Origin of the sequence: Streptomyces sp. NPDC046909 (assembly GCF_040644695.1) — a bacterium.
Taxonomy (GTDB): Bacteria; Actinomycetota; Actinomycetes; order Streptomycetales; family Streptomycetaceae; genus Streptomyces.
The window spans coordinates 1-102,523 of sequence record NZ_JBEYXC010000027.1 but is presented as its reverse complement, the minus strand read 5'-3'; the positions used below and the strand labels follow the sequence as shown (position 1 = coordinate 102,523).

The following is a 102,523-nucleotide window of genomic DNA, read 5'->3' as shown; positions in this document are numbered from 1 at the left end:
AACGCCCGGTTACATTCCGAACCCGGAAGCTAAGCCTCACAGCGCCGATGGTACTGCAGGGGGGACCCTGTGGGAGAGTAGGACGCCGCCGAACTATTATTCAAAGGGTTGGACCCGGAACTTCCGTTCCGGGTCCAACCCTTTTTTGTTCTGCGTCACTTGAAGTTCACGTTGCGCAATCACCATCCGAGGCATGGGTACTGCTGCAATGCTCAGGGCCGCCGGCGTCGGAGTCGGTGACGAGGTCGTGGTGCCGGCGTTCGGGAACGTCGAGGTTGCCGAGGCTGTCGTCCTGGCCGGTGCGCTTCCGGTGTTCGCCGACATAGATCCGGTGAGCTACTGCCTCGACGCGTCTGCTGTCGAGGCGGCCGTGACCGCGCGGACCGCGGCCGTGGTCGTCGTCCATCGATTCGGGCGGCGGGCCGGTATCGCGGCGCTGCACGCTCTGGGGCAGCGCCATGGGCTGCTTGTGCTGGAGCAGGGGGAGTCGGAGGCGCCGTACGACGAAGTCGCGCAGCGCAGGGAGCGGGCGGCTTACCTCGATGGGAAGTTGAAGGGTGTGCGTACGCCCGACGGCGGTGACGGGCACACCTATCAGCAGTATGTCGTGCGGGTGCCCGGGAACGGGCGGCCCGACCGTGATGCCTTCGCGCGTGCCTTGCGGAGCAGGGGAGTTGAGTGCCGGGTGCCGGTGAAGACGCCTGTGCACCGGCTGCCCGAGTACCGGAGGTGCGTTTCCCTGCGGGAGACCGAGCTGGCGGCGGACGAGACGCTGGCGCTGCCGGTCGATGCCGCGTTGACGAAGCGGGACATGCAACGGATTGTGTCCGTGTGCAATGGGCTGGGTGGACTGCTTCGTACTGCCGTCTGATCGGTTTGGAAGCACGGGTCTGTTCGGGCTATGATCTATTCCGTTGCCGCAGGGAAACCTGAAAAGGCGACAGGCCCCCTTAGCTCAGTCGGCAGAGCGTCTCCATGGTAAGGAGAAGGTCAACGGTTCGATTCCGTTAGGGGGCTCCAGCCAAAAGACCCCGCCCAATCGGGCGGGGCCTTTTTCGTGCTCTCTCCGTGTTTCTCAGTCCTTGTGGAGGCCCGGGACGCGCATGGCGAGGATCGCCATGTCGTCGGAGGGGGCGTCCGAGGCGAAGCGCTCCACCGCGCGCATGATGCGGGCCGCCACCGCTCCCGCTGTCAGGCCGGTGCAGGTCGTCAGGACGTCAGTGAGGCCGTCGTCGCCCAACATGCGGGTGCCCTCGCGGCGTTCGGTGACGCCGTCGGTGACGCAGAGGAGGACGTCGCCCGGGTCCAGGGTGACCGTCTGCTCGTACAGCTCCAGGTCCTCTATGACGCCGAGGAGGGGTTGGGGTTCGGCGGCCGGTTCGACGGTGCCGTCCTGGCGGAGGCGGAGGGGGAGGGGGTGGCCGGCGCAGACCACCTTCAGTTCGGCGCTGCCGTCCTCCTGGGGGCGCATCTCGCCGTAGAGGAGGGTCAGGAAGCGGCTGCGGGCTCCCTCGTCGAGGATCGCGGAGTTGAGGCGCTCCAGGACCGCCGGGCCGCTGAGGCCCTCTCTGGCGAGCAGGCGGAGCGCGTGGCGGGCCAGGCCTGTCACCGCCGCCGCGTTGGGGCCGGTGCCGCAGACGTCGCCGATGGCGAAGCCGTAGGCGCCGTCGCGGATCGGGAAGACGTCGTAGAAGTCGCCGCCCACCTCGTTGCCCTCGCCGGCCGCGCGGTAGATGACCTCGACCTCGACGCCGTCGATCTCCGGGAGTTCCGGGGGCAGGAGGCTGCGCTGGAGGGACTGGCTGATGGCGGTGCGCTCGGAGTAGAGGCGGGCGTTGTCCAGGGCCAGGGCGGCCCGTCGGCTCAAGTCCTCGGCCAGTTCCAGGATTTCCTGGCGGAAGTGTTCGTCCGTCGGCTTGCCCAGGGTGAGCATGCCGATGACGCGGTTGCGGGCGACCAGGGGGAGGACGACCGTCTCGCCGCCCACCGCCGAGGCCGTGGCCAGGGTCGGGCCGATGCCCGCGCTGATGCGGCCGATGGGTTCGCCGAGGCCCAGGCTGCGCATGGAGGTGCGCAGGGCCGCCTGGTGGGCCGCCTGGGCCGGGGCTGACCAGACGCGGGCTCCGGGGGTGGGGACCGGGTCGGGCGGGGAGACCTTGCCCAGCAACGACTTGATTCCGTCGATGAGTTCCTCGTCCTCGTGCAGGACGTACGACAGGTAGGGCTCGGAGGCCTGGTCGGCGATCGTGTAGACCGCGCACCAGGTGGCGAGGGTCGGGACCGTCATCTGGGCCATCAGGGCCAGGGTCTGGTCGCGGTCCAGGGTGCCGGCGAGCAGGTCCGAGGCCTCGACCAGGAAGCTGAGGGAGCCTCGGCGGAGGCGTTCCAGTTCGCCCAGGCGGGCGGATTCCACGGCCAGCGCGATGCGGTCGGCGGCGAATTGGAGGCGCAGGGCCTCTTCGTTGGAGTATCTGCCGGGGCCCTCCGCGGCGACACCGAGGGAGCCCGTGAGGCGGCCCTCGACCTTCAGGGGGACCGTGACGACCGAGCGCATGCCCGTGCCGCTCAGGAGCGGGACGGCGCCCGGGACCGCCGAGAGGTCGTCGTGGACGGCCGGCATGCGGGCGGAGCCGTAGCGGCCGGGGCCCGCTTCGACGGGCACGCGCGCGAAGCGCTGGCGGGCGGAGGGGAGGCCGGTGGAGGCGCGGACCTCCAACTCGGTCTCGTCGTCGGTCGCGAGGAGGAGGAAGGCCGAGTCGCCGTCGAGCATGTCGCGCGCGCGTTCCACCGTGCGCTGGAGGAGGCCGTCGAGGTCGTCCGGGGCCGGGGAGCCGATGAACACCTCGAAGGGGTCGGCGCCCTGGCCGTCGGAGGTGGGGGAGGAGTCGGAGGCGGGCATGCGCAACGGGGTCTGGAGGACCGCGCGTTCGTGGTCGCGGACCAGGAGACAGACCGTGGAGGGCTCGCCGCCGGTGTCGCGGACGCGGAGGTGGGAGGCGTACACCGGGATCACGCGGCCGTTGGTGTCGCGGATGCCGTAACTGCCCTCCCAGCGTGAGAGTTGGAGGGCCTCGGCGATGCCGGTGCTGGTGCCCGGGGTGTGCGGCCAGGCCGCGAGGTCGGTCAGGGGCTTGCCGGTGACCAGTTCGGCCGGGTAGCCGAAGAGTTCCTCGGCGTCCTCGTTCCAGGCCGAGATGGCCGACGTACGGTCGATCTGGACGACGGCGACGCGGACGCGGCCGTCGGCGAGGGGGAGGAGGTCCGCCGGAAGGGAGGGGCCGGCGGTGCGGGTGCCCACCGGGCGTTCGGGGAGGGCGAGTTGGAACCAGACCTGCTTGTGCGTGGGGGTGTACTCGACGCCCCAGCGGCCGGCCAGGGCCGCGCACAGCTGGAGGCCGCGGCCGCCCTCGCGGTCGGGGCTGCCCATGGTGGCGAGGGAGCCCTGGAGGGGGACCTCGCGCTCGGGGTAGCGGTCGGCGACCTCGATCCGTACGCCTTCCTCGGTGCGCAGGCACAGGACGTCGGCCGTGGTGCCCGCGTGCACGACGGCGTTGGTCACCAGTTCGCTGGTGAGGACCACGGCGTCGTCGACGATGTCCGCGAAGCCCCAGCCCTGGAGCGTGTCACGGACGAAGGAGCGGGCGCTCGCGACCGAGCGCCCGACGGGCTCGAAGCTGGCGGCCGCGCGCGCGGTGATCACAGAACTCCTCGACCGGTTGTCGACGTGCAGGGCTGCGCCGCCGACCGGCTCGTGCCGCTGGTGCGGCAGGCCGTCCGTCGGCCGGCGGTCCGGGGGATGTCCCCCAGGGATCAGTCCGGTGGTCATGTTGTGCGGCCGCCCCTCCGATGCCCGCTCGTTCTCGTGCCACCGCCCAAGGCCGGACGGACCGGCGCGGCTGGACAGCCGCATGCAAGGTTACTTACCTTCCCCGTCCATGCGGATGCCGGTCACCAGTGTTTCCGTCCGGAGGGTGTGCGGACGATGTGCGAAGCTGCCGAACTGTTATGGCCTGGTTCAGCCAGGGTGAAACACTGGGCAAGCTTCTTGTGAAGGTCCGGGCAGGCTGAGTGTGGTCTGCGCAGTGCGGGCAGCAGCCCGAGGTGCGGCCTGGTATATCCGGCAGAAACGCGCAGCATTAACTGGTACGTCGAACAGTAGTACCGGAGCACAGCAGTAACGGTCGACCCCTGCGGGAGGGACACAGTGGAGTCTGGCGCAGCGACGCGGGGCACTAAGACGCGCGCGAAAGGCGGACAGTCCCTGAACAACCAGCGCAAACCGCGCGGTGGGACCACCGCGGTGGACACGGCCGCTCTGAACCGGCTGCTGGCGGCTCTCGTGTCGATGCGTGACGGGAATTTCCGGAAGCGGCTCACGGTGTCCGGCGACGGCGTGTTGTCCGAGATCGCCGCTGTGTACAACGAGGTCGCGGACCGGAATCTGCATCTGACGGGCGAGTTGTCGCGGGTGCGGCGGATGGTGGGCCGTGAGGGCAAGCTCACGGAACGGCTGGAAATCGGCGCCTGTGAGGGGTCGTGGCTGACCGCCATCGACGCTTCCAACGCCCTGGTCGACGATCTCGTACGCCCTGTCTCGGAAGTCGGTCGGGTGCTGTCGGCGGTCGCGGAGGGTGATCTGTCGCCGCGTATGGAGCTGCGGACACAGTCGCCGGACGGGGCCGGGCATCCGCTGCGAGGGGAGTTCCTCAAGGTCGGGCGGACCGTCAACAACCTGGTCGACCAGCTGTCGACGTTCACCGACGAGGTCACGCGTGTGGCCAGTGAGGTGGGCACCGAGGGCAAGCTGGGCGGGCAGGCCAAGGTGCGCGGTATGTCCGGTTCTTGGAAGGACCTGACGGATTCCGTCAACACGATGGCGTATCGGCTGACGGCGCAGGTGCGGGACATCGCGCTCGTCACCACCGCTGTGGCGAAGGGTGACTTGTCCCGGAAGGTCACGGTTCACGTGGCCGGCGAGATGCTCGAACTGAAGAACACCGTCAACACGATGGTGGACCAGCTGTCGTCCTTCTCCTCCGAGGTGACCCGCGTCGCGCGCGAGGTGGGCGTCGAGGGTGAGCTGGGCGGTCAGGCGCAGGTGCCCGGTGTGGCGGGTGTGTGGAAGGACCTCACCGATTCGGTGAACCTGATGGCCGGCAATCTGACGGCCCAGGTGCGCGGGATCGCGCAGGTGACGACCGCGGTCGCCAGTGGTGATCTGTCGCAGAAGGTGACCGTGTCGGCGCGGGGCGAGGTCGCTCAGCTCGCGGACACGATCAACCAGATGACCGAGACGCTGCGGATCTTCGCGGACGAGGTCACGCGCGTGGCCAACGAGGTCGGTGCCGAGGGGCAGCTCGGCGGGCAGGCGAATGTGCCGGGTGCGGCGGGGACGTGGAAGGACCTGACGGACTCGGTCAACACGGTCTTCCGGAACCTGACCATTCAGGTGCGGGACATCGCCCAGGTGACGACGGCGGTGGCCAATGGTGACCTGTCGCAGAAGGTCACCGTCGACGTGGCCGGCGAGATGCTGGAGCTGAAGAACACCGTCAACGGGATGGTGGACCAGCTGTCGGCGTTCGGTGCCGAGGTGACGCGTGTGGCGCGTGAGGTCGGTGTCGAGGGTGAGCTGGGCGGGCAGGCGCAGGTGTCCGGCGCGGCCGGTACCTGGAAGGACCTCACCGACTCCGTCAACACGGCGTTCCGGAACCTCACCGGACAGGTGAGGAACATTGCCCAGGTGACGACGGCGGTGGCCAATGGCGACCTGTCGCAGAAGGTCACCGTCGATGTGTCCGGCGAGATGCTTCAGCTGAAGAACACCGTGAACACGATGGTGGACCAGCTGTCGGCCTTCGCGGACCAGGTGACGCGGATGGCCCGTGACGTGGGCACCGAGGGCCGTCTGGGCGGTCAGGCCGTCGTGCCGGGGGTTTCCGGGACGTGGAAGGAGCTCACGGACTCCGTCAACTTCATGGGTGGCAACCTCACCTCGCAGGTGCGGCAGATCGCCCAGGTGACGACGGCGGTGGCCCGGGGTGACCTGTCCCAGAAGATCGACGTCGACGCGCGCGGCGAGATCCTGGAGCTGAAGAACACCATCAACACGATGGTCGACCAGCTCTCCGCCTTCGCCGACCAGGTGACCCGGGTGGCGCGGGAAGTGGGTACGGAGGGTCGGCTGGGCGGTCAGGCGCAGGTGCCCGGTGTCGCCGGTGTGTGGCGGGACCTGACGGACTCCGTGAACGGCATGGCGTCCAACCTGACCGGCCAGGTGCGGAACATCGCCCAGGTGGCCACCGCGGTGGCCCGGGGTGACCTGTCCCAGAAGATCACCGTGGACGCGCGCGGCGAGATCCAGGAGCTGAAGAACACCCTGAACACGATGGTCGACCAGCTGTCGTCCTTCGCCGAAGAGGTCACGCGCGTGGCGCGCGAGGTGGGCACCGAGGGCATCCTCGGTGGCCAGGCCGAGGTGCAGGGGGTCTCCGGCACCTGGAAGGACCTCACGCAGTCCGTGAACTTCATGGCGAACAACCTGACCATTCAGGTGCGCAACATCGCCGAGGTCACGACCGCGGTCGCCAAGGGCGATCTGTCGAAGAAGATCACCGTCGACGCGAAGGGCGAGATCCTCGAACTCGTCAGCACCGTCAACACGATGGTCGACCAGCTGTCGTCCTTCGCCGAGCAGGTGACCCGCGTGGCCCGCGAGGTGGGCACCGAGGGCATCCTGGGCGGCCAGGCCCATGTGCCGGGCGTTGTCGGCATCTGGAAGGACCTCAGCGACAACGTGAACCTGATGGCCAACAACCTGACCATGCAGGTGCGGAACATCTCCCAGGTGGCGTCCGCCGTCGCCAACGGCGACCTGACGCGGACGGTGACGATCGAGGCGCGCGGTGAGGTCGCGCAGCTCGCCGACACCTTCAACACCATGGTGAAGACGCTGAGTTCGTTCGCCGACCAGGTCACCAAGGTGGCCCGTGAGGTGGGTACGGACGGCATCCTCGGCGGACAGGCGCGCGTGCCCGGTGTGGCCGGTACGTGGAAGGACCTCACCGAGTCCGTGAACCAGATGGCGTCCAACCTGACCGGTCAGGTGCGGAACATCGCCATGGTGACCACGGCCATCGCCAAGGGTGACCTGACGAAGAAGATCGACATCGACGCGCGCGGCGAGATCCTGGAGCTGAAGACGACCATCAACACGATGGTCGACCAGCTGTCGTCCTTCGCCGAGGAGGTCACCCGAGTCGCCCGCGAGGTGGGCACCGAGGGACAGCTCGGCGGCCAGGCACGCGTGCGTGACGTCGACGGCACCTGGCGGGACCTCACCGAGTCCGTGAACGAGATGGCCGGGAACCTGACCCGGCAGGTGCGTGCCATCGCGCGCGTGGCGACCGCGGTGACCCGTGGTGACCTGAACCTGAAGATCGACGTGGATGCGTCCGGGGAGATCCAGGAACTCCAGGACTACATCAACAAGATGATCGCCAACCTGCGCGACACCACGATCGCCAACAAGGAGCAGGACTGGCTCAAGGGCAACCTGGCCCGTATCTCCGCGCTGATGCAGGGCCGCCGCGACCTCGCGGACGTGGCCTCGCTGATCATGAGCGAGCTGACGCCGGTGGTGTCGGCGCAGCACGGCGCGTTCTTCCTGGCGATGCCGCTCGTCGACGGCAAGGACGCGAGCGGCGACCAGGAGGATTCGTACGAACTGCGGATGCTGGGGTCGTACGGCTATTCGATGGGCTCCATGCCGACGTCGTTCAGGCCGGGGGAAGCGCTGATCGGGACGGCGGCTCAGGAGAAGCGCACGATTCTGGTGGAGAACGCGCCGAGCGGGTATCTGAAGATCTCCTCGGGGCTGGGCGAGGCTCCGCCCGCGCAGGTGATCGTCCTTCCCGTGCTGTTCGAGGGCAAGGTGCTGGGTGTCATCGAGTTGGCCTCCTTCACCCCCTTCACGCAGATCCAGAAGGACTTCCTCAACCAGATCGCCGAGATGATCGCGACCAGTGTCAACACCATCTCCGTCAACACCAAGACCGAGGTGCTGCTGCGGCAGTCGCAGGAGCTGACCGAGCAACTGCGGGAGCGGTCCGCGGAGTTGGAGAACCGGCAGAAGGCCCTCCAGTCGTCCAACGCCGAACTGGAGGAGAAGGCCGAGCTGCTGGCCCAGCAGAACCGCGACATCGAGGTCAAGAACACCGAGATCGAGGAGGCGCGGCAGGTCCTGGAGGAGCGTGCCGAGCAGCTCGCGGTGTCGATGCGCTACAAGAGCGAGTTCCTCGCCAACATGTCGCACGAGCTGCGTACGCCGCTCAACTCGCTGCTGATCCTGGCCAAGTTGCTCGCCGACAACGCGGACGCCAACCTCACGCCGAAGCAGGTCGAGTTCGCGGAGACCATCCATGGCGCCGGTTCCGATCTGCTCCAGCTGATCAACGACATCCTGGACCTCTCGAAGGTCGAGGCGGGCAAGATGGACGTCTCGCCGACGCGCATCGCGCTCGTGCAGCTCGTGGACTATGTGGAGGCCACCTTCCGGCCGCTGACCGCGGAGAAGGGCCTCGACCTGTCCGTACGCGTCTCGCCGGAGCTGCCGGCCACGCTGCACACCGACGAACAGCGGCTGCTCCAGGTGCTGCGCAACCTGCTGTCCAACGCGGTGAAGTTCACCGACTCCGGGTCGGTGGAGCTGGTGATCCGGCCCGCCGGAGCGGATGTGCCGATGCAGATCCGGGAGCAGTTGCTGGAGACCGGTTCGCTGCGGGATCCGGACGCCGACCTGATCGCGTTCTCCGTGACCGACACGGGCATCGGGATCGCGGCCAGCAAGATGCGGGTGATCTTCGAGGCGTTCAAGCAGGCCGACGGCACGACGAGCCGCAAGTACGGCGGTACGGGCCTCGGGCTCTCCATCTCGCGGGAGATCGCGCAGCTGCTCGGCGGTGAGATCCACGCGCAGAGCGAGCCGGGGCGTGGCTCGACGTTCACGCTCTATTTGCCGCTGCACCCCAGCGAACTGCCGCCGCAGGGCTACCAGCAGCCCATGCCCGCCCTGGAGGCCGGGGAGCTGCTCGCCTCGGAGAGCAACGGGCTGGCCGAGGTGGAGGTCGAGACGCCGGCCGAGGTGAGGTCGTACCAGGAGACGCAGAACGGCGCCGCCGCGCTCTTCAGGCGCCGCCGCCGGGCCCTGCCCGAGATCGACCGGGGGCCCATCTCGCTGGACCAGTGGTCGGCCGGGCAGCAGAACGCGGCGCCGCAGGGGCCCCAGGGCATCCGGTTCGGCGGTGAGAAGGTGCTGATCGTCGACGACGACATCCGCAACGTCTTCGCGCTGACCAGCGTCCTGGAGCAGCACGGGCTCTCGGTGCTGTACGCCGAGAACGGCCGCGAGGGCATCGAGGTGCTGGAGCAGCACGACGATGTGACGGTCGTGCTGATGGACATCATGATGCCGGAGATGGACGGTTACGCGACGACCACGGCGATCCGCAGGATGCCGCAGTTCGCGGGGCTGCCGATCATCGCGCTGACCGCGAAGGCGATGAAGGGCGACCGGGAGAAGGCGATCGAGTCGGGTGCGTCCGACTACGTCACCAAGCCGGTCGATCCCGATCATCTGCTGTCGGTGATGCAGCAGTGGATGCGGGAGGCGTGACCAGAAAGCGCGGGCTTCGCGTGGATGCTGCGAGAACCTCCGGCGTTCACGCGGAGTTGCTGACTCAGTGTGCTCGACGCCGTGTAGAAGTACGGGATTCGGGGAACCTTCTGGTCTCCCGCTACGTTTCTGCTACGTGCACAGTGACATCGCGGTGACAGGGTGTGGCGACGGGCGGGGTGCGGCTACCATGACCGGCACAAGGACGGGCGGCGAAACGGAGTCGTCCCCAGGGGCGGCGCCCGGTGCACATCCGGGGCGAGGAGGGCGGGCCATGGTGCAGAAGGCCAAGATCCTCCTGGTCGATGACCGGCCGGAGAATCTGCTGGCGCTGGAGGCCATCCTCTCCGCGCTCGATCAGACACTGGTGCGGGCATCGTCCGGGGAGGAAGCGCTCAAAGCACTGCTCACGGACGACTTCGCGGTCATTCTGCTGGACGTCCAGATGCCGGGCATGGACGGTTTCGAGACCGCCGCCCACATCAAGCGGCGCGAGCGCACCCGGGACATCCCGATCATCTTCCTCACCGCGATCAACCACGGTCCGCACCACACCTTCCGCGGGTACGCGGCGGGTGCGGTTGACTACATCTCCAAGCCCTTCGACCCGTGGGTGCTGCGCGCGAAGGTCTCGGTCTTCGTCGAGCTGTACATGAAGAACTGCCAGCTGAGGGAGCAGGCGGCGCTGCTGCGGCTCCAGTTGGAGGGCGGCGCCGGCGGCGGGAAGGCCCTGCCCGGCGAGGCGAAGGAACCCGCGGGGCTGCTGGCCGAACTGTCGGCGCGGCTCGCGGCGGTCGAGGAGCAGGCGGAGGCGCTGTCCAAGCAGCTTGACGACGAGTCGGCGGACGCGGCGGCCGTGGCCACGGCGGCTCATCTCGAACGCAAACTCACCGGGCTGCGGCGGGCGCTGGACGCGCTGGAGCCGGGCGCCGGGACCACGTCTTCGGTGCCCTCGCAGAACTGAGGCCCGTGCGCGGCCCAGTTGCGCATGAGTGCGTGTCAGTTCCGCGCCCCCGCAAGGGCGACACGAACGGGTGAAGCACTGGGCACACGTGTCCGTTGTCGTCTCCCCCGGTAACCTCACCTCTATGGCCTCACGTCCCTCCGCTGCCAAGAAGCAGCCCGTGAAGAAGGCGGCGGCTCCGGCGAAGAAGGCCGCTGCGAAGAAGCCTCCGGCGAAGAAGGCGCCCGCCAAGAAAGCCGCCGCGAAGAAGACCGCGCCGGCCCCCAAGCCGGCGCCGAACCCGACCGGCGGCATCTACAAGCTCGTACGCGCCGTCTGGCTGGGCCTCGCGCACGCCGTGGGCGCCGTGTTCCGCGGCATAGGGAACGGCGCGAAGAACCTCGACCCGGCGCACCGCAAGGACGGCGTCGCGCTGCTGCTGCTCGGCCTCGCCCTGATCTGCGCGGCCGGCACCTGGTCGAACCTGCGCGGTCCCGTCGGCGACCTCGTCGAGATGCTGGTGACCGGCGCCTTCGGGCGTCTCGACCTGCTCGTGCCGATACTGCTCGCGGTCATCGCCGTACGGTTCATCCGGCACCCCGAGAAGCCGGACGCCAACGGCCGGATCGTGATCGGCCTGTCGGCGCTCGTCATCGGGGTGCTCGGCCAGGTCCACATCGCGTGCGGCGCGCCCGCGCGGAGCGACGGCATGCAGGCCATAAGGGACGCCGGCGGGCTCATCGGCTGGGGTGCGGCGACGCCGCTGACGTACACCATGGGGGAGGTTCTCGCCGTACCGCTGCTCGTGCTGCTCACCGTCTTCGGGCTGCTGGTCGTGACGGCCACGCCGGTCAACGCCGTCCCGCGCAGGCTGCGGGAGCTCGGCGTACGGCTCGGGGTGGTGCACGATCCGGCCGAGGACGAGTTCGAGGAGTTCTCGGGCGACGACGAGCGCTACGACGAGCAGTGGCGCGAGGCGCTGCCCGCGGGCAGCCGCAAGCGCGGCCCGGCGCCCGAGGCCTACGACCCCGACAGTGCCGAGCAGGAGGCCCTCTCGCGGCGTCGCGGGCGGCCCCGGCGCTCCGCGGTGCCCCAGCCCGACCTGGACCGTCCCATGGACGCCCTGGACGTCGCCGCCGCGGCCGCCGCCGCGCTCGACGGTGCCGTGATGCACGGGCTGCCGCCGTCGCCGATCGTCGCCGACCTCACCCAGGGAGTCAGCGTCGGGGACCGTGAGGACACCACGCCGACGCCGGTGCCGACGCCCGTGCCGGCCCCGGCGGCGCGGCCCAGGCAGGAGAAGCTCAAGGTCGAGGTCGCCGACCTCACCAAGCCCGCGCCCGAGGCCCCGAACGAACTGCCGCCCCGCGCGGAGCAGCTCCAGCTGTCCGGCGACATCACCTACTCCCTGCCCTCGCTCGATCTCCTGGAGCGCGGCGGCCCCGGCAAGGCGCGCAGCGCCGCCAACGACGCCGTCGTCGCCTCGCTGACGAACGTCTTCAGGGAGTTCAAGGTCGACGCGGCCGTCACCGGCTTCACGCGCGGGCCGACGGTCACGCGCTACGAGGTCGAGCTCGGCCCCGCCGTGAAGGTCGAGCGGATCACCGCGCTGGCGAAGAACATCGCGTACGCCGTCGCCAGCCCGGACGTGCGGATCATCAGCCCGATCCCCGGCAAGTCCGCGGTCGGCATCGAGATCCCGAACACCGACCGCGAGATGGTCAACCTCGGTGACGTGCTGCGGCTCGCGGCGGCCGCCGAGGACGACCATCCGATGCTGGTCGCCCTCGGCAAGGACGTCGAGGGCGGCTATGTGATGGCCAACCTGGCGAAGATGCCGCACGTGCTCGTCGCCGGAGCCACCGGTTCCGGTAAGTCGTCGTGCATTAACTGCTTGATCACGTCAATCATGGTCCGCGCGACTCCCGAGGACGTCCGGATGGTCCTCGTCGACCCCAAGCGGGTCGAGCTGACCGCCTACGAGGGCATCCCGCACCTGATCACCCCGATCATCACCAACCCGAAGCGGGCCGCCGAGGCGCTCCAGTGGGTCGTACGGGAGATGGACCTTCGCTACGACGACCTGGCGGCGTTCGGGTACCGGCACATCGACGACTTCAACGAGGCCATCCGCGAGGGCAAGCTCAAGACGCCGGAGGGCAGCGAGCGGGAGCTGAAGACCTACCCGTATCTGCTGGTCATCGTCGACGAGCTCGCCGACCTGATGATGGTCGCGCCGCGGGACGTCGAGGACTCGATCGTGCGCATCACGCAGCTCGCGCGCGCGGCCGGCATCCACCTGGTGCTCGCCACCCAGCGGCCCTCGGTCGACGTCGTCACCGGTCTGATCAAGGCGAACGTGCCCTCGCGGCTCGCCTTCGCCACCTCCTCGCTCGCCGACTCGCGGGTCATCCTCGACCAGCCGGGTGCCGAGAAGCTGATCGGCAAGGGTGACGGGCTGTATCTGCCGATGGGCCAGAACAAGCCCACCCGTATGCAGGGCGCCTTCGTGACCGAGGACGAGGTCGCGGCGGTCGTCCAGCACTGCAAGGACCAGATGGCGCCGGTCTTCCGGGACGACGTCGTGGTGGGGACGAAGCAGAAGAAGGAGATCGACGAGGAGATCGGCGACGACCTGGACCTGCTGTGCCAGGCGGCCGAGCTGGTCGTCTCCACACAGTTCGGATCGACGTCGATGCTCCAGCGCAAGCTGCGGGTCGGGTTCGCCAAGGCGGGGCGCCTGATGGATCTGATGGAGTCGCGGGGGATCGTCGGGCCGAGCGAGGGATCCAAGGCTCGTGACGTTCTTGTGAAGGCTGATGAGCTGGATGGCGTGCTCGCGGTGATCCGCGGGGAGGCTTAAGGGGACGTCACCTCCGGAAACGGGGCGCAGTGGTCACCTTGCGGGCGGGTGGGCCGTTGGCGGGTGTTCGATCGTGACTCACCCGTAAGGGATCATTGAGCAACCGTTTCCCTTCGGCGTACGTCAAGTTGAGGGAAGCGAAATGCTGCTGCCCCACCATCGGCGTGTCCGGCCATACCGATGGCGTACAAAGTCCCACCGCCCGGTTGCCCCACCCTTTCGCACCCCCCCTAGACTGAACCCTCAGCACAGGTGGCTCAAACGCTCGAAAGGCGCCCCCGTGTCCATCGGCAACTCCCCTGAAGACGAGCGTCCGTTCGAAGACGACCGTGAGGATGTCCGCCCCTCGATCGGCCGTGCCCTCCAGCAGGCGCGTATCGCGGCCGGGCTGACCGTCGACGACGTAAGCAATGCCACCCGGGTCCGTATCGCCATCGTGCATGCCATCGAGGCGGACGACTTCGCTCCTTGTGGCGGGGACGTCTATGCCCGTGGGCACATCCGGACCCTGGCCAAGGCCGTCGGCCTTGACCCGGCTCCGCTCCTGGATCAGTTCGCCGCCGACCATGGCGGCGGGCGCCCGGCGCCGACCCCGGCGGCCCCGCTGTTCGAAGCGGAACGCATCCGCCCCGAGCGTCGCGGGCCCAACTGGACCGCGGCCATGGTCGCCGCGATCGTCGCCGTGATCGGCTTCGTCGGATTCACCGCCTTCAAGGGCGACGACGAGGGCGGCAAGGCGCAGGTCGCCGAGGGCGCCACGCCCTCCACCAGCAAGTCCTCCTCGCCGACCCCCAAGAGCGAGAAGCCCGAGTCGCCGAAGCCGGACCCCTCAGACAGCGCCATCGCGGCCGCCCCGCAGGACAAGGTGACCGTCCAGGTCACCGCCCCCGACGGCCGCAGCTGGATCTCCGCCAAGGACCACAACGGCCGGCTGCTGTTCGACGGGCTGCTCAAGCAGGGCGAGTCCAAGACCTTCCAGGACAGCGAGAAGATCAACCTGGTCCTTGGTGACGCCGGGGCGATCCAGCTGTATGTGAACGGCAAGAAGATCGACGACGACTGGCAGCCCGGAGCCGTGGAGCGCCTGACGTACACGAAGGGCGACCCGACCGTCGGCTGAGCCGGGGCAAGGGCCGAGAGCGTGTCCCGACGGGGTTGGTGATCTTCACCAACCCCGTCGACGTTCGTTGTCGGTGGGACAAAGTAGTCTTGAGCCCATGCCTGAACGCCGTACCGTCGCACTCGTCACTCTTGGCTGCGCCCGTAACGAGGTGGACTCGGAGGAGCTCGCAGGCCGCTTGGAGGCGGACGGCTGGGACCTCGTGGAGGACGCCGCGGACGCGGACGTCGCCGTCGTCAACACGTGCGGCTTCGTCGACGCCGCCAAGAAGGACTCCGTCGACGCCCTCCTGGAGGCCAACGATCTCAAGGGGCACGGCAGAACCCAGGCCGTCGTGGCGGTGGGCTGCATGGCCGAGCGGTACGGCAAGGACCTCGCCGAGGCCCTGCCCGAGGCGGACGGCGTGCTCGGCTTCGACGACTACGCCGACATCTCCGACCGCCTCCAGACCATCCTGAGCGGCGGCATCCACGCCGCCCACACCCCGCGCGACCGGCGCAAGCTGCTGCCGATCAGCCCCGCCGAGCGCCAGGACTCCGCGGCGGCCGTCGCGCTGCCGGGGCACGGCTCGGCCGAGGAAGCCGCCGAGACCGCGCCCGCGGACCTCCCGGACGGGCTCGCCCCGGCCTCGGGCCCCCGTGCGCCCCTGCGCCGCCGCCTCGACGGCTCCCCGGTCGCCTCGGTGAAGCTCGCCTCCGGCTGCGACCGGCGCTGCACCTTCTGCGCCATCCCGTCCTTCCGCGGCTCCTTCATCTCGCGCCGCCCCTCGGACGTCCTCAACGAGACGCGCTGGCTGGCCGAGCAGGGCGTCAAGGAGATCATGCTGGTCTCCGAGAACAACACGTCGTACGGCAAGGACCTGGGCGACATCCGCCTCCTGGAGTCGCTGCTGCCCGAGCTCGCCGAGGTCGACGGCCTGGAGCGGGTGCGGGTCAGCTACCTCCAGCCCGCCGAGATGCGGCCCGGGCTGATCGACGTCCTGACCTCGACGCCCAAGGTCATGCCCTACTTCGACCTCTCCTTCCAGCACTCCGCCCCCGGCGTGCTGCGCGCGATGCGCCGCTTCGGCGACACCGACCGCTTCCTGGAGCTGCTCGACACCATCCGCGGCAAGGCCCCGCAGGCCGGTGTGCGCTCCAACTTCATCGTCGGCTTCCCGGGCGAGACCGAGGACGACCTGGCGGAGCTGGAGCGGTTCCTGAACGGCGCGCGGCTGGACGCCATCGGTGTCTTCGGCTACTCCGACGAGGAGGGCACGGAAGCGGCGACGTACGACAACAAGCTCGACGAGGACGTCGTCGCCGAGCGCCTGGCACGTGTCTCCCGGCTGGCCGAGGAGCTCGTCTCGCAGCGGGCCGAGGAGCGCGTGGGCGAGACCGTGCACGTGCTGGTGGAGTCCGTGGACGAGGACGGCGTGTACGGGCGCGGTGCGCACCAGGCGCCCGAGACGGACGGCCAGGTGCTGCTCACGAGCGGCGAAGGTCTGAGCGTCGGTCGTATGGTCGAGGCGAAGGTGGTCGGCACCGAGGGTGTCGACCTGGTGGCCGAGCCGCTGGCGGGCTCGCTCGCGTGTAGTGAGGAGGCGGGCAGATGACCGGAGTACCGGCATCCGCCGCGGGTGGCCCCTCCAAGGCGGGAGCGGCCGGTGCGGCGGGTGCGTCCGGAGCCGACTCCGGTGCCCAGGGCGGCGCGAAGGGCGCGGGGCGCGCGAAGATCGCCGCCGCCGCCGTCAACCAGGCCAGCCTCTGGAACATCGCCAACATCCTGACCATGGTCCGGCTGCTGCTCGTGCCGGGCTTCGTCGCGCTGATGCTGGCCGACGGCGGATACGACCCCGCGTGGCGCGCGTTCGCCTGGGCGGCCTTCGCCATCGCGATGATCACCGACCTCTTCGACGGTCATCTGGCCCGCACCTACAACCTCGTCACCGACTTCGGGAAGATCGCCGACCCCATCGCCGACAAGGCGATCATGGGGGCGGCGCTCATCTGTCTGTCCTCGCTCGGCGATCTGCCGTGGTGGGTGACCGGTGTGATCCTCGGCCGGGAACTCGGGATCACACTCCTGCGTTTCATCGTCATCCGGTACGGCGTCATCCCGGCGAGCCGCGGCGGCAAGCTGAAGACGCTCACCCAGGGCATCGCGGTCGGCATGTACATCCTGGCGCTGACGGGGTGGCTGGCCACCGCGCGGTTCTGGGCGATGGCTGTGGCGGTCGCCCTGACCGTGGCGACCGGCCTCGACTATGTGAGACAGGCCATTGTGCTGCGCCGGCAGGGAATCGCCGAGCGCGAGGCGGCGTTGGAGGAGACGGAAGCGTGAATTCCCCGGCCACCGAGGTGGTGCGACTACTCACGGTGAGGGCGGAGACGCTCGCGGTCGCCGAGTCGCTGACCGGTGGACTGGTTGCGGCGGAAATCACAGCCGCCCCCGGCGCGTCCAAGGCGTTCCGGGGCTCGGTGACCGCCTACGCCACCGAGCTCAAGCATGAACTGCTCGGTGTCGACGCCACCCTGCTGGCCGAGCGCGGAGCGGTGGACCCGCAGGTCGCGGCCCAGATGGCGGCCGGAGTGCGCAAGGCGCTCGGAGCCGCCTGGGGCATCGCGACCACGGGCGTCGCAGGGCCGGAGGAACAGGACGGAAAGCCCGTCGGCACGGTCTATGTGGCGGTCGCGGGACCTGATTCCGAGCTTCCAGGTGGCGAGAAAGTGTCGTCACTGCGGTTGAACGGCGACCGGGCGGAAATTCGTATGGAGAGTGTACGGAGCGTACTCGCACTGCTCCTTCAGGAGCTTGCGGGCGAACAGACCGGGAATGAGCGGGCACAGGATACGGAACGGAACGGGGGGTTTTGATGTTTGCAGCCCTGAGTGAACACGACATCGCTCCCCGCACGGCCGCGGCGCGAGGCGGTACGGTGGGGCGTGAAGGATGCGGCTACGCGGTCCGAGGAGGGAGCCACCGATGATTCTGCTCCGTCGCCTGCTGGGTGACGTGCTGCGTCGGCAGCGCCAGCGCCAGGGCCGTACTCTGCGCGAAGTCTCCTCGTCCGCCCGAGTCTCACTCGGCTATCTCTCCGAGGTGGAGCGGGGGCAGAAGGAGGCATCCTCCGAGCTGCTCTCCGCCATCTGCGACGCGCTGGACGTACGGATGTCCGAACTGATGCGGGAAGTGAGCGACGAGCTCGCCCTCGCCGAGCTGGCCCAGTCCGCTGCGGCCACCCCCAGCGAGCCCGTGCCCACGCCGGTACGTCCGATGCTGGGTTCCGTCTCGGTGGCCGGTGTGCCACCGGAACGGGTGACCATCAAGGCGCCCGCGGAAGCGGTGGACGTCGTCGCCGCTTGAGCGTCGCCGGTGTTTGCGCTTGAGACGCGCTCGTGCCTCGGCTGAGGGCGCGTCGACAAGCGTGTGAGGCGAGAAAGTGTGCGAGGCCCCGGCCGGGCCTCTCCGGATCATCCGGAGAGGCGTCGGCCGGGGCTTTCGTGCATCGTGGAGTGACGTCGCCCAGGGTGGCCGCTGGAGGTGGGGTTCATGGCGCGACCGATAGTGCGGTGGGGGGCGGCGCTCGGGCTGGGGGCGCTGTGGTGGTGGGCCGTGCTGCGGCTGGCGTTCGCCCCTGGTGCCGGGGTGCTGGAGGGGGCGGTCGCCGCCGGGGGGTGGGGGCTGAGCCTGCTGCCGGTGCACTGTGTGCCGAGGACGCGGGCGGCCGGGGCACTTGCCGCGGGGCGGTGGCGGGCCGCCTGGCGGGGCAGCGCGGTGCCCGCGGTCACCACGGCATCGCCACTCCGCCGTTCGGACGCAGGATCTGGCCCGTCGTGAAGGACGCGGCGTCGGAGGCCAGGTAGAGCACGGTGTGGGCGACGTCCTCCGGCTCGCCCACTCGGCCCAGCGGGGACATCCGGGCCATCAGCGCCTCCGTGCGCTCCTGGGACTCGCCGTGGCGGTCGGTCATGGGGGTGCGGATCCAGCCCGGGGCGACGGCGTTGACGCGGATGCCGTGCGGGCCGACCTCGGTCGCCAGGGTCTTCGTCAGCTGGACCACGGCCGCCTTCGCCGCGCCGTAGCAGAGCAGGCCGGGGCCGCCGGTGTCCACGGCGCCGGAGGCCATGGTGATGATGCTGCCCCTGGTCCGCTGCTTCAGCATGAGGCCGGCCGCCTCCTGGCAGGCGTACAGGACTCCCTTGAAGTTGACGTTCAGGACGCGGTCGAGGTCCTCGTCCCGCGTCTCCAGCACCGGGCTGCTGTGCATGATCCCCGCGATCGCGGCCATCACGTCCAGGCGTTCGCAGGAGGTGACGGCCTGATGGAGCTGCCCGCGGTCCGTCACGTCGAGGTGGTGGGCGCGGGCCGTGCCGCCCGCGTCCTTGATCAGGGTCTCCGTCTCGTGCAGCCCCCGCGCGTCGCGGTCCGCGCAGTGCACGGTCGCGCCGGCTTCGGCGAGCAGGACGGCGGAGGCGCGGCCGATACCGCCGGCGGCGCCGGTGACGAATGCGGTGCGTCCGGTCAGGTCGTACGCGCTGACGGTCATGGGGGGACGGTACGAGGGTTTCTGACGGAGCGTCAATTAGTTGTACGGGGTGGGGTTTCGGGGAGTTGAGCGGTGGGCGGTGCTGGGCGGTGTTGGGCGGCCGGGGCGGGGCTCATGGCTGGGTGGGGGTCGGGCCTGTCTGGCATGACGGGCACCAGTAGGTGGGGCGATCGCGGGAGCCGTCGCCCTGGTTGGCGGCGCGGATCGGGGTGCGGCAGCGGAGGCAGGGGTGGCGGGCGCGGCCGTAGACGAACAGGTCCTGGCCCCGGCGGCCCGTGGTGGTGCGGATCGGGCGCTCGCGGTTGGCCTCCAGGAGCTTCTTCGCGAGGACCGGCAGCTGGGCGGCGCGGGCCTCGGGGAGGGCGCCGACGGGGAGCCAAGGGGTCACGCCCAGCAGGAAGCAGAGTTCGCTCTTGTACACATTGCCGATGCCGGCGAGGTTGCGCTGGTCCAGGAGGGCCTCGCCCAGGGGGCGGGTGGGGTCTTTGAGGAGGTTGGCCAGGGCCAGGTCCGGGTTCCAGCCGGGGCCCAGGAGGTCGGGGCCGAGGTGGCCCACGACTCGGTGTTCGTCGGTGGTGCGGAGGAGTTCCAGGACGGGGAGGCGGTAGCCGACGGCCGTGCGGTCGGCGGTGCCCAGGATCGCGCGGATCTGGTGGGCGGGGCCGCCGGTCCAGCGCTGGTCGTTGGCGTACACCTTCCAGGAGCCGTCCATCTTCAGGTGCGAGTGGAGGGTCAGGCCGCCTTCGATGCGGGTCAGGAGGTGTTTGCCGCGGGGGGTGACGTCCAGGACGGTGCGGCCCGTCAGGTCGGCCGTGGCGTATTTGGGGACGCGGAGGTCGCTGCGGGTGAGTGGCTTGCCGGCGAGGGCGGTGTGGAGGCGGGTTGCGGCTTGCCAGACGGTGTCTCCTTCGGGCATGGGTTCAGGGTGGCATGGGGTGGGGGCGGGTGGCTTGGCGTGGTGGTCGGGTGCCTGAAGGGGTGGGGGCCGCTGTGGTGTGGCGGGTGCGGATTGTGTGTGGCTTGTCGCGCAGTTCCCCGCGCCCCTGGGTGGGGCCAGGTGGCCGTCAGGCTCGTAGGCGCAGGCCGCGTGGGGTGGCGATGAAGCCTGCTCCTTCCAGGAGGGTGCCTATGGGGGAGGTCAAGGCTGAGGTGCCGTTGATGCGTTCCACGGTGACTGTGCCCAGGGAGCCTGCTCGGGCGGCTGCGGCCAGGGCTTCGGCGGCTGTTCCCAGGCGTGGGTCGTCGGTGGGCTTGGCGTCGGGGTCCTCCGGCCAGGCCAGGAGGGTTTTGCCGCCTCGTTCCATGTAGAGCGTCAGTTCGCCGTCGACCAGGACGACCAGGGAGCCTGCCTTGCGGCCCGCTTTGTGGGCGGCGCCGGTCGGGGGGTCGGGCCAGGGGAGGGCGGCGCCGTATGCGTTGGCCGGGTCGGCTGCGGCCAGGACCACGGCTCGGGTGTCGGGGGTGCGGGTCGGGGTGCGGTGGGGGGTGGGGCGGTGGGCTGGGGTGTACGGGGCGCCGGTAGCCGGTGTGGCCAGGTCGCGGGGGGAGATGTAGTCGCCGGGGGAGTGTGAGGGCTCGTCCAGCCAGTCGAAGTCGAGGTCGTCGGCGGGGGCCGTGTCGAAGGCGTCCTGTGCTCCGGCGAGGGGGATGCCGTTGGGGGGCTCGAATCCGTCCTGTGCTCCCGGGATGGCGAAGCCGTTGCCCGGTACCGGTGTGGTGTCTCCGCGTTCGCGGGCGTTGGATACCGCGCGGAGGCGGTCCACCGCGCCGTCCATGGCGAACTGGGCGGCGCCGAGGCCTTCCACGACGTAGCCGCGGCGGGCCTGGCCGGTCTCCTCGAAGGCGGAGAGGATGCGGTACGTCGCTGAGAACCCGCCCTCGACGCCCTCCGCGGAGACCGCGCCCCGGGTCACCACTCCATGGCGGTCGAGGAGGGTGCGGGCCAGGGCGTGGGCGCGGAGGGTGGGGTCGGGTTCGCGGTCGGGGAGCAGGGACCAGCGGCCGGCGACGGTCGGGGGGCCGGTGCGGGAGGCGGGGCGGGCGGCCGCGGTGAGGGAGCCGTAGCGGCCTCGGGGGACCGTGCGCTTGGCGCGGTGGGCGGTGGAGCCGGCGGTGCGGCCTGAGCCCAGCAGGGAGCGCATGGGGGTGAGGGTGTCGTTGGTGAGGCGGCCGGACCAGGCCAGGTCCCAGATGGTGTCGGCGAGTTGGGGGTCGGTGGCGTCGGGGTGGGTGGTCGCGCGGACCTGGTCGGCGATCTGGCGGAAGAAGAGGCCGTAGCCGCCGGAGAGGGCGGTCAGGACGGACTCGTGGAGTGCCGTCAGCTCCAAGGGGTGTGGGGGTGGGAGGAGCAGGGGGGCCGCGTCGGCCATGTAGAGGGAGAGCCAGCCGTCCTTGCCGGGGAGTGAGCCCGCTCCGGCCCACACCAGTTCGCCGGCGGAGGTGAGTTCGTCCAGCATCGCGGGGGTGTAGTCGGCGACTCGGGACGGCAGGACCAGCTTCTCCAGGGCGGAGGCCGGTACGGACGCGCCCTGCAACTGCTCCACGGCGCGCACCAGTCCGTCGATGCCGCGCAGCCCGTGGCCCTTGCCGATGTGCTGCCACTGGGGGAGGAACTGGGCGAGGGCGGGCGGGGAGACCGGCTCCAGTTCGTGGCGGAGGGCCGCGAGAGAGCGGCGTCGCAGTCGGCGCAGTACGGCGGCGTCGCACCACTCCTGGCCGATGCCCGCGGGGTGGAACTCTCCTTGTACGACACGGCCGTTCGCGGCGAGGCGCTGCAGCGCGCCCTCTGTGACCGCCACGCCGAGGCCGAACCGGGCGGCCGCGGTCGCCGAGGTGAACGGGCCGTGGGTGCGGGCGTAGCGCGCGAGGAGGTCTCCGAGGGGGTCCTTGACCGGTTCGGTGAAGGCTTCCGGTACGCCGACGGGGAGTGCGGTACCGAGAGCGTCGCGCAGGCGGCCCGCGTCCTCGATCGCCGCCCAGAAGTCGGTGCCGGCGATGCGGACTTTGATGGCGCGCCGGGCCCGGGCGAGTTCCTGGGCCCACTGCGGCTCCGCCCCCCGCTCGGTCAACTCCGTGTCCGTGAGCGGGCCGAGGAGGCGCAGGAGGTCCGCGACGCCTTCCGCGTCCTTGATCCGGCGGTCCTCGGTGAGCCACTGGAGCTCGCGCTCCAGCTCGGTCAGGACCTCCGCGTCGAGCAGTTCGCGCAGCTCCGCCTGGCCGAGCAGTTCGGCGAGGAGGCGGGAGTCGAGGGACAGGGCCGCCGCGCGGCGTTCGGCGAGCGGTGAGTCGCCCTCGTACAGGAACTGGGCGACGTATCCGAAGAGGAGGGAGCGCGCGAACGGGGATGGTTCGGGGGTGGTGACCTCGACCAGGCGGACCTTGCGGGACTCCAGGTCGCCCATCAGCTCGACGAGGCCGGGGACGTCGAAGACGTCCTGGAGGCATTCGCGGACGGCCTCCAGGACGATCGGGAACGAGCCGAACTCGCTGGCCACCTGGAGCAGTTGGGCGGCACGCTGGCGCTGCTGCCACAGCGGGGTGCGCTTGCCCGGGTTGCGGCGGGGGAGCAGCAGCGCGCGTGCCGCGCATTCGCGGAAGCGGGAGGCGAACAGGGCCGAGCCGCCTACCTGGTCGGTGACGATCTGGTCGACCTCGCCCTTGTCGAAGACGACGTCCGTGGCGCCCACCGGGGCCTGGTCCGCGTCGTACTCCGTGCCGAGCTTGGCGGGTTCCTGGTCGAGGAGGTCCAGGCCCATCAGGTCGGCGTCCGGCAGGCGGAGCACGATTCCGTCGTCGGCGTGCATGACCTGGGCGTCCATGCCGTAGCGCTCGGAGAGCTTGGCGCCGAGGGCCAGGGCCCACGGGGCGTGGACCTGGGCGCCGAAGGGGGAGTGGACGACGACGCGCCAGTCACCGAGTTCGTCGCGGAAGCGTTCGACGACGATGGTGCGGTCGTCGGGGATGTGGCCGCAGGCCTCGCGTTGTTCGTCCAGGTAGGACAGGACGTTGTCGGCCGCCCAGGTGTCCAGGCCCGCCGCGAGGAGGCGGGGGCGGGCCTTGTCCTTGGGGAGTGAGCCGACCTCGCGGAGGAACGCGCCCACCGCGCGGCCGAGTTCTAGGGGGCGGCCCAGTTGGTCGCCCTTCCAGAAGGGGAGCCGGCCCGGGACGCCGGGCGCGGGGGAGACCAGGACGCGGTCGCGGGTGATGTCCTCGATGCGCCAGGAACTGGTGCCGAGCGTGAAGACGTCGCCCACCCGGGACTCGTAGACCATCTCCTCGTCGAGCTCGCCGACCCGGCCGCCGCCCTTCTTGGGGTCCGCGCCCGCCAGGAAGACGCCGAAGAGGCCGCGGTCCGGGATCGTGCCGCCGGAGGTGACCGCGAGGCGCTGGGCGCCGGGGCGGCCGGTGATCGTGCCGGCGACGCGGTCCCAGACCACGCGGGGGCGCAGCTCGGCGAAGGCGTCGGACGGGTAGCGGCCCGCGAGCATGTCGAGGACGGCGGTGAAGGCGGACTCGGGGAGGGATGCGAAGGGGGCCGCTCGGCGGACCGTGGCGAGGAGGTCGTCGAGCTGCCAGGTGTCCATCGCCGTCATGGCCACCACTTGTTGGGCCAGGACGTCCAGGGGGTTGGCGGGGATCTTGAGGGACTCGATCGAGCCGGTGCGCATCCGCTCGGTGACGACCGCCGACTGGACCAGGTCGCCTCGGTACTTCGGGAAGACCACGCCCGTGGAGACCGCGCCTACCTGGTGTCCCGCGCGGCCCACGCGTTGGAGGCCGGAGGCCACGGAGGGGGGTGACTCGACCTGGACCACGAGGTCTACCGTGCCCATGTCGATGCCCAGTTCGAGGCTGGACGTCGCCACCACCGCGGGGAGACGGCCTGCCTTGAGGTCCTCTTCGACCAGGGCGCGTTGTTCCTTGGAGACCGAGCCGTGGTGGGCTCGGGCGATGACCGGGGGTGCGCCCTGGGCCGCGCCGGAGCCGCCCATGAGTTCGGCGGGGGCGTGGTGTTCGTCCAGGGGTTCGCCGGTGGCCCGCTCGTAGGCGATCTCGTTGAGGCGGTTGCAGAGGCGTTCCGCGAGGCGGCGGGAGTTGGCGAAGACGATGGTGGAGCGGTGGGCCTGGACCAGGTCGGTGATGCGTTCCTCGACGTGCGGCCAGATCGAGGAGCGTTCCTTGCCTTCGGAGCCGTCGGCGACCGGGGAGCCGCCCAGTTCGCCCAGGTCTTCGACCGGGACCACTACGGAGAGGTCGAACTCCTTGCCGGACTTCGGCTGGACGATCTCCACCTTGCGGCGGGGGGAGAGGTAGCGGGCCACCTCGTCGACCGGGCGGACCGTCGCGGAGAGGCCGATGCGGCGGGCCGGCCTGGGGAGGAGTTCGTCGAGGCGCTCCAGGGTGAGTGCCAGGTGGGCGCCGCGCTTGGTGCTCGCGACGGCGTGCACCTCGTCGAGGATGACGGTCTCGATGCCGGTCAGCGCGTCCCGGGTCGCCGACGTCAGCATCAGGAACAGGGACTCCGGGGTGGTGATCAGGATGTCCGGGGGGCGGGTGGCCAGGGCGCGGCGCTCGGCCGCGGGGGTGTCGCCGGAGCGGATGCCGACCTTGACCTCGGGCTCGGGGAGGCCCAGGCGGACGGATTCCTGGCGGATGCCGGTGAGGGGGCTGCGGAGGTTGCGCTCCACGTCCACCGCGAGGGCCTTGAGGGGGGAGACGTAGAGGACCCGGCAGCGCTTCCTGGGGTCCGCGGGCGGGGGTGTGGAGGCCAGCTGGTCCAGGGCGGCGAGGAAGGCGGCCAGCGTCTTGCCGGAGCCGGTGGGGGCGACCACCAGGACGTCCGAGCCCTCGCCGATGGCCTTCCACGCGCCTGCCTGGGCCGCGGTGGGCGCGTCGAAGGCCCCCGTGAACCAGCCGCGGGTCGCGGGGGAGAAGCCGTCCAGGGCTCGGTGTGCTTGGCTGACCATGCGTCCATCCTGCACCCGGGTACTGACAATGGCTCTGACCTTGGGTTTCCGTGGGTGGGGGTGGCGCCGCGATGCCTGCGGCGGCCCCGTCCCTGAATGGGGGCTTGCGTTGCGCACATCCGTTGCGGTGGGGGTCGGGGCCGCACCGGGGGGTGTCCGTCCTCGGTCGGGCGGCTCGGTCTCTTGAGTAGTGCGCGGTGATTGACGCCCGCCGCTGCGGGCGGACACCCCCCGGTACGTCCCCTGCTCGCCGTTGCGCCAGTGCGGCGCCGTGGGGCCGCAGGCTTTGGCGGACAATGGCCGTATGGCGGATTCCGGCGAGCGGGCTAGGCACTGGCGGTACGCCGAGCTGCCGGGGGTTGATCTGTTGCGGGCTCGGTATGTGCGGAAGCGGTTTGTGCGGCATACCCATGAGCACTTTGTGATCGCCGCGATCGCGGATGGTGTGGAGGTTTTTCACTATCGCGGGGCCGATCGGTATGCGGGGGCCGGTGCGCTTGCGTTGGTCAATCCGGATACGGCGCATACCGGGCGGGCCGGGGTGCCTGAGGGGTGGCGGTACGGGGCGTTGTATCCGTCGCCCGCGGTGGTGGCGGAGATAGCCGGTGAGACTACGGCGATACGGGGGACTCCGGGGTTTGTCGCGCCGGTCCTTGATGACGCGTACGCCGTCGGGCTGGTGCATCAGGTGCTGCGGGCCGCGGAGGAGGGGAACGCGCTGGCCGCCGACACGTTGTTGCGGGTTGCCGTGACGCGGCTGCTGCGGTTGAACGGTGGGGCGCTGGCGCGGCGGGAGGTGCGGAGCGCGGGGGCGCGGATCGCGGTGCGGGCGCGGGGCGTGCTGGAGGAGCGGATGGTCGCGCCGCCGACTCTGGAGGGGCTGGCCGGGGAGTTCGGGGTCAGTCCGTTCGCGTTGCTGCGGGCGTTCCGGGACGCGTACGGGATGCCGCCGCATGCCTGGCTCACCGATGCTCGGGTGCGGCGGGCCCGGCTGCTGCTGGACGCGGGTGGGGCGCCGGCGGAGGTCGCCGTCGCCGTGGGGTTCACCGATCAGCCGCATCTGAACCGGCACTTCGCGCGGATCGTGGGGGTGCCGCCCGGGGCGTATCAGCGGGAGCGCAAGAACGTACAAGACGGTGGGCGGGAGCTGTCTCTACCGTCGGGGGCGTGAGAGAACAGACAGCTTCCCCGGGCATACGGGTCGGCGGTGTCGGAAAGCGGGACTCCGCTGTCGTACGGGATGCCCTTGGGGTCGGGGTCGCCGTAGGGCTGTCCGGGTTCGCCTTCGGGGTGACCTCGGCGGGTAGTGGGCTCAGTTTGTGGCAGACCTGTGCGCTCAGCCTTCTGGTGTTCACCGGGGCGTCGCAGTTCGCGCTCGTGGGGGCGCTCGCCGCGGGTGGTAATCCGTTCACCGCGGCTGCCGGGGCTTTGTTTTTGGGGGTGCGTAATGCCTTTTATGGGCTGCGGTTGTCGCAGTTGCTGGCGCTGCCGCGCGCGGTGCGGCCGTTCGCGGCGCAGTGGGTCATCGATGAGACGACCGCTGTCGCGCTGGCGCAGCCCACGCGGCGTGCGGTGCGTATCGGGTTCGCCGTCACGGGGCTGAGTCTGTACGTGTTGTGGAATCTCACGACGCTGCTGGGGGCGCTGGGTGCCGAGGCGATCGGGGACACGGGCGCGTGGGGGCTCGACGCGGCCGGGCCCGCGGTGTTTCTGGCCCTGCTCGCGCCGATGCTGAAGACCGGCGTGGAGCGTGCCGTCGCCGGTCTGGCTGTGTTGCTGGGGCTCGGGCTGCTGCCCGTACTGCCCGCCGGTGTGCCCGTGCTGGCGGCCGCCCTCGCGGCGCCCGTCGTGCTGTGGGCCGAGGGGCGCGGGAAGGCCCGGAGGCGCGGGGAGGAGGAGCGGTGAACTTCTGGATCGCGATCGGAGTCACCGCGCTCGGCTGTTACGCCGTCAAGCTCGCCGGGCTGCTCGTGCCCGCCGGGGCCCTGGAGCGGCCTCTCGTCAAACGGCTCGCCGCTCTGCTGCCGGTCGCCCTGCTCGCCGCGCTCACCGCGCAGCAGACCTTCGCCCAGGGGCGCGAACTGGTGGTGGACGCCCGGCTCGCGGGGCTTGCCGCGGCGGCGCTCGCGCTGGTGCTGCGCGCCCCCTTCCTGCTCGTCGTCGCGGCGGCGGTGGTCGTGACCGCGGGAGTACGGGCGCTGGGCGGCTGAACGTCAGCCGATCGAGCGGCCGTACGCCCTCAAGGTGCGCAGCGCCTCGATCGTCACCATGGGGCGCGCCTCCAGGGCGGTGCCCGGGGCCCAGCGACGCCACCGGATCGGCCAGCCGCCGTCCTCCTGCTGCTCCGCCGCGAGGAAGTCCAGGGAGCGCTGCATCTCCTCGTCCGTGAACCACGCGCGCGCGAGCGAGTGCGGGGTCCGCGCGTAGTCGTGCGGGAAGTGGTGCTCGCCCGGGGCGTAACCCGGCGGCACCGGGTGGCTGTCGAGGTGTTCCGGGTCGAGTGCCGCCAGGCGCTGCTCGCGCACCAGGCGGCCCAGCCGGTCGGCGGTCGCCTCCGCGCGCGGGCGGTCGGGAGCGGAGTCCAGGAAGGCCACGGCTGCCTGCACCTCGTACGGGTGGGAGGTGCGGAGGGACTCGACCGCGTGCCAGCAGAAGTCCGTGGCGCGGAACAGCCACGCGTGCCACACCTCGTTGCGGTGCAGCAGGCCCACCACAGGGCCGGTGGCGAGGAGTTCGCTGGGCGGGTCGTCCACGATCGGGATGAACGGGGCCGCGGGGTAGCCGCGTTGGCTGGGATGGATCGCCGGAAGGGCGCCGTCCGGGGTCGAGACCGCCGTCAGATAGCGGCATACGCGTTCCACGCGCTGGCCGCCGCAGCGGCCGATGGCGTCCAGGACACGGAGTGCGTGACCGGCGTGCAGCGGCTGGCTGACCGGGCCGCGCAGGTCGGGCTCCAGCGCATGGCCGTACCCCCCGTCCTCGTTGCGGTACGCGTCCAGTGCGGTCTCCACCGGGTCGGCGCCGCCGTTCAGGAAGTGGTGTGCGAAAAGACGCTGTTCCAGCACGCGCGCGGTGAGCCAGACGAAGTGCTCGGCGCGGAAGAGCGGGGAGTGCGCCGGGGGCGTCGGGGGGAGTGGGGAAGCTCCTGTTTCGGCCATGCGTCAGACCGTAGGACGGAAAGCGTTCTCGACAAGCGGTAGCGGCCGAGGCCCACTCTCAGGGCGGGATACTGGTGTCATGCGGTTGACGGTCTTCTGGCAGCGGATGGCGGATCACTTCGGTCCTGGCTACGCCGACACCTTCGCGCGTGACCACGTCATGGCGGAGCTCGGCGGGCGCACGGTGTACGAGGCGCTGGACTCCGGCTGGGACGCCAAGGACGTGTGGCACGTGGTGTGTATGGTCATGAACGTGCCACAAGAGCGGCGCTGACCGGTCACGAAGATCCCAGCGGGGAGCGGATTGTCGGCCACGTGGGTGAAACTTGCACCGTGGCACCCACTGACGAGACCGACGAGGTCCCCCAGCACGCGTCCCCGTTCGGCACGACGCCGCCCACCCGGCCCCCGGCCGACAGCCCGGCCGGGGCGAGCGCGCGCATGCCGCGCTGGCTGCCGCGTGCCGTGGTGCTCGTCCTCGCCCTCTACGCCACCTTCCAGCTGGGCACCTGGGCCTTTCACCAGCTCACCGGGCTGCTGATCAACATCCTCATCGCGTTCTTCCTGGCCCTGGCCATCGAACCGGCGGTGAGCTGGATGGCCTCGCGCGGAGTGCGCCGAGGGCTCGGCACCTTCCTGGTCTTCTTCGGCGTACTCATCGTGTCCGCGGGCTTCGTCGCCCTGCTCGGCACCATGCTGGCGAACCAGATCATCAAGATCGTCGAGGACTTCCCCGCCTATCTCGACTCCGTCATCAACTGGATCAACACGCACTTCCACACCGATCTGAAGCGGGTGGACGTCCAGGAGGGGCTGCTGCGCTCCGACTGGCTGCGCAACTACGTGCAGAACAGCGCGACCGGCGTCCTGGACGTGTCCGCGCAGGTCCTCGGCGGGCTCTTCCAGTTGCTGACGATCACGCTGTTCTCGTTCTACTTCGCCGCGGACGGTCCGCGACTGCGCCGCGCGCTGTGCTCCGTGCTGCCGCCGGCCCGGCAGGCCGAGGTGCTGCGCGCGTGGGAGATCGCCGTCAACAAGACCGGCGGCTATCTGTACTCGCGCGGTCTGATGGCGCTGATCTCCGGCATCGCGCACTACATCCTGCTCCAGGCCCTGGAAGTGCCCAACGCGCCGGTGCTCGCCGTCTGGGTGGGACTGGTCTCGCAGTTCATCCCGACGATCGGCACGTATCTCGCGGGCGCGCTGCCCATGCTGATCGCGTTCACGGTGGATCCCTGGTACGCGCTGTGGGTGCTGATCTTCGTCGTGATCTACCAGCAGTTCGAGAACTACGTGCTCCAGCCCAAGCTGACCTCGAAGACCGTGGACGTCCATCCTGCGGTCGCCTTCGGGTCGGTCATCGCGGGTACCGCTCTGCTCGGGGCGGTGGGGGCGCTGATCGCCATTCCGGCGGTCGCGACGTTGCAGGCGTTCCTGGGGGCGTATGTGAAGCGGTACGACGTCACGGACGACCCTCGGGTGCATGGGCATCGTCTGTCGGAGTCGAACCTCTTCACGCGCGTGCGTGCGTTGTGGGCGGGGCGGCCGGGGGAGAGGGAGCAGGGGGCAGGGGAACAGGGCCAGGATCGGGATCCGGACCGGGACTCGGAGGGCGGCTCCTCCTGAGCGGGGTTCCTGTCAGGACCTCGTGGCCTTCCGCAGTGTGGCCGCGGCTCCGGCGACGATCAGTGCGGCGAGGGTGATGAGTTCGGTGCCGGTCGAGGCGATGAGCGGGGTGTTCCCGGACGTGAGGTGATCGCCGGTGTCCGGGGTCACGAGTGCGCCCACGCCGAGGAACAGGCCTACCGCGAGGGCGAGTCCGGTCGTGCTGCGGTTCGCGCGCCAGAACAGCAGGGCTGCCGCCACCAGCGGGATGACGAGGCCCGGCGGGACGGTCGGGTAGTCCGCACCGGCGGCGATCTGACCGGCTATGGACGCGGCCAGCAGGAGCAGGGCGGCCAGGGTGGCGGTGACGGCGGGGCAGCGCGCTGGTTTTCGACGGGGTGCCCTCCGGCGGGGTGCTCTCCGGCAGGGTGCTTCCCTCGGGGGGCTTCACGGGCTCTCGGGTGCTCTTCGTGGTCTCCATGGCTCAAGGCTCGCGGGCGCGGTGCGTTCGGTCGTCGTACGGGCGGAGGCTTTGGCGGTACGTCGGGAGGAGCAGGGCGGCTCGGGGTCGCGGGTGCGCGGTCGCCGGTCAGTCCCAGGAGTTGAAGAGCACCTCGCCGACGGTGTCAGGTCGCCAGTGCTCGATGTGCTTCCACTCCCCGGCGGTCAGGGCGGAGGTGTCCGCCGCGCGGAGCGGGAGGCTGAGCTGTGACGTGGTCAGGAGGGTGAAGCCGAAGTCGGCGAGGGCGGGGGCCCAGGCGGGCGGATCCAGGAACGCGTCGCAGGGGTACCAGGAGTGCTGCGCGTCCACGAAGGCGATCAGTGGGTGATGGGCGTGGAACAGGGCGATGTGGGTGCCGTTCCGGTCGGCGAGCGTGGCGGTGTGGAAGGTCTGCGGGTGCTCCATGCCGGTGAAGTCCAGGACCTGCCCCCGGGCGGCACGGGCCGCGGCGTACCAGGCCGTGCGGCACAACCCGGGGTCGGTGTCCGGCACGGGCGGGTCGCCGAAGGACCGGAAGCCGGTCGAACCTCGCTCCAGGCGGTAGGCGGTCCGTGCCTCGTCCACTCTCACCCCCGGCTTCACGACACCGTCACACGTATGCCCGGAAGTGCCGCGTGGTGCGCTTGACACAAAAATCGAACATCCATTCTTATTGGTGTTCCGGCGGAACTCTCGGTGGGTGGTTCAGTACGTTTTCGGTGGATAAGTCGCCGAGTTATCCACAGGCCGGACGGGCGTCGGGGCGCATTGTCAGTGGCAGGCGTTAGCGTCTTTGACGTGAAGCGATCGACTCAAGCAAACCGGGTGGAACCCATGGCAGGAACCGACCGCGAGAAGGCCCTGGATGCCGCTCTCGCACAGATTGAACGGCAATTCGGCAAGGGCGCGGTCATGCGCATGGGCGAGCGGTCGAAGGAGCCCATCGAGGTCATCCCGACCGGGTCGACCGCGCTCGACGTGGCCCTCGGCGTCGGCGGTCTGCCGCGCGGCCGTGTGGTGGAGGTGTACGGACCGGAATCCTCCGGTAAGACCACGCTGACGCTGCACGCGGTGGCGAACGCCCAGAAGGCCGGCGGCCAGGTCGCCTTCGTGGACGCGGAGCACGCCCTCGACCCCGAGTACGCGAAGAAGCTCGGCGTCGACATCGACAACCTGATCCTGTCCCAGCCGGACAACGGCGAGCAGGCCCTGGAGATCGTGGACATGCTGGTCCGCTCCGGCGCCCTCGACCTCATCGTCATCGACTCCGTCGCCGCGCTCGTCCCGCGCGCGGAGATCGAGGGCGAGATGGGCGACAGCCACGTCGGTCTGCAGGCCCGTCTGATGAGCCAGGCCCTGCGGAAGATCACCAGCGCGCTCAACCAGTCCAAGACCACCGCGATCTTCATCAACCAGCTCCGCGAGAAGATCGGTGTCATGTTCGGCTCCCCGGAGACCACGACCGGTGGCCGGGCGCTGAAGTTCTACGCCTCGGTGCGACTCGACATCCGTCGCATCGAGACCCTCAAGGACGGCACCGACGCGGTCGGCAACCGCACCCGCGTCAAGGTCGTCAAGAACAAGGTCGCCCCGCCCTTCAAGCAGGCCGAGTTCGACATCCTCTACGGCCAGGGCATCAGCCGCGAGGGCGGTCTGATCGACATGGGCGTGGAGCACGGCTTCGTGCGCAAGGCCGGTGCCTGGTACACGTACGAGGGCGACCAACTCGGCCAGGGCAAGGAGAACGCGCGCAACTTCCTGAAGGACAACCCCGACCTGGCCAACGAGATCGAGAAGAAGATCAAGGAGAAGCTGGGCGTGGGCGTGCGTCCCGAGGAGCCGACCGCGGAGCCGGGTGCCGACGCGGCCGCGGTCACCGCGGACGACGCCGCGAAGACCGTGCCCGCACCGGCGGCCAAGGCCGCCAAGCCCAAGGCCGCGGCTGCCAAGAGCTGACCCGTGACTCGACGAACCGACTGGGCCGAGTACGCCTACCAGGACGCCGCGCGTGAGCGGGGCGGGGGAGGCGACGGGGGATCTGCCCGGCCGGGCGGGGATGCGTACGGGGAGGGTACGTACCGAGATGGTGCGTACGAGGACGGCGCGTACCGGGAAGGCTCGTACCTGGGTGGTGCGTACCGGGATGGTGCGGGGCAGGGCGCGGACGGGGGACACGGCCGCGCGGCCTCGTACGGCACGGGGGGCTCGTACGGTGACGGGGGACCGCACGGTGACGGGGGGCTGTACGGCGACGGTGGGACCTACGGGGCCGACCGGGCGTACGGGGGCGCGCGGTCGTACGGGCATGAATCGTCGTACGGCGATGAGCCGGGCGGTGGGGAGTGGTCGGGCGATGGCTCGGCGGACGACTCCGGTCCGTCCGCTGGTGGCTCGCGCCGTCGGGCGGGCGGTCGTGCCCGTGGTGATGCGGGCCGTGGTGAGGGGGGCTCCCGTGGGCGTCGGCAGCGGCGTCGCGGTGAGCCGTCCGGTGAGGACGGAGGCACTTCCTCCTCGTCGAGGGCCGAGCAGGGGGAGCCTTCAGGGGACCCGGTCGAGCGGGCGCGGGCGATCTGTCTGCGCCTGCTCACCGGGACCCCGCGCACGCGGAAGCAACTCGCGGACGCCCTGAGCAAGAAGGGGATTCCGGACGAGGCGGCGGAGGAGGTGCTGTCGCGGTTCGAGGAGGTCGGGCTGATCAACGACAGTGCGTTCGCCGATGCCTGGGTGGAGTCCCGGCACCATGGCCGGGGGCTTGCGCGGCGTGCCCTTGTGCAGGAGCTGCGGACCAAGGGGGTCGACTCGACGCTGATCGACGCGGCCGTCTCACAGCTCGACTCCGAGCAGGAGGAGACGACCGCGCGCGAACTCGTCGCCCGCAAGTTGCGGTCCACCCGTGGGCTCGACCGCGACAAGCGTCTGCGCCGCCTCGCGGGCATGCTCGCCCGCAAGGGCTACCCCGAGGGCATGGCTCTGCGGGTGGTTCGGCGGGCGCTTGAAGAGGAGGGCGAGGGGGAGGACTCGGAGTTCTTGGAGGATGAGGGGTTCTGAGGCGGGCCCGGCGGGGCTGGGGTGGCTGGGTCGGGTTGAGCGGCTGGGCTGGCTGAGTCGGGCGCGAGCAGGTCGAGTCGGGTTGAGCGGCTGCTCTGGTCGAGTCAGGTTGGGCCGGCTGAGCGGGGCCGAGGTGGCTGAGGCGGGCTGAACTGGCTGAGCTGGATTGGGCCGGGCCCAGCTGAGGCGGGCTGAGATGGGCGGGGCCGAGTCAGCTGAGGCGGGCTGGGCTGAGATGGGGCCGGTGAGGGAGGGGCGAAAGAGGCTCGCCGGGGGATGGTGCTGCGGGGCGCCGAGGGGTTTCCTGCCGTTGCCGTTGCCGTTGCCGTTGCCGTTGCCGTTGCCGTTGCCGTTGCCGTTGCCGGCCACCTCCACACCGCCCTCGCCCCGACGCCACCGCCCCATGCCCCCGTCTTCGCCTCCGCTCGGCCCCTCGGCACCCAAGTTCCCCACCCCCGCCCCACCGCCCCGTCTTCGCCTCCGCTCGGCCCCCTGGCACCCAAGCCCCCCCACCCCCGTCACCCCCGCCCCTACCGTCACTCCACGCGCACCATTACCTTGCGCCCCTCGAAAGGTGGACGCCGGGCTTCCGGCGGTACCGTCTGCTGCCGTCGCGCGGACGTTTGGGACCGTGCGCCTCTCTTGCCGTCGGCTTGTCGGAGTGGTCGGTCGGTGAGTTGGATCCGCGCCCCTGTATGTCTGAAAGGCGGCTCAGTCATGCCCGGAACGGCCTGCGTTCGTAGATCCCTGGTTGCCTCGGTGCTGGGCGGCAGCCTGGTGCTCAGTGGCTGTGGGCTGCACTGGGGTGATGAAGCCCGGGGGACGGTCGACGGCACGATCACGTTGGGGTTCGTCAATGGTGGGGCCACCCGGTTCCACAGGTGCTTGCAGCAAGCCGTCGAGGAGACTGCCGCCAACAACAGCGTTCTTATTCACACGGCCTTGTCCGGGCAGGATGCCGGGACCGAGCTGGCCAATATCGAGGAGATGATCGACCGGCACGTGGACGCGCTGATCGTGCAGACCGTCGATGTCGAGGCGCTCGCGGACGACATCGCCAAGGCCGAGGCGGCCGATGTTCCGGTTTTTCTCACGTCGGTCGTTCCTGACGACACCTCCGGCATCCTCGGGGCCGTCGTCGTGGACCTGGAGAAGGTGGGCGCACTGGACGCCGGTTGGATCCAGAAGGACGCCGCCGGGAAGGACGTACAGGTGGGTGTCGTCGCCGGGGCACCGGGTGCCGCGTCCGATCTGCTCGTCGACGGCTTCAGCAAGGCGTTGCCCGACAATGCGCGGGTCGTCGATGGGCGGCCCGGGATGTTCGACCCGGCCACGGCGAGGAAGGCCGCCAAGTCGATGATCGCGGCCCATCCTGAGCTCGACTACGCCTTCGTCGCCAACGAGGAGATGGCGTTCGCCGTCCGTGAGGCCTTCGACGCGGCCGGTGCGCGGGATGTGCGGATCGTGACCGTCAACGGCACGGACGAGGGCCTGGCCGCGCTCAAGGACGGTCGCTTCGCGGCGACGGTCGCCAACTCGGCGGCGGACACCGGGGAGTTGGCCGTGGACAACGCCCTCGCCCTGCTACGGGGCGAGGAGGTCGAGGGCGGCAACAAGGTCGCCACGACCCGGGTCCGCCTCGTCACCAAGGGCAACGCCGATCTGGCCCCGCTCTACTGCGACCCCGAGCTCGACTGAGGTCGCGGCGCCAACGGAGAGACCAACGGAGAGACCAACGGAGACACCGGCTGAGACCCCGGCAGACGCCTTGCCCCCACCGCCCCTACGACCCCACCGCCAGCCCAGCCGCCCGCCAAGCCTGGAACCCGCCCACCAGGTCCGTCGCCCGATGCAGCCCCAGTCGCCGCAGTGACTCGACCGCCAGGCTGGACGCGTACCCCTCGTTGCAGATCACCACGACGCGCAGATCGTGGCTCGTGGCCTCCGGGGCGCGGTGGCTGCCGCGCGGGTCGAGCCGCCACTCCAGTTCGTTGCGCTCGACGACCAGGGCGCCGGGGATCAGGCCGTCCCGTTCCCGCAGGGCGGCGTAGCGGATGTCCACCAGCAGGGCCTCGCCGTGCTGGGCGGCCTCGTAGGCCTCCCGTGCCTCGATCCGCCGATAGCCCTGGCGCACCCGCGCGAGCAACTCGTCGATGCCCACCGCCTGTTGGCCCGCCTCGCTCCCCGCCAGCCCTCCATCTGCTACCGGCCCTACGTCCGCTGGCGCCCCACCACTCTCCGCCAGTCCACCGCTCCCCGCAGGCCCCCCACTCACTGCCAGTCCTCCGGACGCTCCACATGCTCCAGTCGCAGCACCTGCCCGGTGCGGCTGTACCGGCGGATCTGTGGCAGCGGCGGGTAGTAGGCGTGGACGGAGATCGCGTGCACGTCGGGGGACTCGTTGAGGACCTCGTGGACGTGGTGCTGTCCGAAGGAGCGGCCCTTGCCGGCCGGGAGGCGGCGCTCGCGGTCGATGCCCTCGGTGAGCTCGAGGGTCTTCCAGCCGTCCGCGGGGAGTCGAGCGGTGAGCGAGTTCTCCTTGAGTTCGCCGGAGGCCGTGGTGAAGGCGCCGACGGACTCGGCGTGGTCGTGCCAGCCGGTGCCCGTGCCGGGCGGCCAGCCGATCAGCCATGCCTCGCTGCCGCCGGGGCCCTCCAGGCGCACCCAGGTGCGGCCCTCCGGGTCGAGCGGGAGCGAGGAGATCAGCTCGGCGTCGGCGGCGATCCGCCGTACGTAGTCGAGGAGTTCGGCCTGCGTCGGCGTGGAGACGGGAGCGGACACAGAGGGGGAGACAGACACGGGACACCGTCCTGGGAAGCGTTCGCGGAGAGCGCGCGACGGCTCATGGGCACGGCACGCGCGGAAGAAGGAGAGATGCGAATCAGCAGGACGGACGACACACGCAGCCCGCGTAGCGGACGAGGTCCATATGGACCCTCCGCCACAGGTGCACACAGGTGTCGGTCATGATGCGGAGTAGACCATGACGGAAAATGCCGGTCAACTCGCTGTCACTATGTGGAACGCACACATGTGCGCTCCACACAGGGGCGGCACAGACGAGGCCGGCCCACACCACTCAACGCGATCCGGCCGCGGCCTCTGCCTTGGCCGGCCCGCCCAGCGTCGCCTCGGCCGCCGCGTACAGATCGGCGGGCCGGACGCCGTGCAGGGCAGTCACCAGATGGCCGTCGGGGCGTACCAGGAGCACGCTGTGCGCGGCCGCTCCCGGGTAACTCTCCGCGACCAGCAGTTCGGCCGGGTGCGGCAGGGCCGTCACCGCGGCCGCGAGGCGGGGCATGACGCCGGCGGTCACCCAGTGCTTGCGCTCCCACACGCCCGTGCCCGGTGCGATCAGCACCACCAGCAGGGCCCCGCGGCCCAGCCGGTCCCGGAGCCGTACGAAGGAGCCGTCCTCTGCGGTCACCCGTACATCGGTGACCGGCGCGCCCGGGGCCGTGTCCACCGGGACCTCCGCCTCCAGGTGCCGGGGTGCGAGCGGCGAGCCGGCGTACGCCCCCGGCGCGCCCAGGGCGCCGCGCCCCAGGTGGCCGTCGGTGAGGAGTGCGTCGTGGCCCCGGGCCGAGCCGGGGACGACGGACCGCAGCCCGCCACCGCCGCGTACCAGGGGCAGCGCCTGGTCGGCGGCGCGCAGGCGGGCGGCGACCACCGCGCGCCGCTCGGCCTGGTAGCTGTCGAGCAGCGCCTCGTGCGGGCCGTGGTGCCAGGCCAGGGCCAGCTTCCAGGCGAGGTTGTCGGCGTCCCGCAGTCCCTCGTCGAGGCCCTGTGTGCCGAGCGCGCCGAGCAGATGCGCCGCGTCCCCGGCGAGGAACACCCGCCCGACCCGCCAGCGGCGCGCGAGACGGTGGTGCACGGTGTGCACGCCGGTGTCGAGGAGGTCGTACGGCGGTGTCGGGCCGCCCGTCCAGCCGGCGAGGGTCTCGCGGACGCGGGTCACCAGGAGTTCGGGTGTGACGAGGTCCTTGCCGGGCGGGAGGAGCCAGTCGAGGCGCCATACGCCGTCCGGCAGGGGGCGGCCGGTGACCTCCCCGGCGGAGGGGCCGGTCGTCCGCCATGGGGGCATGCGGTGCAGCAACGCCTCGTTGTCCCACGGGAGTTCCGTGCGCAGCGCGGCCACGGCGTGCCGCTCCACCGCCGTACGGCCGGGGAAACGGATGTCGAGGAGTTTGCGGACCGTCGAGCGGGGGCCGTCGCAGCCGGCCAGGTAACTGCCGCGCCACCACGTGCCCTTGGGGCCCCGGGTGTGGGCGGTGACGCCGGAGGGCTCCTGTTCGAGGGTGTCGAGGCGGCTGTCCACGGCGATCCTCACCAGCCGCTCGCCGGCGCAGGCCTCGCGCAGGGCGCCGGTCAGGACGTGCTGGGCGATGTGCAGGGGGGCGGGCTCGGCCTCGCCCGAAGCGCCGTCAGAGGCGTTGTCGAAGGCGTTGTCGAAGGTGACCTCGCGCATCACCTGCTTGCGTCGCAGCGACCGCCATCCGGCCCAGCGGATGCCCGCCTCGGAGAGGGCGGCACCGGTCAGGCGTTCCATGAGGGCGGCGGTGTCCTCGCGCAGGACGACGGTGCGGGCGGGGCGCGGTTCGTCCTTGCCGGGGCCCTCGTCCAGGACCACGGACGGCACGTCCTGACGGGCCAGCGCGAGGGCGAGCGTGAGCCCGACGGGCCCCGCTCCGACGATGATCACCGGGTCCACGGCGCGGCGCCCCCTGCCCGCGAGGGCGTCCCGAGGGACGTATGTGAACAGGAGATTGGAGCAGGGTGCACGATCACAGAACGTATGCAACCCATTGCCGGTGCTTGCGTCAAGTGACGGAGGCAGTGGCGATCATGCCACTGCCTCCGTACGGTGAATGCTGTTTGACTGATCGTCAGCTATAGCTTTTTACGGTCGGTATAGGTGCCGGTGCCCGGAAGGCCGCCACCTTCGGCGCCGGTCCCGAAGGTGCCGCCGACCGCGGCCGGGTTGAGCTCCTCCATGTCCTCGGCGCCGAGAACCGCGCCCGTGCTCCTCTTGCTGCGCCGCAGTCGCTGCTCCAGCCAGCTCGCGAAGCTGGTCAGGATGAAGTTGACGATGATGAAGATGATCCCGACGACGATGAAGCTGGGGATGACGTTGGCGTAGTTGGCGGCCAGCGTCTGGCGGGAGTTCAGCAGCTCGGTGAAGCCGAGCATCACGCCGCCCAGCGCGGTGTCCTTCACGATGACGACGAGCTGGCTCACGATGGCCGGCAGCATCGCGGTGACGGCCTGCGGCAGCAGGATGCTGGACATCGTCTGGCCCTTGCGCAGACCGATGGCGTACGCCGCCTCCGTCTGGCCCCTGGGCAGCGCCAGGATGCCGGCCCGGACGACCTCGGCGAGGACGGACGCGTTGTAGAGCACCAGGCCGGTGACGACGGCGTACAGGGGCCGCTGCTCGCTGGTGACGTCCGTGGAGCGGACGTAGAACTCGTTGGCGAACAGCATCAGCAGCAGCACCGGGATGGCCCGGAAGAACTCGACGACCGTGCCGGCTGCACCGCGCACCCAGCGGTGGTCGGAGAGCCGGGCGATGCCGAAGACCGCGCCCAGCGGGAGGGCGATCACCATCGAGATCGCCGCCGCCTTGAGGGTGTCACCGAGTCCCGGCAGCAGATACGTCGTCCAGGCCTGCTCGGTGGTGAACGGCTCCCAGAGGGCCCATTCCAGCTGGTTCTTGTCGTCCATCTTCTGCCAGACGAACCACAGCATCAGGGCCAGCAGCAGGAAGAAGACCACCGAGATCAGGATGTTGCGCCGCTTCGCGCGGGGTCCCGGGGTGTCGTACAGAACGGAGCTCATCGCTTCACCGCCAGTCGCTTGCTCAGCCATCCGAGGAAGAGGCCGGTCGGCAGGGTCAGGACCACGAATCCGAAGGCGAAGACGGCGCCGATGGCGAGCGTCTGGGCCTCGTTCTCGATCATGGTCTTCATCAGGGCGGCGGCCTCGGCCACACCGATCGCGGCCGCCACGGTGGTGTTCTTGGTGAGGGCGATCAGTACGTTGGCCAGCGGGCCGATGACCGCGCGGAAGGCCTGCGGCAGCACGATGAGCCGCAGCACCTGGCTGAAGTTCAGCCCGATCGCGCGGGCCGCCTCGGCCTGTCCGACGGGCACGGTGTTGATGCCGGAGCGGATCGCCTCGCAGACGAAGGCCGCGGTGTAGGCGACGAAGCCGAGGACCGCCAGGCGGAAGCCCTGGATGTCGAAGTCCTTGGAGCCCATCGTCACGCCGAAGATGTCGGCGAGACCGAGCGAGTTGAAGACGATGATCACCGTCAGCGGGATGTTCCGGACGATGTTCACGTACGCGGTGCCGAACCCGCGCATCAGCGGGACCGGGCTGACCCGCATCGCGGCCAGCAGGGTGCCCCAGATCAGGGAGCCGAGGGCGGAGAGGGCGGTGAGCTTCACCGTCATCCAGAACGCCCCTAGGACGTCGTAACCATCAAGAAAGTCGAACACGATCTCCCGCGCTTCCGGGTGTCTGGGGTACGTGGAGGGGCGCGGCGCGCCGCCGCCCTGATCGCGGCGGGCGGCGGCGCGCCAGAGGATTCCGGTGTTACTGGACGATCGCGCCGATCTTCGGGGCGGGCTCGTTCTTGTAGTTCGCCGGGCCGAAGTTGTCCTTGACGGCCTTGTCCCACGAGCCGTCGCTGACCATCTTCTCCAGCGCCTTGTTGATCTTGTCGACGGTCGCGGTGTCGCCCTTCTTCACACCGATGCCGTAGTTCTCGTTGCTCAGCTTGAGGCCGGCGAGCTTGAACTTGCCCTTGTACTGCGACTGCGAGGCGAAGCCCGCGAGGATCGAGTCGTCCGTGGTGACCGCGTCCACGGCACCGCTCTGGAGGGCGGCGATGCACTCGGAGTAGCCGCTGACCTGCTTGAGGTTGGCCTTCGGGGCCAGCTTGTCCTTGACGTTCTGCGCCGAGGTGGAGCCGGTGACCGAGCAGAGGTTCTTGCCGTTGAGGTCGGTCGCCTCGGAGATGTCCGAGTCCGACTTGACCAGCAGGTCCTGGTGGGCCAGCAGGTAGGGGCCGGCGAAGTCGACCTTCTGCTTGCGCTCGTCGTTGATCGAGTAGGTGGCGGCGATGAACTTCACGTCACCACGGGCCAGCGCGTTCTCACGGTCGGCGCTCTTGGTCTCGACGAACTCGATCTTGTCGGCGTCGTAGCCGAGCTGCTTGGCCACGTACGTCGCCACGTCCACGTCGAAGCCGGAGAAGGAACCGTCGGGCTTCTTGAGGCCGAGACCCGGCTGGTCGAACTTGATGCCGACCTTGATCTTGCCGCCGCCGCTGGAGCCCGAACCCGTGTCGCTGTCGTTGTCGTCCCCGCCGCACGCGGTCGCGGTCAGGGAGAGGACCAGCGCAGCGGCGGCCGCGGCGGTGACCTTGCGGAGCTTCATGGTGAACATCCTTTGTGTGATGAGAGATGCGAGCCGTCGAGGCGGGTGACGAGGGTGGCGCGGGTGACGCGGATCTGAGGCGCGGTCAGTGGTGCAGGATCTTGGAGAGGAAGTCCTTCGCGCGGTCGCTGCGCGGGGCGCTGAAGAACTGGTCCGGCACAGCCTCCTCGACGATGCGGCCGTCCGCCATGAACACCACCCGGTTCGCGGCCGAACGGGCGAACCCCATTTCATGGGTGACGACGATCATGGTCATGCCGTCGCGGGCGAGCTGCTGCATGACCTCCAGGACCTCGTTGATCATCTCGGGGTCGAGCGCCGAGGTGGGCTCGTCGAAGAGCATGACCTTGGGGTCCATCGCCAGGGCGCGGGCGATGGCGACGCGCTGCTGCTGGCCGCCGGAGAGCTGGGCGGGGTACTTGTCCGCCTGACTGCCCACGCCGACCCGGTCGAGCAGGGCGCGAGCCTTCTCCTCGGCCGTCTTCTTGTCCGCCTTGCGGACCTTGATCTGGCCGAGCATCACGTTCTCGAGCACGGTCTTGTGCGCGAAGAGGTTGAAGGACTGGAAGACCATCCCGACGTCGGCGCGCAGCTTGGCGAGCGCCTTGCCCTCCGCGGGGAGCGGCTTGCCGTCGATGGTGATCGTGCCGTCGTCGATCGTCTCCAGGCGGTTGATGGTGCGGCACAGGGTGGACTTGCCGGACCCGGAGGGTCCGATGACCACGACGACCTCGCCGCGGGCGATCGTGAGATCGATGTCCTGGAGAACATGCAACGCGCCGAAGTGCTTGTTGACGCTCTTCAGGACGACCAGTTCGCCGGTCGCGGCCACGTCTTCCTTGGCCACCGATACTTCGGTCATCGCTATCGGGCTCCGTCCTCCTCGGTTTCGGAGGACAGTAGTGACCCCATGCGACCTGCGTCTCTACCTTTGAGGGGAATCTGAGCATCACGATCCGATAGCAATCGGACACGTGTCGTAGCAGTTGTGAGCAGGGCGCATATCGGCCGGGTAACGGAAGCGGCGCGCAACCGGAACCCACTTGACGCCGTCCTCTTCCATCAGCGTGACTTCACAACGTGCACGCGCGCGCGTGCACACGTTTTTGTACACACCCAGAACGTACTTTTGTACCTATTTAGATCGTACGGCCGATGAACCGAAGGAGGCCCGGATGAGACTGCTCCTCGTGGAGGACGACAATCACGTCGCCGCCGCCCTGTCCGCGGTTCTGGCCCGGCACGGTTTCGACGTCACCCACGCACGCAGTGGCGAGGAAGCCCTCCAGGCACTGGTCCCGGAAGGCGCCGGCTTCGGAGTCGTCCTCCTCGACCTGGGCCTGCCGGACCAGGACGGATACGAGGTCTGCGGCAAGATCCGCAAACGCACCAGCACCCCGGTGATCATGGTCACCGCCCGCTCCGACGTACGCTCCCGCATCCACGGCCTCAACCTCGGCGCCGACGACTACGTGGTCAAGCCGTACGACACCGGCGAACTGCTCGCCCGCATCCACGCCGTCAGCCGCCGTACCGTCCACGAGGACGCCGCCGCGGACGCCGAGACCGCGCTGACTCTCGGACCGGTCCGGATCGAGCTGCCGACCCGTCAGGTCACCGTGGACGGCACGGTCGTGCAGCTGACCCGCAAGGAGTTCGACCTGCTCGCCCTGCTCGCCCAGCGCCCCGGAGTGGTCTTCCGCCGGGAGCAGATCATCAGCGAGGTGTGGCGCACCAGCTGGGAGGGGACCGGACGCACACTGGAGGTCCATGTCGCCTCCCTGCGCGCCAAGTTGCGCATGCCGGCCCTCATCGAGACCGTACGCGGCGTCGGGTACCGGCTCGTCGCCCCGGCCGCCTAGCGGGCCCGGGTGCGCACACGACTCCTCCCGCTGCTCATCGTGCTGATGGCGGCCGTGCTGCTGGCGCTGGGCGTCCCGCTCGCCGTCGGCGTGGCCTCGGCCCAGCAGCAGAAGGTGGTCGTCGACCGGATCGACGACACCGCGCACTTCGCGGCGCTCGCCCAGTACGTCACCAAGCAGGGCGACGAACGCCAGAAGACGCTCCAGAGCGAACTCGACAGCTACTACGAGGTCTACCGGATCCGCGTCGGCGTCTTCTACCAGAACACCAGCATCATGGCCAACGCCCCGGCCAACCTGTTCGTCCCCGAGACGGGCGAACTGCGGGACGCGTTCGAGGAGGCGCTGCTCAGCCGGCGCAGCGAGGACCCGTCGCAGGTCTTTCCCTGGCAGCGGGGGCGGATCGTGGTCGCGTCCCCGGTCATCCGGGACGGTGACGTCGTCGCGGTCGTCGTCACCGACTCGCCCACGGGGGAGATGCGTTCGCGGATCCTGCACGGCTGGCTGGTCATCGGCGCGGGCCTGACGGCCGCGATGCTGGTGGCCGTCGGAGCGGCCCTGCGGCTGACCGGATGGGTGCTCAGACCGGTCCGGGTCCTCGACACCACCACGCACGCGATCGCCAGCGGCCGCCTCAAGTCCCGGGTCGCGGCCGCGGGCGGACCGCCGGAACTCCAGCGCCTGGCACGGTCGTTCAACGAGATGGCGGACAACGTCGAAGACGTGCTCGAACAGCAGCGCGCCTTCGTCGCCGACGCCTCGCACCAGTTGCGCAACCCGCTCGCCGCGCTCCTGCTCCGCATCGAGCTGCTCGCCTTCGAACTCCCCGAGGGCAACAAGGAGATCGCCTCCGTCCAGACGGAGGGCAAGCGGCTCGCCCAGGTCCTCGACGACCTCCTCGACCTCGCCCTCGCCGAGCACACCGAGGCCGACCTGCGCGTCACCGACATCGGCGCGCTGGCCGCCGAGCGCGTCGCCGCCTGGGCGCCGACCGCCGAGGCCAAGGGGGTACGGCTGCTCGCCGACTGCCCGCCGACCACCGGCTGGGCCGACCCGGTCACCCTGTCCAGCGCGCTGGACGCGGTCATCGACAACGCGGTCAAGTTCACGCCTGAGGGCGAGCAGGTCGGGGTGACGGTCGCCGCCGACGGCGAGACGGTGACCGTCGTCGTCACCGACGCGGGACCCGGTCTCACCGACGAGGAACTCGCCCGCATCGGCGACCGCTTCTGGCGCAGCAACCGCCACCAGAACATCAAGGGCTCGGGCCTCGGCCTGTCCATCTCGCGCACCCTGCTGCACGCGGGCGGCGGTTCGATCTCGTACGGCCATCACGAGCCGCACGGTCTGAAGGTGACGGTGACGGTGCCGCGCAGCGCCGCCGCTATGGCTTGACCGAGCGGTAGTAGCGCTGGGCGCCCTCGTGCAGTTGCAGCGGGGAGGTGTAGATCGCCGTGCGCAGGTCGACCAGCTGGGCGGAGTGCACCTTGGCGCCGATGTCGTCCCGGCTGCGGATCACGGTCCGGGTCAGCCACTCGGTGAGCCGGGGGTCCAGGTCCTTGCGGGTGATCAGCAGGTTGGACACGGCGATGGTCGGCACGGTGTACGCGTCCTGGCCGTCGTAGGCCGACTCCGGGATGTTGGTGGGCCGGTAGTAGCGGTTGGCGGCGCTCTCGGTGTGCAGCTTGGCGACGAAGTCGGCCTTGATCGGGATGAACTTGAAGGAGGACGTCTCGGCGAGCGTCTTCAGCCCGTTCGTCGGCAGCCCGCCGGACCAGAAGAACGCGTCGATCGTGCGGCCGAGCTGGTTGACGTCCTTGATGCCGTACGAGAACGGGGTGATGTCCTTGTCCGGGTCGATGCCCTCCGCTTCGAGCACCCGGGTGGCGATCAGCCGCACCCCCGATGTCTTGAGCCCTATGGCGACCCGCTTGCCCTTCAGGTCGGCCACGGTGTTGATGGCGGAGTTCCGCGGGACGACGAGCTGTACGTAGTCGTCGTACAGGCGTGCGACACCGCGCAGCCGGGCGGCCTCCTTCGGGTGGTCGATCGCGAACGACTCCACCGCGTCGGCCGCCGCGATGGCGAAGTCCGCCTCACCGGACGCCACGCGCGCGACGTTGTCCTGCGAGCCGTCGCTGGTCTCCAGGTCCACCTTGAGGTCGGGCATGTCCTTGGCGAACTCGTCGCTCAGGTCCTTGCCGTACTCCTCGTAGACCCCGCCGCGCGAGCCCGTGCTGAACACGATCGACCCGCCCGGCGGCTCCTCGCCCGGCAGCAGCCACCACAGCAGCAGCCCGAAGACCACGAAACCGGCGGCGGCACCTTGCAGCGCGCGGCTCCTGGTCATACGGGGGAAGAGCTTGGACATGCGCGTGATCCTGCCAGGCGGAGGGGGTGGTGGCCAGGGTGAGGGTCACAGGGGCGGGGGGGTGTCCACGGACCCCGTGGGGCTGTCAGTGGTGGTCGATAGAGTCGCCGTATGAGCTCATCGCCCGCCGACCTGGTCCGTGAATTCCACCTCGCCTTCGGGCTCGACGCCCGCAGAACGCCGACCGAGGTGTCACCGGAGCTGGCCGCCCACCGGGGCGAGCTGCTCGCCGAGGAGGCCGCGGAGGTCGCCGAGGTGGCGGTCGAGGGGCCGCTCGACCGGCTCGCGCACGAGCTCGCCGACGTGGTCTACGTCGCCTACGGCACGGCCCTCGTCCACGGCATCGACCTCGACGCGGTGCTCGCCGAGATCCACCGCTCCAACATGACCAAGCTGGGGCCGGACGGCCGTGTCGCCCGCCGGGCCGACGGCAAGGTGCTCAAGGGGGAGCACTATGAGGCGCCGGATGTGTCGGGGGTGCTGCGGCGGCAGGGGTGGGCGCCGGAGGGGGTTGCCTGACGCTCCTCGGGTGAGGGGGCGCGGGAGGGCGTTGCCTGGCGCTCCGAGGGAGGGGGCGCGCCGGAGGGGAGTTGCCCGAGCGCCCTAAGCGGACCCGGTGAAGTCGGCTGCGGTACGGCAGCGCCGCTAAGGGGCGCGGGACTGTATCGATGTGCGGCTTCGCCGCGTGGGCGCGACCAGCCACGACGGCGCCGCAGACGAACGCCGACACGTCGCCGCACATCCAGCGAAGCGCTTAGCGCTCCTCAGTCCGCCACCGACGCCTCCGCGACCGACGTCTCCGGCACCGTCGGTGCGTCGCCCCGGGGCGCCCCGGAACGCCGGGTCCACCAGGACGCCAGTGGCTCGGTGTAGCGGGCCGTTAGAGGGCCGAGGACGACCAGGATCAGGACGTAGGCCGTGGCGAGGGGGCCCAGGGACGGTTCGATGCCGGCGGTGACGGCGAGACCGGCGATGACGATGGAGAACTCGCCGCGGGCCACCAGCGCGCCGCCCGTGCGCCAGCGGCCCTTGGTGGAGATTCCGGCGCGGCGGGCGGCCCAGTAGCCGGTGGCGATCTTCGTCGCCGCCGTGACCAGGGCCAGGGCAAGGGCGGGGAGCAGGACCGGCGGGATGCTCGCCGGGTCGGTGTGGAGGCCGAAGAAGACGAAGAAGACCGCGGCGAAGAGATCGCGCAGCGGGCTCAGCAGGGTGTGGGCTCCCTCCGCGACCTCCCCGGACAGCGCGATGCCGACGAGGAAGGCGCCCACCGCGGCCGACACCTGGAGCTGCTGGGCCACACCCGCGACCAGGATCGTCAGGCCGAGGACCACAAGGAGCAGCTTCTCCGGGTCGTCGCTCGACACGAAACGGGAGATCAGACGGCCGTAGCGGACGGCCACGAACAGCACCAGGCCCGCCGCGCCCAGCGCGATCGCCAGCGTCACGCTCCCGGCCAGCAGCCCGGCCCCGGCGACCAGCGCGGTGACGATCGGCAGGTACACCGCCATCGCCAGGTCCTCCAGGACCAGCACGCTGAGGATCACCGGGGTCTCGCGGTTGCCGACCCGGCCCAGATCACCCAGCACCTTCGCGATGACGCCGGACGAGGAGATCCAGGTGACGCCCGCCAGGACCACCGCCGCCACCGGACCCCAGCCCAGCAGCAGGGCCGCCGCCGCGCCCGGCAGGGCGTTGAGGGCGCAGTCGACCAGGCCGGACGGATAGTGCGCCTTGAGGTTGGTGACCAGATCGCCCGCCGAGTACTCCAGGCCGAGCATCAGCAGGAGCAGGATGACGCCGATCTCGGCGCCCGTCGCGATGAACTCCTCGCTCGCGCCCAGCGGCAGCAGCCCGCCCTCCCCGAAGGCGAGACCGGCGAGCAGGTAGAGGGGGATGGGCGAGAGCCGGAAACGGGCCGCGAACCTGCCCAGCAGACCCAGGGCCAGGATGATGGAACCGAACTCGATCAGCAGGACCGCGGAGTGCACCCGTTCACTCCCGCCCGAGTATCGCCGCGGCCGCGTCGACGCCCTCGCGCGTGCCGACGACGATCAGCGTGTCCCCGCCCACGAGACGGAAGTCCGGTGCCGGGGAGGGGATGGCCGCCGCCCGGCGCAGCACCGCCACGATCGACGTTCCCGTCTCCGTGCGCATACGGGTGTCGCCCAGCAGCCGGCCGTTCCAGTACGAGGTCGCGGAGACCTCGATGCGCTCCGCGACCAGCCCCAGGGCCGTCGTGTAGAGCAGGCTCGCGCTGTGGTGGGAGGGCTTCAGCGCGTCGATGAGCGCACCCGCCTCCGCGCCGGTGAGCCGCAGCGACTGCGCGCAGGAGTCGGGGTCGTCGGCCCGGTACACGCTCACCGTGCGGCCGCCGTCGCGGTGCGCCACCACGGACAGATGGCGGTGTTCCCGGGTCACGAGGTCGTACTGGACCCCGATCCCCGGCAGCGGCGTCGCCCTCAGGCGCGGTGCGGACACGTTTCTTCCCCTCGGTGGTCGCGTCGGTCGGGCCGGCGGCCGTCCAGTGATCACGGCGCCGAGTCCGCATGCTGCCATCGGCCCGTACGGTGGCGATATGGGTGTTGGCACGGATATACGCGACCGGCGGCGGGCGGCGAGGCTGAGCGGCGACAGGCGGTACGAGAAGGGCGAGGAAGGCGGGAACAGGCACGTGTCGCTGTTCTGGCGGATCTTCTCGCTCAACGCCGCGGGCCTGGTCGTGGCCGCCGCGCTGCTGATCGGCCCGGTCACCGTGTCCACCCCGATCAGGCGGGCCGAGGCGCTCGTCGTGCTCGTGGGCCTCGCCCTGCTCCTGCTCGCCAACGCGGCGGTCCTGCGGATCGGCCTCGCCCCGCTCAAGCGGCTCGGCCGTGCCATGGCCACCGCCGATCTGCTGCGCCCCGGCGCCCGCGCGGACGTCGCCGGTCCCGCCGAGGCGGCCGAGCTCATCACGACGTACAACACGATGCTCGACCGGCTGGAGGCCGAGCGGGCCGCCGGGGCCGCCCGTGCGCTGTCCGCGCAGGAGCGTGAGCGCCACCGGATCGCGCGCGAGCTGCACGACGAGGTCGGGCAGACCCTGACGGCGGTCCTTCTCCAGCTCAAGAGGGTCGCCGACCGGGCCCCCGACGGGCTGCGCGAGGAGGTGGCGCAGGCGCAGGAGGCCACGCGCGCGGGGCTCGACGAGATCCGGTTCATCGCCCGCCGGCTGCGCCCCGGTGTCCTGGAGGAACTCGGGCTGTCCAGCGCCCTGCGCTCGCTCGCGGGCGAGTTCAGCGCGCACGGGCTGACCGTGCGCCACCACGTCCCCGGCGGACTCCCGCCCCTGACCGAGGAGTCGGAACTCGTGCTCTACCGGGTGGCCCAGGAGGGCCTCACCAACACCGCCCGGCACGCCGCCGCCGACCACGCCGAGGTGCGCCTGGAGCAGGTCGGGGACGGGGTCGAGCTGCTCGTCCGGGACAACGGCAAGGGGGTCGGCGGCGCGCCGGAAGGCGCCGGGATACGCGGTATGCGGGAGCGGGCGCTGCTGATAGGGGCGCGGCTCACGGTCGTGGGGGCGCCGGGCGGGGGCACGGACGTACGGCTGCGGGTGGGAGCCCCGCGATGACGCCGACCCGCGTTCTGCTCGCCGACGACCACACCCTCGTACGACGTGGAGTGCGGCTCATTCTGGACGGCGAGGACGATCTGACGGTCGTCGCCGAGGCCGGGGACGGGGCGGAGGCCGTCGAGCTGGCACGCGCGTGTGAGGTCGATCTGGCGGTGCTGGACATCGCCATGCCCCGGATGACCGGGCTTCAGGCGGCCCGTGAGCTCTCCCGGCGGCTGCCCGGTCTGCGCATCCTCATCCTGACGATGTACGACAACGAGCAGTACTTCTTCGAGGCGCTCAAGGCCGGGGCCAGCGGTTATGTCCTCAAGTCCGTCGCCGACCGCGACCTGGTCGAGGCGTGCCGCGCGGCCGTGCGGGACCGGCCGTTCGTCTACCCGGGCGCCGAGCGCACCCTCGTCCGCTCCTACCTGGACCGCCTCCACCGCGGTGACGCCCTGCCCGAGCGGGCCGTCACCGAGCGGGAGGAGGAGATCCTCAAGCTCGTCGCCGAGGGACACACCTCCAAGGAGATCGGCGAGTTGCTCTTCATCAGCGCGAAGACGGTGGAACGGCACCGGGCCAACCTGTTGCAGAAGCTGGGGATGCGGGACCGGCTGGAACTGACGCGGTACGCGATACGGGCGGGGCTGATCGAACCGTGAGGGTCAGGGCTCCGTACGGGAGTTGACCAGGCCCAGGCTCTGGGCGACCACGCCCGCCTGGAAGCGGCTGTCCGCGCCCAGGGACTGCATGAGGTCGGAGATGTGGCGGCGGCAGGTGCGTACGGAGAAGCCGAGGCGGCGGGCGACGACCTCGTCCTTCGCGCCCGTGGCCATGATCCGCAGGATGGCCAGCTTGACCTGCTCGGAGATGTGTTCGGGCTGCGGTGTGCTGGGTTCGAAGGGCTGGGCCTGGTCCCAGATGATCGAGAACATGCCGACCAGGAACGCGACGACCGAGGGCTGCCGGATGACGGCGGCCGCCTGTCCGCCGGGCGGGATCGGATCGTCCTCCGGGCGGTCGTCGGCGGTGGGGCGGATCGGCAGGAAGCAGGTCCTGCGGTCGAAGACGAGCATGCGGTCCGGGAGTTCCTCCACCGTGCGGAACTCGCCGCCGATGGCGCTGAGCGTGTCCACGTAGCCCGCGGTGGGGAGGTCGTAGCGGGACGCGTGCTGGTAGACGCTGCGCAGCCGGACGCCTCGGCGGAGCAGGGCCAGGTCGCGGGCCTGGGCCTGGGCGAGCCGGGGGACCGGGCGGCCGCCGCCGGGTTGCAGGCTCAGGACCTCCTCGGTGCACTTCTCGGCCTCGGAGGCGATGAGTTCGTGAACGGTGTCCGGATCTATGACCGTCTCCACGGCCGGGCCCTCGTCGGGGTGCCGGCCGTGGGTGTAGACCGGGGTGAGGAGCCGGATCTGGGCGCGCAGCCGCTCCGCGCGGGCCGCGAGGCGTCTGCTGTGCGTCTCCATCGTCGCGATCGCGTTCCCGGCGGCCAGCTCGGGATGGACGGCGCGCCACTCGCCCTCGCGGCCGGCGACCGGCTCGATCACCTTCAGCGACTCCAGCAGGGCGGACGCGCCGCGCACCTGTTCCACCGGGACGTCCTGTGCTTTGGCGCAGTCCTCGTCGTCGTAGCGGCCGTCCTTCAGGATCTCCCGGTAGACGGCCACGGCCAGCTCGTCGAGTTCGGGTACGGCGTCGTCGTGATTCACACGGCCCCCGTCGGATAGACGTCCGACATCTCGTCCGGGATGTCGAACAGCGTTCAGCCATCTGTTCGGCCGAAAACGGTAAGCGGCGGTCGTGGAGCGGACAAGGGGGCGCGGAAAGCGCTTTCCGCACAGGGCGTGCACAGGGGGTGGTCGGTGCGCTGGTCGCGGGCGGTATCCGGGGTTCCGCGGCCTCCGGCGGGCGTGCAGCGGACTTCGAGCGAGGCTGGAGCTCTCAGGTCAGCCTCGACTTGACCTGATGGGCGATCAGCTCCAGGTGGTCCCAGTCCCGCATGTCCAGGATCTGGAGGTAGATCCGCCGGGCGCCGGCCTCCGCGTACCGGCCGATCTTGTCCACCACCTCCTCCGGGGAGCCGCCGAGACCGGTGGCCCGCAGCTCGGCCACGCCCCGGTCGATCCGGCGCGCCCGCTCCGCCACCTCGGCGTCGCTGGTGCCGCAGCAGGTCACCAGGGCGACTGAGCAGGTCAGCCCGGCCGGGTCGCGGCCCTCGGCCTCGCACGCCTCGCGGACCAGCTTGTACTGCCGCTCGGCCTGGTCGGGCCGGACGAATCCGATGTTGTACTCGTCCGCGTACCGGGCCGCGATCGCGGGCGTACGCCTCGGGCCCCGGCCGCCGACGATGATCGGAGGCCTGGGCCGCTGCCGGGGCCGGGGGAGGGCCGGGCAGTCGGTGAGCCGGTAGTGCGGGCCCGCGTGCTCGAAGCGCTCGCTCTCGGGGGTGCCCCAGATGCCCGTGACGACGTCCAGTTGCTCTTCCAGCAGATCGAAGCGCCGGGCCGGGAACGGGATGCCGTACGCCCGGTGCTCGTCCTCGTACCAGCCGGTGCCCAGGCCGAGTTCCACCCGGCCCCCGGACATCTCGTCGACCTGGGCCACCTGGATCGCCAGTGGGCCCGGCAGCCGGAAGGTGGCCGCCGACATGAGGGTGCCCAGCCGCAGGGAGCGGGTCTCGCGGGCGAGTCCGGCCAGGGTCAGCCAGGAGTCCGTGGGGCCCGGGCGGCCGTCCACCGCGCCGACCGCCAGATAGTGGTCGGAGCGGAAGAAGCCGTCGTAGCCCAGGTCCTCGGCGACCCGGGCGATCGCGAGCTGATCGTCGTACGTGGCCCCCTGCTGGGGCTCCACGAAGATGCGCAGATCCATCGATCCGCTTCCTTCCGTAGGTCAGGGGCGGGGGACGGACGCGGGAGCCGTGCCCGCGGTCCAGGAGGCGTGCAGGGCGGCGTACACGCCGTCCCGTGCGGCCAGTTCGTGGTGCGGTCCGCGTTCGACGACGCGGCCCCGGTCGAAGACGATCACCTCGTCCGCGGCCTCCGCCGTGGCGAGCCGGTGGGCGATGAAGACGGAGGTGCGGCCGTCGGTCACGGTGCCCATGGCGCGCCGGATCCGCACCTCCGTGGCCGGGTCGACCGCCGAGGTGGCCTCGTCCAGGACCAGGACGTCCGGGCGGGCCACATGGGCGCGGACCAGGGCCACGAGCTGCCGCTCGCCCGCCGAGAGCGCCTCGCCGCGCTGGCCGACCGGGGTGCGGACGCCCGCGGACAGGGTGCCGAGCCAGTCGTCGAGTCCCAGTTCCGCGAAGGCGCGTTCGACGGCCGGGTCGTCGAGGCCGGGGGCGCCGTGCCGGACGTTCTCGGCGATGGTCGTGTCGAAGAGGAAGCCGTCCTGCGGCACCATCACCACCGAGCGGCGCAGCGCCGCGAAGCCGATGTGCTCCAGGGGGACGCCCCCGATCAGGACGCGTCCGCTGCCGGGATCCATCAGCCGGGTCACCAGCTTGGCGAAGGTGGTCTTGCCCGAACCGGTCTCGCCCACGACGGCGACCCGGGTGCCGGCCGGGATCGTCAGGTCGACGTCGTGCAGCACCGGGGTGCCCTCCGCGTAGGCGAAGCCGACGTGCTCCAGGCGGATCTCGGCCGGGCCCCTGGGCGGTACGAGGCCGTGCGGACCGGGGTCGGCCACCTCGGGGCGGACGTCGAGGACGCCGAGCATCCGGCGCCAGCCCGCCACCGCCCGCTGCGCCTCGCTGAGCGTGGCCACGCCCATCTGCACGGGGGCCACGAAGAGCGCGGCCAGGAACAGTACGGCGACCAGTTCGCCCACCGACATGTCCCCGCGCCCGATCAGCGCCACGCCCGCCGCCACGATCCCCGCGTTCACCAGGCCCGGGACCAGCTCGGCCACCGCGAGCGTGCCGGTCGCCAGCCGCTGACCGCGCAGTTGAGCGTGCCGGATGCCGGTGACGGCCGCGTCGGCGCGGGAGATCACCCGTTCCTCCATGCCGTACGCGCGTACCGCCGCGGCGCCCACCAGGGACTCCGAGGTGAGCCCGAGCAGCGTGGCGACCCGGTCCCGGACGGCGCCGAACCGCTCCGCCAGCAGGCCCTGGGACCGGCGCAGGAACACGATCAGCGGCAGGAAGAACAGCCACACGAGGAGTGTCAACCGCCAGGAGTAGAACGCCATCACGGCCGTCGTCAGGACGACCTGGGCGATGCTGACGACCAGCCGGAGACCCCGGTACTGGAGGAACGCCGTCACGGTGTCCACGTCCGACGTCACGCGAGAGACGAGGGCGCCGCGCTGCTCCGACTGCTGGTTGACCAGGGAGAGTTCATGGATGTGCCGGAACACCCTGACCCGGGATTCCGCGAGGCCCGCCTCGCTGCTGCGGTAGAGGCGCACGCTGACTCCGTAGGCAGCGGCGGCGGTGAGGGCGACCGCGACCGCGGCGAGGAGGGCGAGACGGGCCACGGTGCCGGGTTCCGGGCCCTGGGGGCCGGTGATGCCCCGGTCGATGGCCTGTTGGACGGTCACGGGGACCACGACCCGGCCGGCCATGGCCACCAGAGCGAGGAGGAGGGTCAGGGGGAAGCCGCGGAGGAACTCGGGGGAGAGGGCCACGCCGCGGCGGATCACCGTCCAGGCGCCTGAAGCGGGCTCGGGGATACCGGGGTCGGGGGTCATGCGGCCCTGCCTTCCTCAGCGGGCTCCGCGTCCTCCCGCTGGTACGCGGTGATCAGCTCCCGGTACCCAGGGCAGGTCGCCAGGAGCGTCGGATGGTCACCGCGGGCCTCGACGGCTCCGTCGCGCAAGTAGACGACCTCGTCGGCGAGTTCGATGCCCGCGAGACGGTTCGCGACGACGAGGACGGTCGCGGGGAGGCGGGCCTCCCCGAGGCCGCCGAGTACGGCCTCCTCCACCCGGGGGTCCATCGCGGAGGTGGCGTCGTCCAGGATCAGCAGCCCGGGGCGCCGCAGCAGCGCGCGGGCCAGGGCGAGTCGCTGGCGCTGGCCGCCCGAGAGCGTGGCGCCGCGTTCGCCGAGCGGCTCGTCCAGGCCGCCGGGCAGCGCCTTGACGAAGGACTCGGCCCGCACCAGCCGCAGCGCGGACCACAGTTCCTCGTCGTCCACGGCCGCGTCCGGGGTCAGATTGGCCCGCACGGTGTCCTGGAACAGGAACGTCTGCTGCGGCACGTAGGCCACCCGCCCGGCGACTTCCCCGCGCCGGTACTCCCGTACGTCGGTCCCGTCCAGCCGGACCGTGCCGTGCGTGGGGTCGAGGAGCCGGGCGGCGAGCATCGCCAGCGTGGACTTGCCGGAGCCGGTGGAGCCGACCAGGGCCACGGTCCGGCCCGCGGGGATCCGGAGCCCGGTGTCCCGCAGGGCGGGGGCGGGGGCTCCCTCGTAGGTGAACTCCACGCCGGTCAGGGCGAGTTCCGCCGGTCCGGCGGCGGTGCGCGCGCGGTCGCCGTACGGCATGGAGTCGACGGCCGACAGGACGGCGTCGACGCGGGCGTCCGCGACCGCGTTGGCCGGGAACTCGCCCATGATCCAGCCGATGGAGACCAGGGGGAAGGACAACACCGAGATCAGGTACGCCAGTTGCACCACATCTCCGGCCTCGACGCTCCCGGCGGACAGCCGGACACAGCCGAGGACGAGCATCGCCAGCATGCCGAGGCTGGGCAGCGCCTCCATGACCGGGTCGAACAGCGAACGGATCCGCCCGGCGGCGATGTTCGCCTCGCGCAACCGCCCCGACACCTCCGCGAACCGGCGGGCCTCGCTGTCCTCACGGCCCAGCGTCTTGACCACCAGCGCACCGTCGAAGCTCTCGTGCGCGACCGCGCTGACCTCGCCGCGCAGATTCTGCCCGCGGGCCACCAGGGGCCCCGCGTGCCGTTCGTAGACGAGGCTGAAACCCACGATCGACCCGAAGAGCACCACCCCGACCCCGGCCAGCGCGGGATCCACCCACAGCATGTCCGCGAGCCCCACGGCCACCATCAGTACGGCGCTGGAGGCCATGGGGAGCATGCCCACGCCCTGCCACGCCGTCTCGACATCGGCGTTGATCGTCGAGAGCAACTCCCCGGTGGAACGGCCCTGATGCCAGGAAAGCGGAAGTCGCGCGTAACGGCGGCTCAGTTGACGCTGGTAATGCGCCTGCATTCGATAGCGCAGCACGGCGGAGAAATACTCGCGCGCGACAAAACCCAGGGCTTTGCAGAGTGTTATGCCCAGGATCACCAGGCACACGGAAAGAAGCGCCGCCTTGTCGGCACTGCCGTCGTCGCGGTACTCGGGTATGACGACCCGGTCCGTCCCCCAGCCGAGCGCCCAGGCCGAGGCCACGGTGGCTCCGGCGTACACGGCGCTGCCGGTCAACGCGTAGGTGAAGGCCCGGGGTTCACGTCGTACCGCCGTGCCCAGCAGTCGTATGCCCTGCCAGGAGAGCGAGGTGCGGCGGGTGCTCCTGACCACTGACCCTCCTCGGTCGACCGATGTCGGCAGCCACCGTCCCACCGTAGGAGGGGAGTTCGACGGACTGCCACGGCGCCGGCCGTGAAGTAGTGGACATTTCCACTACATGACAGGTGGTCAAGTCGGTCATCGAGGTCCGAGCCGGGCGGGCGCGATCGAGGCCGGTGCCATCATTGTCGCCACGGATTTCCGAACGAAAAGGTGGTTCTCGTGGAACGACCCGTAAGGAAAGGGCCGCTCGGCGGTGCTCGGCACTGGGTCTGGTTGCTCGACACCCTGTTCGCGAAGAAGCACGACGCACTGCCTCCGGCGCGTTTCGACGTCGGTGTTCCCGAGGGGGTCTCGTCCCGCATGGTCAGGCGGGCGCTGATCCGACTCGCCGACCGGCACGAGGCGTTGCGCACGGTGATACGGCCGTCGGAGGCGGGACTGCCCGAGCAGCTCGTGCATGCCACGGTCGAACCCGACCTCGTCCTCATCGGCCCCGGTGAGGCGGTTCCGGACGCGGCGCTCACCGGTCCGGCGTTCGACGGGTTCCCGTTGCGCGCGCTGATCCACACCGATGCGGAGGGGCAAGTCAGCGGCCTCACCGTGCAGTTGGTGGCGATGGCCGCCGACGGCACCTCACTCGGGGTGCTCTGCGAGGAGCTTCAGGAACTTCTCACGGCCGAAGTCGAGGGGCGGGAGGCGGAGTTGGGTGCGGCGCCCGGCCAGCCCGTCGACCAGGCGCTCGTCGAGACCGGCGGGGCGCGGGGCGCGGCGGCCGCGCGGGCGCTGCGGCACTGGGAGGAGTCCCTGGCCGAAGGACCGCACGCCGGGCTGCCGTTCCGGTGGAACAGGTCCCTGCACTGGCAGCAGGCGCCCGTCGACGGGGCCTGCGTCCAGACCGTGCTCCGCTCCCGCGACCTGGGCGAGCGCTGCGCCGCCGCCACCCGCAAGTACCGGACCACCCTGCCCACCCTGCTCCACGCGCTCACGGTCATCATGCTGACCGGCTGGACACGCCGCCCGACCTGCGCGCTCGGCGTGGTGTCCGCCAACCGCACCGCACCGGAACTCATGGGCGGCGTCGGCCGCTACGCCACGGAGATGCGGCTCGTCGCCGACCTCCGCGAGGATCCCGCCTTCTCGGCCGTGCTCCGACGGCTGCGCACCGGACTGATGACGGCGTACAGCAACGGCGTCTTCGACGTCGGCGAACTGGTCATGGCCGAGGCCCGCGCCTCCGCCCGGATCGGCGCCCGGATCAGCACGTCGGCGATCTTCGAGTTCCACAACACCGCTGTGGGCGCCCCGGTGGGAGAAGCCGCCGCTGAGCGGGACCCGGAGATCACACAGACCACGATCGACTACCGCACGCCCAACGTCCGCCTCGATGTCTCGTTGGCCGACGGCGCGCTTCGGTTGATCCTCCGGTGCCCTGACGTGCTGTTGCCGCCGCCCGCGGCCCGCGCCTTCTGCCGTCAGCTGTCCGCGCTGGTCGACGCCGTGCTCGCGGAGGAGGACCCGAGGCCGTCCGAGCTGGCACGGCTCGTGGAGCTGCCGCGGCCGTGGGACGGGGCGCGGTGGGTGGCCGTACGGGACGCGTGGGTGGACCTCGACCAGGTCGCCGGACTGCTTCTGGAGCATCCTCACGTGACCGGGGCGGGGGTCTTCGCGGAGCACGAACGGGGGGAGCGGGGCGGGCGGTTGGTCGCGCACGCATGCGCTGATCCGGCGTCCGGGCTCACCCCCGCCGATCTGTACGAGCACATGCGGGACGTGGTCGCGCATCATCCGGCGACCGTCGTGCCGCACGAGTTCGTCGTGCACTCCGGCGCGCCGGTGGATGCGGCCGATGCCGGGGGGTGGGACGAGCAGGCGGTGACGGGGCGGGGCACCGGGGAGCCGGACGACGGTCTCGACACTCCGGTGGGGGCGGCGGAGGAGGCGTTGCTGGAGGCGTTCACCGCGCTTCATCCGGGGCGGCCGGCGGCGATGACACAGACGTACGCGGAGGCTTACGGGCGGTTCCTGCTCGTGCCCGCGATGCTGGAACGGCTGGCTGTATCCGGTTATGAGGGGCTGGAGCTGGGGGACTTCATCGGGATGGCCTCACTGCGGAGGGTCGCGGGGAAGATGAGCCGGCGGCACTGAGCCGGCGGGCCCGTCAGCGGCGTCGCACTCCGAGCGGTTCCAGGGCGGCCACGGCCTCTTCGCAGGCGCTGGTCGCCTCGCCGCGGGTCAAGGTCCGCCACGGGGACGCGAAGCCCAGCGTGACGGTGATCGCGCGGTGGCCCGGCGGGACGCCACGGCCCCGGTAGACATCGGACACGCGGGCCGAGCGGACCAACGGGGAACCGGCGGACAGCGATCGAGGCAGCTCACCGGCCGGTACCTCGTCCGGCACGAGCAGATTCACGTCGAGTTCGACGGCCGGGTGGCGGGACGGCGCGGACAAGGTCCGGTGGGTGCGCGGCAGTTGCAGGAGCAGGGACAGGTCGATCTCGGCGACCGCCAGTTCGTGGTGGACGGCTTCGCAGAGGAGGCCGATGCCGCCCGCCTCCACTCCGTCGGCCAGGATCAGCGCGCCCGAACCGGGGCGGAACCCGGGGAGGTCGGCGGGGCGCAGGGCGAACCGGGTGACACCCGCCGCCTGTACAGCGGCGCGTACGCAGGCACCGAGCTCCCCCAAGGTGTGCTCCGCCTGTCCGGCGTCGGCCGGCAGCGCGCGCAGCGCCGCGAACGCGTTCCCCTCCCCGCCGGGAGCCCGGCCCGCCTGCTCCGGACGGACCACGGTCCCCGTCTCGAAGACCGCACAGCGCGGGGCGTGCCGCGGTACGGTGCCCGCCACCGCCACCAGCCCCGGCACGAGACTGCGCCGAAGAGGCCTGCCGAGCCGCTCACCGTTCTGCTCCAGATGGACCGCGGGCTCGCGCCACGGGGCGGGACCGGCACCGGGATCCAGTACCAGCGGAGTCAGGACCTCCTGGAAACCCCGTACGGCCATGGCGTCCCGGAGCGCGCGGACTCGGGCCTGCCGGGCGTCGCGGTGCGGGGGCGCGGGATCCGTGGGGGAGGTGGCGGGCAGGGCACGGTAGCCGTGGAGTCGCATCAGTTCGGCGATGACATCGGCCTGCGTGCGGAGATCGGTACGGGACGGAGGGAGGCGTACGTCGAGTGTCCCGGCCGCTGTCCGCGAGGCGCGCGCGCCGATGCGAGCGAGCAGGGCGGTGCAGGAGGCGGGGGTGAGGTCGGCGCCCAGCGCCGCGCGCGCCTCGGCGACGTCGAGGGCGATGCGGTGCCGTTCACCGGCGGGGCCCTCGACCGTGCGGACGCCGGGGACGTCCTCGGTGCCGGACAGCAGGCGTGCCGCGCGTCGGGCCGCCTCCGTGCAGCGGGTGGCGTCCGTGTCGAGTACCGAGGGGGAGGCGGCGAGCACGAGGAGACGCCGGCCGGTGCCGTGGTCCGGCGGCGCGGGGTCCAGTCGTACGGGCAGGTCGGCGGGCCAGCGGACGCCGGGGGCCGTGCCCGGGGGCGGGGTTCCCTCGCCGACCGTCACGTGGATCGGGCCGGGGCCCGGTACGGGGAGGGCGGTCAGGCGGGTGCCGTACTCGTACGCGGCGATGCTCAGGGCGTCGGTGGTGGTGCCCGAGGCGGGGATACCGGCCAGTGTCATGCGCGCGAGCAGTGCACCGGGGAGGGGCCCGGCCGGCCCGTCGGGTACGACCACCGCGACGGCGGAGACGGTCCAGTCGGCGCGGGCCACGGAAAGGGTGAGGGGACCGGACGGATCCGCCAGGTCGTGGGGTACGGAGGACCCGTCCGGTGTCTCGTCACGCGAAGCGATCTCATGGGCGAGCCCCCAGAGGCCGGTGCAGTGGACCAGCGTGTCGGGCACGGTCAGACGCAGGATCTCCCCGGCGACCCCCGCCACCTCGCCTCCCGTCTCCGGCAGCACGGCCGACACCGGGGTCCCCGGCACGGTGCCGGGAGGCAGCACACAGGCCTCGCGACCTGGGCCCGTGCCCAGTTCCGCCGGGGAGCAGACGCGGCCCACGGGGTCCCCGTCCCGTCTGCCGGGAGGCACGGTGAGGAGGCCGTACCGACTGCCGTCCGCGCCTGGCCGGCGTGGTGCGAACAAGCGGCTGCCCGGCAACGCCACCGCCACCACGGCACCCGGCGGCGGGCACGGCCCCGCGCCCTCCGGCAGGGAGACCCGTTCCGGTGTCGGGAGGTCGACGAGTGGCTCGGTGTCGTCGGCGGTGCGCACCCGCCCCGCCACCACCCGCGGCCCGAGCCGCCCCGGCGCGTCGATCACGGTCACGGCGATGCCCGCCTCGCCGAGCACGTCATCGGCCTCGCGCGCCGAGAGGGGGCGGGGGAGGAACTCGTTCAGCCAGGACAGTGGCACACGCATCGGAGCGCTCCTCGTCGGTCGAACTCTTCAGTCGGACCCGTCAGTCGGACTCGTCAGTCGAACTGGGCCAGCAGACGCGGGTCGTTGCTCAGGAAGTGGCGGATGTCGCCGAGGGCGTGCCGGACGGCCAGGACGCGCTCCAGGGAGACGGCGAGGGCGACACCACGGACCTCGTCCGGGCAGCGCGCGGCCCGCAGCACGGCCGGGGCGAGCAGGCCGCCGCCCATGATCTCCAGCCGGCCGCTGCCCCGGCACAGGTCGCAGCCCGTCGTACGGCAGGGCCGGCACGCCACGTCCACGGCGAGGCCCGGGGACACGTACGGGAACGAGCGGAAGCGCAGCCGGGGGTCGGCGTCCGGGCCGAGGATGTCCTCGACGAAGCCCGCCGCCATCCCCTTGAGGTCGCTCATCCGGACCCCGGGACCGACCGCCACCGCCTCCAACTGGTGGAACTGGGTGACGAATCGGGGGCCCGGAACGGTGTTGCGATGGCACGGACCGGCCACGACGAAGCGCAGCGGCAGTTCGGTGCGGTGCGCGGCGAGGACGCGCAGCACGGAGGCGGTGGTGTGGCCGCGCAGGACCACGCCCCCTTCGGCGTAGAAGGTGTGCGCGGGGCTGCGTGTGGGGTGGTCCGGTGCGACGCCGAGCAGGTCGAAACTGTGCGCCCGGTCCTCCAGTTGGGGTGACTCGCGCAAGGAGAAGCCGGACTCCGCGAAGTGGCGCAGCGCCTCGTCCAGGAGGAGGCCGACCGGGTGCCGTCCGCCGGGCGGCCGGGATTCGGGCAGGTGGGTCGGGTCCAGGGGGCGGCGAGCGGGCTCCGACCGGGCCGCCTGCGCCCGGCGTTGGGCCAGCGCCTCGGTCAACTCCTGTGTGGCGCGGCCCAGGAGCGAGCGCCGGCCCAGATGGCGGTTCTCCCAGTGCGTGAGGTCCTCCGGCGCGGCGGAGCACGCGCGCAGTTCGGCGAGGGCGGCATCGGTCATCGTACGGAACACAGGCCGAGACCTCCGGTGGACGAGAAGGGCGGTCGGGACGGGGCGCTCATCGTGGAACAGGGATTTGTCCCCGCGCAACGGTGGCACGGCGATATCGGCGGCAAGACAAAATACATTTCCCCGTATGTCCGGTTCTGGCCCCCTGGTGCATTCAGGACTGACAGTTATTCCGGGCTTCTGTGTCATGGCTCCCGCTGCTGTCGACATGTCACGGTTCTCGGGTTCGATCAATCGCCGGAAGCTCTCCCGCACGAAAACGAGGACGACGTATTCATGTGCCTTTCGAGTCGCATTCCAGAAAAACTTGAGGACGACACGAGCTGGGGGGACTGAAAAATGGCCTGGGACGCACAGACATACGGAAGCCGCTGGTCGGAGATCTATGACGGGCTGCCCTGGCCGGGGCCCCACCAGGCCGTGGACTTCCTCGCCAAACTGGCCGAAGGCGGGCCCGCGCTGGAACTCGCGATCGGTACCGGGCGCATCGCCGTACCGCTCGTCGAGCGCGGGGTCGAGGTGCACGGGCTGGACTCCTCCGACGAAATGATCGGCAAACTCCGGGAGAAGGAGGGTGGCGAGAACATTCCCGTCACCAAGGCCGACATCTCGAACTTCACCGTCGACCAGGAGTTTTCCCTCGCCTTTCTGGTGCTCAACACGATCTACGCGCTCCAGAGCCAGGAGGAACAGCTTTCCTGCTTCGTCTCCGCGGCCGCGGCGCTGAAGCCCGGCGGGCACTTCGTCGTCGAGGCGTTCATGCCCGACCCCACCCGGTTCCGGCGCAACTCCTGGACCCAGGTCCACGACATGGGCCTGGACCACGTGCTCATCGAGGCGGACCGGCACGACCCGTCGACCCAGCAGATCCTGGAGCAGCACATCCATCTCAAGCAGGGCAGCGTCGAGCTGTTCCCGGCGTTCCTGCGGTACGTGTGGCCGTCCGAGATGGACCTCATGGCCAGGCTCGCCGGCATGCGTCTCGTCGAGCGCTTCGGCGGCTGGGCCGGGGAACCGTTCAACGCCCGCTCGGGCAACGTCGTGTCGGTGTTCCGGCGCGACGCGTCCTGACCGGACGAGACGTGACGTGACGTGATGGACATCGCGACCGCACCCGCCCTCAGCACCGGGGAACCCGCCTTTCCGCACCGGGACTTGGCGCGTCTCTCGGCCGCCGCCCGCCGCAGGATCCTGCGGTTCGCGGCGGACCGCGCGGTGCACCTCGGGTCGTCCCTGTCGGTGGTGGACGTCCTCGTGACCGTCTGCCGCGCCGCGGGCCTCACCCCGGCCACCGTCGACGACCCCGGGCGCGACCGGCTGATCCTCAGCAAGGGGCATGCCGTATGGGCGCTCTACGCCGTCCTGGGCGAACTCGGTGTCCTCGACACGGACGGCGCCGACACCGCCGCGCGGCTGCCGGGGCATCCCCCGGAGGGTCTGCCGGGGGTGGACGCCGCCACGGGGGCGCTGGGCCACGGCCTGTCGATCGGCGCGGGCCTCGCGGAGGCCGCCCGCCTGGGCGGCCGCGACCGCCGGACGTACGTGATCCTCGGGGACGGCGAGCTGAACGAGGGGTCCGTCTGGGAGGCCGCGATGTTCGCCGCGCACCGGGGACTCGGGCGGCTCGTCGCCGTCGTGGACGTCAACGGGTTGCAGCAGGACGGCCCCACGGCGGACGTCCTCGACCTCTCCCCGCTCGACGCGAAGTGGCGGTCCTTCGGCTGGCACGTCGTCGAGGCCGACGGCCACGACCTCGCGGCGCTCGCCGACGCCCTCGACACGGCGGACGCCGAGCCCGACCGGCCCACCGTCGTCCTCGCACACACCGTCAAAGGCCGAGGAGTGCCGTTCATGGAACACGATGCCGACTGGCACGTCGGCTCACTCGACGCCGGGCAACTCGCCACGGCGCTCCGGGCGGTGGGCGATGACTGAGCCGACGGCACGGGGCGTTCCGCACCGATCCGACCCCCACCGGAGCACGCGCCATGCCTGAAGCCGCCGTACGGGACACGGCCGTACACGACACCGCCGTACACGAAACCGCCGTACACGAAACCGCCGTAGGAGAGACCCCTCGTCTCTCCATGCGCCCCGCCGTCGCCGACGCCCTCGCCGACCTGGGGGACCGGCACCCGGAGCTCGTCGTCATGGCGGCCGACGGGCACGCGCTGGGCGCCGCCTTCGCGCGGCGGCACCCGCGGCGGTTCATCGATGTCGGCATCGCGGAGGCCAATCTGGTCGGTGTCGCCTCGGGTCTGGCCCGGGACGGGCATCGGGTGCTCGTGGGCACGATGGCCCCGTTCCTGGTCCGGCGGGCCGCCGAGCAGATCCGGCTCGATGTGTGCCGGGCCGGGCTCGACGTGACGTTCGTCGGCGTCGGCGGCGGAGTGGCGTACGGCATGCTCGGCGCCACCCACCACACCCCCGAGGACCTCGGCGCGATGGCGGCCATGCCGATGGACCTCGTACTGAGTCCGGTGGACGCGCACGACGCCGCGTGGGCGGTACGGGAGGCCGTCGGGCACCCCGGACCCGCCTATGTACGGCTGGGCGCGCGGGAGGACGAGGTCGTGTTCCGGGGCGACGAGCCGTTCTCGTCCGACCGGCCGCGGGAGTTCGGCGCGCCGGACGGCGGCACGCTCGTGCTGGCCATGGGCGCCACCGTGCCCGAGGCCGTGCGCGCCGCCGAGGGGGCCACCGCCGCCGGCCGCCCCACCCGGGTGCTGGCCCCGGCCGGGCTCGCGCCCTTCCCGGCGGCCGAGATCGTACGGGCCGCCGACGCCGTCTCCGCCGTGATCACGGTGGAGGAGCACCTTCCGCACAGCGGTCTGGCCGCCCGTACCGCCCTGGCGCTCGCCGGCCGCTGGCGCGGGCGTTTCACCGCGCTCGCCGTCGACGGCCGCCGTCCGGCGCTCGTGGGCGACCGGGCCGAACTCTTCCGCCGCCACGGGATCGACGCCTCGGCCGTCACCCGGGCCATTTTCGACACAGACAGGGATCTGGAGTAACCGATGCGCCTGCTGCTCGGTGCCCAAAGCTGCGGCTACGGGCCGATATCCAAGCTCGCCGCGCTGTCGCGGAGGCTCGACCACCACGACCGGCTCTTCGTGGGCACCACGGTCGCCGCGGACTTCGCCCGCCGCAACGCCGACGCCTTCGACGACATCGTCGAGGCGGGCGCCGGTGTCCTCGACCGGCTCATCGAGGGCAGTGACTACGTCGTCTCGGTCATGGACGCCGACCTGGTCCTGCGGGCGTACGCGGCGAACCGCCCCGCGCTGATGGTCGACAGCCTCTTCTCCTTCTGGCAGTTGCGCACCCCGCCCCGGCGGATCGCCGACCTCTGCGCGGTCGCGCCCCGAGGCGACCACGCGGCCCTCGACGCCCACTTCGCGGAACTCGCCCCGCACGAGCGGATCTACGCCGCCCATCTGCTGGCCGATGTCTCCGTGGTGCAGAACTTCCCCGGCGTCACCGAACGGGCGGCGGAAGCACGGGAGTTGAAGCCCGGACGGATCGAGGTCACCGGGCCGATCGTGGACGAGCAGGCACTCGCCGGTGTCGGCGCCGCCTCCGCACCGAACGGCCCCGGCCACGATCTCCTCATCAACCTCGGCGGGTTCAAGAACTTCCTCCTCGACTACGACCGCCACAACGACTACCTGCGCCTGTTCGACCGCTGGGTCCCCGACCTGCTGCGGGACTGGCCCGCGCTGGAACGCGTCGCGGTGTGCGGCGGCGGATACGGCAACGGCCGGGAACGCCGGGTCCAAGTGGGCGGCCGGGTCGCCGAGTTCGGCTGCATGCCGCACCGGGAGTTCCTGCCCGCCGTGGCGTCGGCCCGCCACTACATGCTCACTCCAGGACTGACGGCCATTCACGAGTCGCTGCGGCTCGGCCAGTTGCCCATGGCCCTGCCCGAACAGCACTACGGTCACATCGTCAACCTGGAGTCCCTCGCCGGGACGCTGTTCCACCGCCTCGGCGTCGGGTTCTCCCAGTGCATCGACGACTACCGGGTGCCCGCCGACGACTTCGAGGGCACCGCCGCCATCGTCCGGCAGACCGGCCGCCTCCTGGAGGACGACAGCGCCTACGCCGGCTTCCGGCGGGCCATGAACACCCGTATCGAGGAGTTCCTCGCCACCGGCCCCGCCGCGCGCGCCGGAGGCGTGGCCGAACTCCGGCGGCTCCTGCGCGGCCCGTCCTTCGGCGACCTCCTCGCCGAGGTCCTCCCGGCCCGCACCGAGGCCCTGATCGGAGGCCGCCGATGACGACCGTCGCGCTCGAAGACACCCGGCACGCCGCCCGAGCCGAGGAGATCGCCGGCCGGCTCGCGGCCCTGCACGGCACGGACGCCGCCCGGCTCACCTTCCGGGCCTGGATCCCGCGCAGCGCCCGCAAACAGTGCCGGCGCCTCTTCGTCCAGTCCTCCGTCGACGGCACCCCCCTCCACGTCGCCAAGGTCCCCCTCGACCCGGACGACGCCATGGTCGCCCGCGAGTGGTCCGTGCTGACCTCCCTGGACGACCTCGGCCTGCCGCGCCCCCACCCGGTCGCGGAACTCGACAGCGGCTTCGTGATGTCGTACGTCCCCGCCCGGGACTTCCCCGACGTGATGCGCGCGACCCCGCCCCAGGGCTGGCCCGGGCTGCTCGGCAGCGCGCTGGAACTCGCCGCGACGGTGCGGTCGAGCGGCGGGGGAGAGGTTCCCGGGGACCCGGTGGAGACGGCGGCGGGCTATCTGCCGGGGCTGACCGGTGTCACCGAGCCGACCCTGCGGTACCTGGAACGGGCCGCCGTCGGTCCCTCGCACGGCGACCTCGGGCCCTGGAACCTGCGCGTGGCCGACGACGGCCGCATCGGCCTGATCGACTGGGAGGACCACCGCGCCGTCGGGGTCCCCGCCCTCGACGCCCTCAACGTCGTCTGGACGGCCGCGCTGCTCGCCTTCCCCGACTACGGGGAGCACGGCTTCGACTGGCTGTACGACCGGGTCTTCCACGAGGACAACGCCTTCCGCGCGGCCGCCGACCACGCCTTGTGCCGGTACACCGCCCTGACCGGCGACGACGTGGACGACCTGGTGGGGCTCACCCCCCTGATCTGCCGATGGATGATCCGCCGCATCGAGGACCAGGGCAGGCCCGCCGGGCACCTCTTCTACGGGCCGTTCGCCGACCGCTTCGAGGCGGAGAACCCCAGGTGGACCAGTCGGACCAGCCAGTCCAGCCAGTCCAGTCGGACGGGGAGGTCGTCGTGACGACGGGCGTGGGCACCGACCGACTCGACGCCGTCGTGATCGGCGGCGGGCCGGCGGGGCTGTTCGCGGCGTGGCGGCTGGCCACCGGGGGCGCCCGGGTGGCGCTCGTGGAGGCCGGGGGCGGGATGCGCGACAGCCTGTGCCCCCGGGTGACCGCCCGGATGCGCGGCCAACAGGTGCGGCCCGCCGAGAAGTTCCGCCTCCAGTGCAACCGCTGCGACTGCCTGACCGGACTGGGCGGCGCCGCCTTCCACTTCGACACCAACCTCGGCTACATCCGGGGCCTCTCCCGGTCGAAGATCGAGAACGACGGGGCGGGCGGCTACCGGGCGTACAGCGGCCTGGAGCGGGCGCTCGGCGACTTCGACCGGGCGGCGGACGCGGTCGCCGACGTCTACCGCCTGATGTACGGCTTCGGACTGCCGCCCACCGCACCCGAGTCGCCCGAGTCGCCCGCGTTGCCCGTGTCGGACGCCAGGACCTCCGGGGCGCCGGCCCCGGTCGCGGGATTCGCCCTGGCCGACGAGGCGCTGTCCCAGGCCATCACCGTGGACGACGCCATCGGCATGGTCGACGCGCTGACCGCCGAGGCGCGGGAACACGGGCTCCGGCTGCTGCTCGGGCGGCGGGTCGAGGACGTCACCCGGGGACCGGAGGGCGACTGGCACGTCCGTGTCGCCGGTTCGCCCGAGCCACCCCTCCGGGCCGCCAACGTGGTCGTCGCGGTGGGCAAGCTGGGCCTGGCCTGGGTGCGGGACGTGCTCCGCCGCAACGGCGTCGCCCACCGGCCCAGCCGCCGCGTGGACGTGGGGATCCGCCTGGAGACCGGCCGCGAGGAAGCCGCCCCGCTCACCGCCTCCTGCCACAACCCCAAGTTCACCTTCCTCAACGAACTCGGCGAACCCGTCCGGACGTTCTGTGTCTGCGAGGGCGGCCGCATCATGCAGTACGCCTTCGACGACACCACCGTCCTCGACGGCCAGCACTGCCTCACCACCCCCACCGACCGCACCAACTTCGGCATCGTCACCACCGTCGACGTCCCCGAGGACACCGACGGAACCGAGCACGCGCTGGACTTCGCCCGCCGCGTCACCAAGCTCGGCGGCGGCCTCCCCGTCGTACAGCCCCTCCTCGAACTCCTCGGCGGGGCAAGGCTGTCCGAGCGGCCCGCGCACAGTCTCATCCACTCGGCGGACGACGATCTGGCCTCGGCGCTCGGGCCGCGGCGGGTCGCCGACATCGCCGGGATGGTCGAACGGCTGGAGGCGGTCGCGCCCGGGCTGGCCGGACCGCGGACCGTCGTCGCCGCGCCGGTGGTGGAGAAGCTCTACCCGTCGATCGAGCTGTCCTCGGAGCTGGAAAGCAGTGCGCCCGGGCTGTACTTCGCGGGGGACTGCTCCTCGAAGATCATCGGCGTGACCTACGGCGCGGCCACGGGCCTGGTCGCCGCGGACGCGATTCTCGCTCCACGGGGGTCGCGGTGAGGGGCGGCGGACCGGGCGCCGGACGGCTGCCCGCGTATCCCCCCGTCACCCTGCACCAGCTGTTCCAGCTCCAGGTCTGGCGTACCCCGGACGCCCGCGCGCTGAAGTGCGGGGAGCAGTCCCTGACCTACCGCGAACTGGACGAGACCTCCAACCACCTCGCACACCGCCTGATCGAGGCCGGAACCCGACCCGGGGACGTGGTGGCGGTCGCCGGGCACCGCTCGCTCGGGCTGTTCGCGGGGCTGTTGGCGGTGCTGAAGGCCGGCGGGGTGTTCCTGCATCTCGACCCCGAACTGCCCGCATCGCGGATCCGCCAGTACGTCGGGATCTGCCGCCCCGCTGTCGAGCTGCGCACCGCCGGAGCCGCCGTCCCCGCGACCGGACTGCCCGAGGAGGAGGCACCCGCGGTGCCCGTCCTCCGCGAAGTACGGCCACCTGACGTGACGTCGGGCCCTGAGGACCCCGCGTACATCCTCTTCACCTCCGGCTCCACCGGACTGCCCAAGGCGGTCCTGCGCCCGCACCGGCTGCACACCTCACGCGTGTTCCTGGAGCAGAGGCTGTACGGGCTCGGCGCGGACGACCGTCATCTGCTCAAACTCCCCGTCAGTGCCCGCGAGTTGTTCTGGCCGCTGGCCACCGGAGGCACCGCGGTGATCGCCGAACCGGGCGGTGAACGCGACGACGCCTATCTGATCGACCTCCTCCAGCGCGAGCGGATCTCCGTGATCAGCCTCGTCCCCTCCATGCTGCGGGTGCTGACGGCCGATCCTCGGTTCGCCCGACTTCCCGGCCTGCGGCATGTCTTCGTCGGCGGGGAGGCGTTGCCGCCCGATCTGGAGGAGCGGGTACGCGGTTTCGGGTACGAGGTGCACAACACGTACACCCTCACCGAGGCCGACTATGTGGCCCATCGGCGGGGGCCGGTCGAGGACTCGGTCGCTGACGCGACGGTGATCGGCACGCCGCTCGACATGCGGGTGTACCTGTGCGACGAGCGCGGCCGTCGGGTGCCTCCCGGAACCGTCGGCGAGATGTGGGCCGGCGGTCCCGGGCTCGCGTCCGGATACCTCGGCGACCCCGAACGCACCGCCGAGCGTTTCGTGCCCAACCCCTTCGGCGACCCCGACGCCCCCGTCCTGTTCCGCACCGGGGACCTCGCCCGGTACCGGCCCGACGGGTCGCTGGAGTACCGGGGGCGCAGAGACTCGCAGATCAAGGTCCGCGGTCACCGCGTGGAGCCCACCGAGGTCGAGCTCGTGCTCAGGGAACACCCCGGGGTGCGGGACGCGGCGGTCGCGGGATACCCCGACCCGGAGCAGGGCGCGGTGCTGGTGGCCTTCTTCGTGGCGGACGAACACCCGCCGGGGGACGGGGAGCTGCGCGCCTTCCTCACGGAACGCCTGCCCCGCCCCATGGTGCCCCGGCACCTGGTGGAGCTGCCTCGGCTGCCCCAATTGCCCAGCGGCAAGGTCGACCGCGCGTCCCTGGAACCGCCGGCCCTGCTGCGTCCGCGGGAACTCGCCGCGCCCAAGCCCGCCGAGGGGCCGACCCAGACCGCGCTGCTCGCGGTGTGGCGCCGGGTGCTGCGGACCGAGTCCGTGGGCGTGGACGACCGGTACACCGACCTCGGGGGTGACTCCCTGCGGCTCATGGTCCTGCGGGCGGCGATCCGCGACGAACTCGGGTACGGGATCAGCCTCGCCGACCTTCTGCGGGCGCCGACGGTACGGGCGCAGGCGGAGCTGATCGAAGGGGCCGCGGTGGCGGGGCGGCCGACGCCCGTATCGGCATCGCCCTCGCCCTCGGCATCGAGCCGGGCGCGCGCAGCCGCCGCCGACAGTGCCCGCCGGGCCGCGCTGCGCTCGGGCGCCGGTTCCGTCGACTCCAGGAAGGACTCCACCCGATGAGCGCCATCGCCGTCACAGGGATGGCCGGGCGGCTGCCCGGTGCCCCGACCCTCACCGCGTTCTGGGACAACCTGCTCGCGGGACGCGACTGCGTCACCCGGTCGACCCCCGAGGAACTGCGCGGTCTCGTCCCGGACGAGCTCCTCGACGACCCGCGCTGGATCGGGGCCTCGGGACGTATCGACGGCGTCTACGACTTCGACGCCCCGTTCTTCGGCATGGCCCCGAAGGACGCCCTCGTCACCGACCCGCAGCACCGCCTCCTGCTGACCACCGTCCACCAGGCCCTGGAGGACGCCAGTGTGCTCCCCGGCGGCGACCCGGTGGTCGGTGTCTTCGCCGGGGTCGGTCGCGGCCGGCACGAGGAGATCGTCCGGGGTGTGTTCGCGGCGCGCGGCGAGGAGCCCGACGAAGTGGCCCTGGAGATGGGCAACGAGAAGGACCACAGCAGCACGAAGGTCGCCTTCCGGCTCGGGCTCACCGGGCCCGCCATGACCCTCCAGACCGCCTGCTCCACCGGTCTGCTCGCCGTGCACCAGGCCTCCCGGAGCCTCGCGGGCCACGAGTGCGACGTCGCCGTCGCGGCGGCCGCGGCGGTCCGGGTGCCGGACGTCCACGGCTACCGCTATCTCGCGGGTGGCATCGGATCGCCGGACGGGGTGTGCCGGCCCTTCTCCGCGCGGGCCGGCGGTGCCGTCGCGGGAGACGGCGTCGTGGCCGTCGTACTCAAACGCCTGGAGGACGCCCTCGCGGACGGCGACCGGATCTACGCCGTGGTGCGTGGTTCGGCCGTCAACAACGACGGTGCCAAGAGCGGTTACGCCTCCGTCAGCGCCGACGCCCAGGAACGGCTGATGCGGGACGCGCTGCTGTTCGCGGAGGCCGAGGCCGACACCATCGGCTCGATCGAGAGCCACGGCTCGGGCACGGCCCTGGGCGACGCCACCGAGTGGGCCGCGCTGTCCGCCGTGTACGGCAAGGGGCCCGGCGCGGAGGTCGGTTCGGTCAAGTCCGGCATCGGCCATCTGCGCGAGGCGTCGGGGCTCGCGGGGTTCGTACGGGCGGTGCTGAGCGTCCGGCACGGCCGCATCCCGCCCACCCTCCACGTGGGCCTGCCCGCCGACTTCGTCCAGAACTCCGACTCCACGCTGCGGCTCGCCCGCACGGCACGGGAGTGGCGCCAGGACGCCCCGCGCCGGGCGGCGGTCAGCGCACTGGGGCTGGGCGGGACCAACGTCCACGCGATCGTGGAGGAACCGCCACCGGTCGCGCCGCGGGGGGCCGGAGCGGTGGATCGGCCGCGGGTGTCGCTCGGTGCGGGTGCGGGTGCGGGTGCCGGCGCCCACGCCGATCCCCACGCCGGCATCGGCGCCCACGCCGACGTCGTAGAGCAGCCGCCGGTCGCTCCGCAACCGCCGGCCGGCCCCCGCCCCCGTCCCCACCTCCTCCTGCTCTCCGCCCACACCGCCCCCGCCGCCGACCGCACCGCGGAAGCCTGGCGCGACGCCCTCGCCGCGGGTGAGGTGCCCCCGGATGTCGCGGCGGACGTCTCCCTCGCGGGCCGCCGTCACCGCCGTCACCGGCGCACAGCCGTCGGCCACGACGCCGCCGAACTGTGCCGGGAGCTGGACGCGGCCGTCGCCCGGAACCGGACGATTCCCGCGGAGCCCGGCCGTACCGACATCTGCTTCGTACTGCCCGGAGTCGGCGACCACTACCAGGGCATGGGCGCCGGTCTCGGCACGGTCCTGCCCGGGTTCGCGGAACTCCTCGACGGCCATCTGGAGCGCTGCTCCGACCTCGTCGGCCATGACCTGAAAGGCCTGGTACGTCCCGCCTCGGGCGCCACGGGCGGGACCGCCGTCGATCTCCAGCGCCTGCTCGGCCGCGCCCGGCCGGGCGGCGGCGGGGTGTTCGACCCGGTCGCCTCGCACGCCGTGCTGTTCTCCCTCCAGCTGTCCCTCGCCCGCTCCCTGCAACGGCTCGGCGTCCACCCCGACGCCGTCACCGGCCACAGCCTCGGCGAGCTCACCGCCGCGACGCTGGCCGGAGTCTTCACCGACGAGGCCGTCCTGCGTGTCGTCGTGGAGCGTGCCCGGCTGGTGGCGGAGCAGCCGGAGGGCGCGATGATCGCCCTGAGCCTGTCCGAGGACGAGGCCCGTGAACTGACCGGCCCCGGCGTCTGGTTGGCGACGGTCAACTCGTCCCGTTCCTGTGTGCTGGCGGGAGAGCGGGACCGTATCCACGAGGTCGCCGACAAGCTGACCGAACGCGGACTCCAGGGCCGGCTGCTGCCCATCCGGCACGCCCTGCACACCCCGCTCCTCCAGGAGGCCGGAGAGCGCCTCGCGGACCTGCTCACCGAGGTCGGCCCGGCCGCGCCCACCGTGCCGCTGGTCGCCAACCTCACCGGCGGCTGGGCGGGCGAGGAACTCACCGACGTCCACTACTGGAGCCGTCAGCTGACCTCGCCGGTGATGTTCGGGAAGGCGCTGCGCACCGCGTCCACCCGGTGCGGCATCCTCCTGGAGATCGGCCCCGGCCAACTGCGCACCCTCGCCGCGCAGTCCCGCGCACACCTCGGCGACGTCACCGTCATCCCCACCATGCGGCGCGAGTACCAGGGCGACGCCGACGACGTCGTACTGACCCGTGCCCTCGGCCAGTTGTGGCAGGCGGGGTACGAGCCGGACCGGGCGGCCCTCGGCACCACCGCCCGCAGCGCCCCCGCCGCGGGCCTGCCGCCGACCGCCATGGACCCACGGCACACCTGCATCGCCGAGGGGCTGACGGCCCAGCCGGTACCGGTCGCCCCGGTCACGGCCATGACACCGGCGGCGGCAGAGGCAGCGGCACCGGTGCGGACGCCCAGCGCGCCGACAGCCGTCACGGAGAACCCGGTCGGAGGACGCGACGACGAACTCCGGACCGTCCTCGGCCGCGTCTGGACCTCCGTCCTCGGCACCGAACGCATCCGCCCCGACGACGACTTCTTCGAACTCGGCGGCGACTCGGTCATGAGCGTCCAGCTGATCCTCGGCATCGAGCGCGAACTGGGCGTCCACGTACCGGCCATCGCCGTGTTCGAGGAGTCGACGCTCGCCGGGATGGCGGAGCGCATCAAGGACTGGCAGCAGCAGAACCCGGGAGGACACCAGTGAACGGACAGGCCGTCGGCATCGTCGGCGCCGGCGTCATGGGCAGCAGTCTCGCCCAGGCGCTCGTCGACCGCGGCATCGACACCGTGCTGCACGACTCCGACCCCGGGGCGCTGCGCGCCGCGGCGGACCGGGTGGGCGACGGGGACCGCGTCACCCGGCTGCGGCGAGGCGGCGCCCCGCAGGGGCCCAAGGGCCGTCTGGAGTACGCCAGTTCGCTGCGCGACCTGGCCGGGACCCGGCTGGTCGTGGAGAACATCACCGAGGACCCGGCGGCCAAGGAGAAGGTCCACCGCGCCCTCGACGAGGTGCTCGGCGCCGACACCGTGGTCGCCGTGAACACCTCCGCCATCCCCGTCACCGGCCTCGCCCTGGAGACCGCGCACCCCGGACGCGTCCTGGGCGCGCACTTCATGAACCCGGTGGCGCTGTCGTCGATGGTGGAGGTGATCCGCACCCCGTACACCACGCCCGAGGCGCTCGGCACGCTCCAGGACGTCGCGGGGCGGCTCGGCAAGGACACCGTGGTGGTGAACGACGTCGCCGGGTTCGTCATCAACCGCTGTCTGATGATGTTCGTCAACGAGGCCGCCGCCCTCCTCGACGACGGCGTGGCCACCCCGGCCCAGGTCGACCAGCTCTTCCGCGGCTGCCTCGGCCACCGCACCGGACCCCTGCGCACCGCCGACCTGATCGGCCTCGACACGGTCGCGCTCACTCTCGACGTCCTGGCCGAACACCACGGTCCGGAACGGTTCACCCCGTCCGCCCGGCTGCGGCGCATGGTCCAGGAGGGCCACCTGGGACGCAAGTCCGGGCGGGGCTTCTACGACTACCACCTGGGAGAGCCAGCATGACGCACGCATCCGCCGAGCGGACCGCCACTGAACCCACCGAACCCACCGCACCCACCGAACCCGCCGACGACGAGGCCGCCGTCATCCGGCACGAGGTGACCACGTTCCTCGCCCGGTACGTCGACGACACCTCCCTCCTGGAACGCGACCGGCTCATCTCCGGCGGCCTGCTGGACTCGCTCGCCGCCGTCGAGCTGATCGGGCACCTCGAACGCCGCTTCGACATCGAGGTGCTGGACCAGGACCTCGACATCGAGCACTTCGACAGCGTCGCCGCCGTGGTCGCCTTCGTCCTGCGGAAGCGCCGACCGTGAGCCCCCGAACGGCCGTCACGGCAGCCCGGTTGCTCTCCGACGTCGAGCAACTCCTCCTGGACGCCGGCGACATCGACACTCTCCCCGCCGACGTGCACACAGACGTGCTGACCCGGCTCGGCAAGACCGGCGCCCTCGGCGCCCTCGTCCCCGCCGAGTACGGCGGCGGAGCTCTGTCGTACCTCGCATACGGGGAGTTGAGCCGCACCGTCGCCGAGAAGTCGGCCTCCCTCCAGAGCGTGCTCACCGTCCACGGCATGGTGTGCCGCGCGCTGACCCGCTGGGGCGCCGCACCGCTGCGCACGGAGTTCCTGCCGGACCTCGCCGCCGGAACGACCGTGGGCGCCTTCGCACTCAGCGAGGAGGAGGCCGGCAGCGACGTCCGCCGGGTCGCCACGACGGCGCGGCGCGACGGCGACTCGTGGGTGCTGTCCGGTCACAAGAAGTGGATCACCTTCGGGGCCGTCGCCGAGGTCTTCCTGGTCTTCGCCGTGCACGAGGGGCGTGACCTGGCCGTCCTGGTCCGCCGCCAGGACCCGGGCGTCGAGATCCTCCCCGCCCCGGCCATGAGCGGCTTCCGCGGCGCCCGCCTCGCCGAACTGCGCCTGCGGGAGTGCCGGGTGCCCGCCGACCGGCTGCTCGGCCGGCAGGGTGCGGCCCTCTCCCACATCGCCACCGACGCCCTCACCCTCGGCCGGCTCTGCGTCGCGTACGGCGCCTACGGACTGGCCCGGGAGGCCACGGAGGCGGCCCTGGCCTGCTCGATCGACCGGCAGCAGTTCGGCGGCCCGCTGCACCGACTCCAGCTGGTGCGCGGGCTGTTGAGCGATGCCGTCGTCGCCACCGAGGCCGCCGGGCTGATGTGCGAGCGGGCGGCACGCGCCCTGGACGACCCGGACGACCGGACCATGAGCCACGTCCTCACCGCGAAACTCTCCGCCTCCCGCGCCGCGACCACCGCCGCCCAGGTCGCGGCCCAACTCCACGGCGCCGCGGGCCTGGTGGCGGACAGCCCCGTCGACCGGTACGTGCGCGACGCCCGCGTCCTGGAGGTCATCGAGGGCAACACCCAGCTGCTCCAGCATCTCGTCGCCGAACAGGCCCTCGCCCGCCACCGGGTCCGCAGGGCCGAGCGCGACGCCCGCGCCCGAGCCCGTACATGACCCGCACACGTGCCCGCACATGACCTCGCACATGACCCCGCACATGAAAGGAACGAGGATGACGACCCCGCAGTCCGCCCCACCCGTCAAGTGCGTCGTCTGGGACCTCGACGACACGGTCTGGGAAGGCGTGCTCGCCGAAGGCGGCGCCACCGCCCTGCGTCCCGGCGTGGAAGCCCTGTTGCGCACCCTCGACGGCCGTGGTGTCCTGCACTCGGTGGCGAGCAGGAACGAGCACTCCAGGGCCATGGAACGGCTGGAGAAGTTCGGCCTCGCCGAGTACTTCCTCGCCCCGCAGATCGGCTGGCAGCCCAAGTCGCGGATGCTGCGCGCGGTCGCCGAGGAACTCGGCATCGCCGTGGACTCCCTGCTGTTCCTCGACGACTCGCCCTTCGAGCGCGCCGAGGTCGAGGACGCCTGCCCCGAGGTCCGCGTCCTCGACAGCGCCGACCTCACCGGTCTCGCCGACCGCCCCGACCTGGACCCGCCCGTCACCCCGGAGGCGCGGGAGCGGCGGCTCCTCTACCGGCGGGCCGAACAGCGCAAGGCCCACGAGGAGTCCTTCGAGGGACCGCGCGTGGAGTTCCTGCGCTCCCTGGACATGCGGCTGACGATCGCCCCGGCCGGACCGGACGACCTCGTCCGCGCGGCCGAACTCACCCAGCGCACCCACCAGTTGAACACCACGGGCCTGGAGTTCTCGGCGGACGAACTGCGCGACCTGATGGACCGTGACGACCAGACCCTGCTGGTGATGTCCCTGGAGGACCGCTTCGGCTCCTACGGCACCATCGGCCTCGTCCTGCTCGGCCGGTACGACGCCGACTGGCGCATTCGGCTGTTCCTCATGTCCTGCCGGGTCATGGGACGCAACGTCGGCGGCGCCGTCCTCACCCACCTGGCCCGCACCGCCGACAGCCGCGGACTCGCCCTGACCGCCGACTTCCTCGCCAACGACGTCAACCGCCAGATGTACCTGGTCTACCGGCTCACCGGCTTCAAGGACGACGGCCGCCGCGGCCCCGTCCGGACCCTGCGACTGGCACCCGGCGCGGGCCGTGACTTCCCCGACTACCTGCGGGTGGAAGTCCACGCCGACTGACCGCCCTTTCTCCACTCTCACCGATGGGACAGACATGGAAGCCTTCACCGAACGATGGGTCAGCGGCTTCGCGCCCCTCTACGACAACTCCGAGCTCGGCGAGATCTCCTGGGTGACCACCTCGGTCAGCCCCGCCCTCCAGCAGCTCGTCATCGACGGCACCCTGCCCCGCGGCTCCCGGGTCGTCGACCTGGCCTGCGGACCCGGCGTGCACTCCATCTTCCTGGCCCGGCACGGCATGCGGGTCACCGGCGTCGACCGGTCCGAGACGGCCCTGCGCAAGGCCCGGGAACTCGCCGGGTTCTACTCGACCGACGTCGACTTCGTCCAGGGCGACATCCTCGACGTCCCGCTGCCCGACGCCTGCGCCGACGTCGTGCACGACTCGTTCGTCTACCACAACGTACGGCCCGAGGCCCGCGAGACCTACGCGGCGGAGGCGGCCCGACTGCTGTCCCCCGGCGGGCTGTTCGTCCTCGTCGGCTTCTCCGACCGCATGACCCCCGGCTCCGGCCCGATCCGGCTCACCTCGGACGACCTGGTCCAGCCCTTCCTGCCGCACTTCAAGGTCGAGGAACTGCGCCGCTTCCGCAACCTGCCCACCGAGAAGCGCCCCGACCAGTGGCACTGGCTCGGCGTCTTCCAGCGCCGGTGAACCCCGCCGACGGCCCCCTCGGCTCCCTGCACTGGCCGTACGCCCCCGAGGAGGACATGTCCGTCCCGCCGCTGCCGGATCCCCGACGCCCGCACCGGACCGGCCGGTTCACCGATCAGACGGTCGTCGTCACCGGCGGCGGCCGCGGGATCGGCCGGGCGGTCGCCCTCGCCTTCGCCCGCGAGGGCGCGCGGGTCGCGGTGGCCAGCCGTACCCGGGAGCAGGTCGAGAGCGTGGCGGCGGAGATCGCCGGGAGCAGCGTGTACGGGACGCGGGCGGCGAACACCGGCACCGGCCCGCCCAGTTCGCTCGCGCTGCGCTGCGACGTCTCCCGCGCCGACGACGTACGCGCCGCGGTCGACCAGGTGACCGACCGCTGGGGCCCCATCGACGTACTGGTCAACTGCGCGGGCCTGTTCAGCATGGGCGACTCCGAGTCCGTCCCGGAGGCGGACGCGCGCGCCCTGCTGGAGACCAACGCGATGGGCACCCTGCTGATGTCCCAGGAGGCCGGCCGCCGGATGCTCGAACGGGGCCGCGGACGCATCGTCAACTTCGCGTCCCTGCTGTCCTTCACGGCCTTCCCCGGGCGCGCGGCGTACGCGGCCAGCAAGGGGGCGGTGCTCCAGCTGACCCGGGTGCTCGGGGTGGAGTGGGCGGCCCGGGGCGTCACCGTCAACGCGGTCGCCCCCGGCATGATCCGCGTGGAGACCCCGCACCCGGGCGCGCTCGACGAGGACGAGATCGTCGCCCGCATCCCCATGGGCCGCCGCGGCCGCCCCGAGGACATCACCGGCCCCGTGCTGTTCCTGGCCTCCGAGGACGCCGCCTATGTCACCGGCCAGACCCTCGTGGTCGACGGCGGCTGGCTGAGCTACGGCTACCTCTGACGTACCCCTCACGCCCCGACCAGCCGCGACCGGCCCCGACCGGACCCGACTGAATGCGAACGGAGAAGCGAAATGCGGGAATTCCGACATGCCGTCATCGGCTGCGGCCGGGTGGCGTCGAACCACGTCGACGGCTTCGGCGCCGTCCCCGGCTGGTCGGTGGCCGTGGCCTGCGACCGGGAGGCGCACGCCGACACGTTCGCCAAGACCCACGGCATACCGGAGTGGACGAGGGACCACACCACAGTCCTGGCCGACCCCACGGTGACGAGCGTGTCGGTCACGGTCGACCACGCCCAGCACGGAGAGCTCGTACGACAGGCCCTGGACGCCGGAAAGCACGTCCTGGTCGAGAAGCCGCTGTGCCTGGACGAGCCGGAGGCGCACACCCTCACCGCGCTCGCCGCCGAACGCGGCCTGGTCCTCTCGGTGGTCGCCCAGCACCGCTACGACCCGCTGGTGCTGGCCGTCCGCGACTGGGTGGCGGAAGGACTGCTGGGAGACCTGCTCTACGTGTCCGCCCGGCTCCAGGCCCGCCGCCCCGAGGACTACTACGCCGACAGCTACTGGCGCGGCACCCGGGCCGGCGAGGGCGGATCGGCGCTGATCAACCAGGGCTACCACTGCCTGGACACGGTCCGCTGGATCTGCGGCGACCTCACCGTGCACGCGGCGACGGCCGGCACCCGCGTCCTGACCGGGGTCATGGAGACCGAGGACACCCTCGGCGCGCTGCTGTCGGCCGGCCCGGTCTCCGTGACCCTCAACGTCACCGTGGCGAGCTCGGTGGACTGGCGCACCCGTGTCGAACTCGTCGGCAGCCTCGGCTCGGTCGTCTTCGACCTCGACCACCCCGGCACCCTGCACCACCGCTCGGGCCCCGGGGAACTCCTGCGCCGCGCGGACCAGGAGCGCGCCCGCTCCCTGGCCGAGGAACCGCCCGGCATCGCCTACTACGGCGTGTCCCACCGCCGCCAGATCGCCGACTTCTGCCGCAGCGTCACCGACGGCACCCCGATGCTGTCCGCCCCCGAGGACGCCGTCGGCACCCTGCGGACCATCAACGACCTCTACGACGCGGCGGGCGCCCGGTGACCGGGACCCGGACCGTCGCCTTCCACGGGGACCGGTCCGGCCGGTGCGGGCTGACCTGGGGCCAGAAGTGGATCTGGCGAGCCGTTCACTCCCAGGCGCCCGAGCTGCGGCACCTGAACATGTCCCGGACGGTGGCGGTGCCGGAAGGCCGGGACCTGGAGACCGTACTGGCGGGGCTCGCCACCATCACCGCCCGCCACGAGGGCCTGCGCACCCGCTTCTCCGTCGACGAGACGGGAACGCCCTGCCAGACGTTCGCGCGCGCGGGGGAGCTCCCGGTCCAGATCGTCGACGCGGCCGGGGAGGACCCCGAGGCGGTCGCCGGACAGACCCTCGCCCGCCTGGAGTCCCTCCCCTTCACGGTCGCCGAGCTGTCCCTGAGGGCCGCGGTGGTGACGTACGGCGGAGTCCCGTCGTACGTCGTCCTCACGGCGTTCCACATGGCGGTGGACCACCGTGGCCTCGCGATGGTCGCCGAAGACCTGGCGGCGGAGCTGGACGGATCCGCCCCAGGCACCTTCACCCACCCCCTGGACCGCGTCGCCCACGAGCACTCCGCCGAGGGCCGCCGCGCCTCCGCCGACTCGCTGCGCTTCTGGGAACGGGAACTGAGCCGCTTCCCGGCCGACATGCTCCCCGCGCCACCCGCGCCGCCCGCCGAACCGCGTTTCCAGGAGGTCGCCCTGCGCTCCCGCGCCCTCCACACGGCGGTACGCGCGCTGGCCGCCCGCTACCACGTGGCCGACGCAGCGGTCGTGCTCGCCTTCGTCGCCGTCCTCCTCGCCCACCGCCACGGGCACCGGTCCTGCGGCTTCCTCCTCTTCTCGCACAACAGGTTCCACGAGGCGGCCCGCGCCTCGGCGACCGTGGTCCAGAACGCCCCGCTGTGCCTGGACGTCCAGGACCGCCCGCTGCGCCGCCTGCTCGCCGACGCCCACCGCAGAAGCGCCGTCGCCGCCCTGGCCGGCCAGTACGACCCCGACGACCTCAAGGCCCCGCCCCCTGACGGCCCCGACCTGTCCTGCGCGCTCAACCTCAACTTCCCCGGACACCGGCCGGAGCCCACGGACCGGGACATCGAACGCGTCGACGCCCTCCGCGCGGAGACCCGCACGATCGACCGCGGCGGCATCGACCACGACGACATGCGCTTCTACCTGACCGCCTTCCACGACTCCCACCACACGGAACTCACCCTCAGAGCCGACACCTCGGTCCTCCCGGCCCCCGAGATCCACACCTTCCTCCGGTCCCTGGAGACAGCGGTCATCACCGCCCTGCACCGCGCGCCCGACGAGGTCCCGGAGGTACCCGGACGGACCTCCCCCGAAAGCGCCTACTCTTGAGGGATGACCATCAGCAGCGACCGGAGCCAGGCAGTGGGCGTGAAGACATACGAGGTACGCACCTACGGGTGCCAGATGAACGTCCACGACTCCGAGCGATTGTCCGGTCTGCTGGAGGGCGCCGGTTATGTGAAGGCGCCCGAGGGGTCCGACGGCGACGCCGACGTCGTCGTCTTCAACACCTGCGCGGTCCGCGAGAACGCCGACAACCGCCTGTACGGCAACCTCGGCCGCCTCGCCCCCATGAAGACCAAGCGCCCCGGCATGCAGATCGCGGTCGGCGGCTGTCTGGCCCAGAAGGACCGCGACACCATCGTGCAGAGGGCACCCTGGGTCGACGTCGTCTTCGGCACGCACAACATCGGCAAGCTGCCGGTCCTGCTGGAACGCGCGCGCGTGCAGGAAGAGGCGCAGGTGGAGATCGCCGAGTCGCTCGAAGCCTTCCCCTCCACCTTGCCGACCCGCCGCGAGAGCGCCTACGCCGCCTGGGTGTCGATCTCCGTCGGCTGCAACAACACCTGCACGTTCTGCATCGTCCCGGCGCTGCGCGGCAAGGAGAAGGACCGCCGCACCGGCGACATCCTCGCCGAGATCGAGGCCCTGGTCGGCGAGGGCGTCTCCGAGATCACGCTCCTCGGCCAGAACGTCAACGCGTACGGCAGTGACATCGGCGACCGTGAGGCGTTCAGCAAGCTGCTGCGGGCCTGCGGGAAGATCGAGGGCCTGGAGCGCGTCCGCTTCACCTCCCCGCACCCGCGCGACTTCACCGACGACGTCATCGCGGCCATGGCGGAGACGCCGAACGTGATGCCGCAGCTCCACATGCCGCTCCAGTCCGGCTCGGACACCGTCCTCAAGGCGATGCGCCGCTCGTACCGGCAGGAGCGTTTCCTCGGGATCATCGAGAAGGTGCGCGCCGCGATGCCGGACGCCGCGATCTCGACCGACATCATCGTGGGCTTCCCCGGCGAGACCGAGGAGGACTTCGAGCAGACCATGCACACGGTCCGCGAGGCCCGCTTCACCAACGCCTTCACCTTCCAGTACTCCAAGCGCCCCGGAACCCCCGCCGCGACCATGGAGGGCCAGATCCCCAAGGAAGTCGTCCAGGCGCGCTACGAGCGTCTCGTCGCCCTCCAGGAGGAGATCTCCTGGGACGAGAACAAGAAGCAGGTCGGCCGCACGCTGGAGCTGATGGTCGCCGAGGGCGAGGGCCGCAAGGACGGCTCCACCCACCGCCTCTCCGGCCGCGCTCCCGACAACCGCCTCGTCCACTTCACCAAGCCGGACGAGGAGGTCCGCCCCGGCGACGTCGTCACGGTCGAGATCACGTACGCCGCCCCGCACCACCTCCTCGCCGAGGGCGCCGTCCTGAACGTGCGCCGCACGCGCGCGGGCGACGCCTGGGAGAAGCGCAACGCCGCCGAGGCGGCCAAGCCGGCGGGCGTCATGCTGGGCCTCCCGAAGATCGGCGTCCCGGAGCCGCTGCCGGCGGTGACCGGGGGCTGCGCGGTCGACTGACGTCGGGGAGGGGGGGCGCCGGTCGCCGTCGACTGACGTACGCGACCGGCCGCAGTAGGCTGCCGATCATGCTTGTCGCCGCCGCAGTGTGCCCCTGTCCGCCGCTTCTCGTGCCCGAGGTCGCCGCGGGTGCCGCGCCCGAGCTGGACGCGGCGCGGGCCGCGTGCACGGACGCGCTCGGAGTGCTCGCCGCCGCCCGGCCCGACCTGCTCGTGGTTCTGGGGCCGGCCGAGCAGAGCGGGCGCGGGACGCACGCGCAGGGGACCCGGGGTTCCTTCCGGGGCTTCGGCGTGGACGTCGACGTACGACTGGGCTCGGACAAGGGCGCGGCGCCCCAGGGCGAGCTGCCGGTCTCGCTCGCCGTCGCCGCGTGGCTGCTGGAGCGCACCGGATGGTCGGATGCCCCGATCGAGGGACTCGGTGTGGGGGAACCTCTCGGGGCCGAGCGGTGTATCCAAGTGGGAAGGGAGATCGCCGCGCGGGCCGGGCGCGTGGCGCTGCTGGTGATGGGCGACGCCAGCGCCTGCCGCACGCTGAAGGCACCGGGCTACTTCGACGAGCGGGCGGCCCCCTTCGACGAGGAGGTCGCCCGTGCGCTGGGGTCGGCGGACGTGGCGGCCCTCGAAGCGCTGGACGCGGAGCTGGCGTACGCACTGAAGGCCTCGGGGCGGGCCCCCTGGCAGGTCCTCGCGGGCGCGGCCGAGGACGCCGGCCTGGGCGGGCAGCTGCTGTACGAGGACGCGCCCTACGGCGTGGGGTATGTGGTCGCGACCTGGTCCTGACCGTTCGGCGTGATCGTTCCGGGAGCCATTCCGGAAACGGCGGACGGCCGGGAGCCTGAAGCCCCTCGGCCGTCCGTCGGTGTGCCGTTCAGGAAGCGGGCGGCGGTGTGGACGGGGGCGTGGTCGTGCCGCCACCCATGCCGTCGTCCTTGTGTGCGAGTCGGTCCATGGCGTCCTTGGCCTTGCCCGTGCCCGTCTGGATCTTGTCGCTGTACTTGCCCTTGGTCTTCTCGTCGACGACCTTCGCGGCCTTGTCGAGACCGTGCTGAATCTTGTCCCCGTGCTGCTGTGCGAGGCCGGAGACCTTGTCCTTGGCCGGGCTGAGCTTGGCTTTCAAATTGTCCAGGAGACCCATCGTTCACCTTCCCGCGCGGGACAGTTATGTGCGGGCGCCCTCGCCGGCCTCGCTGTCGGCCGCCTCGTCGGCGGACTGCTGCTTGGGGATGTCGACGCCCTCGGCGGCACCGGCCTCGACGGCCTCCGTCGCCGTCGGCCCGGCCGCGTCCTGGTGGTCCTCGGAACCGGCCTCGGCCTTCGCCTCAGCCTCGGTCTCCGCCTCGGCGTCGGTCTTCACCTCAGCCTCGGTCTCCGCCGACCCCTTCGCCGCTGCCGCCGCCTCCGCCTCGGGTTCGGCCGTCAGTGTGGCGGCCCCTGCCTCGGCGGTTGACGCCTCCTCCGTAGCCTTCGACCTCCGGAGAAGTCGTGCGAAAACACCCATATCCACTCCATACGTTACTCGTGCGGGCGATTTCCCGCGTTGCCCGGTGCGTCCGTTTGCGTCACCCGGGTCGCCGCCCCTCGAAACCGGCGGCGAAAACCTCGCAACAGGCAACGACCCCGGAGGCGTGCCGTCACGTAACTCGTTCGAGGCCACGCCATGACGTTTGCGAGACTGGGGCGGTGAGCAGCGCACCCCCCGCCCCCCGCGTCATTGCCGTCGTCGGACCGACCGCCGCCGGAAAGTCCGATCTGGGCGTCTTTCTGGCCCAACGTCTCGGCGGCGAGGTCGTCAACGCCGACTCCATGCAGCTGTACCGAGGGATGGACATCGGCACCGCCAAACTGACGCCCGAGGAGCGTGCCGGAGTCCCGCACCACCTCCTGGACATCTGGGACGTGACCGTCACGGCCTCCGTCGCCGAGTACCAGCGCCTCGCCCGCGAGCGCATCGACGCACTGCTCGCCGAGGGCCGCTGGCCGATCCTCGTCGGCGGCTCAGGCCTGTACGTCCGCGGCGCCGTCGACAACCTGGAGTTCCCCGGCACCGACCCCGAGGTCAGGGCGCGGCTTGAGGAGGAGCTCACGCTCCGCGGCTCCGGCGCGCTGCACGCCCGCCTGGCCGCCGCCGACCCCGAGGCCGCCCAGGCGATCCTGCCCAGCAACGGCCGCCGGATCGTCCGCGCCCTGGAGGTCATCGAGATCACCGGCAAGCCCTTCACCGCCAACCTCCCCGGCCACGACTCCGTCTACGACACCCTCCAGATCGGCGTCGACGTGGCCCGCCCCGAGCTCGACGACCGCATCGCCCGCCGGGTCGACCGGATGTGGGACGCGGGCCTCGTGGACGAGGTGCGGGAGCTGGAGGCGCGCGGGTTGCGCGAGGGGCGCACGGCCTCGCGCGCGCTCGGCTACCAGCAGGTGCTCGCGGCGCTCGCGGGGGAGTGCGCGATGGAGGAGGCGCGGGCCGAGACCGTAAGGGCCACCAAGCGCTTCGCGCGCCGCCAGGATTCATGGTTCAGGCGCGATCCGCGGGTGCACTGGCTGAGTGGGGCTGCGGCGGATCTCACAGAACTTCCGCAGCTCGCACTGGCGTTGGTCGAACGACCGGTTACAGCCTGATCACGTCATGGCATCGGGACGCTCAGGCCGTCATCCGGCCCTCCGGCGCCGTGCCATCATCGAGCTTCGATCGACCAAGTGGAGTCCGAGTTGGGAGGGCGCGTGGCGATGGAGGCCGGCCCTCGCGACACCGCACAAGGCACCGAGCCCCTGACCGTCGACGACGGTGAAGCGGAGCAGGACGGGGACCGTCTGAGCCCCGACGGGCCCGACGACACCCAGGGCGGCGTGACCGCCGACGGTCCCGAGCCCGAGGAGATGTTCGCGGGCGGCCCGGAGGTCGAGGTCGAGCTGCGCCCACAGCGCCGTATGCGCATCTGGCAGCTCGCCCCCATCGTCGCCCTGGCCGCGATCGGCTCCCTGATGTTCGCCTTCCCTCTCGCCTTCGACTTCGGCGACAGCGGCGCGGTGATCGCGATGCTGGGCCTCCTGATCTGCTCCTGCGCGGCGGGCTGGGGAATGATGGCGGCCCGCCGCGTCGGTTACACGTGGCCTGGCCTGCCGCAGCGGGGTTCGGGCGGCAGGGTGGACTGGCGGATGGTCCTGCTGTACGCCGTGATCGTGGCGGCGGTGGTCGCGCTGGCGGTGTTCCGCGTGGCAAGGCTGCGCTGAGACGGCCCTGTCTTTTCTTTTGTCTTTAGGGGCGCGGGGCTGTATCGATATGCGGCTCGGCCGCGAGGGCGCGATCAACCCCCACCGGCCCGCAGCCAGAAGCCGACCTCCCTTACGATCGACGCATGAGCACGCGCACGCGGATCCCCTTCCTCAAGGGCCACGGCACCGAGAACGACTTCGTGATCGTCCCGGACCCCGAGAACACCATCGACCTGCCCCCGGCCACCGTCGCCGCCCTGTGCGACCGCCGGGCCGGCATCGGCGGTGACGGCGTCCTGCACGTCGTGCGGTCCGCCGCGCACCCCGAGGCGCGGCACATGGCGTCCGAGGCGGAGTGGTTCATGGACTACCGCAACGGCGACGGCTCGGTCGCGGAGATGTGCGGCAACGGCGTCCGCGTCTTCGCCCGCTACCTCCAGCGCGCCGGGCACGTGACCGAGGGCGACCTGACCGTCGCCACGCGCGGGGGTGTGAAGACCGTGCACCTCGCGAAGGACGGTGACGTCACCGTGGGCATGGGCAGGGCCCGTCTCCCCGAGGGCGACGTCAGCGTGAGCGTCGGCGAGCGCAGCTGGCCCGCGCGGAACGTGAACATGGGCAACCCGCACGCCGTGGCCTTCGTGGACGACCTCGCCGACGCCGGCACCCTGTACGACGCGCCGCCCTTCAGCCCCGCCTCCGCGTACCCGGACGGGGTCAACGTGGAGTTCGTGATCGACCGCGGCCCGAACCATGTCGCGATGCGGGTGCACGAGCGCGGCTCCGGCGAGACCCGGTCCTGCGGCACGGGCGCGTGCGCCGTCGCCGTGGCCGCCGCCCGCCGTGACGGCGCCGACCCGGCGGTGACGGGGACCCCGGCGACGTACACCGTCGATCTGCCCGGAGGCACCCTCGTGATCACCGAGCGGCCCGACGGCGAGATCGAGATGACCGGTCCCGCGGTGATCGTCGCCGAGGGCGAGATCGATGCGGAATGGCTGGAAAACGCGGGGCGCTGAGCGTCTGAATCGTGGGGCCTGGCGGCCTCGGTCGCCGGGAATCGCAGCTCCGGGCATCCGGAACCGTGCGAAACAACGGGCAGCCGCAGGTCAGGTGGCGCGAAACCGTAAACCTGGAAACCGTCGCTCGAATGGGTGATCCGTTTCACGCTCGACGAGAGGCGGTCAGCCGCGCGTGGTGGGCTCGGTAGCATCAAGCACCGGCCCGGACGGGGGAATGCCATCCCCTGAGCCGTGTCCGCCATGGGGCACCCCGTCCGCCGGTCCACGCAGCCGGAGGTGCCCATGAGTGCGGAGGCCACGAACCCCGCGACCCCAGGTCCGGTAACAGGACCTGCGGCGCGCTGGCGGGCGCGGATCGACCTGCGCCGCCTGGGCCGCGCCGCCCTGCTGGGCCCGGCGGCCCGTGACCGGCTGCCCGACGCCATCAGCCATGTCGTCGAGGCCCACCGCGCCCACCACCCCGACGCCGACCGCGAGATCCTGCGCCGCGCCTATGTCCTGGCCGAGTCCTCGCACCGGGGCCAGATGCGCAAGAGCGGTGAGCCGTACATCACACACCCGCTCGCCGTGACCCTGATCCTCGCCGAACTCGGCGCCGAGACCACGACGTTGACGGCCTCTCTGCTCCACGACACCGTCGAGGACACCGATGTGACCCTCGATCAGGTCGGCGAGCAGTTCGGCGCGGAGGTGCGCTATCTCGTCGACGGCGTCACCAAGTTGGAGAAGGTCGACTACGGCGCCGCCGCCGAGCCCGAGACCTTCCGCAAGATGCTCGTCGCCACCGGCAGCGACGTCCGCGTGATGTCGATCAAACTCGCCGACCGGCTCCACAACATGCGCACCCTCGGCGTCATGCGCCCCGAGAAACAGGCGCGCATCGCCAAGGTGACCCGCGACGTCCTCATCCCGCTCGCCGAACGCCTCGGCGTCCAGGCCCTCAAGACCGAGCTGGAGGACCTGGTCTTCGCGATCCTGCACCCCGAGGAGTACGAGCACACGCGGGAGTTGATCGTCGACAACGCCTCCCGCGCGGACGACCCGCTCGCGGAGATCGCCGACGAGGTCCGCGGAGTCCTGCGCGACGCCGACATCCAGGCCGAAGTCGTCATCCGGCCACGGCACTTCGTCTCCGTGCACCGAGTGGCCCGTAAACGCGGCCAGTTGCGTGGCGCCGACTTCGGCCGGCTGCTGGTGCTCGTGAACGAGGACGCGGACTGTTACGGCGTCCTCGGCGAACTCCACACCTGTCTGACGCCCGTCGTCTCGGAGTTCAAGGACTTCATCGCCGTACCGAAGTTCAACCTGTACCAGTCGCTGCACACCGCGGTCGCCCGCGGCGACGGTCAGGTCGCCGAAGTCCTCATCCGCACCCACCAGATGCACAAGGTCGCCGAGGCCGGCGTCATCGCGCTCGGCAATCCCTACGCTCCTCCTTCGGAGGAGCCCGTCGACGGCGAGCGCGAGGACCCCACGCGCCCCGGCTGGCTCTCCCGCCTCCTCGACTGGCAGGAGGCCGCGCCCGACCCCGACACCTTCTGGTCGACGCTGCGCGAGGACCTCGCCCAGGACCGCGAGATCACCGTCTACCGGCCCGACGGCGGCACCCTGGGCCTCCCCGAGGGCGCCACCTGTGTGGACGCCGCGTACGCGCAGTACGGCGAGGACGCGCACGCGTGCATCGGCGCCCGCGTCAACGGCCGCCTGGCGACCCTCAGCACGGTTCTGCGGGACGGCGACACCGTCCAGCTCCTCATGGGCCAGGACCCCGCCTCCGAGCCCTCCAGGGAGTGGCTGGAGCACGCGCACACGCCCGCCGCGCGGATCGCCATCCAGCGGTGGATCGCGACGCACCCGACGCACGAGGGGACCCAGGACGGGGCGCGGGAGGCCGAGGAGCGCGAACCGGCCCCCCGGTCCGCCGCCGGCGCGCCGCTCGCGGACGGTCCGCTCGTCCGCCCGGGCGGCACCGACGTCCTCGTCGACCAGCCCGGCGCGACCGTACGCCTGGCCGGCTGCTGCACGCCCGTGCCGCCCGACGACATCACCGGGTTCGCCGTGCGCGGGGGAGTGGTTACCGTGCACCGCGTCGGATGCGCCGGGGTGGCGCGTATGAAGGACGCGGGGCGCACGGAGGTCGGCGTGCGCTGGGGCGACACCACCGGGTGCCGGGTCACGCTGTTCGCCGAATCGTTCGGCCGCCCCCATCTGCTCGCCGACCTCACCGAGGCCATGGCCCTCGAAGGCGCCGAGATCGTCTCGGCGACCGTCGAACCCCCCAGCCAGCAGCGCGTCCGCCACACCTACACGGTCCAGCTCCCGGACGCGGCCCTGCTGCCCGCGCTCATGCGGGCGATGCGGAACGTGCCCGGCGTGTACGACGTGAGCAGGGCGCAGACGCCGGGCGCGTGAGGCCCGCCTTATGCGCCTTTGTGTGCCTCATGCGCCTTACGCGCGGGGCGTCACGCGTAGGCCGTCTCCGCGAAAGAGGGCCCGCCCCGCTCGGCATGCGTCAGTGAGAGCCGGCGCGAGTGCCGGGGCGGCTGCCGGATGTACTGGCGGAACCCGGAGGCACGGAACCTGAGGTCGAAGGAGCGCCCCTCCATGTGCCACAGCGGCACGCCATGCCACGGGGGCCTGTCGTCCTCGGGCGTCAGCCGGTGCAGCGCGTCGAGTTCCAGATCCACGCCCAGGCCCTTGAAGTCGAGATCCCCTTCGAGATCCCAGACCTCCTCGAAGACGAGCGTCGAAGGGGCCACCCAGAAGCTGAAGTACGTCTCCGGCGGCACCGGGTGGACCCAGCGGACGACGTAGTCGAGATCGAACAGCAGCCGAGGCAGTACGTCCTCGGTGCGCTGTACGTACACGCCGTGCACGGTGACGTCGTGCCACCCCATCCGCTCGAAGTCGGCGTCGCTCCAGACGGCCTTCGTGAGACCCGACTCCTCGTCCACGTCCATGGCCCATATCCAACCAGCCGGTTACCCGTTCGGGTGGGCCGGTCGCGCGTCGTCGCCGTACGGCACGCGCGCGCTGGTAGCGGTGGTGCATGCTGCTCACCCCCCACGCCAGGGCCCCCCGCGCGAGGAGCCCCCGCCGGCTGAAGGCGGCCGCGCTGCTCGCCTCCGCCGTCTCCGTCTGCCTCGTCGCCGCGAGCGCCCCCGCCGACCCGCTCGGGGTCGGCGACCGCCTCTTCCCGCACCTGGGCAACCCCGGGTACGACGTGGCGTCGTACGACCTCTCCTTCACCTATCCCGGCTCCAACAGCAAGCCGCTGAAGGCCGTCACCACGATCGACGCCTGGACGACCACCCCACTGGACCGCATTAACCTCGACTTCGCGCACGGCGAGGTCGAGTCGGTCGAGGTCGACGGCGAGCCGGCGGCCTTCGCCGAGGCCGGTGAGGACCTGGTGGTCACGCCCGAGGAGGAGCTGCCCGGCGGCAGCTGGATGCGGATCACCGTGAAACACACCAGCGACCCGGTGTCCGCCGAGGACCGGGACGGCGGCTGGGTGCGCACCACGGACGGGCTCGCCATGGCCAACCAGGCCGACGCCGCCCACCTGGTGTTCCCGTGCAACGACCACCCCTCCGACAAGGCGATGTTCACCATCCGGGTCACCGCGCCCGACGGCTACACCGCCGTCGCCAACGGACTGCCGACCGGTGTCAGCCGGGCCGCCGGGGCGACCACCTGGACGTACCGCACCCAGCACCCCATGGCCACCGAGCTCGCCCAGGTGTCCATCGGCCGCTCCACCGTCCTGCACCGCGAGGGCCCGCACGGGCTGCCGGTCCGCGACGTCGTGCCCACCGAGCACCGCGAGGCCCTCGAACCCTGGCTGAAGAAGACCCCCGGCCAGATCTCCTGGATGGAGAGCAAGGTCGGCCGCTACCCCTTCGAGACGTACGGCCTGCTCATGGCCGACGCCGACACGGGCTTCGAACTCGAGACGCAGACCCTCTCTCTCTTCGAGAGAGACCTGTTCACCGAGCCCGCCTACCCCAAGTGGTACGTCGAGTCGATCATGGTCCACGAGCTGGCCCACCAGTGGTTCGGCGACAGCGTCGCCCCGGCCACCTGGTCCGACCTCTGGCTCAACGAAGGCCACGCCACCTGGTACGAGGCCCTCTACGCCGAGGAGAAGGCCGGCAAGACGATCGCGGCGCGCATGAAGGCCGCCTACGGCGCCTCCGACCGCTGGCGCGCCGCCGGCGGACCCCCGGCCGCCCCCAAGGCGCCCGACCCCGGACAGAAGATCAGCATCTTCCGCCCCAACGTCTACGACGGCGCCGCGCTCGTCCTGTACGCCCTGCGCGAGGAGATCGGCCGCCCCGCCTTCGAGGACCTGGAGCGGGCCTGGGTGAGCCGCCACGAGGACGGCGTCGCCACCACCGCCGACTTCATCGCCCTCGCCGAGGAGCTCTCCGGGCGCGACCTCGGCGGGTTCTTCCAGGACTGGCTCTACGGCGAGAAGACGCCGCCGATGCCGGGGCACCCGGAGTGGAAGTCGGTGGCGCCCACGAAGGCCTCGCGCTGAGGCGGGCGCGAAATAAGGCGGTGACGAGACGGGCCGTGCCGTGCGACCATCTTCGGGTCGGCGCGGCACGGGATCACGGGAATCTCCCGGGGTACTCGTGCGTTGAGCACAGTGATCGGCGTGACGTTCGCCGCAGTCGCCGTGATGACCGCCGTATCGGAATCCCCAACGACGTAAGGACCCAATGACCTCCTCTTCATCCCCTTCCCAGGACTCGCAGCGCTTCGCGCACACACACGCCGAAGGTCTTCGGGCCGATGCCCTGATGGAAGAGGACGTCGCCTGGAGCCACGAGATCGACGGAGAGCGGGACGGCGACCAGTTCGACCGCTCCGAGCGCGCGGCTCTGCGCCGCGTGGCGGGTCTCTCCACCGAGCTCGAGGACGTCACCGAGGTCGAGTACCGCCAGCTCCGCCTGGAGCGGGTCGTCCTCGTCGGCGTCTGGACCACGGGGACCTCGCAGGACGCGGAGAACTCCCTCGCGGAGCTCGCCGCCCTCGCGGAGACCGCGGGCGCTCTTGTGCTCGACGGCGTCATCCAGCGCCGCGACAAGCCTGACGCGGCCACCTTCATCGGTTCCGGCAAGGCCCTGGAGCTGCGCGACATCGTCGTCGAGTCCGGCGCGGACACCGTCATCTGCGACGGTGAGCTCAGCCCCGGCCAGCTCATCTCCCTCGAAGACGTCGTCAAGGTCAAGGTCATCGACCGTACGGCCCTGATCCTCGACATCTTCGCCCAGCACGCCAAGTCCCGGGAGGGCAAGGCGCAGGTCGCGCTCGCGCAGATGCAGTACATGCTGCCGAGGCTCCGAGGCTGGGGTCAGTCGCTGTCCCGTCAGATGGGCGGCGGCAAGGGCGGCGGCCTCGCCACCCGTGGTCCCGGTGAGACCAAGATCGAGACGGACCGGCGCCGTATCCGCGAGAAGATGGCGAAGATGCGCCGGGAGATCGCGGACATGAAGACCGGCCGCGAGATCAAGCGCCAGGAACGCAAGCGCAACAAGGTGCCGTCCGTCGCCATCGCGGGCTACACCAACGCGGGCAAGTCCTCGCTGCTCAACCGCCTGACCGGCGCCGGTGTCCTGGTCGAGAACGCCCTGTTTGCGACCCTGGACCCGACCGTCCGCCGGGCGGAGACCCCGAGCGGCCGCCTGTACACCCTCGCCGACACCGTCGGTTTCGTACGGCACCTGCCGCACCACCTGGTCGAGGCGTTCCGCTCCACCATGGAGGAGGTCGGCGAGTCCGACCTGATCCTGCACGTGGTGGACGGCTCGCACCCGAACCCGGAGGAGCAGCTGGCCGCTGTGCGCGAGGTGATCACGGACGTCGGCGCCACCGGCGTACCCGAGATCGTCGTGATCAACAAAGCCGACGCGGCCGACCCGCTGACGCTCCAGCGGCTGCTGCGGATCGAGAAGCGTTCCATCGCCGTCTCGGCCCGCACCGGCCAGGGCATCGCGGAACTGCTCGCGCTCATCGACAACGAGCTGCCGCGCCCCTCGGTCGAGGTCGAGGCGCTCGTGCCCTACACGCTGGGCAAGCTCGTCGCCCGCGCCCACAACGAGGGCGAGGTGATCTCCGAGGAGCACACCCCGGAGGGCACCCTGCTCAAGGTGCGGGTGCACGAGGAGCTGGCGGCGGATCTGGCGCCTTACGTTCCGGTGCCGGCGGCGTAGTAGCAGCGCAGCAAGTGTGAAGGCCCGCCCCCCGTCGTGAGGGGCGGGCCTTCAGCGCGTACGGCTTACTGGCCGCCGTACGTCTTGCTCATGTTCTGGTAGATCGCCTCGGCGGTCTTGCCCAGCTGCGGGCCCGCCAGCCAGGTGTTGTCGGCCGGGCCGATCGAGGTGTTGGAGACCAGCTTGGTCTCACCGTCCACCACCCGGAACCAGCCGCCGCCGGACGAGCCACCGGTCATCGTGCAGCCGATCCGGTACATCGTCGGCAGCGTCGAGCTCAGTGAGAGCCGGCCCGGCTGGTCGATGCACTTGAACATCTTCAGCCCGTTGTACGGCGCCGCCTGCGGGTAGCCCCAGGCACCCATCTTGGCGACCTCGGTGGCGGAGGGGGCGGAGAAGTCGACGTCGAGAGCGCCGGTGGTCTCTTCGAGGGACTTGGAGCCGGACTCCGGCTTCACGTGCAGGATCGAGTAGTCGTATGCGGCACCGGCACCGCCGGTCTCCGAGCCGCCGGCGATCCACTCGTTCGAGGTCGAGGCCCAGTCGGCCCACCACTGACCGAACGGAGCGATGTCCGAGGCGCTCGCGTTGGTCAGCTCGTCCTCGGACTTGCCGTAGTCGTTGTAGGCCGGGACGAACATGATGTTGCGGTACCAGCCGCCGCCGCTGCCCGCGTGCACACAGTGGCCGGCCGTCCACACCAGATTCGACTTGCCCGGGTGGTTCACGTCCTTGATGACCGTGCCCGAGCAGACCGCGGTGCCCTCGGGGGTGTCGAAGAAGATCTTGCCGACCGGCGCCGCGTTCTCGTGGTACGGCGTCTTCTCGGCCGACGCCTCGACGGGCGCCGGGTCCGGGTCGGTGACGCCCGCGTCGGCCGCCGCGTCCTTCGTCGAGTACGTCTTGTTGGCCTCCTTCGCCGATTTCATCCGGTCCGGCTTCCAGAGGCCCTCGATCACCGGGTTGACGAAGTCCTTGGCCTCGCTGAGCCACTTGTCCTTGTCCCAGTCCTTCCAGGCGCCGTCCTTCCACTTCTCGACGTCGATGCCGTGCTCCTTGAGCTTGTCGGCGAGGTCGGACGGGATCTGGACCTTGTCGTTGCCGCTGTCGGCGGCCTGGGAGGTGGTGGCGTCGGCCTTGTCGTTCGCCGTGTCCGAGCCTTCGCAGGCGGTGGCGGTCAGCGCCAGCGCGGCGACGAGGCCGGTGGCGGCGAGAGCGGTGCGCCGCCTGCGGCTCTGCGCCGCGGACGTACGTGTGGAACGCATGGTGCGGTAACCCCCGTTGGAGCGATTGATGGTGCGAGGTGCGCGGGTACTTCGAAGCGCACTGATGTCATGGGCGTGTCATCCGGGGGTTCTGTGTCCTGCGTGAACCCCCGTGTCACGCGACACCCCACTATGCCCGTGGAGTTGAGGGCGAACAGCGGCGGGACGGTGAAGGTTTGTGTGAGCCGCCCCGCCGCTCTGTGCTGCCGCCGACCGCTACTGACCGGCGAACTTCTCGCTGACCGAGTCGTACACGCCCTTGGCCACCTCACCCAGCCGCGGCCCGGCCAGCCAGCCCGCGGTCACCGGGCCGATCGAGGTGTTGGACACCAGCGCCGGCTTGCCGTCCGAACCCGTGGCCACCCACCCGCCACCGGACGAACCGCCCGTCATGGTGCACCCGATGCGGTACATCGTCGGGTCGGACGTGTTGATCGACAGCCGCCCCGGCTTGTCCTGGCACTGGTACATCGTCTGCCCGTCGAACGGCTCCGCCGCCGGGTAACCGGTCGCCGTCATGCTCCCGATCTTCGTCGCGGCCGGAGCCTTGAAGTCCACCGGCAGCGCCGAACCGACCGTCTCCTCCAGGGACTTGCCGGTGTTCCCTTCCTCCGGCGTCACATGGATCACCGCGAAGTCGTACGAGGCCCCGTCACCGCCCGTCGCACCGCCCTGCTCGATCCACTGGTCCGAGGTCTGCGCCCAGTCACCCCACCAGACACCGTACGGAGCGACCTCCTCCCGCGCGGCCTTCTCCAACTCGGCGCTCGACAGGCCCTTGTCGTTGTACGACGGCACGAACGCGATGTTCCGGTACCAGCCGCCGTTCTTGCCCGCGTGGACACAGTGACCCGCCGTCCACACCATGTTGGACTTACCGGGGTGCGCCGGGTCCTGCACGACCGTCGCCGAGCAGACCATCTGTCCTTCGGGGGAGTCGAAGAACACCTTGCCCGCCTCGGGAACACTGTCGTGGTACGTAGGCGAAACGGCCTTCGCGTCCACCGGCGCCGGCTCCGGGTCGGTCACTCCCTGGTCACCGTCGAGGTCACTGTCGTCGACCTCCTTGTCCGGATCCTCGGCCCCCCGCATCCGGTCCGGGTCCCACAGTCCCTCGATGATCGGGTTGATGTAGTCCTCGGCCTCGCGCAGCCAGTCGTCCTTGCTCCAGTCCTTCCAGGCGCCGTCCTTCCACTTGTCGACGTCGATCCCGTGCTCCTTGAGCCGGTCCTTGATGTCGTCCGGGATCGTGATCTTCCCGTCGTCCGACGTCGAGGAGGCCGACGCCCCGCCACCTGCCTCGGCGTCGCCCGACTCACAGGCGGTGGCGGTGAGCGCGAGCGCCGAGGCGAGAGCGACGGCGGCCAGCACGGGGGAGGTTCTGCGGCGCGCGCCCCTTTCCCGACGGGCGGTGAACAACGGCCGTATGGATCGCATGATCTGACTCCCCCTGAGGTGAACGAACTAGGCGCTGTGGCCGTGCCCCGCACATCGGCACCCCGGCGGCTCTCGCTCATCCGGTGCCGATCTCCTGTGCGCGCACGGCCTCTTGGAACGGCAACACACACTATGCGCTCGCTGTGGGGGACTCCCGACGGAACGGCAACGGTTCCGTCACGGCAAGGATCTTGAGGCAACCCGTAACCGGGTGACCCGTCCGGGGTTGGTAGCCGTGGGGGGCCTGCTGTCCATGTGCGGTCCCCTGTGCCCGTGGTGTGCCAGTGACTCGCCGTGGACACGGGACGACGGCGGGAGGACGGGAAGAGGTGGCCGAGTCTTCGTACGGCGAGTGCGCGTCCGAGGGGAGCCCCCGGCGCCAGGCGGCCCGCGAGTCGTCGGCACGCACCTACGCGCACGCCCTGCCGATCGTCCCCGTACGCGCCCGCGGCCTGACCATCGAGGGCGCCGACGGCCGCCGTTACCTGGACTGTGTCTCGGGCGCGGGCACCCTCGCCTTGGGCCACAACCACCCCGTCGTACTGGAGGCGATCCGCAAAGCCCTCGAGTCCGGCGCCCCCCTCCACGCCCTCGACCTGCCGACCCCCGTCCAGGACGCCTTCACCACCGAACTCCTCCGCACCTTGCCGCCCGGCCTCGCCGACCACGCCCGCGTGCGGCTCTGCGGACCGGGCGGCGCGGACGCGGTGGCAGCCGCCTTCAGGCTCGTCCGCGCGGCGACGGGGCGCACCGGGATGCTCGCCTTCACGGGGGCGGGCCACGGCGGGACCGCCGAGGTGTCCCGGCCCCCGGAGGAGGCCGCCGACGCCCGCATGACCCGCCTGCCCTACCCGCAGGACTACCGCTGCCCGTTCGGCATCGGCGGCCCCCACGGCGCCGAACTCGCCGCCCGCTGGACCGAGTCCCTGCTCGACGACCCCCTGTCGGGCATCCCGGACCCCGCCGGACTGATCGTCGAACCGGTCCAGAGCGAGGGCGGGGTGATCCCCGCGCCGGACGCCTGGATGCGGCGCGTTCGGCAGATCACGGCGGCCCGTTCGATCCCCCTGATCGCCGACGAGATCCACACCGGCGTCGGCCGCACCGGCGCCTTCTGGGCGGTGCAGCACAGCGGCATCACCCCAGACGTCATGATCCTCTCGAAGGCCATCGGCGGCAGCCTGCCCCTGGCCGTCATCGTCCACCGCGCCGACCTGGACCCGGGGAAGCCCGACCCTCACGCCGACCCCGTCCGCGGCAACCAACTCGCCATGGCCGCCGGCACGGCAACACTCGCCTACGTCCACGAGAACGCCCTCGCCGAACGGGCCTCCGTACTGGGCGCCCGGATGCTGCGTCAGCTGCGGGGGGTGGCGGGGCGGTTCGCTTGCGTGGGGGATGTGCGGGGGCGGGGGTTGATGCTCGGGGTGGAGTTGGTGGATCCGGGGGTGGGGAGTGGGGGCGGGGTTGGTGGAGGCGGTGGGTGTGGAGGCGGTGGGTGTGGCGGGGGTGGTGTTGCTGGGGCCGGTTGCGCCGGGGCTGGATGCGTCGGGGCAGAGGAAGAGGCAGGGGCTGGGAGTGCTGGGGTCGACGGTGCCCGCCGCGGGTGTGGCGAGGGGGCGGCTTGTGGCCCCCGGCCCGCCGCTCCCGAACTCGCCGCCGCTGTTCAGCGCGAGTGCCTGCGCCGAGGCCTCATCGTCGAACTCGGAGGCCGCCACGACAGCGTTGTACGCCTTCTCCCGCCCCTGACGATCACCGACGAGCAGGCGGAGGCGGTCCTCGACCGACTGTCGGAAGCGCTGGAGGCCGTGGCGCTCGGCCGCACCTCCAGCGGCGAGGCGAACCGCCCGCCCGACACGCATCACCCGATCCACGTACGCCACCGCCGCAGCGATCGCGTGGCACGCACCGGGTAGCCCGACGACCGACGGCACGGCACGCCCGAACGACCGGGCCCGCGAGCGGACTTGGACCCACCCCGCCCCACTGCTCCTGAACGACATCACACCTCCACTCGAACCACTCACAACAACCTGAGGCGCCCCAGACCGACGCACACGGAACCCACCCGGCACAACCTCACCCCGCCCCGCACGACCCGTCACCCGCTCACGAGGAACAGCACCCTTGAACACCACCCCCGCATCCGGCGGCCCGGCCACCACACCCAGCCGAGGCTCCTCCTCAACGGAAACTCCTCGGCAGACGCAGACGCAGACGCTGTCCGCACCGGCGGTCGGCGTGGTTCCCCGCCCGGAGGAACGGGTTCCGGAACAGGGTCGAGGCTCGGAAGACGGGCGGACCTCGGGGCGGGGAGGACGGCTGAGCGGCCAGGGTGAGGAGCGGGTCCCGGGGGACAGCGGGAGCCCCGCGTCAGCAGCCCGCCCGAACGCCGGCCCGCCGCGCAGTGCCACCCCGGACCCCCTGGACCATCCCGATCCGCACACCGCGGCCGAGGCCGCAGCCGTGGAGAACCTCCTGCGCTGCTGGGTACGCGAAGCCGGCCTCGCCACTCCCGCAGACGCCCCTCTCCGCATCCCACTGCCTGCCAGCGGAACCGCCCTGGTCGCTCCCGTCCGCTACTGGTCCCCGACAGGCCACCACCGCTTCGGCCTCCCGCGACTTGCCGACGTCCCCGACGACTCCGCGCCTGTCGACGCCGTCATGGTCGCGGCACTGCTGGCCAGGGAGACCAACGGGGAGAGCCTCGGCACGGTCGCCTCGGCGGGCAACGCAACTTCGGCGCCCCTGGACCGCACCGCACTCATCGACGGCTCCGCGCCGACGGGCCTGCCCGCGCCGCTGGCCGACGGCACCGCGAGCTGCGACGGCAGCACGCTTATCGAGGGCACCGCACCCGCCGACGTGACCTCACCCGCCGAGAGCCTCGCGCGCTCCGACGGCACGGCATCCACCGACCTGATCTCGCCCATTGAGGGCCTCGCGCGCTCCGACGGCACGGCATCCGCCGACCTGATCTCGCCCATTGAGGGCCTCGCCCGCTCCGACCGCACCGCAACCACCGACCGCACCACGTCCCCCGACCGCACCGCACCCACCACCCGCACCACACCCCCCGACGCCACCGACCTCGTCGCACGCGTCGCCGACTCCGTCCGCCGCACCGCCACTTTCATCGCCGAGCGGAGGCAGCATCCCGTCGACGATCCCGACCTCTTCCTCGCCGCAGAACAGGCCCTGGTGCTCGGACACCCCCTGCATCCGACGCCGAAGAGCCGTGAGGGACTCTCCGAGGCCGAAGCGCGGCTCTACTCACCCGAGTTGCGCGGCTCCTTCCCCCTGCACTGGATCGCTGTCGCTCCTTCCGTACTGGCCACCGACTCGGCCTGGACCGAGCGAGGGCGCCCGATCCCCGCGGCACAACTCACGGCACGCCTCGCCGAGTCCGGACTGCCGCTCCCCGAAGGCCATACGGCTCTCCCCATGCACCCGTGGCAGTTGCGGGAGGTCCGGCATCACCCGGCGGTGGCGGGGCTGTTCGACGCCGGAGTGCTCCTGGATCTCGGAGCGCACGGCGCCCCTTGGTATCCCACCTCTTCCGTGCGTACCGTCCACCGGTCCGACGCCCCCGCCATGCTCAAGCTGTCGTTGGGCCTGCGCATCACCAACTCCCGTCGTGAAAACCTCCGTAAGGAACTCCATCGGGGCATCGAGGTCCACCGCCTGCTCCGCAGTGGGCTCGCCGAGCAGTGGCAGTCCGCCCACCCCGGCTTCGACATCGTCCGCGACCCTGCCTGGCTCGGCGTCGACGGACCGGACGGCAGCCCCCTGCCGGGACTCGACGTAGTGATCCGGCACAACCCGTTCCGCCCCACGGATGACGTCTCTTGCGTCGCCGGGTTCGTCTCCCCCAAGCCCCATGCCCGGCCGGTCACCGCCACGGGAGGCCGTGAAGCCGACCGGCCGGCCATGCGATCCCGGCTCGCCGACGTCATCACCCGCCTCGCCGGCCGGACCGGACGCCCGCTGGGTGCCGTCGCCGCGGAGTGGTTCCTGCGCTACCTGGAGCAGGTCGTCAGGCCGGTGCTGTGGTTCGACGCGGAGGCGGGCATCGCCCTGGAGGCACATCAGCAGAACACCCTGCTCCTCCTGGACGGAGACGGCTGGCCCGCTGGCGGTCGCTACCGGGACAACCAGGGTTACTACTTCCGCGAGTCCCGACGCGCGGACCTCGACGCCCGGCTGCCCGGCATCGGGGAGCACAGCGACACGTTCGTCTCCGACGAGGTCACCGACGAGCGTTTCGCCTACTACCTCGGTATCAACAACGTCCTCGGTCTCATCGGCGCGTTCGGCTCCCAACACCTCGCCGACGAACGGTTGCTGCTCGCCGCCTTCCGCCGCTTCCTGGGCGACATCGCCACCGGATCCGGCCGGCTGAACACCTCCTTGCCTGCCCGTCTGCTGGACTCACCCGTCCTGCGCTGCAAGGCCAACCTCCTGACCCGACTGCACGGCCTCGACGAACTCGTGGGTCCGGTCGACACCCAGTCCGTCTACGTCACTATCGCCAACCCCCTGCACTCGTGATCACCATCAACCCCCCTTATCCCTGAGGAACATGCCCCGACCCGTCTCCTGAGAGGAGCATCACCGTGCCTCCCACCGACGCGAGCGCCGACGCCGGAACCGCCCCCGGCAGCGATGTCGGTACCTGCACCAGCACCGGTCCGGCTGAGAGCCGTATCGCTGAGAGCCGTATCGCCTTCGACACCGGTTCGATCGGCGACGGTCGGATCGGCGACGACAGCGGCCCAGCCCCAGCCCCAGGTACGGACAGCGAGGACACCCTCGATCTGCGCCTGCCCGACGATTTCCTCGCGCTCATCGCGAACGAGGCCCACGACGGTGGTGAGGAAAGCAGCGACGGACACCGTGCGTCTCAGCCCGCCCCAGCCACCCGGTCCCGCGACGACCTCCTGGACGGTGTCGCCGACTGGGGGCCCGTGGCCACGCCGGTGGGCGTGCTCCACCTGGTCCCCGTGCAACCAGAGCGAGACCTCCCGCTCGTCAGCCGCTGGATGAACGACCCCACCGTCGCGGAGTTCTGGGCACTCTCGGGCCCCAGCGCACGGACCGCGGAGCATGTACAGGCCCAACTTGCCGGAGACGGACGGAGCGTGCCCTGTCTCGGTGTTCTGGACGGCACGCCGATGAGCTACTGGGAGATCTACCGGGCGGACCTCGACCCCGTGGCCCGCCACTATCCCGCCCGGCCTCATGACACGGGTATCCACCTCCTCATCGGTTCCGCCGCCGATCGCGGGCGGGGTCTGGGCAGCGCACTGCTCAGAGCCGTCGCCGACCTCGCCCTCGACAAGCGGCCCGCCTGTTCCCGCGTCATCGCGGAACCCGACATCCACAACACCCCCTCCGTCTCCGCCTTCCTGAGCGCCGGTTTCCGGTTCTCCGCCGAGGTCGACCTTCCCGGCAAGCGGGCGGCCCTCCTGGTCCGAGACCGGTCCCTGCGCGATCTGATGTAACGCCTCGTCGCGGCCCAGTCACTTTTGGTACACCGCTCGCGCCGTCCCGGTTCCCACTCTCGCCCCACCTTTTTCAAGCCGGTTCGACACCGCCGGGTCGAGCCGCTGGGCCGTGCCGCTGGTTCGACACCGCTGGGGCCGCGGTGGGTGCCGAGGGGATGCGTCGCCGGGCAGCGCCGCCCACGGGCCTACTCCGCCCAGCGCGGCCTACCACCGCCCTCCGCGGGCCTACCACCGCCCACCGCCGACCGATCTCGCCCGCAATTGACCGGATGTGATCAGCAACGAACAGCCACCCCCTGCAACCGAACCAACCCCATCCCCAAACAGCCCACGACCGCCCCTGAACCGCCCAACCCCGACCCCAACCGAACCGACCCGATCCCCGCCCCCACCACCCCCGGTCCTGATCCAGCCCCTCTCCTTCCCCTTGACCTCTCGTTTGTCAGTGCCGGGCCGTAGGGTTGTCGCGCTATGACAAAGCCCTCACTCCCCGAACTCCTGCATGCTGCCGTCACTGCCGTCGGCGGCACGGAGCGCCCCGGCCAGGTGACCATGGCCGAAGCCGTCGCGGAGGCGATCGACGACGGCTCCCATCTGCTGGTCCAGGCCGGCACCGGCACCGGAAAGTCACTCGGCTATCTCGTGCCCGCGCTCGCGCACGGGGAGAGAGTCGTCGTGGCCACCGCCACCCTGGCCCTGCAGCGCCAGCTCGTGGAGCGGGACCTGCCCCGCACGGTCGACGCGCTGCACCCGCAGCTGCGCCGCCGCCCGGAGTTCGCGATGCTCAAGGGCAGATCGAACTACCTGTGCCTGCACCGTCTCCACGAGGGTGTGCCGCAGGACGAGGAGGAGGGCCTCTTCGACCAGTTCGAGGCGGCCGCGCCCACCAGCAAGCTGGGCCAGGACCTGCTGCGGTTGCGCGAGTGGTCGGACGAGACGGAGAACGGCGACCGGGACGACCTCACCCCGGGCGTCTCCGACCGGGCGTGGGCCCAGGTGTCGGTCTCGTCGCGGGAGTGCCTCGGCGCCACGAAGTGCGCGTACGGCGCCGAGTGCTTCGCCGAGATGGCCCGTGAGCGCGCCAAGCTCGCCGAGGTCGTCGTCACCAACCACGCGCTGCTCGCCATCGATGCCATCGAGGGCGCCCCCGTGCTCCCGCAGCACGAGGTATTGATCGTCGACGAGGCCCATGAACTGGTCTCGCGGGTCACCGGAGTCGCCACCGGCGAGCTCACCCCCGGCCAGGTCAACCGCGCGGTGCGCCGGGCGGCGAAGCTCGTCAATGAGAAGGCGGCCGACCAGCTCCAGACCGCCGCCGAGGGCTTCGAGCGCCTCATGGAACTCGCCTTGCCGGGCCGCCTGGAGGAGATCCCGGAGGATCTCGGCTACGCCCTCATGGCCCTGCGCGACGCCGCCCGCACCGTCATCTCCGCGATCGGCGCCACCCGCGACAAGTCCGTCCAGGACGAGGACGCCGTCCGCAAGCAGGCGCTGGCCTCCGTGGAGAGCGTGCACGACGTGGCGGAGCGGATCACCAACGGCTCCGAATGGGACGTCGTCTGGTACGAGCGCCACGACCGCTTCGGCGCGTCCCTGCGCGTCGCCCCCATGTCCGTGTCGGGGCTAATGAGGGAGAAGCTCTTCGCGGACCGCTCCGTCATCCTGACCTCGGCGACCCTGAAGCTGGGCGGCGACTTCAACGGCGTAGGAGCCTCCCTGGGCCTCGCTCCCGAGGGCACCGAGGGCGACGACCTCCCGCAGTGGAAGGGTGTCGACGTCGGCTCGCCCTTCGACTACCCGAGGCAGGGCATCCTGTACGTCGCCAAGCACCTCTCGCGCCCCGCGCGGGACGGCGACCGCGCCGACATGCTCGACGAGCTGACGGAACTGATCCAGGCGGCCGGCGGCCGCACCCTGGGACTGTTCTCCTCGATGCGGGCCGCGCAGCTCGCCGCCGAGGAACTGCGGTCCCGTATCCCCGAGTTCCCGATCCTCCTCCAGGGGGAGGAGACCCTCGGAGAGCTGATCAAGAACTTCGCCGCCGATCCCAAGACCTGTCTCTTCGGCACCTTGTCGCTCTGGCAGGGTGTCGACGTCCCAGGCCCCAGCTGCCAGCTGGTCGTCATGGACAAGATTCCGTTCCCACGCCCCGACGACCCGCTGATGAGCGCCCGGCAGAAGGCGGTGGAGGACGCGGGCGGCAATGGCTTCATGGCGGTCGCCGCCACCCATGCGGCGCTGCTCATGGCCCAGGGCGCCGGCCGCCTCGTACGGGCGTCGGGGGACCGGGGTGTGGTCGCCGTACTGGATCAGCGGCTCGCCACGGCGCGCTACGGCAGTTATCTCAAGGCCTCACTGCCCGACTTCTGGTACACCACGGACCGCAACCAGGTCCGGAAGTCGCTCGCGGCGATCGATGCGGCGGCGCAGCAGACGGAGGCACAGGAGGCGTAACAGCCGCGCCGCTGAGGTACGGCTGGGCGCCGGCCGCCCGGAACCGATCGAGGCCAGGCCCGTCGACCCCGGCGCGCAGCGGGCGCGGGTCGTGCGC

Annotated in this window: 80 protein-coding genes, 1 tRNA gene, 1 rRNA gene and 1 pseudogene; 54 read left to right on the top strand and 29 right to left on the bottom strand. The window is 71.4% G+C overall.

All coding sequences use genetic code 11. The features are described 5' to 3' along the window. From rrf to ABZ928_RS49835, 3 genes are all read left to right on the top strand, one after another. Positions 1 to 94: ribosomal RNA gene (gene rrf / locus ABZ928_RS49845) — 5S ribosomal RNA — on the top strand; the annotation flags it as partial. A 114-nt stretch (positions 95 to 208) separates the two neighbouring features. After that, complete coding sequence (locus tag ABZ928_RS49840; protein ID WP_361535786.1) at positions 209 to 871, top strand: DegT/DnrJ/EryC1/StrS family aminotransferase; 663 nt, start codon at positions 209 to 211, stop codon at positions 869 to 871. A gap of 73 nt (positions 872 to 944) precedes the next feature. Next, positions 945 to 1,020, top strand: a tRNA-Thr gene (locus tag ABZ928_RS49835). A gap of 55 nt (positions 1,021 to 1,075) precedes the next feature. Here ABZ928_RS49835 and ABZ928_RS49830 read toward each other — a convergent pair. Beyond that, the gene (locus tag ABZ928_RS49830) at positions 1,076 to 3,826 is read right to left on the bottom strand and encodes a SpoIIE family protein phosphatase (RefSeq protein WP_361535773.1); all 2,751 of its coding nucleotides are present in this window, start codon (positions 3,824 to 3,826) and stop codon (positions 1,076 to 1,078) included. 378 nt (positions 3,827 to 4,204) lie between these two features. Between ABZ928_RS49830 and ABZ928_RS49825 the strand changes: the two genes are divergently transcribed. The 9 genes from ABZ928_RS49825 (at position 4,205) to ABZ928_RS49785 (ending at position 18,418) form a co-directional block, all read left to right on the top strand. After that, on the top strand, positions 4,205 to 9,673 hold the full coding sequence (locus ABZ928_RS49825) for a HAMP domain-containing protein (RefSeq protein ID WP_361535770.1): 5,469 nt from the start codon (positions 4,205 to 4,207) through the stop codon (positions 9,671 to 9,673). Between the two features lie 274 nt (positions 9,674 to 9,947). Further along, positions 9,948 to 10,637: a response regulator gene (locus tag ABZ928_RS49820; RefSeq protein WP_361535767.1), complete on the top strand. Its 690-nt coding sequence runs from the start codon at positions 9,948 to 9,950 to the stop codon at positions 10,635 to 10,637. Positions 10,638 to 10,761: 124 nt separating this feature from the next. Continuing rightward, complete coding sequence (locus tag ABZ928_RS49815) at positions 10,762 to 13,479, top strand: DNA translocase FtsK (protein ID WP_361535764.1); 2,718 nt, start codon at positions 10,762 to 10,764, stop codon at positions 13,477 to 13,479. Positions 13,480 to 13,759: 280 nt separating this feature from the next. After that, positions 13,760 to 14,599: a helix-turn-helix domain-containing protein gene (locus tag ABZ928_RS49810; protein WP_361535761.1), complete on the top strand. Its 840-nt coding sequence runs from the start codon at positions 13,760 to 13,762 to the stop codon at positions 14,597 to 14,599. Between the two features lie 97 nt (positions 14,600 to 14,696). Then, the gene (rimO, locus tag ABZ928_RS49805; RefSeq protein WP_361535758.1) at positions 14,697 to 16,193 is read left to right on the top strand and encodes a 30S ribosomal protein S12 methylthiotransferase RimO; all 1,497 of its coding nucleotides are present in this window, start codon (positions 14,697 to 14,699) and stop codon (positions 16,191 to 16,193) included. Continuing rightward, positions 16,190 to 16,921, top strand: coding sequence for a CDP-diacylglycerol--glycerol-3-phosphate 3-phosphatidyltransferase (gene pgsA / locus ABZ928_RS49800; RefSeq protein WP_361535755.1), 732 nt, complete (start codon positions 16,190 to 16,192; stop codon positions 16,919 to 16,921). The genes rimO and pgsA overlap by 4 nt, the downstream gene beginning before the upstream one ends. Then, positions 16,918 to 17,454 (top strand): CinA family protein, encoded by a 537-nt coding sequence (locus ABZ928_RS49795; protein WP_361535752.1) that lies wholly within the window; start codon positions 16,918 to 16,920, stop codon positions 17,452 to 17,454. Before pgsA ends, ABZ928_RS49795 begins: the two co-directional genes overlap by 4 nt. A gap of 109 nt (positions 17,455 to 17,563) precedes the next feature. Then, positions 17,564 to 17,944 carry a helix-turn-helix transcriptional regulator gene (locus ABZ928_RS49790; RefSeq protein WP_030044087.1) on the top strand — a complete coding sequence of 127 codons (381 nt, stop codon included), beginning with the start codon at positions 17,564 to 17,566 and terminating at the stop codon, positions 17,942 to 17,944. Positions 17,945 to 18,130: 186 nt separating this feature from the next. Then, positions 18,131 to 18,418, top strand: a complete 288-nt coding sequence (locus ABZ928_RS49785; protein ID WP_361535749.1) for a hypothetical protein — start codon at positions 18,131 to 18,133, stop codon at positions 18,416 to 18,418. Here the strand turns inward: ABZ928_RS49785 and ABZ928_RS49780 are convergent. The 3 genes from ABZ928_RS49780 to ABZ928_RS49770 all read right to left on the bottom strand — a co-directional run bounded on the left by ABZ928_RS49780 (position 18,366) and on the right by ABZ928_RS49770 (position 25,093). Continuing rightward, the gene (locus ABZ928_RS49780; protein WP_361535746.1) at positions 18,366 to 19,127 is read right to left on the bottom strand and encodes an SDR family NAD(P)-dependent oxidoreductase; all 762 of its coding nucleotides are present in this window, start codon (positions 19,125 to 19,127) and stop codon (positions 18,366 to 18,368) included. The genes ABZ928_RS49785 and ABZ928_RS49780 overlap by 53 nt on opposite strands. A 112-nt stretch (positions 19,128 to 19,239) precedes the next feature. After that, positions 19,240 to 20,043, bottom strand: a complete 804-nt coding sequence (locus ABZ928_RS49775; protein WP_361535743.1) for a DNA-formamidopyrimidine glycosylase family protein — start codon at positions 20,041 to 20,043, stop codon at positions 19,240 to 19,242. A gap of 148 nt (positions 20,044 to 20,191) precedes the next feature. After that, on the bottom strand, positions 20,192 to 25,093 hold the full coding sequence (locus ABZ928_RS49770; RefSeq protein WP_361535740.1) for an ATP-dependent helicase: 4,902 nt from the start codon (positions 25,091 to 25,093) through the stop codon (positions 20,192 to 20,194). A gap of 304 nt (positions 25,094 to 25,397) precedes the next feature. Between ABZ928_RS49770 and ABZ928_RS49765 the strand changes: the two are divergent. From ABZ928_RS49765 to ABZ928_RS49755, 3 genes and pseudogenes are all read left to right on the top strand, one after another. After that, a pseudogene (locus tag ABZ928_RS49765) lies at positions 25,398 to 26,360 on the top strand (AraC family transcriptional regulator). After that, entirely contained in the window at positions 26,288 to 26,998 is a 711-nt protein-coding gene (locus ABZ928_RS49760) for an AzlC family ABC transporter permease (protein ID WP_361535783.1), read from the top strand. The pseudogene ABZ928_RS49765 and the gene ABZ928_RS49760 overlap by 73 nt, the downstream one beginning before the upstream one ends. Beyond that, positions 26,995 to 27,303, top strand: a complete 309-nt coding sequence (locus tag ABZ928_RS49755) for an AzlD domain-containing protein (RefSeq protein WP_361535737.1) — start codon at positions 26,995 to 26,997, stop codon at positions 27,301 to 27,303. Before ABZ928_RS49760 ends, ABZ928_RS49755 begins: the two co-directional genes overlap by 4 nt. A gap of 3 nt (positions 27,304 to 27,306) precedes the next feature. Here ABZ928_RS49755 and ABZ928_RS49750 read toward each other — a convergent pair whose 3' ends face one another. Next, positions 27,307 to 28,251: a hypothetical protein gene (locus ABZ928_RS49750; RefSeq protein WP_361535734.1), complete on the bottom strand. Its 945-nt coding sequence runs from the start codon at positions 28,249 to 28,251 to the stop codon at positions 27,307 to 27,309. Positions 28,252 to 28,330: 79 nt separating this feature from the next. On the opposite strand from ABZ928_RS49750, the gene ABZ928_RS49745 reads away from it, so the two are divergent. Beyond that, positions 28,331 to 28,525 carry a DUF3046 domain-containing protein gene (locus tag ABZ928_RS49745; protein WP_361535731.1) on the top strand — a complete coding sequence of 65 codons (195 nt, stop codon included), beginning with the start codon at positions 28,331 to 28,333 and terminating at the stop codon, positions 28,523 to 28,525. Between the two features lie 59 nt (positions 28,526 to 28,584). Beyond that, on the top strand, positions 28,585 to 29,877 hold the full coding sequence (locus ABZ928_RS49740) for an AI-2E family transporter (protein WP_361535728.1): 1,293 nt from the start codon (positions 28,585 to 28,587) through the stop codon (positions 29,875 to 29,877). A 12-nt stretch (positions 29,878 to 29,889) separates the two neighbouring features. Here ABZ928_RS49740 and ABZ928_RS49735 read toward each other — a convergent pair whose 3' ends face one another. Beyond that, positions 29,890 to 30,117, bottom strand: a complete 228-nt coding sequence (locus tag ABZ928_RS49735) for a hypothetical protein (RefSeq protein WP_361535725.1) — start codon at positions 30,115 to 30,117, stop codon at positions 29,890 to 29,892. A 328-nt stretch (positions 30,118 to 30,445) separates the two neighbouring features. Next, positions 30,446 to 30,922, bottom strand: coding sequence for a hypothetical protein (locus ABZ928_RS49730; protein ID WP_361535722.1), 477 nt, complete (start codon positions 30,920 to 30,922; stop codon positions 30,446 to 30,448). Between the two features lie 249 nt (positions 30,923 to 31,171). On the opposite strand from ABZ928_RS49730, the gene recA reads away from it, so the two are divergent. The 3 genes from recA to ABZ928_RS49715 all read left to right on the top strand — a co-directional run bounded on the left by recA (position 31,172) and on the right by ABZ928_RS49715 (position 35,083). Further along, positions 31,172 to 32,293: a recombinase RecA gene (recA, locus tag ABZ928_RS49725; protein WP_361535719.1), complete on the top strand. Its 1,122-nt coding sequence runs from the start codon at positions 31,172 to 31,174 to the stop codon at positions 32,291 to 32,293. 285 nt (positions 32,294 to 32,578) lie between these two features. Further along, complete coding sequence (recX, locus tag ABZ928_RS49720) at positions 32,579 to 33,385, top strand: recombination regulator RecX (protein ID WP_361535780.1); 807 nt, start codon at positions 32,579 to 32,581, stop codon at positions 33,383 to 33,385. 276 nt (positions 33,386 to 33,661) lie between these two features. After that, on the top strand, positions 33,662 to 35,083 hold the full coding sequence (locus tag ABZ928_RS49715) for a sugar ABC transporter substrate-binding protein (RefSeq protein ID WP_361535716.1): 1,422 nt from the start codon (positions 33,662 to 33,664) through the stop codon (positions 35,081 to 35,083). Between the two features lie 85 nt (positions 35,084 to 35,168). Here ABZ928_RS49715 and ABZ928_RS49710 read toward each other — a convergent pair whose 3' ends face one another. The 8 genes from ABZ928_RS49710 to ABZ928_RS49675 form a co-directional block, all read right to left on the bottom strand. Further along, complete coding sequence (locus tag ABZ928_RS49710; protein WP_361535777.1) at positions 35,169 to 35,576, bottom strand: rhodanese-like domain-containing protein; 408 nt, start codon at positions 35,574 to 35,576, stop codon at positions 35,169 to 35,171. A gap of 80 nt (positions 35,577 to 35,656) precedes the next feature. Then, complete coding sequence (locus ABZ928_RS49705) at positions 35,657 to 36,184, bottom strand: cysteine dioxygenase (RefSeq protein WP_361535713.1); 528 nt, start codon at positions 36,182 to 36,184, stop codon at positions 35,657 to 35,659. An 82-nt stretch (positions 36,185 to 36,266) separates the two neighbouring features. Then, on the bottom strand, positions 36,267 to 36,353 hold the full coding sequence (locus ABZ928_RS49700) for a putative leader peptide (RefSeq protein ID WP_351151402.1): 87 nt from the start codon (positions 36,351 to 36,353) through the stop codon (positions 36,267 to 36,269). Between the two features lie 111 nt (positions 36,354 to 36,464). Then, on the bottom strand, positions 36,465 to 38,096 hold the full coding sequence (locus tag ABZ928_RS49695) for an FAD-dependent monooxygenase (RefSeq protein ID WP_361535710.1): 1,632 nt from the start codon (positions 38,094 to 38,096) through the stop codon (positions 36,465 to 36,467). 179 nt (positions 38,097 to 38,275) lie between these two features. After that, on the bottom strand, positions 38,276 to 39,223 hold the full coding sequence (locus ABZ928_RS49690) for an amino acid ABC transporter permease (protein ID WP_361535707.1): 948 nt from the start codon (positions 39,221 to 39,223) through the stop codon (positions 38,276 to 38,278). Next, a complete protein-coding gene (locus ABZ928_RS49685; RefSeq protein ID WP_361535704.1) occupies positions 39,220 to 39,885 on the bottom strand; it encodes an amino acid ABC transporter permease in 666 nt (221 codons plus the stop codon). The genes ABZ928_RS49690 and ABZ928_RS49685 overlap by 4 nt, the downstream gene beginning before the upstream one ends. A gap of 97 nt (positions 39,886 to 39,982) precedes the next feature. Continuing rightward, on the bottom strand, positions 39,983 to 40,828 hold the full coding sequence (locus tag ABZ928_RS49680) for a glutamate ABC transporter substrate-binding protein (protein WP_361535701.1): 846 nt from the start codon (positions 40,826 to 40,828) through the stop codon (positions 39,983 to 39,985). Positions 40,829 to 40,913: 85 nt separating this feature from the next. Continuing rightward, positions 40,914 to 41,690 (bottom strand): amino acid ABC transporter ATP-binding protein, encoded by a 777-nt coding sequence (locus ABZ928_RS49675; RefSeq protein WP_361535698.1) that lies wholly within the window; start codon positions 41,688 to 41,690, stop codon positions 40,914 to 40,916. Between the two features lie 313 nt (positions 41,691 to 42,003). On the opposite strand from ABZ928_RS49675, the gene ABZ928_RS49670 reads away from it, so the two are divergent. After that, entirely contained in the window at positions 42,004 to 42,690 is a 687-nt protein-coding gene (locus ABZ928_RS49670; protein ID WP_361535695.1) for a response regulator transcription factor, read from the top strand. A gap of 9 nt (positions 42,691 to 42,699) precedes the next feature. Then, positions 42,700 to 44,085 (top strand): HAMP domain-containing sensor histidine kinase, encoded by a 1,386-nt coding sequence (locus tag ABZ928_RS49665; RefSeq protein ID WP_361535692.1) that lies wholly within the window; start codon positions 42,700 to 42,702, stop codon positions 44,083 to 44,085. Here the strand turns inward: ABZ928_RS49665 and ABZ928_RS49660 are convergent. Further along, a complete protein-coding gene (locus ABZ928_RS49660; protein WP_361535689.1) occupies positions 44,075 to 45,061 on the bottom strand; it encodes a TAXI family TRAP transporter solute-binding subunit in 987 nt (328 codons plus the stop codon). The genes ABZ928_RS49665 and ABZ928_RS49660 overlap by 11 nt on opposite strands. Positions 45,062 to 45,172: 111 nt before the next feature. On the opposite strand from ABZ928_RS49660, the gene ABZ928_RS49655 reads away from it, so the two are divergent. Beyond that, positions 45,173 to 45,580, top strand: a complete 408-nt coding sequence (locus ABZ928_RS49655; protein ID WP_361535686.1) for a MazG nucleotide pyrophosphohydrolase domain-containing protein — start codon at positions 45,173 to 45,175, stop codon at positions 45,578 to 45,580. A gap of 245 nt (positions 45,581 to 45,825) precedes the next feature. Here ABZ928_RS49655 and ABZ928_RS49650 read toward each other — a convergent pair whose 3' ends face one another. Both ABZ928_RS49650 and ABZ928_RS49645 read right to left on the bottom strand, forming a co-directional pair. After that, a complete protein-coding gene (locus ABZ928_RS49650; protein WP_361535683.1) occupies positions 45,826 to 47,049 on the bottom strand; it encodes a cation:proton antiporter in 1,224 nt (407 codons plus the stop codon). A 4-nt stretch (positions 47,050 to 47,053) separates the two neighbouring features. Then, positions 47,054 to 47,539, bottom strand: coding sequence for a TrkA C-terminal domain-containing protein (locus tag ABZ928_RS49645; RefSeq protein ID WP_361535680.1), 486 nt, complete (start codon positions 47,537 to 47,539; stop codon positions 47,054 to 47,056). Positions 47,540 to 47,636: 97 nt separating this feature from the next. Between ABZ928_RS49645 and ABZ928_RS49640 the strand changes: the two genes are divergently transcribed. Then, positions 47,637 to 48,671 carry a sensor histidine kinase gene (locus ABZ928_RS49640; RefSeq protein ID WP_361535677.1) on the top strand — a complete coding sequence of 345 codons (1,035 nt, stop codon included), beginning with the start codon at positions 47,637 to 47,639 and terminating at the stop codon, positions 48,669 to 48,671. Beyond that, entirely contained in the window at positions 48,668 to 49,318 is a 651-nt protein-coding gene (locus tag ABZ928_RS49635) for a response regulator transcription factor (RefSeq protein ID WP_361535674.1), read from the top strand. The genes ABZ928_RS49640 and ABZ928_RS49635 overlap by 4 nt, the downstream gene beginning before the upstream one ends. A 3-nt stretch (positions 49,319 to 49,321) precedes the next feature. Here the strand turns inward: ABZ928_RS49635 and ABZ928_RS49630 are convergent, their stop codons facing one another. The 4 genes from ABZ928_RS49630 to ABZ928_RS49615 all read right to left on the bottom strand — a co-directional run bounded on the left by ABZ928_RS49630 (position 49,322) and on the right by ABZ928_RS49615 (position 55,147). Beyond that, positions 49,322 to 50,365 (bottom strand): LuxR C-terminal-related transcriptional regulator, encoded by a 1,044-nt coding sequence (locus tag ABZ928_RS49630; RefSeq protein ID WP_361535671.1) that lies wholly within the window; start codon positions 50,363 to 50,365, stop codon positions 49,322 to 49,324. Positions 50,366 to 50,597: 232 nt separating this feature from the next. Further along, complete coding sequence (locus ABZ928_RS49625) at positions 50,598 to 51,524, bottom strand: LLM class F420-dependent oxidoreductase (RefSeq protein WP_361535668.1); 927 nt, start codon at positions 51,522 to 51,524, stop codon at positions 50,598 to 50,600. Positions 51,525 to 51,545: 21 nt separating this feature from the next. After that, the gene (locus ABZ928_RS49620; protein ID WP_361535665.1) at positions 51,546 to 53,348 is read right to left on the bottom strand and encodes an ABC transporter ATP-binding protein; all 1,803 of its coding nucleotides are present in this window, start codon (positions 53,346 to 53,348) and stop codon (positions 51,546 to 51,548) included. Continuing rightward, positions 53,345 to 55,147, bottom strand: coding sequence for an ABC transporter ATP-binding protein (locus ABZ928_RS49615; protein ID WP_361535662.1), 1,803 nt, complete (start codon positions 55,145 to 55,147; stop codon positions 53,345 to 53,347). Before ABZ928_RS49615 ends, ABZ928_RS49620 begins: the two co-directional genes overlap by 4 nt. 210 nt (positions 55,148 to 55,357) lie before the next feature. Between ABZ928_RS49615 and ABZ928_RS49610 the strand changes: the two genes are divergently transcribed. Then, complete coding sequence (locus tag ABZ928_RS49610; protein ID WP_361535659.1) at positions 55,358 to 57,283, top strand: condensation domain-containing protein; 1,926 nt, start codon at positions 55,358 to 55,360, stop codon at positions 57,281 to 57,283. 13 nt (positions 57,284 to 57,296) lie between these two features. Here ABZ928_RS49610 and ABZ928_RS49605 read toward each other — a convergent pair whose 3' ends face one another. Next, positions 57,297 to 59,546: a hypothetical protein gene (locus ABZ928_RS49605; protein ID WP_361535656.1), complete on the bottom strand. Its 2,250-nt coding sequence runs from the start codon at positions 59,544 to 59,546 to the stop codon at positions 57,297 to 57,299. A gap of 53 nt (positions 59,547 to 59,599) precedes the next feature. Beyond that, entirely contained in the window at positions 59,600 to 60,529 is a 930-nt protein-coding gene (locus ABZ928_RS49600; RefSeq protein ID WP_361535653.1) for a hypothetical protein, read from the bottom strand. 348 nt (positions 60,530 to 60,877) lie between these two features. Here ABZ928_RS49600 and ABZ928_RS49595 point away from each other — a divergent pair, with 348 nt between their 5' ends. The 18 genes from ABZ928_RS49595 (at position 60,878) to ABZ928_RS49510 (ending at position 82,087) form a co-directional block, all read left to right on the top strand. Next, the gene (locus tag ABZ928_RS49595) at positions 60,878 to 61,609 is read left to right on the top strand and encodes a class I SAM-dependent methyltransferase (protein ID WP_361535650.1); all 732 of its coding nucleotides are present in this window, start codon (positions 60,878 to 60,880) and stop codon (positions 61,607 to 61,609) included. A 24-nt stretch (positions 61,610 to 61,633) separates the two neighbouring features. After that, positions 61,634 to 62,473: a transketolase gene (locus tag ABZ928_RS49590; protein ID WP_361535647.1), complete on the top strand. Its 840-nt coding sequence runs from the start codon at positions 61,634 to 61,636 to the stop codon at positions 62,471 to 62,473. 53 nt (positions 62,474 to 62,526) lie between these two features. Continuing rightward, entirely contained in the window at positions 62,527 to 63,549 is a 1,023-nt protein-coding gene (locus ABZ928_RS49585; protein WP_361535644.1) for a transketolase C-terminal domain-containing protein, read from the top strand. A 3-nt stretch (positions 63,550 to 63,552) separates the two neighbouring features. Continuing rightward, positions 63,553 to 64,815 carry a hypothetical protein gene (locus ABZ928_RS49580; RefSeq protein WP_361535642.1) on the top strand — a complete coding sequence of 421 codons (1,263 nt, stop codon included), beginning with the start codon at positions 63,553 to 63,555 and terminating at the stop codon, positions 64,813 to 64,815. Next, positions 64,812 to 65,804, top strand: a complete 993-nt coding sequence (locus tag ABZ928_RS49575) for a hypothetical protein (protein ID WP_361535639.1) — start codon at positions 64,812 to 64,814, stop codon at positions 65,802 to 65,804. The genes ABZ928_RS49580 and ABZ928_RS49575 overlap by 4 nt, the downstream gene beginning before the upstream one ends. Beyond that, on the top strand, positions 65,801 to 67,291 hold the full coding sequence (locus ABZ928_RS49570) for an NAD(P)/FAD-dependent oxidoreductase (protein WP_361535636.1): 1,491 nt from the start codon (positions 65,801 to 65,803) through the stop codon (positions 67,289 to 67,291). Before ABZ928_RS49575 ends, ABZ928_RS49570 begins: the two co-directional genes overlap by 4 nt. Next, complete coding sequence (locus ABZ928_RS49565) at positions 67,288 to 69,204, top strand: non-ribosomal peptide synthetase (RefSeq protein WP_361535633.1); 1,917 nt, start codon at positions 67,288 to 67,290, stop codon at positions 69,202 to 69,204. Before ABZ928_RS49570 ends, ABZ928_RS49565 begins: the two co-directional genes overlap by 4 nt. After that, positions 69,201 to 72,365 (top strand): beta-ketoacyl synthase N-terminal-like domain-containing protein, encoded by a 3,165-nt coding sequence (locus ABZ928_RS49560; RefSeq protein ID WP_361535630.1) that lies wholly within the window; start codon positions 69,201 to 69,203, stop codon positions 72,363 to 72,365. The genes ABZ928_RS49565 and ABZ928_RS49560 overlap by 4 nt, the downstream gene beginning before the upstream one ends. Further along, a complete protein-coding gene (locus tag ABZ928_RS49555; protein ID WP_361535627.1) occupies positions 72,362 to 73,219 on the top strand; it encodes a 3-hydroxyacyl-CoA dehydrogenase family protein in 858 nt (285 codons plus the stop codon). Before ABZ928_RS49560 ends, ABZ928_RS49555 begins: the two co-directional genes overlap by 4 nt. Then, positions 73,216 to 73,533 (top strand): acyl carrier protein, encoded by a 318-nt coding sequence (locus tag ABZ928_RS49550; RefSeq protein ID WP_361535624.1) that lies wholly within the window; start codon positions 73,216 to 73,218, stop codon positions 73,531 to 73,533. Before ABZ928_RS49555 ends, ABZ928_RS49550 begins: the two co-directional genes overlap by 4 nt. Then, entirely contained in the window at positions 73,530 to 74,696 is a 1,167-nt protein-coding gene (locus ABZ928_RS49545) for an acyl-CoA dehydrogenase family protein (RefSeq protein WP_361535621.1), read from the top strand. Before ABZ928_RS49550 ends, ABZ928_RS49545 begins: the two co-directional genes overlap by 4 nt. Before the next feature lie 58 nt (positions 74,697 to 74,754). Then, positions 74,755 to 75,798 (top strand): HAD-IIIC family phosphatase, encoded by a 1,044-nt coding sequence (locus tag ABZ928_RS49540; protein ID WP_361535618.1) that lies wholly within the window; start codon positions 74,755 to 74,757, stop codon positions 75,796 to 75,798. Between the two features lie 34 nt (positions 75,799 to 75,832). After that, positions 75,833 to 76,453 (top strand): class I SAM-dependent methyltransferase, encoded by a 621-nt coding sequence (locus ABZ928_RS49535; protein ID WP_361535615.1) that lies wholly within the window; start codon positions 75,833 to 75,835, stop codon positions 76,451 to 76,453. Next, entirely contained in the window at positions 76,450 to 77,343 is an 894-nt protein-coding gene (locus ABZ928_RS49530; RefSeq protein ID WP_361535612.1) for an SDR family oxidoreductase, read from the top strand. Before ABZ928_RS49535 ends, ABZ928_RS49530 begins: the two co-directional genes overlap by 4 nt. A 72-nt stretch (positions 77,344 to 77,415) precedes the next feature. After that, positions 77,416 to 78,438: a Gfo/Idh/MocA family oxidoreductase gene (locus ABZ928_RS49525; RefSeq protein ID WP_361535609.1), complete on the top strand. Its 1,023-nt coding sequence runs from the start codon at positions 77,416 to 77,418 to the stop codon at positions 78,436 to 78,438. Next, positions 78,435 to 79,784 (top strand): condensation domain-containing protein, encoded by a 1,350-nt coding sequence (locus ABZ928_RS49520; protein ID WP_361535606.1) that lies wholly within the window; start codon positions 78,435 to 78,437, stop codon positions 79,782 to 79,784. The genes ABZ928_RS49525 and ABZ928_RS49520 overlap by 4 nt, the downstream gene beginning before the upstream one ends. A gap of 3 nt (positions 79,785 to 79,787) precedes the next feature. After that, complete coding sequence (miaB, locus tag ABZ928_RS49515; RefSeq protein ID WP_361535603.1) at positions 79,788 to 81,305, top strand: tRNA (N6-isopentenyl adenosine(37)-C2)-methylthiotransferase MiaB; 1,518 nt, start codon at positions 79,788 to 79,790, stop codon at positions 81,303 to 81,305. A 68-nt stretch (positions 81,306 to 81,373) separates the two neighbouring features. Next, positions 81,374 to 82,087, top strand: a complete 714-nt coding sequence (locus ABZ928_RS49510) for a class III extradiol dioxygenase subunit B-like domain-containing protein (protein WP_361535600.1) — start codon at positions 81,374 to 81,376, stop codon at positions 82,085 to 82,087. Positions 82,088 to 82,175: 88 nt separating this feature from the next. On the opposite strand, the gene ABZ928_RS49505 is transcribed toward ABZ928_RS49510, so the two are convergent. Then, positions 82,176 to 82,442 carry an antitoxin gene (locus ABZ928_RS49505; protein WP_361535597.1) on the bottom strand — a complete coding sequence of 89 codons (267 nt, stop codon included), beginning with the start codon at positions 82,440 to 82,442 and terminating at the stop codon, positions 82,176 to 82,178. A gap of 24 nt (positions 82,443 to 82,466) precedes the next feature. Then, on the bottom strand, positions 82,467 to 82,805 hold the full coding sequence (locus ABZ928_RS49500) for a hypothetical protein (RefSeq protein ID WP_361535594.1): 339 nt from the start codon (positions 82,803 to 82,805) through the stop codon (positions 82,467 to 82,469). 182 nt (positions 82,806 to 82,987) lie between these two features. Here ABZ928_RS49500 and miaA point away from each other — a divergent pair, with 182 nt between their 5' ends. The 4 genes from miaA (at position 82,988) to ABZ928_RS49480 (ending at position 87,954) form a co-directional block, all read left to right on the top strand. Next, positions 82,988 to 83,926 (top strand): tRNA (adenosine(37)-N6)-dimethylallyltransferase MiaA, encoded by a 939-nt coding sequence (gene miaA, locus ABZ928_RS49495; RefSeq protein ID WP_361535591.1) that lies wholly within the window; start codon positions 82,988 to 82,990, stop codon positions 83,924 to 83,926. A 108-nt stretch (positions 83,927 to 84,034) separates the two neighbouring features. Then, the gene (locus tag ABZ928_RS49490) at positions 84,035 to 84,538 is read left to right on the top strand and encodes a hypothetical protein (RefSeq protein WP_361535588.1); all 504 of its coding nucleotides are present in this window, start codon (positions 84,035 to 84,037) and stop codon (positions 84,536 to 84,538) included. Positions 84,539 to 84,663: 125 nt separating this feature from the next. Then, positions 84,664 to 85,539: a diaminopimelate epimerase gene (gene dapF, locus ABZ928_RS49485; protein ID WP_361535585.1), complete on the top strand. Its 876-nt coding sequence runs from the start codon at positions 84,664 to 84,666 to the stop codon at positions 85,537 to 85,539. A gap of 285 nt (positions 85,540 to 85,824) precedes the next feature. After that, positions 85,825 to 87,954: an HD domain-containing protein gene (locus ABZ928_RS49480; protein WP_361535582.1), complete on the top strand. Its 2,130-nt coding sequence runs from the start codon at positions 85,825 to 85,827 to the stop codon at positions 87,952 to 87,954. 50 nt (positions 87,955 to 88,004) lie between these two features. Here ABZ928_RS49480 and ABZ928_RS49475 read toward each other — a convergent pair whose 3' ends face one another. Beyond that, positions 88,005 to 88,502 carry a hypothetical protein gene (locus ABZ928_RS49475; protein ID WP_361535579.1) on the bottom strand — a complete coding sequence of 166 codons (498 nt, stop codon included), beginning with the start codon at positions 88,500 to 88,502 and terminating at the stop codon, positions 88,005 to 88,007. A gap of 89 nt (positions 88,503 to 88,591) precedes the next feature. Between ABZ928_RS49475 and ABZ928_RS49470 the strand changes: the two genes are divergently transcribed. Together ABZ928_RS49470 and hflX are read left to right on the top strand one after the other, a co-directional pair. Next, entirely contained in the window at positions 88,592 to 90,085 is a 1,494-nt protein-coding gene (locus tag ABZ928_RS49470) for a M1 family metallopeptidase (RefSeq protein WP_361535576.1), read from the top strand. 184 nt (positions 90,086 to 90,269) lie between these two features. Further along, positions 90,270 to 91,763: a GTPase HflX gene (gene hflX, locus ABZ928_RS49465; RefSeq protein ID WP_361535573.1), complete on the top strand. Its 1,494-nt coding sequence runs from the start codon at positions 90,270 to 90,272 to the stop codon at positions 91,761 to 91,763. 65 nt (positions 91,764 to 91,828) lie between these two features. Here the strand turns inward: hflX and ABZ928_RS49460 are convergent, their stop codons facing one another. Both ABZ928_RS49460 and ABZ928_RS49455 read right to left on the bottom strand, forming a co-directional pair. Further along, a complete protein-coding gene (locus tag ABZ928_RS49460; protein WP_361535570.1) occupies positions 91,829 to 93,028 on the bottom strand; it encodes a hypothetical protein in 1,200 nt (399 codons plus the stop codon). A gap of 216 nt (positions 93,029 to 93,244) precedes the next feature. After that, positions 93,245 to 94,465: a hypothetical protein gene (locus ABZ928_RS49455; protein ID WP_361535567.1), complete on the bottom strand. Its 1,221-nt coding sequence runs from the start codon at positions 94,463 to 94,465 to the stop codon at positions 93,245 to 93,247. Positions 94,466 to 94,794: 329 nt separating this feature from the next. Between ABZ928_RS49455 and ABZ928_RS49450 the strand changes: the two genes are divergently transcribed. The 4 genes from ABZ928_RS49450 to ABZ928_RS49435 all read left to right on the top strand — a co-directional run bounded on the left by ABZ928_RS49450 (position 94,795) and on the right by ABZ928_RS49435 (position 102,426). Continuing rightward, positions 94,795 to 96,381 (top strand): aminotransferase class III-fold pyridoxal phosphate-dependent enzyme, encoded by a 1,587-nt coding sequence (locus ABZ928_RS49450; protein ID WP_361535564.1) that lies wholly within the window; start codon positions 94,795 to 94,797, stop codon positions 96,379 to 96,381. 550 nt (positions 96,382 to 96,931) lie between these two features. After that, complete coding sequence (locus ABZ928_RS49445; RefSeq protein ID WP_361535561.1) at positions 96,932 to 99,016, top strand: IucA/IucC family protein; 2,085 nt, start codon at positions 96,932 to 96,934, stop codon at positions 99,014 to 99,016. Positions 99,017 to 99,081: 65 nt separating this feature from the next. Further along, on the top strand, positions 99,082 to 99,969 hold the full coding sequence (locus ABZ928_RS49440) for a GNAT family N-acetyltransferase (protein ID WP_361535558.1): 888 nt from the start codon (positions 99,082 to 99,084) through the stop codon (positions 99,967 to 99,969). A 474-nt stretch (positions 99,970 to 100,443) separates the two neighbouring features. Further along, the gene (locus tag ABZ928_RS49435) at positions 100,444 to 102,426 is read left to right on the top strand and encodes an ATP-dependent DNA helicase (RefSeq protein ID WP_361535555.1); all 1,983 of its coding nucleotides are present in this window, start codon (positions 100,444 to 100,446) and stop codon (positions 102,424 to 102,426) included. Positions 102,427 to 102,523 lie beyond the last annotated feature (97 nt).

Excerpts from the sequence above, each read along its gene's own strand:
- ABZ928_RS49680 (WP_361535701.1), bottom strand. The coding sequence starts at position 40,828 with ATGAAGCTCCGCAAGGTCACCGCCGCGGCCGCCGCTGCGCTGGTCCTC.
- ABZ928_RS49790 (WP_030044087.1), top strand. The coding sequence starts at position 17,564 with ATGATTCTGCTCCGTCGCCTGCTGGGTGACGTGCTGCGTCGGCAGCGC.
- ABZ928_RS49655 (WP_361535686.1), top strand. The coding sequence starts at position 45,173 with ATGAGCTCATCGCCCGCCGACCTGGTCCGTGAATTCCACCTCGCCTTC.
- ABZ928_RS49745 (WP_361535731.1), top strand. The coding sequence starts at position 28,331 with ATGCGGTTGACGGTCTTCTGGCAGCGGATGGCGGATCACTTCGGTCCT.
- ABZ928_RS49525 (WP_361535609.1), top strand. The coding sequence starts at position 77,416 with ATGCGGGAATTCCGACATGCCGTCATCGGCTGCGGCCGGGTGGCGTCG.
- ABZ928_RS49460 (WP_361535570.1), bottom strand. The coding sequence starts at position 93,028 with ATGCGTTCCACACGTACGTCCGCGGCGCAGAGCCGCAGGCGGCGCACC.
- ABZ928_RS49700 (WP_351151402.1), bottom strand. The coding sequence starts at position 36,353 with ATGACCGACACCTGTGTGCACCTGTGGCGGAGGGTCCATATGGACCTC.
- ABZ928_RS49620 (WP_361535665.1), bottom strand. The coding sequence starts at position 53,348 with ATGACCCCCGACCCCGGTATCCCCGAGCCCGCTTCAGGCGCCTGGACG.
- ABZ928_RS49815 (WP_361535764.1), top strand. The coding sequence starts at position 10,762 with ATGGCCTCACGTCCCTCCGCTGCCAAGAAGCAGCCCGTGAAGAAGGCG.
- ABZ928_RS49475 (WP_361535579.1), bottom strand. The coding sequence starts at position 88,502 with ATGGACGTGGACGAGGAGTCGGGTCTCACGAAGGCCGTCTGGAGCGAC.
- ABZ928_RS49690 (WP_361535707.1), bottom strand. The coding sequence starts at position 39,223 with ATGAGCTCCGTTCTGTACGACACCCCGGGACCCCGCGCGAAGCGGCGC.
- ABZ928_RS49820 (WP_361535767.1), top strand. The coding sequence starts at position 9,948 with ATGGTGCAGAAGGCCAAGATCCTCCTGGTCGATGACCGGCCGGAGAAT.
- ABZ928_RS49785 (WP_361535749.1), top strand. The coding sequence starts at position 18,131 with ATGGCGCGACCGATAGTGCGGTGGGGGGCGGCGCTCGGGCTGGGGGCG.
- ABZ928_RS49590 (WP_361535647.1), top strand. The coding sequence starts at position 61,634 with ATGGACATCGCGACCGCACCCGCCCTCAGCACCGGGGAACCCGCCTTT.
- ABZ928_RS49770 (WP_361535740.1), bottom strand. The coding sequence starts at position 25,093 with ATGGTCAGCCAAGCACACCGAGCCCTGGACGGCTTCTCCCCCGCGACC.
- ABZ928_RS49575 (WP_361535639.1), top strand. The coding sequence starts at position 64,812 with ATGACGACCGTCGCGCTCGAAGACACCCGGCACGCCGCCCGAGCCGAG.
- hflX (WP_361535573.1), top strand. The coding sequence starts at position 90,270 with ATGACCTCCTCTTCATCCCCTTCCCAGGACTCGCAGCGCTTCGCGCAC.
- ABZ928_RS49585 (WP_361535644.1), top strand. The coding sequence starts at position 62,527 with ATGCCTGAAGCCGCCGTACGGGACACGGCCGTACACGACACCGCCGTA.
- ABZ928_RS49510 (WP_361535600.1), top strand. The coding sequence starts at position 81,374 with ATGCTTGTCGCCGCCGCAGTGTGCCCCTGTCCGCCGCTTCTCGTGCCC.
- ABZ928_RS49660 (WP_361535689.1), bottom strand. The coding sequence starts at position 45,061 with ATGTCCAAGCTCTTCCCCCGTATGACCAGGAGCCGCGCGCTGCAAGGT.
- ABZ928_RS49480 (WP_361535582.1), top strand. The coding sequence starts at position 85,825 with ATGAGTGCGGAGGCCACGAACCCCGCGACCCCAGGTCCGGTAACAGGA.
- ABZ928_RS49600 (WP_361535653.1), bottom strand. The coding sequence starts at position 60,529 with ATGACCGATGCCGCCCTCGCCGAACTGCGCGCGTGCTCCGCCGCGCCG.
- ABZ928_RS49670 (WP_361535695.1), top strand. The coding sequence starts at position 42,004 with ATGAGACTGCTCCTCGTGGAGGACGACAATCACGTCGCCGCCGCCCTG.
- ABZ928_RS49535 (WP_361535615.1), top strand. The coding sequence starts at position 75,833 with ATGGAAGCCTTCACCGAACGATGGGTCAGCGGCTTCGCGCCCCTCTAC.
- ABZ928_RS49540 (WP_361535618.1), top strand. The coding sequence starts at position 74,755 with ATGACGACCCCGCAGTCCGCCCCACCCGTCAAGTGCGTCGTCTGGGAC.
- recA (WP_361535719.1), top strand. The coding sequence starts at position 31,172 with ATGGCAGGAACCGACCGCGAGAAGGCCCTGGATGCCGCTCTCGCACAG.
- ABZ928_RS49675 (WP_361535698.1), bottom strand. The coding sequence starts at position 41,690 with ATGACCGAAGTATCGGTGGCCAAGGAAGACGTGGCCGCGACCGGCGAA.
- ABZ928_RS49625 (WP_361535668.1), bottom strand. The coding sequence starts at position 51,524 with ATGGATCTGCGCATCTTCGTGGAGCCCCAGCAGGGGGCCACGTACGAC.
- ABZ928_RS49635 (WP_361535674.1), top strand. The coding sequence starts at position 48,668 with ATGACGCCGACCCGCGTTCTGCTCGCCGACGACCACACCCTCGTACGA.
- pgsA (WP_361535755.1), top strand. The coding sequence starts at position 16,190 with ATGACCGGAGTACCGGCATCCGCCGCGGGTGGCCCCTCCAAGGCGGGA.
- ABZ928_RS49640 (WP_361535677.1), top strand. The coding sequence starts at position 47,637 with ATGGGTGTTGGCACGGATATACGCGACCGGCGGCGGGCGGCGAGGCTG.
- dapF (WP_361535585.1), top strand. The coding sequence starts at position 84,664 with ATGAGCACGCGCACGCGGATCCCCTTCCTCAAGGGCCACGGCACCGAG.
- ABZ928_RS49550 (WP_361535624.1), top strand. The coding sequence starts at position 73,216 with ATGACGCACGCATCCGCCGAGCGGACCGCCACTGAACCCACCGAACCC.
- ABZ928_RS49455 (WP_361535567.1), bottom strand. The coding sequence starts at position 94,465 with ATGCGATCCATACGGCCGTTGTTCACCGCCCGTCGGGAAAGGGGCGCG.
- ABZ928_RS49750 (WP_361535734.1), bottom strand. The coding sequence starts at position 28,251 with ATGGCCGAAACAGGAGCTTCCCCACTCCCCCCGACGCCCCCGGCGCAC.
- ABZ928_RS49780 (WP_361535746.1), bottom strand. The coding sequence starts at position 19,127 with ATGACCGTCAGCGCGTACGACCTGACCGGACGCACCGCATTCGTCACC.
- ABZ928_RS49775 (WP_361535743.1), bottom strand. The coding sequence starts at position 20,043 with ATGCCCGAAGGAGACACCGTCTGGCAAGCCGCAACCCGCCTCCACACC.
- ABZ928_RS49840 (WP_361535786.1), top strand. The coding sequence starts at position 209 with ATGCTCAGGGCCGCCGGCGTCGGAGTCGGTGACGAGGTCGTGGTGCCG.
- ABZ928_RS49560 (WP_361535630.1), top strand. The coding sequence starts at position 69,201 with ATGAGCGCCATCGCCGTCACAGGGATGGCCGGGCGGCTGCCCGGTGCC.
- ABZ928_RS49715 (WP_361535716.1), top strand. The coding sequence starts at position 33,662 with ATGGTGCTGCGGGGCGCCGAGGGGTTTCCTGCCGTTGCCGTTGCCGTT.
- ABZ928_RS49505 (WP_361535597.1), bottom strand. The coding sequence starts at position 82,442 with ATGGGTCTCCTGGACAATTTGAAAGCCAAGCTCAGCCCGGCCAAGGAC.
- ABZ928_RS49470 (WP_361535576.1), top strand. The coding sequence starts at position 88,592 with ATGCTGCTCACCCCCCACGCCAGGGCCCCCCGCGCGAGGAGCCCCCGC.
- ABZ928_RS49435 (WP_361535555.1), top strand. The coding sequence starts at position 100,444 with ATGACAAAGCCCTCACTCCCCGAACTCCTGCATGCTGCCGTCACTGCC.
- miaB (WP_361535603.1), top strand. The coding sequence starts at position 79,788 with ATGACCATCAGCAGCGACCGGAGCCAGGCAGTGGGCGTGAAGACATAC.
- ABZ928_RS49605 (WP_361535656.1), bottom strand. The coding sequence starts at position 59,546 with ATGCGTGTGCCACTGTCCTGGCTGAACGAGTTCCTCCCCCGCCCCCTC.
- ABZ928_RS49490 (WP_361535588.1), top strand. The coding sequence starts at position 84,035 with ATGGAGGCCGGCCCTCGCGACACCGCACAAGGCACCGAGCCCCTGACC.
- rimO (WP_361535758.1), top strand. The coding sequence starts at position 14,697 with ATGCCTGAACGCCGTACCGTCGCACTCGTCACTCTTGGCTGCGCCCGT.
- ABZ928_RS49595 (WP_361535650.1), top strand. The coding sequence starts at position 60,878 with ATGGCCTGGGACGCACAGACATACGGAAGCCGCTGGTCGGAGATCTAT.
- ABZ928_RS49500 (WP_361535594.1), bottom strand. The coding sequence starts at position 82,805 with ATGGGTGTTTTCGCACGACTTCTCCGGAGGTCGAAGGCTACGGAGGAG.
- ABZ928_RS49580 (WP_361535642.1), top strand. The coding sequence starts at position 63,553 with ATGCGCCTGCTGCTCGGTGCCCAAAGCTGCGGCTACGGGCCGATATCC.
- ABZ928_RS49830 (WP_361535773.1), bottom strand. The coding sequence starts at position 3,826 with ATGACCACCGGACTGATCCCTGGGGGACATCCCCCGGACCGCCGGCCG.